We start from the raw sequence: 115,343 nt of genomic DNA, 5'->3' as shown, positions 1-115,343 counted from the left end.
ACCGGCTGACGGGCCAAGTGTTGCATTTTGTGAAAGTTCAACACCGGGTACGAGTTTTAATAAGTCGCGGTAGTCTTGGCCAACAGGCACGCCTTCAATGGCTTTTTTACCAAGTGAGTTACTCAGTGATGAGTTACCTTGGCGAAAAAGCTTACTACCTGTCACTGTAATTACTTCAACATTCTCTTTTTTGCCGCTGAGTGTAACGTTGACATTTGATGTCTGCTCTAGCAGTACATCCACTGTCATGGTTTGTGTAACGCCATTATGATCAGTGAAGGTAAGCTCGTAAGTACCTGGTTTTAGTTGCGGTAAATCATAGCTGCCGTCTTCGCGAGTAACCACTGTACGCGGTTTTGGCATGACATTACTGCTTGCAGTAATAGTAATACCAGCCAGTGATTGATTTGCTTGTTCGGTGGCGACTTTACCTTTAATGCTACCGTTTAAATTGGCAAATGCGGGAGCACTTGCCAGTGAGGCCGCGATAAGTGCGGTCGCTATTGCAGTTTTTGGAACTTTTAATGCGCGGTGTGTTGCATGCGCTAAAGAGCTAATATTGAAGGTTGGTGCATGTTTTTTCATTGTTTCCCCGTCCTTTATTATAATTTGTCTATCGCTCTGGACCTAATACTCACGCTAGAGTCATAAACTTGTTGCCAATATATTAAACAGCTGTTGCAGAGAATGGTCAAGAATATTTTTTTCTATAAATAAAATTTAATTAAAATAAAATATATAAATCTTGGCAAGGTGACGGCTTAAAATTTAGTGGTATTTTGCGTGATATGAAGTGATTATCGAATTTGATTTTTATAAGTGATTGTTTTTGTTTTGATTTTAAGTTTGTTGGTTTGGTTTTTTTTGTATTTAAAGTAGGAAAAAAGTATTTTTTTAGTATGATTTTAAATCTAAATAGGTGTTTTTATAGGAACTAAAAAATTACATAAAATATTTTTTGTTAAAATAATTTATATTTTTTGATAAAGGAACAGTGTTTAATGAGATACGCAGGATACGTGTGTAATAAAGCAAACAGGTATGACTCATACCTGTTTGATCAACACGCTTTAGTGGTTTCTGAACTCACCAACCACGTCGTTCGAATGTTCTAACAATTTACGACCTTGGCGGCTTGATTGTGTTAGGGCAATGAATAGAATATCAATAACAAAATCTTGTGCAGTACGAGCAAGAATAGAGGATAACCGTACAGACTCTTCTTCAGCTACAGAGTACAGCCTCACGTTGGCTTGATCAGCAACTGGGTTACTACCAAACTTAGTGACTGAGATCACGGAACTGTCGTTCATTTTTGCTTGTTTAACGACTTCTGCTATTTCTCTGGTGACACCAGACTCACTGATCGCGATAACTAAATCGCCTTTAGCAAAAGTTGATACATACGCAAGTTGCGCATGACCATCAGGTTCTGCAATGGCTGGCATGCCTAATTTTTGTAGTTTATAAGAGAAATCTTTTGCTACCAAAGCGGAGCCGCCTAGACCACAAATTAAAATTCGTTTTGCTGACTTCAATAAACCAACTGCCTGCTCAATTGCGGTTGCTTCATTGAGGTTTTTAGTTTCAGTCAACACGGCCAGTTTACTGCTGAGTAGCTTTTCAGCAATTTGCTCTAAAGAATCGTTTAACGTGATTTTTCCGTGTAGTTTTGGTTCTGACGTTTCATCATTGAGTGCGTCAATAACAGCCAGCTTAAAAGCAGGAAAACCTTTATAACCCAGTTTTTGCGAAAATTTCACAACACTCGACTGACTTACACCCACCACTTTAGCCAGCTCTACTGATGAGAGATTACGAATTGCGTTAGCTGAGTTCAACGTGAAATCGGCTAGTTTAGCTTCGCTGCTCGACAGAGATTGACGTAAGGCTTTAATTTTTACAAATGTAGACATACTACTCGCTTATTTTTATATTTGGCGTATTTATAGCATTAATCGAAATAAGTTTGTACTCAATTTGGGTTCAAATGTAACTATCTTTGCTTTACTCTTGTGCCTATGCGTACAAAACAAATAAATTATTCGTGTTCAACGATATTATGTTTTGGAATACTCTTCAAGAATAATTGGAATAATATAATTTTAATTAGCCAAATTTACAACAACCAATAAGACTAAGTAATAGATTTGTTTACTGTGAATGAAATTACTACGTTCCAATTTGGGATAAAATATCTTTTATTTTATGTTGTAACTAAATAAATTATTTACAAACTATTTCACTATGCTAATGTTTAGAACGTAGAACTACATCCTGTTGTGCATACTAAAATGGCAACACTAAGACTATATTTATTTGCTTATGTAATGCATTTATCACTATCAGTGATACGCTTGTTGGTGCTTACCTTGGCAATCAGTAATGAGAAGGTTATGACGTTTTTATCTTGGTTTAAAAAACTTAGTTTAGCTGCTGCAACTGCACTTTTAGTTAGCTGTGCTTCAACTCCCTACGAATTTACTCAATCTGCTAATTATAGCCATCGCGTTAAGTTTTTGGTGATGCATTACACTGCCATTGATTATGAAAAATCAATGCGAGTACTCGTTGAAGAAGGTGGTTTGAGTGCCCATTACTTATTACCTGAGTCGAATGATCCCAGTTACCCAGAAGATGAATTAAAAGTTATTCAACTTGTTGATGAACATGACCGAGCATGGCATGCAGGGCGAAGCTACTGGCAGGGCCGTGAAGATTTAAACGATCAATCAATTGGCATTGAAATTGTTAATGTACCGACTTGCCATTACCCAGAGGTGAAGCCTGAAGTTCATTTAGAAAATGACGCATCTAAGCTGTGTATTTTCCCTGACTATGACGCTAAGCAAATGGCGTTATTAATTGAGCTAAGTAAAGGTATTTTAGAAAGAAATCCTGATATTGGCCCAACTCAAGTAGTAGGGCACTCAGACATAGCACCAACACGTAAAAATGATCCTGGTCCGCGTTTTCCGTGGTATCAATTATACCAAGCTGGCATTGGTGCATGGTATGACAGTGATACTGTTGATAAGTATTGGCAGCAATTTAGCGTAGTAAAACCGTCAATTGGTTTAATGCAAAAAGCATTACGCGCTTATGGCTACGACATACACGCAACTAACCAGCTTGATCCACAAACGCTTGATACGCTGAGCGCCTTTCAAATGCACTTTTTACCGTGGCATGTTAGCGGTAATGCAGATGCACGTAGCGCGGCAGTACTATTTGCTTTGATGGAAAAGTATTTCCCGAAAAAAGCGGCTAAATTAATGCTGCAATATCAGCAACAACAAACAACACCCGAGCCGATAGTAAAACCACTCGCAAATGCGCAAGTGGTTATGCAAATTCCAAACCCTAATCCAAGTTCGCGTACGTTTGTAAATGACCGAGGTACGTTTAAAGCGTACAAAGGCCGAGGCCACATCATCATCGAAAATAACACCGCAACGAGTGCTGATATTTTCATAAATGGTGAAAAAATAAATATAGCTCAGCCACTTACTGCTAATAAACTATATGAATACAGCTTATCAAAACGCACTCATAATGGTGTAAATACCTTTAAAGTTGCAAATGTGCAACCTGAAGGGGCAAGTTTAACTCTGCGTTTTCCTTATCCTACTTTAGCGACTACACCGGCTAAAAAGAATGCCTTTAAACAAGTCGATAGTTTAATTAACCAAGAAATCGCACAGGGGTTTCCGGGGGCGGTGCTTGCAGTGATCAAAGACGGTCAACTGGTTAAATTAAGCCATTATGGGGATGCAAAAAAATACCAAGCTGATGGCTCATTATTATCCCAGCCGCAGCCAATGAAAAGTGATACGTTATTTGATATCGCTTCTAATTCAAAGATGTTTGCCACCAATTTAGCATTAATGAAATTAGCCAGTGAAGGCAAAGTGGATGTAGAAAAACCCCTGTTTTACTACCTACCAGAATTTAGAGGAGCAGGGCGTGAGCAGCGCTTAGTGAAAGATTTACTGACTCACAGCGCAGGCTACCCAGCGGTGGTTGATTTTCATCGTAAAGATAATAAATTTGGTGAGCGTTTCTTTTCACAAAATAGCTTACGTACCAAAAACTTATTACTGACTGGCGTGCCGTTTGTGGCAGGCCGTAATGTTAAACATTTATATTCAGACATAGATTACATGCTACTTGGTGTGTTAGTTGAGCGACTCTCAGGCCAATCCCTTGATAACTATGTAGAAGGACAAATTTATCAGCCGCTTGGCTTAAGCCATACACTCTATAACCCATTGCAAAAAGGCTTTACTAAAAACCAAATAGCCGCCACTGAACTGCAAGGTAACACCCGTGGTGGGCGCATTGATTTTGATAACGTTCGCACTGATGTTTTACAAGGGCAAGTACACGACGAAAAAGCATTCTATGCACTCGGTGGTGTTGCAGGGCATGCTGGGTTATTCAGCACAGGACAAGATTTAAGTGTACTTGCGCAGCTGCTATTAAACCGTGGTGGCTACGGCGATAAACAAATGTTTACCCCGCAAGTGCTAGAGCAATTTATTGGCCCGCAAGCCAGTGATGAAAGCTATGGTTTGGGTTGGCGTCGTGCTGGTCATGGTGCATTAAAATGGCATTTTGGCCCCTATGCAAGTGAGCAGGCTTATGGTCATACTGGTTGGACGGGCACGGTAACAGTGATTGATCCCGTTTATGACTTAGCCATTGTTTTACTCACCAATACACGCCATTCGCCGATAGAGGGCAGTGAAAAACACTATGAATTTGTGGGCAAAAAATTCGAGACCGGTAAATACGGCTCAATTATTTCTCTGATTTATGAAGCAATACTAAATAAGCAGTGAGTTAAAAGGCGCTGCTTATCTTGTCGCTGACCGATTTAAGTTGTGTTTATTGCTGAACTGATTAAGCTAATGGGTTTGTTCTAACCTTCAACGCAGAATTGAAGATAAAATAATTATAACGGCGGCGTGGTCGCTACATAAAAGGTTACTGTATGTCTTGGTATTCAATTTTACCGCCGCTAATTGCGATTTTAATCGTGTTTTGGCGTAAAGAAGTAATAATGGCGCTACTTGTCGCGGTTGCTTCTTCTGAATTTTTGTTAGCACTGCAAGGTGATGGCAACACGCTTTTTAATACATTTATAAATACCATTGAACGCGTAGTCAGTGTTGCAAGCTCACCGGGTAATAGCCGTATCCTGATCTTTAGTATTTTGATCGGGGCATTACTTGCTTACATTCGTGAATCAGGTGGTGTAGCAGCAACAGTTAATATGTTGATGAACAAAGGCGTGGCAAAAAGTAAACGCCAAGTTGGTTTTTTAACTATGTTCTCGGGTATTGCGGTATTTATTGAATCTAACTTAAGTGTACTTACCGCGGGTATTTTATCCCGTGGGTTATTTGATAAGTTTAAAATGAGCCGAGCGCGCCTTGCGTACATTATTGATAGTACCAGTGCGCCAGTGTGTATATTAATTTTACTTAATGGCTGGGGGGCGTACGTGCTCGGCTTACTAGGTAACTATGAAATGTCAGAATCGGCAGTGTCGGTGTTATGGGGCAGTATCGGCTATAACTTTTACGCCATTATTACCTTACTGATTGTGTTTTATACTATTTCATTTGATAAAGTGCATGGCCCACTTAAAAAAGCAGAAGAACAATTAGAACACCAAAAAACAGAGCTACAAGAAGAAGTAAAAGGCACTAAAGCACGTTTTATGTTGGTTCCTTTACTTACGTTGATCGGCAGCATGGTTGGCTTTATGTATTGGTCTGGTGATGGCGATATTGCCAGTGGTAGTGGTTCTAAATCAGTATTGTATGCAACCATTTTAGCCTGTGTTGTGGCCTACTTTCTAATGGTGACTTCTCGCCAGTTTACTCATCATAAGCTGGTGGATATTGGCTTTAAAGGCATGGGTGAATTACTGCCATTAGTTGCCATTGTATTGCTTTCACTGACTTTAGGCGCAAGCTTAAAAGACTTAGGTACTGGTGTATTTGTAGCAGGGCTAGTGGGTGATTACTTACCTATCTACCTAGTGGTACCAGTGTTATTTGTAACAGGCGCGGTGATCTCTTTCACCACAGGGACATCATGGGGCACCTTTGCAATACTTATCCCAATTGGTGTGCCGCTAATTCAAGCGCTAGGTTTACCGCCTTCATTAGTGATTGCGGCAATCTTAGGTGGTGGCGTATTTGGTGATCACTGTTCACCTATATCCGACACCAGTGCTGTGTCTGCAATTGCCTCAGGGTGTGATTTACTTACGCACGTTAAAACGCAAATGCCGTATGCATTATTCGCTGGTGGTTTAACATTTGTGGCCTACCTCATTACAAGCATTATTGTTTTATAAATACTAGTTTTAAGCTGTAAGTAAAAAACCACAGAGAAGTCTGTGGTTTTTTATTGCTTGTTACGTAGGTCGTCATTTATGGCGACACATGTCGAATCACTTACAAAGTTACGGACTAAAGTCCGATCTAAAAGAGTATGGATTGAAACCTTCAAGCGAAATAAATTTCACGCCTACGGTATCTAATTCACCTCAGCAGCGAGTATGCACCAACGACTTAAAGCTTATGACTTAGAGCTTAAAGCCCCTTTACTCTTTCCCCCTTGTGACTCGCTAAATTGTTTTGCTTTGCTCTACCAACCTACTATTTAGGTACAACCTTATAAATACCCATACCGTCAATGCCCAGATATATATCACCATTCGGGTGGGTGGCAATACTGCGCACGCGGCCAGCGCCTTCAAACAGTTTACTGTGGCCCGTTACTTTGTTGCCATCGAGCTCAACTAACACTAAATGAGCAAATTTCATTGCACCAACAAGTACGTGACCTTGCCACTGCGGGTATTTGCTACTTGTTACAAACTCCATCCCAGAAGGTGCGATAGACGGCACCCACACCCAATCAGGTTGCTCCATGCCTTCACGGCTGGTTTCGTCGGTGATTTTTGTGCCGATGTAGTTAATACCGTGGGTTACTTCTGGCCAGCCGTAGTTTGCACCCGCTTTAATAATATTGATTTCATCGCCACCACGCGGGCCATGCTCATGGCTCCAAATTGCCCCAGTTTGTGGGTGCATCGCCATACCTTGCGGGTTGCGGTGACCATACGAATAAATGCTCTTACGTGCGTTTGGCTGATTTACAAATGGGTTTGATTCAGGGATTGAACCATCGCTATTAATGCGATGAATTTTACCTGCGTCATACTCTAAGCTTTGTGGGTGAACATCACGAGCGCCACGATCACCAATCGAAAAATACAAGTAGCCATCTTTATCAAATTCAATGCGCGAGCCATAGTGTTTAGTAGTGGTGGTGTTTGGTGTACCGTCGAATAATAATTGCGTATCGACGAGTGCCATATCTTTTAACCGTGCACGCATGATTGAGGTATTATAGCCTTCTTCATCACCTTCATAACCAGAGTATGAAAAGTAAATCCAGCCATTGTCTTTAAAGTGAGGATCCAGCTCAATATCTAATAAGCCACCTTGACCCTCAGCATGCACTTTTGGCAGACCAGAGATTTTTTGCTCTAGCAATTTACCATCACGAATGAGCCTAAGTTCACCTGCACGGTCTGTTACCAATAAATCTTGCTCGTTAAGCCATACCATTCCCCAAGGGATTTGCACGCCTTTGGCAACTAACTCAAGCTGATACTTATCAGCGCTTTTAGCGACGGGTATTTCTTGTTCAAGTTGCTGCGCACACGCTTGCAAACTGGTTACACTGAGAAGAGTGACGACTAAACTGCTACAAAAAGACTTTTTCATGGTAACTCCAATTTATTAAACACGATGACATTAGCCTAGCGTGTTATAAGTGAAATTGTTATGAACATTTACTAAAGTGCGACTATCTACGGAAAATGCAAGATAAATGACGGTAAAACATCGCGCTGGAGTGTAGGCGCTAAGCTTGCTGGCGCGTGTGGCTATGGCTTCGTACGGCGGGCGACGAGCTACGGCACACTCCTAGTACCTAGTCACTTCCTAGAGCCTAGCCACTTTCAATTGTAGGTCGTCCTTTAGGGCGAGAAAGTGAATTTCACCACAGAGGGCACAGAGGCGCTTCGCTACACTGAGGTTAGTTATTGTTGTAGGAGCTGGCTTCAGCCGCGAAGGGTTTAACACCAGTGTTAAGTTAATCACCGTAGGCGCTAAGCTTGCTGGCGCGTGTGTTTGTAGGTTGGGTTGAGAGTAACGAAACCCAACGGGCTTAAATTGTAGGTCGCCCTTTAGGGCGAAAAGTGGATTTTACCACTGTGGTGCTTCGCTGCACAGAGCTTAAATATTGGTTGTAGGAGTCGGCTTCAGCCACGAAGGGTTTAACTCCAATGTAAGGGTTAACCACCGTAGGCGCTGAGCTTGCTGGTGCATGCATTTTGTAGGTTGGGCTTTAGCCCAAAAGTTGTATCACTGTAGCTGATGTTTTTTGCTGCTAACTTTTCACACATATTGTCGGGATAAATCCGCGACCTACATTAAAAACCTTATTCAAGGTTTAGGTTGCTGGCAGCAACCAAGGGGCGGCTGCTACCGGCCTTTGCGTTTCTCTTTTGTGTAGCGCGCAGCGCCTCTGTGGCCTCTGGCCTCAGTGGTAAAAATCACCCTCTACAAACCTTAACCCCATCTCCTGCATGTTTGAGTGCGATAATCTGGCCTTGGCTGTTGTGGGCCATGGCGAGCATGTCGCCTTTTACAATATCACTTGCTACGGCGTGTTTGGTTTTTAAGCTATTCAGCAACGAGTCTTTTATTTGAATGAGCACTTCGCTGTGGCAGCTGGCGATGTACCAGTCGTTGTCTACTTTAACTAATTGGCCGTATTCAATATAGCGCTGTTGGTGTAGGCGCAGGTCGGCGGCGAGTTTGTCGTCGAGCTGTTGTTTTTGGCTGGTTATTTCACTTGAATAACTGCCGGCATTATCTACTTGGTGAACCTCAATAAAGTGGTAATTGTTTTGCTGAGCGGCAAAGGTATTGTTAAGTGTGTGTTGTTCTGTGGTGTTATCTGTGTTGTTATCTGTTGTGGTAAACATGGTAAAGCCTAGTACCACTAATGCGCAGGCGAGGCCGGTCATTTGTAGGGGCAATAAAAATTTTGCTGGTTGCTTATTGGCGTTTTCATTGGGTATTTTAGTAAACATTGCCTGTTGCTCGGGCGTAAGCGTGTGGCGTTTTTTACGTTCACTAAAATGCTGTTCAAGTTGTTGCTCCAACTGCGCGTTATGCTTTTTCATCAAAGCCTCCCAATAATGTTTTTAAGTTCTGTTTTGCATAACGTAGCCGCGTTTTTACGGTTTCATGATTGCTTTGCGTGATCTGTTGTATGTCTTCAAGCGAAAAGCCTTCTTGTTGCAGGCTGAGTGCTTCGCGTTGTACAAAGCTCAGTTGCATTAACGCTTTATCAAAAGCGGCATAATCAAATTTTTGCTCAGTTCTCAGTGGGGCTATCGCGGTGTCGTCTTCTAGTTCAACAAAGCGCTGTTGTTTACGATATTCATCAATCAACGCATTGCGGGCAAGGCGAAACAGCCAGGCTTTTGGGTTGTTTTGACCTTGATAGTGGTGGCGTTTTTCCATCACTTTTAACCAGGTTTGCTGGCTAATATCAAAGGCGAGTTGCTCGTTACTTTGGGTGACTAAGTAATGGTACAAATCGTTGCCAAACAAGGTGACAAGTTGAGTTAAGTGGCGGTTGTCGCCACTTTTTGCGTAGTCAGCCAAGTAATCGTTACTTGGCTGGCTGATAAACCATGATTTTAAGCTTGTAAGCATAGGCACTCTTATTGTGTTTGGTCTAATTTAAAATCAAGTTGTACGCTTTGCCCCGTTTGTATTTGTGCTACGCCATCAATCACTTTTGGGCGGTATTTCCAGCGCTTTATTGCCCGTAGTGCTTCACGGTCGAATATGCGTTTTGGTTCTGCGTTTGTGACTTGTGCATCAATTACTTCACCTGTCTGAGACACATTAAAGCTTAATTGTACCCAGCCTTCAATGCCTTCTCGCGCGGCAATCGGTGGATATTTAGGATTTATACGCACTATTGGGGTGGCATCCCCTGTAGGGCGTTGTAAGTTTGCTTGTATACCTGTGCCTATTTCACCAATGCTGATATCCGGTGTTATTGCGGTGGTTATTATATTGGTATCTGTGCTTGGCGGTGTACGCGGGGGCACTTTTGGTGGTGTTTGCATTTTCGGCGGCGGTGGCAGGGTTTGCTTTTGTTGTACCTTAGAGTCCTCTGGTGCTTGGAATATTTCTACAATAATGTTGTCACCGCCAACGTTTGCTGCGCGTTGCTCGCCACTAATCAAATATTGCATAAATGCAAATGCAGCAAATGTCATTGCGGCACCACCAACGATGGCTGTGGATGTTTTTAATGTATGGTGAGTGTGTGGTAAATCGACTGTTTGCATGAGCAAATCCTTAAGTCCTTATGATGTATTTATCTTTAAAACGTGCGGTAAATACAAAAGGGGTGAAATATTTTAAAAAATTTAATTGCGCTGCAAAGTGGCGTTATCAACAAGGAGGAACTTATAGTGACTAGCGAGTTGTAATTGTATTTTTTCATTGTTTTCATTGACCTCAAAAAACAAATACGCGTTTTATTTATAAATAAATTAAAATAATGGACGCTTTTTGAGTTATTGTATGCACTGGACTTTCAAATCATTTTTAGTTGGCTATTTTAATTTTCCATTTATGTAAGGTTGTAAATTCATCGTATGTTTGTAATTGACAATATCATTCTTGTTAGTGCCATTTTGATTCTTTTTGGTGTGATATCGAGCAAGTTATCTGCACGTGTCGGCTTACCTGTGCTGGTGCTGTTTTTATTAGTCGGCATGCTTGCTGGTGAAGACGGTATTGCCGGTATTTCATTTGATAATGCAGAGGCTGCGCATGCTTTAGGTACGTTAGCGCTTGCTATTATTTTGTTCGATGGGGGATTGCAAACTCCGATCAGCTCGATTAAACAAGTCTGGAAACCCGCATCAGCTTTAGCGACTGTGGGCGTGTTACTGACCGCAGTGATAACCGGTGCTGTGGCAACCTATATTTTAGACCTTCCTGTGCTGCAAGGTATTTTGTTAGGGGCAATTGTTGGCTCTACTGATGCGGCTGCCGTTTTTGCCTTGTTGCGAAGTGCGGGCATTCATTTAAATAAAAAGCTTAAGTCTACCCTCGAAATAGAAAGTGCCTCCAATGACCCTATGGCTATCTTTTTAACTGTTGGCTTGTTAGAGGTGTTAGTTAACAAAATGACGTTTGGAGGCGACTTGCTGTTGTTATTTGTGCAGCAAATGGGGGTAGGTGCGCTGTGTGGTGTGTTAATTGGTAAACTGGCGACTTGGTTTATCAATCGCATTAAGCTAAATACATCAGGTTTGTATTTAGTGATGGTAACAGCTTTTGGTTTGTTATCATTTGGTTTATCTGCCTCATTAGGCGGTAGCGGCTTTTTAGCTGTGTTTATTACGGGTGTTATTTTAGGTAATAGTGAGTTTGTATATAAACGCAGTATTTTTCTATTTCATGATGGTTTAGCGTGGTTAGGTCAAATTACCATGTTTGTGGTGTTAGGATTATTGATTAATCCATCTTCATTATTGGATGTATGGTTAGAAGGGTTATTCATAGCGTTTGCGTTAATTTTTATTGCAAGACCTCTGGCTGTAGCGCCAATTTTAAAGTTATTTGGCTTTAATAATCGAGAAACCATGTTTGTGTCCTGGGTAGGATTACGCGGATCTGTGCCTATTATATTGGCAATATTTCCCCTGCTTTTTGGCCTGCCGGGCGCGGAGCTTATTTTTAATGTAGTATTTTTTGTGGTGTTAATTTCAGCCACCCTACAAGGGGCTAGCATGCCTTGGATTGCGAAAAAGTTAGGGTTGGTTGAGCCGCCACCTGTTGTAGCCGCCGCTAAACTTGAGATTACCGCTTTAAATGAAATAGATATAGAAATTGTGGAGTATACGCTAAGTGATGCTTCGCGCGTAGTTGGCAGGCGTTTATCTCGCGCGGCATTACCGGAGAGTGTGGTAGTGGCAATGATCACACGAGGGTCGTCAACTATTCCACCTAGAGGCTCTACAGTACTTAAATCACAAGATCACTTATTTGTTGTACTCAAACCTTACAATCGACCTTTTGTGGATTTGGTATTTGCTGCAACAGATGCAACACATCAACAAGAAAACCATTTAGCTAAAAATGAGTTAAGAGTGAAAGGCGTTACGTTAGTCGGCGATATTTTCTATTCGTATAATATGAAAATAGAGGCGCCTGAAAAACTCAGTTTAGAAGAGCTAATTAATCAAAAATTAACACCGCCACTATGTAAAGGTGCGATTGTGGTGATCAATAATGTGCAGCTAAGGGTTATTACTATGGTGAATACCCGCATTGTTACGATTGGTTTAAAGTATATCAATCCTAAAGAGCAAGAGCTGATAGTTAACCCCTAAGATACAGGTGTTTAATCAGAAGTTTTAAAAAAGTTTCGTCATTGTTTGCCTGCATTGGCTACAATGGCGGCTCTGGATTTTGGTTTTTATTTTATTAGGCAGTTATGCAACTTATTCAAATTGATAAAGCACGTTATCGTAAGCATTTAAACCGCGTTATTATTGGCTGTGGTTTGGCACTAGCCGCGGGCAGTTTAGCTATTTCGCAATCTTTGATAGCCTTGTTTCCAGATGAAAGTGGCAGTCATTTCCATTGGAATTTATTGGGTGTAATCATCACCAGTATTAGCATTGGCTGGGCGCTGAATAAATACCGCACACATGATTACATGACTGAGGTTGTGTATGTGTGGGAGTTAAAACAAGCACTTAATAAAATCACTCGGAAAATGGCTAAGCTAAAAGCTGCAGGTCGTGAGGGGGATCCACAAGCACTCTTGGCGATTCATTACAGTTATGCCGGCTCACGGTTATTGTGGCAGTTAGACGATAACACTATCACCATGGATGAGCTGGCAATCAAACAAGCGGAGCTTGATAGTGTGGCTGCTAAGTTTAATGTGACGCTTAATGCAGATGACTACGACGAAGCAATTTTAAAGCAGTATTAAAATAATCTATCGAACATAAACTTAACCAGCACTATAAACGTATAACAAATACAATTAATTATTGAAAAAGCTTATAGCGCAGCTCATGAATAAAATAACACCTAAGAAATTGCTCAACAGTAAATGGACTGCTGTTTCACCAGTGAATAAAGAAAAGCATTTTATCATCATTGAAATGGACTTTGATGAAGAAGGCATTGTTTTAAGCTGTGTGATTGAAGCGGTAATGTCTAAGCGCCAAGTTGCAATTGATTGGCGGGATTTAAAAGATCAGCAACGTTGGTTACAGGGCTGGCAATAATAAGTATTTTGAGTAAAGCTAGAGACATGGAGCTTACTAAGGTTTAACAATGAAAAAAATATTGGTGGTGTGTTTAGGTAATATTTGTCGTTCACCAACAGCTGAAGCTGTGCTTCGTGCTAAAGCGATGCAGCAAGGGGTGACTCTTGAAATAGATTCTGCTGGGACGGCGGCTTATCACTGTGGCAATCCTCCAGATAAACGATCACAAGCTGCGGCTTTAAAACGTAATTACAGTTTTAAAGGGATCCGTGCTCGTCAAGTACAGCAACATGACTTTGAATATTTTGACTTGATTTTAGCGGCTGATAAACAAAACCTTGCAGACTTAGTGGCGCAATGTCCGGCACACTTACAGTATAAACTTGCGCTGTTTTTAAGTTATGGCTCATCTGCAATTGATGAAATTCCCGATCCTTACTACGGCGGCGAACAAGGTTTTGAACAGGTCCTCGATTTAATTGAAAATGCCTGCGATGCAATAATAAACAAGCTGGGCTGACGTTATATTCAAATAAACATTGCTCGCCTTGCTAATTTGCATTTACAACAGACGGCTTGGCGAAGTTGTTGGTTTTGCGGTAATTTTGGCTTTGTATAATTAAGTAGGATTTTTGTTATCACGAATCATGTAGCACACCAACAATCGCAACTTACCGCCGATCCCACGACAGCGATTGAGCCAGTAGAGGTCGAAAATAGCCAATTAAAAATTGCCACATTTAACTTATTTAATTACCTTGAGCCGCCTAATGCGTTTTATGAATTTGAGCGTATTTATAGTGCGCAGCAGTGGGCTAAAAAGCAGCGCTGGATAGTTGATTACTTAACTGAGTTTCAGCCTGATGTAATTGGCTTTCAAGAAGTATTTAGCATTGAGTCACTAAAAGCACTATTACATAAAGCAGGTTATCACTACTTTGCGGTGGTTGATGAGCCACAAGTGATTGATGAGTTTATTTATAAACGCCCGGTGGTGGCGATTGCTTCTCGTTTTGCCATCAGTGACGTAGTTGCTGTGCAACATGACGCAGAGCTTGCGCACATAATGGGGCTTAGCGCTGACTTTACGTTTAGCCGTAAAGTGCTCAGGGCCACACTTATTATGCCGCATATTGGCGATGTTGATTGTTATGTGGTGCATTTTAAATCTAAACGGCCGTTGCTCGAAGTTGAGCAAAACAACCAATTAGCACCAGAGCAGAATATTATTGCCCACTTAAAAGCAGATATTGCTGGTGGCTGGGGCTCTACGATTCAGCGCGGCAGCGAAGCAACCTTATTGATGCTTGAAATGATTAAGCGGCGCGAAGACACACAAACCCCTATGCTGCTAATGGGGGATTTTAATAATAATTTAATCGATGGCGTATTGAGCCACTTACTCACCGATTCACTGCGTTTTGCCCCAGCGTTTGACAGTAAAACCTACCTTGCAAAATATTGCTTAAACGATGCGTGGGATTTATTTATAAAGTCGCAGCTAAGTGACTCAGAGCAAAATCAACAAACAGTCGAACTTAAACGTACGCCAACCCATTATTTTGGCGCCAGCAGCTCAGTACTAGATTATATTTTGTTATCTTGTGAGTTTGATACAAGTTACGACGATAGCTTTTTTGCGGTGAGTGATTACCATACTTATGACCGTCACTTGATCAACCCTGAGTTTGAGCGTGACGACCAAAGTACTGACCATGGCGTGGTAATGATCACCTTAACGCTGCGCTGTTAAGCCACCACATTTTTATATTGTTAGGGTGCGTTGCTTTATCTTGCGCATCACTTACTTTACAATTTATATGCTTCGTTTTTCTTATCTTTTTTCGCTAAATAATAGCCGATAATAATCCCTGCTAGTGCGCCAAAAAAGTGGCTTTCAAATGACACATGGGGGCGCTGTGGTAGTACACCCCAAATTAAGCCACTGTATAAAAATACCACCACAACACTAATCGCGATGGCTTTAAATGAGCGATGCATAATGCCGTAACAAATCAAAAAGCCCCATAAACCATAAAGTACGCCACTTAGCCCAACATGAATATTCGCGCGGCCAAACAACCAAACCAGTAAGCCACCAGCTAGGGCAGTGAAAATAAACACCAGCCAAAAGCGTTTTACACTGTACTGGCAAACCAGCCAGCCAAGTACTGCGAATGGGATTAAATTACTGATCAAATGTGCCCAGCCACCATGTAAAAACGGCGCGAAGAAAATCCCGCTTAAGCCATTTAAATTACGTGGGAAGATCCCTAAGCCGTTAAGGTTAATACCGGGTAAGCTATTAATTACTTGTAATAAGGCACACAGTAAAATAATGCCAATGATTGTAAAGCGTTTACTGGCGAGCGGTGGGATGCTTAAAGAACTTTTTTGATTTGCCATACATAAGCTTAAATTGAAAGTGAGTGTGGGTGAGTATACCTATCTTAATACTTAAATGAAAAGCCTTACCCAGTGGGCAAGGCTTTGGCAAATATAGGTTTAGCCTAATTTAGTAAGTAGCTTTTTAGCGGCAAGTTCGGAGCTGGCAGGGTTTTGACCTGTGATCAGTAAACCATCTTCTAATGCGAGTACGCCCCAATCATCGGTTTTTTGATAGTCGCCACCTTTTTTAATCAGTTCGTCTTCAACGAGTAAAGGCACTATATCAGTCAGTTGCACGGCGGCTTCTTCACTATTACTAAAGCCGGTGACTTTTTTGCCTGCCACAAGTGCTGTGCCATCTGAGTTCTTCGCATTCAAAAATACTGCACTTGCATGGCACACACCTGCAACAGGTTTTTGCGTATTGATAAAGTCTTCAATCAGTGCAATTGAGTCAGCATTGTCAACCAAATCCCATAATGGACCGTGACCGCCTGGGTAAAATACAGCGTCAAAATCACTGGCATTTACATCGCTAAGTGCTTTGGTATTGGCCATCAGTGTTTGTGCTGCACTGTCGTTATCAAAGCGTTTCGTGGCCTCGGTTGCAGCATCTGGTGCGGCGCTATTAGGGTCAACCGGTGGTTGTCCGCCTTTTACTGATGCAAGGGTAACTTCGGCACCGGCATCAATAAATGCGTAATACGGGGCGGCAAATTCTTCGACCCAAAAGCCCGTTTTATGGCCTGTATCGCCAAGTTCAGCATGAGAGGTGAGAACCATAAGTATTTTTTTAGCCATAACCATATTCCTTCTGATGAATTAAATTGTTAAGTGTATCTGTAATTACTATATGCATTAAGATAACTTTAAACAACGATGATAAATTTGACTTTATTGATTTAAAAATTGATACAATTGTGCGGTTGAATTTAGGAGGTGATATGAAGGTTTCGTTTGAACAGCTAAAAAGCATGGTGGTATTTGCACAAATTGTTGAGCAGGGCAGTTTAACGGCGGCGGCAAAACAGCTGGGGTTAACGCGCGCGGTAGCAAGTTATCACTTAAAAAAGCTTGAAACCCAACTTGAAGTCAGCTTATTAAATCGCTCAACCCGCACTATGGCGTTAACTGAAGCGGGAATTGCCTACTATGAGCGGTGCCGAGTTATTACTGAGCAAGCAAATGCCGCTAATCAACAAATTGAGAATATTAAAAATGAGCCTCAGGGGTTGTTAAAAATAAGCTGCCCGGTGAATGTCGGCATGCAGCTTATAGTCCCTGCTATCAACGATTTTAAGCGCCAGTACCCTAAAATTGATATTAATTTACAACTCAACGATGAAGTTATTGATATTATTAAAAATGGTTTTGATTTTGCGATACGTGGCGTGGCACTTGATGATTCAAACTTACACGCCACAAAGCTAACTGTAATGAGTACCTGTATTTGTGGGTCACCAGATTATTTTGCGCACTTTGGTAAGCCAAAAACGCCAGAGCAACTGCAAGCGCATAAATGGGTGGTATATCAACTCGGCAGTAAAACATTAACCTTGCAAAAAAATGGTAAAAAATACAGCCTGACTATGAAAGGTGATTTAAGTACCAATAATGCCGCAGCACGTACTGCTTTTGTTGAGGCAGGACATGGCATCGGGCGCATTCCTCTTTATGATGCTTGGCCTAAAGTGCAGGCGGGTTCACTCGAAATAGTCTTAGATGATTATAAAAGTAAAGACATTGAACTTTATGGCGTATTTCCACCAGGTGGCGCGGGATCTAAAAAGCTGCGTTTATTTATTGATTACTTAAAAAATTACTTTATAAAAAAGCATACCGCATTGGGTATGCTTAAAAAGAATTAACTTTACAAAGTCCGGCTAAATAACGCCACAGCTTGTTGGTACATAGCAATAGCAAGGGCTGGATCGTAACGATCTCCTTCATCGCGCATAAATGCATGTTGCGCGTTCACTTCTTGCCATTGGTAGTTTATGCCTGTGGCTACAACGTGTTGATAAATTTTGGCGCGGCCTTCTTGTGGTACATGCGGGTCTTGCTTACCCCAAATAAAGTGAATTTCACCTTGAATATCGGCCATGCGTTCAAACGAGTTATTACCAGCTTGTGCTGGGAGTGTATCGCTATGAATATCGGTGGCATATAAGCAAAATGCCGCTTTTATTGCTGGGTTTAACGCCGCGCGATAAGCTAAGTGACCACCAATACACACACCTATAGCACCCACTGAGCCGGTGCAATAACTTTGCGTTTGGGCAAAATCGATTAATGCTTGGGTGTCGCTGTCGTGCGATTCAAGAGGCTTTGCCCATTTATCGGCATTGCCTTTGTCTTTACCTGCGTCATCGTAGGCCAACACAGTGCCAATTGGGTTTAGTTCATGAAACACCTCAGGCACCAGCACCACAAAACCATGGCCTGCTAAAATAGCGGCACTGCGAGCTATTGGCGCCGTTTGTTGGAAAATCTCTGAGTAAAAAATAATCGCAGGGAACTGCCCATCCGCTTGAGGGCGGTAAACGCTGGTACGCATAGTACCCGTTGCAGTTGCGATATCATGGCTTTGGTGCGAAATGATCATAATGAGCCTTTATTCTAAAAAAAGCTCATCATAACCTAGCGTTCAGTGCTAAACGAGTGATCTGAATTGAAAAAATCTAACTTTAGATACTCGCAGGCATGTTGTTACAGCTGGCGTAGTAACTGACAGTCGCTGGCCAGTCTGAGAAAATCGCCATCACGGCGACATCTTTGGCTAGCACATCAACCACCTTCATCATGTCGCCATCGTTATTGATCACTTCACTGACTGATTGGTAGTAATACCCGCCGCCATTGACAAGCGGCCCAGAGCGCTCAAGGCTCCAAGCAATTAACTTTAGTCCTGCGGCTTTGGCGGCTAACGCATATTGCGATGGCACAATATTGTTATACTCATCAACGGCTAACAACATCCAAATAGGGGGAGCAAGAATGCGTACACCATCGTTATAAAGCGCGGTCATGCTAGGTTGCCACGTATCAGGATCATTTGGGTCAAGTTGTGATGTTTCGTCGCGGCCATCTAAGTAAACACTGTTATTAGCAAACTCCGGGTTTTGCTCTATCCAGTACTTTACGTCAGCAAGATTAAATGATTGTGGATAAACGCGCTCATTCGGTACATTTTGCTCTGTGTATTCATCGAGCATTTTTTGTGCATATTGCGCTTGAGTAAAACCATTAAACGGCATGCTTACTTGCGGTGCTTTGAGCTCAGGAGTCATTTTTACGCCTAATTGCTTAAACAAGGCAATACTTTGTTTGTGGCTCATTAATGTGCCATTGCTAGCGTATAAGTCGGTGCGCCAATTAGGCGTGCCATTTAAATATTCATCAACTGTTATTGCTTGGTTGTTTGCGCCATCCATCTTGCCTTTTAGGGTTAAAAATTCGGCAAGGGTGATATCGCTGGTACAGCATTTTGCTTGCGCAGCTTGACCGTTTTTGGCTGGTGTAAATGGGATACTGCATTTAGCAGCAAGCGCTGGCACCGCTAAAATATTAGTGGTGGTGTGTAAATCACATTGAGAGTGGCGGCAAACCAGTTCTTGGTCTTTAGTAAAGGCCACATCGCATTCTAAAACACCTGCGCCCATACGCGCTGCTGCAAGATATGACTCTTTAGTGTGCTCAGGGTACTGCATTGGCGCACCACGGTGACCAATGGCAAAGTCTGTACGATAAAAAGGCCCTTCGCTGCATGCTTGCAATTGCGTTTTCAGCGCGCTGGGCTGCATAGTGTTAATAAGATAATAAGGCCGAGTGCCAACTTGAACAGTACTACTTTGTGGCGTTTGGCTACAGGCGCTTAGTAATATAATCAGTAATGTACAAACTAGTAATTTCATAACACCCTCACATTTGTTTGCATTAGTTTAGGCTTTATTTATGGCATTTCTATTAAGGTACTGATTTAACAGCAGTGCTAAAACAATAATAGCGCCACCAATACTGAGCTTTACAAGATCGGCATCGCGATTCCAAATAACCACATTAACTAAAATACCCGCAGGGATCAGCAAATTATTCATCACCGCAAGGCCGCCTACATTGACCTGTGTAGCGCCTTTATTCCAAGCAAAATAGCCTAAACCCGATGCAATGCTACCAAGGTAAATAAGGATACCCCATTGGGTTGTTGTAGTTGGAAGTTTAGTTGTATCACCAAATAATAAAAAACAGATGCTAGCAACAATTAAAGCGCCGACAAAAAACCAGCCAAACACGCTTTGCTGCGGGATATTTCGGTTTGCCATTAAACGTTTGTAGGTCACTTGTCCTGTGGCAAAACACAGGTTGGCGGCTTGCACCAGTAGTAGCCCTGTCAAAAAATTTTCATCAATACCTTGGTAACGAATAGCTACAGCGCCAACTATTGCCAATAGGGCCACAAATAAAAACTGTGGATTAAAACGTTGTTCAATCACATCGTTTAATAGCGCAATATACAGTGGCGTCATTACCGTAAATAACAGTACCTCAGGCACGCTAAGGTATAAAAATGAATGGTAATAAAAACCATACATAGCACCCAGTTGCACCGCACCAATCAACATCAATTTAGCAATGAGTTTTGGCGCTATACCACGGTATTTTATAAAGGGTAAAAACACTAGGGTTGCTAAAGCAACACGCATTAAAACGCTAAACCAAGCATCAACTTGGCCTGCTAAATACACGCCAATTAAACTAAATGAAAAAGCCCATAGCAGGGTGGTTGCAAACAGGTAGGTCATGGTTGAGTTGTCTTTGCAAAAAACACGATTCTATACCAGTGAGCGATAAAATAATAATCACATAATAAAAAAGCTCCGCGTAGCTGGCTGAGAAAGCTTGCGGAGCTCGTTTTTTTTGGTTTTTATTGTTGTGTTACAAACTGTTTTGCATCGGCTTTAAGTTGTTCAAGTGCGGCTTTGTTGTAATAACGACTATGCGAAATAACCCCGGTGAGTTTTTGCGTGTTGCGTACATCAACTAATGGGTTAGCGGTTAAAAAAATGATGTCGGCAGTTTTGCCCTCAGTTAGCTCACCAAATTGTTCACGCTTACCTAAAAATTTAGGCCCAGCAAGAGTTGCTGATTGCAGTGTTTGTAAAGGTGTTAAACCGTAGTCACTAAAAATAGCCAGCTCTTGATGCAGTGATAAACCTGGGTAAATATATGAGTTTAAAAAGCCTGCGTCAGTTCCGGCAATAATTGGTACGCCGGCTTGTTGCGCCAGTGGCAGTAATTGCGCGGTTTTTATAAAACGTTCTTTTCGTTGCGCTATTTGTGCTGGCGTGTCTTTATTTGCTCTGTCTACGCGCCATTGGTAAGTGGCCTTGAGGCCCTTGCCAAGGTAGTTTAAAAACTCATCATCTTGATGGTTATCTTCATCAATATACGCAGTGATTTGCCCGCCAATTAAAGTTGGTACAACTGCGGTATTATTCTCAGCCAGTACGGCGTATTTATTTAAAGCGGTTTGGGTATCAATATTGGCGGTGATAATAGGTAAAGCACTGCGATAACTCAGTTCTCCTGAGGCCACTTTTGCTGATATTTCAGGCTCGTTGCTTGCAGCGGCTTTTAATAAGTAAGTCATGTGCTCGATGGCATCTAACCCTGCATTAGATACGTCCGTTACAGATAGTGAAAATGGAATATGCCCTGATATCTGGTAGCCGCGTTTTTTTACTTCCTTAACGGCTTTTAAATACAGCGCTGGTGTTAATGCGCTGTCGGTAATTTTGATAAAATCCACATTCATTGCATCAAGACTATCTATCGCGGCGTTCATCTCTGCGACTGTTTCAACTTCTAAATCGCCAGGCCAGATTGAGTCTTTACCTTCAAGTTTTGGTCCTGATGTATAGATAGTAGGGCCAACTAATTGATTGCTATTAATTTGTGCTCGCCAACTTAAAACTGACTCACTTAAATCAGCAGCGGCATCACGCACAGTGGTAATACCGTATGCTAAATAGAGCGGCAACAGTTGCTTGTTTTCTTCTATGAGCTCTTTACCGCCGCCAAAATGCACATGCATATCCCAAAGACCAGGCATCAGAAATTGATCATTGGCATCAATGTAGTTCTCAACAATATAATTATTCTTAAGTGATTGGTTACTGCGTTTTATGATCACACCATCACGAATGGCGAGTGATTGATTTGCACTCAGTTGCCCTGTTTTTACATCGATCACTGTGGCATTAGCGATTACGATATCGGCGCGCTCTGTTGGTTGAGTTGTGCATGCAGCCAGTACCAAGCAGGTTGAAAATAAAAGTGTGTGTTTCATATTGTAGCCTTGAATTTTTTATTCAGACTAGCATAGAGAAACGGATAAGGTGTCGATTTGAGTTAGAAGGGGGCAATACAGGTTGATTGCGATAAAAAATGGGAGCCATAGTAGGCTCCCATTAAAATTATTCCACTAAACCGCGGCGCTTAAGTAGTGCATCGGTCGTTGGTTTTTGACCTCTGAACTCAATGTAGCTTTGCATTAAGTCGCGGCTGTTGCCTTTTGATAAAATCTCTTTACGGAAGTTATCACCGTTTTCACGGGTAAGGCCACCTTGCTCGGTCATGTGAGCAAAGGCATCGGCTGCAAATACTTCAGTCCAAAGATAAGCGTAGTAACCAGCTGAGTAGCCGCCAGCAAAAGTATGGCTAAAGTAGCAAGACTTATAACGCGGTGGTACTGGATAGTAAGCTATACCGTGTTTTTCCAGCGCTTCGTGCTCAAATTTTTGTACGTCTGTGATTTCAGCGTCAGAGCCAAATGAGTGCCATTCCATATCAAGTAATGCGGCAGCTAAGTATTCAGTGGTGCCAAAACCTTGATTGAAGTTTTGTGACTCAAGTACTTTTGCTAATAACTCTTTAGGAATAGGCTCGCCCGTTTTGTAGTGCTTAGCGTAATTGGCAAGTACTGTTGGTTCGATATTCCAATCTTCGTGTGCTTGTGAAGGGAATTCAACAAAGTCACGGGCAGTTGCAGTACCCGCAAGGCTTGGGTATTTAACATCAGAAAATAAACCATGCGCTGCATGACCAAATTCATGGAACATGGTGGTTACTTCAGAGAAGGTCATTAATGTTGGTTGACCTTCAGCTGGCTTAGGAATGTTCTGTGCGTTATAGATAACTGGTTTTGTGCCTTTAAGACCACTTTGACCAACGTACGAGCTCATCCATGCTCCGCCACGTTTACCTTCACGGGCATAAGGGTCCATGTAGAATAAGCCGATTGCGCTACCATCTTCGTTAAAGACTTCAAAGACCATCACATCTTCATGGTATACAGGAAGATCTTTGCGCTCTTTGAAAGTGATGCCGTAGAGTTTTTCCATCGCGAAGAACATGCCGTCGTGGATCACTGATTGCATTTCAAAATAAGGTTTAACTAATGCAGGATCTAGGTCGTACTTAGCTTGGCGCACTTTTTCAGCGTAAAATGCCCAATCCCAAGGTTGTAATGCAAATGTATTGCCTTCTGCGTCAATTACTTTTTGAATCTCAGCAGCTTCTGCTTTGGCTTTGTTTACCGCTTTTGGCGCAAGGTCATCCAAAATGCCGTACACGTTGTCGGTGGTTTTAGCCATACGCGTGGTCATTACATATGACGCCCAGTCTTTATAACCAAGTAACTCTGCTTTTTGGGCACGTAAATTGGTTTCTTTGATTATAATAGGGCCGTTAGTGTTTTGTGCACGGGTTGCTGATGCTTTAAAAATACGTTCGCGTAGTTTGCGGTTTTCAAGGCTGCTTAAAATAGGTTGTTGCGTGGTGTTCACTAGCGTGATCATGTAACCTTCTTTACCGGCTTTTTTAGCAGCAGCCGCTAGGCTTTCAATTTCGCCATCAGACAAACCTGCCAACTCGCTTTTATCTGTAACAAGTATTACATCTTCTTTGAATGACTTAAGAATATTTTGTGAAAACTCAGTTGATAACTTAGCAAGCTCAGCGTTGATCTCTCGCATTTTTGCTTTTTGCGTTTCGTTAAGTTTCGCACCAGCGTTGACAAACTTAGTGTAGTAAAACTCAACCAAACGTTGATCTTCAGCGTTTAAGTTTGCTTTGTTGTTATAAATGCTTTCAACACGTGAGAACAGTGCTTTATTTAAGTAGATATCATCTGAATGAGCCGATAATACTGGCGCCATTTTAGCGGCAATACGTTGGTATTCGCTATCTGAAATTAACCCCGATAAGTTATAAAATGCTGTTGATACACGATCAAGTAATTCGCCAGATAGCTCTAGTTCAACTAACGTATTTTTAAATGTTGCAGCAGCAGGATTGTTAGCAATGGCAGCAATTTGTGCTTTTTGCTCGGCAATACCAGCATCAAAAACGGGTTCGTAATCTTTAGTGCCAAACTTATCAAATTCTGGTGCCATGTACTGTAATGGGCTTGGCTGCATTAAAACATTATCAACACTAACAGTTTGTACTTGAGATGCGTTTTCTGGTGAGTCTGTTACTTGTTGTGAACTACAAGCTGATAATAATAAAGCGCTGGCGATAGTGCTAGCGATGAGAGATTTGCGCATAAGAGCTCCAATAAAAAATAAGCCTATCAACACAGATTAGGCGTTAAGCTTGTTAACTTAGCAAATTTTAGATTATATACAATAAAGTTTATCGGTTTAATGAGGGGGTTTAGCGCAAAATAAGTAATTTCCAGATAAAATATCCGAAAATATAAAAATAGTAGCTAAAATATAATTGCTTATATAAAAGCTACTGGTAGGTTGTTGTCATATTACTTAATGGGTAATTTTTTAAATAATGAATCATTTTGTATGAAATTAGTTGTAACCGAGTACAAACTTTTTTTCACTACCAAAGCTGGCTGGCTGCTGATGGCCAAACTCTTTATTAATACAATTTAGTGTATGCTCTTGCTCTGCAAGTACAGACAAAATTTTATTGCGATACGCAGCAAGGCTTGATTCAAATAGTTGCAAATCAACTAATGGCTGCAACGTTGCTAGTTTTTGATTTAAAGTCAGTTGTGACATCATGGTGTTCCTCGTGCTTTATTTAAGCTTACAGTACTTATATAGCATTGCTTGTAAGAAAATGTTAATAATTTGTTCATAAAAAACATATTGAACTTTAACTTTTCCGTAATTGCTATTATGGCGTGCTAAACTTACTTAACCCTGAATAGGTCCAGTTTTATTTATTTTGGAAGATGTATGACATTAGAGTTAATCTCTCAGTATTTATCGTACGTAATTTTTAGCTATAACGACATTGAAATTACCGTGGCCAAAGTTATTCAAGTCCCATTGATACTGTTTGCAATGTGGTTTGTGGTTACTCGAATTGGTCGTTTAATTCGCAAAACATTGCTGGCGCGCAAAATGAACCCTGATGCGGTGCTGTTATTTACCCGTATCTATTTAGTATTAAGTATTGCGATATTAGTTTTTACTTCTTTAGAAGTGCTAAATATTCCCCTTACAGCATTTGCTTTTGTTTCTGGCGCTATTGCAATTGGGGTCGGGTTTGGCGCGCAAAATATCATTAATAACTTTATCAGCGGCTGGATCTTAATGTGGGAGCGGCCCATTCGTATTGGTGACTTTTTAGAAGTAGGAACGGCTAAAGGTGTGGTCGAAACGATTAATACTCGCTCAACTCGTATCCGCCGTAACGATGGTGTGCATATGTTGATCCCAAACAGCCAACTGCTCGAGAATACAGTAACTAACTGGACATTGATCGACCGTAATGCGCGTTCTTCGGTGAGTGTTGGAGTTGCTTATGGCTCAGATGTGCTACTAGTTGAACAACTAATTAAACAGGTATTAAGTGAACACCCAGCAATATTGCCCACTCCAGCATATTCAGTATTATTTGATGACTTTGCTGAGAGCTCTTTGGTCTTTAATGCCATCTTTTGGGTATGTGCAGAGTCAGAGAGCATGTTACGGCAAGTACGTAGTGATATTCGCTTTAGTATATATAAAGTGTTTGCAGAGCATAACGTTACGATTTCCTTCCCGCAGCGTGATATTCATATTGATGGTGAGATTGCCTTAACGCGACGACCATTAAAATAACGTAAATAGTGGTTAAGCAAAGCTTATTCACAAGATGATAAAAGTCGTTTATTACAACATGCAGTAAACGACTTTTTTGTATACGTTACTGCAGCTGCCCTATTTTCTTAAGCTTTAACGAGAACAGCACAATTAAGGCGCCAAACAGTACAGCATAAGTGGCGACTAACCAAAGTAGGGTATGGATCCCTGCACTTGGGTTAAAAATTAAATACAAGCCAAATAAAACCGATAGTGCACCAGTGATAATTAAAAGCCACTCACCAGAGATTTCAGCTCTTAGTTTAAGTGCGACAAAAATTTCAACCGCACCTATGGTAATGGCCCACGCAGCGACATAATAAAGCAATAATAGCGCGGTAACGTTGGGGGCAAACAGGGTAACAAGGCCTGCTATCACCGATAGCACACCACCGATGAGTAGCCAACGCCAGTAGGGGTTATTTTGTTTCGAGGTCCAAGCAACCCACACTCTAAGAATGCCATCAAATAAAAAATAGCCGGCAAAAAAAAGCAATATAATACTTAGCGAAGCGTTTGGTGCAAACCAAGTGATGACGCCAAAAATAATAGCAATTAAGCCGCGTATAAAGAGTACTGACCAGTTTTTTGAAAGTGTTGCGGTGAGATCCATCTTATTCCTTAGTGGTTGCGCTGAATTTAGTATTGTGGGCTAGCTCAATATATACGTTAGCTTGTGTCTACACTTAGGTCAAACTGATCGCTGATAAGATAGAAATTTTGGTTAAAAATTGTGTTATTCACTTTTAAATACGCGTTATCGCTTTTATAGTTAATAATAGATAGGCACTCAAAGCAAAATATACCAAGGAATTAATAATGGGTAAGCACTTTATTGCAATTTTAAAACTAATTGGCTTGTCCATTTTATTTAGTTTTAGCCTCAGTTCATTCGCCGAGCCTGAGGTAACCGTAAAATCTCTGATTGATAAAGAAAGCAAAGAAGCTGAAAGTAAAACCCCTGCAGAGCAAGGGGCTGAGGTGAAACAGGCACTAAAAGCGACAGCGGTAACATCTGCAGTGAAAGAAAAAGGAGAGGAGTTAAATATTGATTCCTTACCTTATGATGAATTTCATCGCATTACACCAAGCTCTGCTATGCAAGCTTATTTACGAGCCGCACGACAACGGGATTATGCGCTTGCCACAAACTACCTAGACTATCGAAACTTACCACCTGAAGTAAAGGCAATCGCACCTGAACTACTTGCTGAGCAACTGTCACTGGTATTTGACCGTACATTATGGATTGATATTGATACATTGAGTAAAAAGCCTGAGGGTAAAAAGAATGAAGCGGTACCAAGTTATCGAGATTTAGTGGCAGAAATCACCACATCACGGGGCCCGGTACAAGTTTTATTACAGCGTGTTCCTGATGAGAAAGGCGAAAACCGAGTTTGGAAAATTTCTAATGCAACAGTCAGTAAAATTCCATTTTTAGTTGATGAGTTTGGTTATAACGCGGTGGGAGAGTGGTTATATAACCACCTGCCTAAAACGGAGTTACTTGGGGTGATGCTCTGGCAATGGGTTTACTTTGCTGGCTCATTTACCGCCTTCTTTTTGATATCGGTACTGATAACGCGTATTTTTGCGGCCACTTTACATCGCTTTAGATCGAAAACCCCTAATGATGTTCTAGCCTTTATAAAAGGACCGATCTGTTTATTGTTAGCTGTATTGTTAGCGCGTTCGCTGCATGACGTTTCGAATGTGACGATTGCCGTTGTAGCACTGGCCCAGGGGAGCACCGTATTGCTGATTGCCTGGACTTGGGTATTTTTACGTAGTGTTGATATTGCTAAACATCGCTTATCAGAGCGCTTTATTGCACAAGATAAGCCACAAGCGGTATTTTTATTACGTCCAGCGAGTAATGTAATTAAAATGCTTATTGTGATCATTGCCATATTATTGTGGTTTGAAAACCTAGGTTTTAGTGCCACGACTTTACTCGCTGGTTTAGGGATCGGTGGCTTAGCGATTGCATTGGCTGCGCAAAAAACTGTAGAGAATATTATTGGTGCAATTACCTTATATGTTTCTGCGCCAGTGCGAATAGGCAGTTTATGTAAGTTTGGTGCAAACGTGGGGACTATAGAGGAAATCGGTTTGCGTGCAACGCGAATTCGCACGTTAGATCGTTCCGTTATCTATGTTGCTAATGCCAAATTTGTGGATATGCATTTAGAAAATATTTCTGAACGAGAGCGCATTGCTTTTCGACCCAATTTAATGCTCAGTGCCCAAACTAAACAAGTCGATTTACAGTCATTTATCAATGCGTGTAAACAGTTATTAGATGAGCATGAACACATTTGTGCCGATCCTTGTCGCGTGAAGTTTAAAGGGTTTACGCCATGGGCATTACAGATAGATGTATTAAGTTATGTAAATACCACCGATTTTGCATTGTATATGGAGGTCGTCGAGGAATTAAATATGGCAATTCTTGGATTACTTAATGAGCATAACTGTGAATTGGCAAAACCTGATCTAGCTCAGTTAAGTAATTAAGCTACAGATAAAGTGGAGGTTGATATGCAAATACGTATCAACCTCACTTATGTTGATCGGCTACATTTACACCCAAAAAATTAACAGGACAAATGTCCGCATAAAGTAAATAAAACTGCATAAAATCTCCAAACTTCGCTTATCATGGCGTTATTTGTTGTAAAAATCTTGTATTATTGTACATATTTATGCAGCAAAACTGTCATGAAGTGTTATAATCTTCATTGTTCGTTCAGCCTCACTATTTCGTTTTGCACTCTCGACAGTGAGGTCCGCGCAGCTTATTACAAGGCGCGAAAAATTGGCCGAGCCCGCTAAGTGAACTAGCGCAACACATCAACCGTTGAATAAGAGTGCACACAAAAGGCTAAACCCCAACATGAAAGCAATGAAAAGATCTACGTTAGCAACCCTAATTAATGCAACGTTGTTCTCTGCTGTAGCAGGTACTTCATTTTCTACTCTAGCAGCTGATGAGCAAGCTCCAGGTGCAAAAAGCAACCAATTAGAAGTTATCCAAGTTACCGCGCGTAAGCGTGTAGAAAACGCACAGGAAGTACCTGTTGCTGTTTCTGCGTTACAAGGCGATAAATTGGATGCATACAGCTCTGCTGGTATGGATGTTCGTTTTATGAATGCGAAAATTCCAAGCTTATCAATTGAATCTTCATATGGACGTACTTTCCCACGTTTTTATGTTCGTGGCTTAGGTAATACTGATTTTGATTTAAACGCTTCGCAGCCCGTGTCACTTGTTGTTGATGATGTGGTACAAGAAAATGCAATCCTAAAAGGCTTTCCTGTATTTGACGTAGAGCGTGTTGAAGTACTACGCGGCCCACAAGGCACATTATTTGGCCGTAACACACCTGCAGGTCTTGTTAAATTCGATTCTGTAAAACCTAGCCAAGAATTTGATGGGTTTAGCTCAGTATCATACGGTACAAATAACTCAATTGATTTTAGAGGTGCTGTTGGCGGCGGGTTAACAGAAAACCTATCGGCACGTGTATCGGTATTGTGGCAAGGTAAAGATGATTACATTGATAATCGCGCACCAGGCTTTGAACAAGACGACATTTTAGGTGGTTACACCGATCGCGCTGCACGTATCCAGTTCTTATATGAAAAAGATGATTTTTCAGCTTTATTAAACTACCACGTTCGTAATATGGAAGGTACACCAATCCCATTTTACGCGAACGCAATCAAAGCAGGTTCAAATGAGTTAGTTGATGGTTTTGATGCTGATGTGGTTTATCATAATGCTGCTGCACGTGAATTTCAGGTTGTTGACTCACAAGGGGCAAGCTTAAAACTTGAGTATGATTTCGCAAACCATACTTTAACTTCAATCACTGGTTGGGAAAGTGCTGAAGTAAACTCACGTGGCGATATTGATGGTGGTTATGTTGGCGGTCCTGGCGTTATTCCTTATCAATCTGAAAGTGAAAGTGGTTTACCAGATCACAACCAATATACACAAGAATTACGCTTAGCAAGTAACTTTGTTGGTGATTTTAATTACCAAGCTGGTCTATTTTACTTCGATGAGTCAGTGACTATCGAAAACTTTGGTTATGATACCTTAGCTGGTGGAACATTGAATGGTTATGTAAATCAGCAACAAGATACCAAAGCATGGGCTGTATTTGGCTCTGTTGATTACACCTTTAGTGATGATTTAAAAGTAACCGCTGGTCTTCGTTATTCAGACGATGATAAAGATTTCGTTGCTGTGCGTAAATTCGTTCCAGCTGATTTAAGTGAATGTAACTTTGACTTAATGCAATGCGAAACTGATATTATCCGTACTGAAGATGCCAGTGATGATCATATCAGCTGGGATTTATCAGCGACGTATAAATTAACCGATGATATGAATTTATATGGCCGTATTGCAAATACATTCCGCGCACCAAGTATCCAAGGCCGTATTACTTTCTCTGATGAGCTGACTAAAGCTGATTCAGAAACGGTAACCTCATACGAGACTGGGATTAAGTCAGACGTATTAGATGGTCGTGGTCGTGTAAATGCGACAATTTTTTATTACACAATGAATGATCAGCAATTAACTGCGGTTGGCGGTACCACTAATACAACCAGTCTATTAAATGCTGATAAAACGACAGGCTATGGTTTTGAGTTAGATACTGAGTGGGTATTAACAGATGAGTTAAATGCGACATTTAACTTAAGCTATAACAATACTGAGCTTAAAGATGACAGCATCGCGATTGCGGTGCCAGACCGTCCTACTTTAACAATCACAGATCCTATGGTTGATGGTAATGCTATCATCGATGGTAATAGTTTGCCGCACGCACCTGAGTGGATCTCTAACTTAACCCTACGCTATAGCAAAGAATTAGGTGATGGTGAGTTCTTTACTTACGCAGATGTTTCATACCGCAGTGAGATTAACTATTTCTTGTACGAGTCTGTAGAGTTTGAAGGTAAAGCACTTACTGAAGTAGGTCTTCGCAGTGGTTATGCATGGTCTGAAGGTGACTATGAGTATCAAGTAGCTGTTTTTGCACGTAACTTATTTGATAAGCAACAATCAATTGGTGCAATCGACTTTAATAACAATACTGCAATGGTTAACGAAGGGCGTTTTGTTGGCGCTGAATTTAAAGTTAACTTTTTCTAAGCAGATTGTTTAGTTATTTAAACCCGCTTTTTAAGCGGGTTTTTTCGTTTATATTACTAGTCGATACTGCTAAAGTAGCGCTAATTACATTTTAAAGAGAATTGTCATGGCTGGATTTTGGAATTACCGTGTAATCTTTTGTGAAGCAACTAAAGATGAAGCAGCACAATATCAAATTCATGAGGTTGAATATAACCTAAATGGTAAAGTAACAAATTGGTCAGAAACGGGTGCAGCGCCATTTGGTAACACCGTTGAAGAATTACAGGCCGACGCAGATCGTTTAAAAACCGCGTTTGAAAAGCCAGTTTTAAAAGTGGTTAGAAAAGAGCGTGGTTACGAGTTAGTCGATGTGCAAACCGGTGAAGAGGCATTTGCTGAGCCGCCAGCAGGCTTAACAGAATAACGATTAACTAAGGTGCCGAGTGCACCTTTTTTATTTTTTAATTAAAGGAATGAGGATGACTTTAAAAGCAGTATTATTCGATATGGATGGCACCTTAGTTGACTCTGAAAGTGTGCATTTTAATTGTTGGAATGATATTTTAGCGCCGTTTGGTGTGCGCTATGACGAAGATGATTTTTGTCAGCGATTTTCAGGTAGGCCAACGTTAGAAGCGGCAATTGAAGTCGTTAAACAGTATAACTTATCGGTATCACCACAGTGGCTTGCACAAGCTAAATATGATGCATTTGAGAAGTTTGTAGCAACAGATTTGCCATCATTAATGCCTTTTGCACAAGACGTATTACAAGCGGTCAAAGACAGCGGACTTAAAATGGCACTGGTGACAGGCAGTGCGCGCCATGAAGCGATACCCATTTTAAAGGGCTATGGCTTTTATGAATGGTTTGACTGTGTTGTCACCAAAGATGATGTACGCAATCCCAAGCCTGCCGGCGACCCATATTTATTGGCACTTTCAACCTTAGGTATTTCAGCCGAGCAAGCCATTGCGGTGGAAGATACACATACCGGCGTCACCGCTGCTACGAATGCAAAAGTAGCTGTGGTAGCCATACCCAATAAGCACACTTTAGAACATGACTTAAGTTTGGCATTTGCGCGGATGGATAATTTACAGCAACTATGGCAATGGGTACAAACTAAGCTATAGTTTAGTCTACTTGGCAATAAACAAGGGACTAACATGCTAAAGGGATTAATCATAGTGTGGCTGTTGCTCATCAGCTTTAACTGCTTCGCAACAAAGCCACCCATAATAGCAAATGCACAACTAGCCAAGGTGTATCAACAAGACAACGCCCCCGCCATTGAAAACTACTTAGTGAGTGAAAAATTTGATGGGGTGCGGGCTATTTGGACTGGCACTGAACTGATCACTCGTAACGATAACCTCATACATGCTCCTGCTTGGTTTGTAGCCGATTTACCGAATGTACGATTAGATGGCGAACTGTGGACCAAACACGGTGATTTTGCTGCACTCAGTGGTATTGTTCGTACTCAAAAACCACGAGATAGTGATTGGCAGAAGGTGACTTATCAAATTTTTGATATGCCAGATCAAACAAGCCCTTTTCAAACACGCTATGAAAATTACCTTAACTTAGTTAATCGTATAAACCGTCCACATATTCAGGCTGTGCAGCAGCACCACTTCAAAACAGAGCAAGCGCTATCGACCTTTTTTGAGCAGATAGTCCAACTAGGTGGTGAAGGGGTGATGCTGCACTTAGCGTCAGCTACACATAAAAGTGGTCGCAGTGATGCACTTTTAAAGTTAAAGCCTTATTTAGATAATGAAGCCGTGGTGATTGAGCATTTGCCCGGTAAGGGTAAGTACCAAGGCATGTTAGGAGCACTACGGGTAGAGACCGCTGAAGGCTTACAATTTAATATTGGCACAGGATTTACCGACCAACAACGGCAAGTACCGCCAAAAATTGGAGCAACAATCACCTATCGTTATCATGGTTTTACCAAAAATGGTGTGCCGCGCTTTGCCAGTTTTGTGCGCGAGCGTAAAGCTGAATAACGTTTAAAAAAATCGATAAGTATGCTAAATTGCGCGGCCTTTTGATAAGTAGTGGTGGCGAAATGTTTGTTGGTTTTGATTATGGTAGTTCAAATTGTGCAATGGGTGTAATGAATGCACAAAATGCTGTCGAGTTAGTACCGCTAGAACAAGGCAAGCATTATTTACCTTCTACTTTATACACTCATCATAGTGCCTTAGTGGTTGATTTTGTTGCTCAGCATTTAATGGGTACTGCATTTGAGCAAGACTTTAAAAGTCAGCGTCAGGCATTGTTAAATTCAATGGTGCGGATCAAGTCGGATTTAGATCTCGCAGCGGGTGAAGAAAGCCTTTTTATTGGTCGCGAAGCCATTAGCGAGTATGTGCAGTTTCCTGAAGAAGGCTATTTTGTTAAATCCCCTAAATCATTCTTTGGTGCCACAGGTTTAAAGCAAGGGCAAATCAACTTTTTTGAAGATATTGCCACCGCGATGATTTTAAAAATTAAACAACGTGCAGAGGCATCTTTACAAGACGCATTAACGCAGACCGTAATTGGCCGTCCTGTTAATTTTCAGGCAGTGGGTGGCGAAGAATCAAATCAACAAGCACTTGGCATTTTAGAGCGTGCTGCTAAACGCGCAGGCTTTAAAGACGTGGCGTTTTTGTATGAGCCGCTCGCAGCGGGCATTGATTATGAAAGCGACTTACAGCAGGATCAGAAAGTCTTAGTTATCGATATCGGCGGTGGTACCAGTGACTGCTCGTTTGTACAAATGGGCCCTAGTTTTCGTAACAGTAATGAACGTGACCAAGACTTTTTAGCCCACACTGGTAAACGTATTGGCGGTAATGATCTTGATATTGCGTTGAGCTATCATGCGTTGATGCCACTACTCGGGCTAGGCAGTAAGTTTAAATCGGGTTTACCCTTGCCTAATCAGCCGTTTTGGCAAGCATGCAAAATCAATGATGTAAATCTACAAAGTCAGTTTTATAGCCAGCAACACGCTCGCGAGTTACTCACTCAGCTGCGTGAAGTAGAAGCACCAGAGTTATTTCAACGATTGCTCGATTTACAGCAAAATAAGCAAGGTCATCAGTTAGTTCAACAAGGGGAAGCGGCAAAAATTGCCTTGTCATCAGCCACTGAGTTTAACTGTGAGCTTGGCTTTTTAGCACCGCAATTAAATAAAGTGTTATCCCGTGATGATTTAGCATTGGCGGTTGATGATGCAATCATGCAAATTGTTAGCTTAGCAAAGCAAGCAATTAAAGAGGCGGGCGCCGTGCCTGATGTTATTTACCTTACCGGTGGTAGCGCCCAATCACCGCTGATCAAAGCGGCGCTAGTTGAGCATTTAGGGAATATAAAAATGGTTAACGGTGATCACTTTGGCAGTGTCACCGCTGGACTCACTAAATGGGCAAGTATGCTTTATCGCTAAAATAGAGGCACTTTTATAGTGTCACTTGCCGGGTTGCCAGGTACTTTTCGTAATCTGGCAAGCTACGTTCAAGCTCTACATGCATTAATGATGAGCTTAATAACATATCAGCACTGACTTCATTACAGGCCACTGGAATATTCCATACCGCTGCTAGTCTCAATAATGCTTTAACATCAGGGTCATGAGGCTGAGAGGCGAGGGGATCCCAAAAGAAAATCAACATATGGATTTCGTGTTCGGCTATTTTTGCGCCTAATTGTTGATCGCCCCCCATAGGACCACTGAGTAATTTGATTACGTCAAGCCCGGTATTTTTCTCGATTAAGTGACCCGTAGTACCTGTGCCATATAATGTATGCTGACTCAAGTTGTCACGATGTTTATTACACCACGCTTGCAATGCGGTTTTCTTTCCATCATGAGCGACTAGGGCAATATTTTTTTTTGCGGGTAATATTTGTTGTTTTTGTTCCATGCTGACTCTTATTATTTTTTACACTAAAAGGTTAATAGCAAGTGCTATAAACACAATACCTGTAATTCGGTCTATCCACAATTGAGTATTTGGGTTGTTCCTGAAATAACCGGCTATTTTATCGCCAAAGTAAATATAAGTGCAATCAATTGGGAACGCAAAAATAGGGTAAAGCAAGCCAAAAAAAGCGAGTTGGGATGTGGTTGAGCTCGATAAACTGGGATCAACAAACTGAGGTATAAAAGCAATAAAAAACAGCGCAACTTTTGGGTTGAGCACTTCTGTCATCATCGCTTGGAACATGACATTTTTCTTTTTGCTGGTGCTTACATGGGGTTTATCCCCGCAGTCGTCAGCTATAGTGATAAAGGTGCTTTTTAGCATCATTACGCCTAAGTAACATAAATAGCCGGCACCCGCATATTGCACTGTAGTGTAAGCAAGCTCTGATGCTTTTAAAATTGCAGTTAAACCAACCACAGCAAACAAGGTATGTACCACCCCTCCTAGCGCAAAGCCAAATGCACTTTGTAAACCTGCAGAGCGGCCATTGGCAAAAGTTTGCGCCATTAAAAAAGCGTTTGAGGGCCCCGGCGCCACGGCAATTAAAAAGCTGGCTGTTAAAAAGGAGAGTAAAAATTCATAATTTATCATTGTGTTAAGTATTCTTTGGATGGTAGGCGTGGGCTTTATTGCTCAGCAGTATAGCCCATAGGGGGAGTAATAATAATAAGTGAAACGCAATAAATTCTGGCGCATTAAAAGGCAATACTTGGGTGAGCATGACCAGCACTCCTGCACCGCTCATTTGCATTAAGCCAATTAATGCGGATGCGGTGCCAGCCTGTTTAGCAAAGTGTGATAATGCCATACCAGCTGCCGAGCCTAAACTGAGTGAAAAACCTAAGGCAGCAATAAGCACGGGTAACATAAAGGTAAAGGCACTTTTAAATTGGCCAAGTATTAAAATTAACACACCTGAAAAAATTAATAAGCTCATACCTAAGCGTAACGCTTTTTGGCTGTGCCGCTTAATATATAATGGGGCAATAAAACTGGCGACAATACTGACAACTGCATTGAGTGTGAACCAAAATGTAAAGTCTGCCACTGAGCCGCCAAGCTCAGTCATGATCCAACCAGGAGCTAAGGTCACAAAGGCCAAGATTGCTGACATTGCCACCATACAAATTAAGCTATTAAAAAGGAAAATAGGCGTGGTGATGATGGGAATAAAACGGCGTAAATCCAAAATATGCCCTTCATAGTAACTATCAGCCGGACGTGTTTCTTTAAAGTACATTGCAGTGATTATTAATCCACAACAGGCAAACCCAGCCAAAAATAAGAAGTTCATTCGCCAGCCAAATTGGACGGTGAGCCAAGCGCCTAAAATGGGTGCCAATGCTGGAATAAAACAAACAATACCATTTAGGTAGGTGATCATTTGGCCGCTTTTCGCACTGCCATAAGTATCACGAACAATCGCAAATGCCACCACAAATGTGGCACATGCGCCAAAGCCTTGCAGAGCGCGGGCTAGCATTAAAAGAGCAAAATTTGGCGCAAAGTAGGCTAACAATGCAGAGCAGCCATAAAGTGTAATACCAAATAAGGCGATTGGACGCCGCCCAAACTTATCAGCTAAAGGGCCAGCTATAAGTTGTCCTAAGCCAACAGTAAGCATAAATATAGCAACAGTAAGTTGCACTTGCTGTTCATCAATATATAACGCGTGAGCTATATTAGGAAAGGCTGGTAAATATATATCAATCGCTAACGGACAAAATATGACCAAAAGGGCGAGGGTGAAAATAATACTAAGCTGGTTATGGCGATTGGTTGTGGGCATGAGTACTCCTTATGCCGCGTATTTTAGGCACCCAACAGCAAAAAAGAAAGGGCATTTGACCCCTCTTGCTGAATATTGCTGACGAGCAAAGGGAAATACTCTTTTTTAAACTGGTCTGATGTGTTAATTTGCAAACAGCTATCTACAATGAGAAAAATGATGAGTAATAAATCAGCAGTTTTAACAGCATGGCGTACTTTTAAACGCTTACCGTTTGGGAATTGGCTATTTACTAAAGTAGTGTGCTTTAAAGCCCCTTACTTTGGCTCAATGAAACCTTATGTATTGGATTTACGTGATGGGCATTGCAGTGCCGTGGTAAAAAATCGTCGCTGTGTACATAATCACATTGGTACTATTCACGCTATCGCACAGTGTAATCTTGCAGAGCTATGTGCTGGGGTAATGGTTGATGCAACGGTGCCTTATAAAACGCATCGTTGGATCCCTAAGTGCATGACGGCAAATTATTTGGCCAAAGTAGACACAGATGTAACTGCGGTAGCAGAGATCCCAATGCCAAGGCAGTGGCTAGATAAAGAAGATTTAGTAGTGCCCGTTAAGCTTTATAATACCCGCAATGAACTAGTGTTCACCGCAGATATTACGATGTACATTACTAAGAAAACAGAAAAGAAAAAATAAACCGCTTACTCTTTTTCTGCGGCTTGCTTATTAAAAAATGACAGGTCGTTATCAGCAGTGCTTAGTACTGATGCGAGTTCAGGTTTTGACTCTGTACTATGGGTAACTAACTCAACGGTTTCAGCTTCGTGGCGTTGTTTTAAGTTACCTTCGATAATCGCTCCAGCATCAATACTGAGAGTATCTTGGTAAACGTCACCATGTACTTGTGCTGAGCGTTCAATGACGACTTTACTAGCATTGAGTGAGCCAATTATCTTGCCTTTGACAATTACGCTTTCAGCAATTACAGAGCCTTCTACACAGCCTGTATTACCGATCACTAAATGATTAACACGCACATCACCATCAATGCGTCCATCAAGTTGCACTTCACCTTGGCTGATCAAGCTACCCGTTAAACGAACATCTTCAGAAATGATCGATGGCGTGTGGTTGGTTCTTTTTAATTGTGAATCAGAAGAACTACTTACAGTTGATTTTTTTTTACCGAACACGAGAAAGCGCCTTTGTTATTTTTACAGGGTTGACATGTTTGTCGTTAAGTAACACTTCATAGTGTAGATGAGTACCAGTACTTCTGCCAGTGCTGCCCATTAAGCCAATAACATCATTTTTAGCAACGGTTTGGCCTTTTTTTACTTTGATTTTATTTAAGTGACCAAAGCGAGTTACAAAACCATTTTTATGTTGTAATTCAATAAAGTTTCCATAACCACCATTACGTCCTGCGCGTAGCACTGTGCCATCTGCAGGGGCAAAAATTTCGGTTTTATGCCAGCCCGCTAAATCAACACCTTTGTGAAAAGCGTGACGGTTATTAACGGGATCTTTACGCAGCCCAAAACTGCTCGAAATATAGTAGTTTGCAGCAGGCAGAGTTTGCGGTAACTCGCTGAGAAGGTTTTCGAGATTGTTTAAGGCAAGTAACTTATCGGCAATGGCTAAAAATTCAGTCGGAATTTTGGACTCATCAAATAAATCCAGCGGACCACCTTGGGCTGTTTCTGACACTTCACCACTAAGGCGACGGGATAAGGCAGTATCAAGTCCTGCACCTTTTAGCATTGTTAAAATATCGCGATGGCGCAACTCTATTTGCTGCTCGATTTGTAGAAAGCTTTGTAAGTAATGTGCCTCGAGTTGCGTAATGCGCTGTTCAACAGACTGTACACTAACTTGGGCACTGTCAGGGCTTTTTTCATCAACGAGAGGCTCATGAAAATCGCCTTGTAATTCTTTAGTGTCGATATTCTCAATTGTTGCGGCATCGTCGATTGGATTGCTCATCGACTCGGGTAGAGAATCGATCATGCTTTGTAATAAAGCTTGTTTTTGTTCAAGTACCGCAAGCTGTGCGAGTTGTTTTTCGTATTGCTGCTGTTGCTGCTCTTTTTGAAGCTGCCACTGTTGTTGCTTTGATAGTTGGCTTTGTTCAATATCGGAGATTTTGTTGGTTTGCGAATAAATTTGTAAAGTAGATATGGTCAACCAGGCTAAAGCAATTAAAACAACTACTACAGCTGAAACTTGTAACCAAGGGGCTAATATCACATGTTTAACCTCACCATTTTGGCGGATCAACAACTGTCTAGCTGGGAATAGTTTGTGATAAAAAGACTTAATAAATGCTGACATGGCTTATAAATACTGGCTATTAACCGAATTAAGATAGCAATCTGAGCTGAAAAAGCCAGTAAAAAATTGTAATTTATCTTAAAAAAGGAGGCATTGGTCGCCTCCTTCAAAAAATATATTTAATAAACGTTTACAATTTAGTTACTTAGCAGGCAGAACCGTACCTTCAACGCTACCGAAACCAATACGTGCAAAACCGTCTTTTTCACACCAACCACGCATAATTACGTTATCGCCATCTTCTAAGAAGCTACGTTGCTCACCGTTATTAAGCGTGATTTTCTCTTTGCCACCACGAGAAAGTTCAAGTAAAGAACCTGCTTCTTCATGCGTTGGCCCAGATTGTGTACCAGAGCCTAACATATCACCAGGCATAAAATTACAGCCATTTACAGTGTGGTGAGTAACCATTTGTGCCACTGTCCAGTATGAATGTTTAAAGCTTGACTTAGATACCTGTGAAGGCGCTGCACCTTGTTCACGCATTTTTGCGGTCTCAATTTGTACATCCATTTTAATATCAAAGGCACCAAGCTCACGGTTTTTGCTTGATTCTAGATAGTCTAATGGTTGCGGATCGTTTTCATCCCGTGTCCATGATGTTCTAAAAGGTGCTAATGCTTCTGTTGTAACAATCCAAGGTGATACAGTTGATGCAAAGTTTTTCGCTAGGAATGGCCCAAGTGGTTGGTATTCCCATGCTTGTAAATCACGCGCTGACCAGTCATTGAACACACAAAAGCCAAATACATGGTTTTCAGCATTTTCAATTGCAATCGCATCGCCTAATTCGTTACCTTTACCTAAGTAAATGCCTAGCTCTAATTCATAATCTAAACGTTTACATGGGCCAAGTGATGGCACGTCTGCGTCTGGCGCTTTAGTTTGACCATTTGGGCGATGAAAGGTTTGTCCAGATACATCAATTGATGAAGAGCGGCCGTGATAACCAATAGGCACCCACTTATAGTTAGGAAGTAGTGGGTTATCAGGACGGAATAGACTACCGACAGCTGTTGCATGGTAAATTGATGTATAAAAGTCAGTGTAATCGCCAATACGACATGGTAATGCAAACTCAATATCAGCTTGGGCAATTAATGCCTCGCTTAACTTAGCTTGCTCTGCTGCACCTTCGCGTAGTGCTTTTGATAACGCTAAACGCAGCGCTGACCAGTATTGCTGACCAAGACCCATAAATTCATTTAACGTTGCTTGGCTGGCAGCAGCTACGGCGGTTTGTGCATCGCCTGAGAAAATAGCCAGTTCGTTTACTTTGGCAAGGTCGATCACTTGGTCGCCAATGGCAACAGCACCACGAAATGCTTCGTCAGAGTTCTTACGACGTACTTCTGCAAATGGTAAGTTTTGAATAGGGAAGTCACAGTTTGCAACATTCGCTGAGGCTACCCAGCTAGTTAAATTTATATCATGGGTTTCGTTAATTAAACTCATTACATTTCCTTTGGTTTAGTCAGTCGCGCTTTACAGTGGATATGGTGATGATTAGCGCGATTTAAACAGTGAAAATTAGATTGTCATTTATAAAATAGATTAAACGACAAAAAGCAGCGAGATACGCTGCTTTTTAAATTTATAATGCGGTGTTTATAAAACGCCGCGACGCTCTTGGTCACGTTCGATTGATTCGAACAGCGCTTGGAAGTTACCTTCACCAAAACCACCGTCATCAACACGTTGGATCATTTCAATAAAGATTGGGCCAAATAAGTTTTTAGAGAAAATTTGCAATAAGTAGCAATCTTCACTTTGGCTATCTACTAGAATTTGATGTTCACGGATTTTCTCTTTGTCTTCTTTTACCCAAGGTACGCGGTCAAAAATAGTGTCGTAGTACTCAGGGATGATATCAAGAGTCGCAATCGTTGATTTATCAAGCTTATCTAATGAGCTAACTAAGTCATCAGTTAAGAATGCTAAATGCTGAACGCCAGGACCATTGTATTCACCAAGGTATTCATCAATTTGGTTGTTATCGTTGCCTTTACCTTCATTAATTGGAATAGAGAAGGTGCCGCACGGTGATTTTAGTGCGTAAGAAAGTAACGCGGTTTTTTGACCTTTGATGTCAAAGTAACGAACTTCAGTAAAACCAAATACGTCTTTATAAAAGTTAGCCCATGTTTCCATAGTGCCTTTATAAACGTTATTAGTTAGGTGATCGATACGGATAAACCCTTTATCAGCAACGATATTTTGCTCATTTAAATCTTCAAAATCTTGCTCATAAATAGAACCTTTATCGCCAAACTGCTCGATAAAATAAATTAAGCTGTCACCAATACCGTAAATTGCTGGGTATGGTAAGTCTTTATGAGTAGACTCCGTAGCAGGTTTTGCACCTCGTGCCACAGCGGTATCGAATGCGTGTTGGGCATTCTCTACACGCCAGCCCATAGAGCAAATTGCAGGGCCATGGCTTTTCGCAAACTCTGCTGAGAAACCATCACGTTCATTATTTAGTAAAAAGTGAATATCGTTTTGGTTGTAATAAACAATGTCTTTACCTTTGAATGTTTTTAGTTTTGAAAAACCAAAATCGGTAAACACTTTATCCATATAATCTGCATCAGGTGTAGCGTATTCAGTAAACTCAATACCTACCAAACCTAAAGGGTTAGTTACTTCACTCATTATAATTCTCCCGCAATAAGCACTGCGTCTTGTTGTGTCTGATGCGCAGATAATTAACCATAACGAGTAAAAGGGGAAGAGCCCGCATCTATTTAGCTAACAGGCTATTTGTAAATTAAATGGGACGATCATTTAAAAATGTAGATGGAATAGGGGAAGCTGTAATGGTTGCTGTTTGATAGTTAAATGTTTGCGCTCTTTAGGATTGCTTAGTTGATTGATATTAATGATTAATTTGTTTTAATTGAGGATGTAAACTAAGGATGTTAAGGGAGTTTCCTCCCTTAATTTAATCGCTGGATTGTAATTAATTGTTTACGCTCGGGCCGCGTTTGTTAAAAAACTTGCTGCGCTGCTCTAGCCACAAATTAGGTTTTATAGCGGGGGCACTTTGATAATGACGCTCAACCGTCTGGTTTAATGATCGTGTACTTGGCTCAAAGCGTAAAGTTTGCTGCGCGCCAGCCATGCTTTTTATTTCATCGCGAGTCATTGCGCGACCTGCATAAAGCAAAGCGTTTAAGTAACCGGGCTCTGTTTCATAGTTATTATCAGTCAGTAGTAACACGGCTTTGTTTAATGCCCAGCGACGATTAATTTCACCCTCTCTTTTTACGCCAGCCAGCTCACCATCAACGTACACTTCAAACACGCCATTATCTGGTGCTGTGTAAAAGACAAAGGCGATGCGATGCCAGGTATCTGATTGAGTGTTGCCAAAGTAACCACTTTCGCTGGTTGATTTACCTAAGCCACCTTCAGGATTAATGTATATATCAGCATCGTCTGTTAAGTAATTTACCGTATCGGTTTGCACCAGAGCGCGGTAAATGTCTTTGACTGCCAGTGGCCAGTAAATGTCCATTACTAGCGTGTAATCTGATACGAGGCCTTCATTGATAAAGTCACCATTAGCAGCTGTATTGAGGGTGATTTGTAGCCCTTCAGTAGGAGAATGATCGGTAAAGGCTAGTACGCCTGAAACACCGTCATTTAAATCGGCAATATTTAATTCAGAAGTGGTTTTAAATACCGTGTCTTCAGGGCCCCAGCCACTTTGTTCTGGATCGAAATAGCTAAGGGTTGATGGTCCGTAATCTGCTTTGAGTGGCTTACTGGGATCATCAAAATTCCAAATGGTAATATTTGCTTGATCTTGGCATGAGTTGAGTTGAGTGTTTGTATCTATATGCAGACACTGGCTGGTGCGGTAGCGAGCGTACTGATCAAGTAATTGCCATGTTTCAGCCAGTAATTGCGGCTCAGTAAAGGTAATACTATTGAAAAACAGCTCACCATTAAAAGCGGGGCCTTTTTGCAGCGCTAAATTATAAGTTTGACTGTCAGTAATACTATCTGGGGCTAATAATACCCAATCTGGTTGACTCGCTATCATGGTTTTTAATTCGCTACCATTTACCGTAATTTGATAAATTGCACTAAAGCCGGGTGTGTTAGAAGGTTGCCTTTCAACTTTAAAAGCATTGTGAAAATCTTCTTGTGTTAGCGTACCGGGTGTCCAGCGAGTTTGCACTTGGCTAGGATCAAAAAGGGCTGCATCTATTTGATACTGCTGTTTTACAGCACGAGTCGTGATCTCCATTATTTGTAACGCGCTCGGGTAGTTTTCTGAAATAGCTATTTCAGTATTGGCATCTGGAGCGTATTTACCCATCAAAAAATCTATTTGCGTTTGCAATGCTTCATCAACAGTCCTGATGTTTGCCGTGGCTACCGTATTGTAGTTGATATCACTAACCGTTTTAGTTGCTAAATCAAAGGTTAACTCTAAGTCAGTTAAACCTTGAGCAAAAAAGTTTGGCTGGATCACTAAACTGCCATTATCGAGTTGCTGAAAGCTTTCTCCGCCATGAGTATGACCACCGAGGACTAAGTCAATACCTGGCACGTTTTGAGCTATTTGTGTATCGCCTCCTTCTCCTAAGTGGCTGAGCATTACCATGTAATCCACATCCTGACGATGTTGCTCCACAATTGTTTGCGCTATCTCTTGCCACTGCCAATTCATTTTAAAATTGGTGATAAAGTCAGGAATTGGAGCGGTTTCTACCGGTCTATCTAGTTCATTCCAAGGCACAGAGGTCATGCCAAAAAAGCCCACTTTTAGACAGCCAACTTGAACAATTGAAAAATCAACTGCGTCGAAACTTTGCGTACTATCACCTGTGTATTGAGTGTTGCTGGCTAATACAATGGCGTGATCATCATTGGCGTAATCAAGTAACTGCTCAGGGCCCCATGCATAATCGTGATTACCCACTACACGGACATCAAACGCCATTGCTTTTATTGCCTCAACGGTGATTAAGCCTTTGGAAGTTTGCTCTGCCACGGTGCCTTTTTCATAGTCATCGCCACCATTGGTAAATAAGGTATAAGGTTGCTCACTTTGCGCGTGTTGGTAATACCCTTTAATACGACTAAAAAAGCGTTCTTTAAAACCAAATCGAGCATGGAGATCTGCTACATGAATAAAGCGCATTTTTTGCGTTGTTTCGTTACTCGGGCAGTTTGGTCCAATATTTTTAGTAATTGGAACAATGGGTCGAGATTTAATAGCGAATGTACCTAATGTGGTAATTTGTGCGCTAACTCGGTTGTTTTCTGATGTGGTACTTGCGAGCGTGCGCCATTGTCCATCGATTAACTGAGCAATGGCAAATAGTTGGTTATCAGCAGCACTTTCGGTACTGATTGATAAAGTGCTTGGAGTGTTAAACGATAGATCTTTTGGACTAAAGCTATACAGTGCAGAAATGATCCCCTGTGCTTTATTGCTTTCATCAAGGGGTGTTTGACTAAATATAAAACGTGTATCGGTATTCACCGCATTTTTGGGGATGCTGATAGTGACTAAGTCATTGTCAAAACTTTGTGTTAACCCATCATTAGCAGAGATTATTAGATCCGTTTCATCTACAACAAACGCGGTATCTTTAACTGTATTGTCTCCGCCACATGCATTTAAAAGGCAGAGCAATAAGATGACTAAAAAGAGTTTTTTGTATATTGAAAAGGGCATCGTAGTCCGTACAAAGTTCAAATTGACGGTGAGTATAATAGCAGTATTTAGGGACGTGATATAGAGGGGATTGTTTAGAAAATCTCCACAAGCAGGGCTGCTTGTGGAGAAGCTTTGAACGCTTAATTACGGTTTTTCAGCAACTACTTCCAGCTCTTCAGCTAAAATGTGCTCTTGTGTGTGCGGCTCGTGTTGACCCTCAGCACCGTGCATCCATTTAACAAGTTTGTCACTTAGTAAGTACATGATCACTGCAGAAAGTACAGCTGTTGCACCTAAACCAATGAAAATGCCTAGCGCATTATCAAGGGCTTCTTCACCTTCGCCTAAGAATGAACCTACAAAACCGGCAATCTTATTCGCAACTGCTGTACACAGGAACCAAATACCCATTAACATTGAAGCTAAGCGTAGTGGGGCTAATTTACTGACCATAGATAAGCCAATTGGTGATAAGCATAACTCACCTAGTGTATGGAATAAGTAGAATAACACTAACCACATCATGCTGATTTGTAATGTATCACCTTGACCTTGAGTCATAAGAGCTAAAATCATAGTGATAAAGCCAAGTGCCAAAAAGACTAATGCAATTGCAAACTTAACTGGTGAGTTTGGCTCTCGTTTATCTAGTTTTAACCAAATAATAGCGACCAGTGGGGCAAAAACAATGATGAAAATAGAGTTTAATGATTGGAACCATGACGCTGGAATTTCAAAGTTGAATAGCATACGGTCAGTATAATCATTAGCGAATAAGTTCATTAGGCCACCGGCTTGCTCAAACCCCATCCAGAAAATGATACTAAATACACTCATAGTAAAAATAACTTTAATGCGGTCAGTTTCAACTTTTGTTAAAGGAACTTTAACGTCAGAGTTAGATTGCGATTGCGCTAGCTTGGCTGAAGGAACGACACCTATATCGCCTAAGTACTTGTTACTTAATGCAACTTGCATTGCAACAGAGATAAGCATACCAATCCCCGCAACGATGAAGCCGTATTGCCAACCCATAGCAGCCGCTGCATAACCGGCAACTAATGGACCTAATGCGCCACCTAAGTTAATGCCCATGTAGAAAATAGTGAAGGCACCATCACGACGTTGATCACCCTCTGTATATAAGTCACCAACCATGGTTGAGATATTTGGCTTAAATAAACCGTTACCCATACATAGTAATGCTAAACCAATGTAGAATACATTTTCTTCTTGGCCAGCTAGCATGCTATGCGGAATACCCATAGTGAAGTGACCAGCCGCCATTAATAGGCCACCGATGATGATTGCTTTACGTTGACCAAGTACGTTATCGGCTAACCAACCACCAAATAATGGCGTGATATAAACAGCCATAGTGAATGTACCGTACAGGCTTAGTGCGTCGGCATTACTCCAACCAAAACCACCTTCTTGAACAATCGCAACGAGATATAATACTAAAATGGCACGCATGCCGTAATAACCAAATCGTTCCCACATTTCTGTGCCGAACAACAGGAATAACCCTTTAGGATGCCCTAAAAAGTCACCTGCTTTAGGTAATGAACTCATATTTACTTCCTAACTCAACGTTAATTATTGCGGCCTTATATTTTTTGCTTTAATCGTTCATGTGATAAAAACACTGATTGAACGGGCGGCCATGATTTTGTTTTTTATGCAGCTAAGGTAATGGTTTGCTCACTAAGGTATTCCTTAGTGGGTAAGAGTCACACCCTTATCCTAGCTACAAGTGCGGCTAAGTATACATACACCTTATGTGCAGGGGAAGTGCTTGCGATAGTTAGCTGTACTGTGGTTTTAAAACAGTGACTAATAGTCTGCGTAAGGCACTACAGGGGTTCCAGGGAAAATCATTTCACTATAAACAGGTTTAAAGTAATAGCGGAAATAAAGCTGAGCATAGTTAGGCTCATAAAAATCAGCACGATCTAAGCTAAAAAAGCCACCAAAAAACCAATGCGGTGTATAGCGGTATTCAAAACTACCGCCTAGGTTATACGAGATACCCGAACTTGTGTCGCCTTCAAAAATGGGGCTGATACCTGTCGTCGTTTCGCCCCTGACAATTGCTTGCTGCTGTAATAGCGGATCGTTAGGGAAAAACTCACTGTCATCTGTGGTAGTCGTTGACCAAGAAATCCCCGCTCGAAGGCGGTAAATAAAGTCGTTATTAACGCGACGGTCATAAATCACTGGCAGTGATACGCCTATATAGTTTTGTGGACTGTAATAACCGCCATGACCAAAAGTTTCTTCGCTTAGATTATATTGATAAGACCAATGTAATAAGTTTGCACCTAGCGTTAACTCGGTATTCTTTTCACGAATATAGCGGTTATAAGCGCCGCCCATAAGGCTGTAACGTTGGTTTTCTTTAACGTTTTTACCTTGTAATAACTGAAAATCAGTCGATGCCCAAAATCCCCAGTCGAGCCCTAAATCATGAGATAGATTAAAACGTAAACTGGTCGCTCTTACACCCCCCCAAACTTCGTTGGTGAATACATCTTCAAGGCCTGCATACGATAAAACTGAACTGGTTAATGGGCGTTTATTGAGTGTTAGGCTATATCCAAAGTTACCAAAATCACCATTGTAATCAATACCCCAGACAATATCTTCGACCAAAAAACCGATTGGTGTAGTACCAATATCAAAGCGCCACGTATCATTAAACCATGCCAAGCCTATATCAATGCCTTCTTGTTGTGGTTCAATACTATTTAACGGACAATCTAAGATACACAATGCACCTTGACCATAGCGACTGCCTGAGAAGCTTTCATCAAAGCGGGTTTCTTGACTGGAGATTGTCATTGGGTCAAGTTTAACAATCCCAGTGCCTTGCCAAAGTGGGAAGCCGATCTCAATAGGCATAGATCCAGCGCCTAAACTGGCATCACTTTGAGTACTGGTTTGACTGCTAAAGTTAACACCACTGGTGATATATACCTGATCTTGTTGCTGCATGCGTGCCAGTTCACGTTTTGCATTATTTACGTACCAAGGTGCGTCATCGTCAAGGGTGTAAAGCTGATAATTTAGGTCAGGGTTATTTGCAACTTTAGCACTACTATATGGCTCTATTGCTTCTAAATACCATTGTTGGGCATATGCATTTTGTTGGTGTTTCTCAGCAACTAGCGCGCCTTGATAATATAACTCTTGGCTATGGTTTGACTTTGTTAATAGCGCTTTTGTTAAAGGAATAACAGTGTGTTGATCTGAGTAATCAATTAATGCGGTCATCAATAACTGTTGTTGATAAGTTTGCGTAGGGCTTACATCATTTACTAAGGTTGCAATGATACGATCTGATAATTCGTGATTACCCAACTCACGGCTTGCACGGGCAACAGCTAAAGCGGTTTGTGGCTCAAGCGTATTACCCAATTGTAATTGCGTTTGGTAAAGTTTTATGGCCATTTGGCGATGATCAAGTTCAATATATGCTGTGATCAAAGCGTCAGCAAGCACGGCATTATTAGGGTGTTGTTGCAACAGGGCGTTTAATTGCGATATGCGTTGTTCGCCTTGATTAAATTTATTAATGTAAGCAGCTTGCAACGCGAGCCATCGATCACGCTGTTCGTTACCGGCGGCAGGTGGTAATTGGTAGTTGACAAACCAGTGCTTAGTTAGGGTTATGTCTTCACTCTCTAATAGCCATTGACCGTAGGTCATATGCCAATAAGGGCTTAGCGTATTATCACGACTAAGGGCTGCATTTAATTGCCTTTCAGCGTACTGATTTTCATTTATTTGGCGCCACTGCAAGGCAAGCTCTGCTTGCATTAATGGCGTGAGCGGCTGTGCTCCAAGCTCAGTTAAGTTATAAATAACTGTTGCCTTACTTGCGTTGTTATTACTTGCCAGTCGGTTCATTTTTGCATTAATAGCTAGCTGCTGTGCCAGCTGTTCAATCTCTTCACTACGGGCATTATTTGGTACGAAATTTAAGGTCTCCAGAGCACCTTGATAATCATTTAACGAGCGTAAGAATAATGCATGGCTGTAGCGAAGCTCTGCATCTAGCGGAAACTGCCATAAAGTTTTTTTATACAACGCTTTAGCGTGTTCGAGTAAACCTTGTTGTTGATATAGATTAGCTAAATCGTAATATAACCAGCTTTCTAGAGGGGTTTTCTTAATCGCTAATAACAACAAGCTGACCGCAGCATCTAATTGACCCTGGGTAGTGAGTTCATCTGCTCTTTGGCGTAATTGCTTACTTTGAATAACCTTATAATCTTGTGCAATCACAGCTTGCTGCGCACGGGTTAAATTTTCGTAAAACTGATCACTGCGTTGGTAGTTATTATCGCTACTGGTTAACGATAACATTGCATTAAGTACTTGGGCATTAAGTGGATCGTGCTTTAACACCGTTTGATAAGTGCGCATTGCTAGTTGATAGTCACCACGAGCCTGAAATAGTTGCCCCTGATAAAAGCTAACGGTATTGGGATCTTCATCTAATGTGGCAGCAAGGTCGAGTTTTAATTGCGCTGCTTTAAAATGCTTTGCTGTTAATGCATGTTTTGCTTCATCTATGTACTGCCAAAACTTTGCCGTTGTTGCTAAGCCTTTATAGACTGAAATAAGATCAATGTTTTGTGTATTACGCTGAGCTTTTTTGAAGTAACTATAAGCTTGGCTATTGTTACCTTGGCGTAAATTCAGCAGCCCCAGACTGTTTAAAACGTCATGATCATTTGGTCGACCTTGTAAGGCTTGGAGCAATAAATTGTTTGCTTTAGCATAGTGTTTTTTCTCAAGCGCAGCGGCGCCTTGTAACCATTTTTTATATGCTGGATCAGCTTGCTTAATTAATTCAGCTTTCAGGCTTTTTTGAAAATCTGCATACTGTAACGCGCCCTTACTACTGTGAGGAAATGCTTTCAGATACGCTTGATAGGCTTGTTCAGTTTTCTTATCAATTGGCATATCTGCAAGAGCGTTAAGCCAACCAAATTCGGCTTCGACACTGTATTGGTTGCTATGCGCATAATAATTAAAAATTTCCAGCGCCTGTTTATCACGAGGCTTACGCTTTAAAATATGCCGTGCATAGGCAAGCTCAAAACGACCCACATTGGCAAAACGAGTTCTTAAAGACTGATAGCCGCGCAGTGCTTGCTGCCAACGATCCGACTCGGTGGCAATCCAGTTAATGTGCTCAAACTCATATTCAATACTTGGATATAAAGGTGAGAATAATTGATCATATATTTTCGTTGCAGCTTGGTATTGACCAGCACGAGCTAATAAACGAGCTTGTTGAATTTGTTCTTTATATTCAGTATTACTTTGCGCCAATAATGTTAATTGCGCTACACAAGGCTGCTTTTTATCAATATCAGTTAATTGATTGATCACAGCGCGTGCTTTTGTGGGTTGATTTAAAGCAAAATAAACCCGTGCTTGAGCGCATCGCACCAGTATATTTTTTGGTGCAATACTCAGTAGTTTATCCAAGCTATCAGTCATTAGTAATTGGTTTTGCTGAATTTCACCTAGCTTTACTTGGCTCACTAACCATTCAATTGAGTGTGTATCGAGATCGCTGGCACTGTTAGCACTGAGAGCTGAGCTAAAGGGTACCAAGCTAAAAAATAGCAAATAAAGTCGCCACCTTAACGGCATTCAGAACTCCAGTTTGGTACAAGCTTGCCCATTTCATCAATTCTAAATTGCTTATTGAGAGTACTCGTGCCGAATAAATACAGCACACTGTCATAATAACGGGTAGTGGTGAATGAAGTATCGATCATCATCTGTTGTTGCAACGCTGTAAGTGTTTCATTTTTATTATTAATTGCTAATAATGGCAACAAAGCTGCATTAAAACCTTGTGGGCCATTTTTATCTGCTTTACCCGTTTGTGCATAGGTCGTTAATGGCGCGTTTGTACGATTGACGACATGGGCAAGCATTGGCTGAAATTGCTCAATTAGCTCATTTCGAAAAGGGGCATTTTCAGCCATCATACTGGCCCATAAGTAGACCCTAATTGCATTGTAGCTACCAATATCAGGCGTGTTCTTATCGTAATAAAAGCCTTTACTAGGTTGATACAATACCCAGTCCGGACTGACTCCTGATTGACTTGTTGCCAGCAACATTTTTGCTGAAGCATCATGCAGTTGCTGCCAAGGTGAGTGAGGGTAACGTTGGCTGAATTGCTGTAGGATGAAAAGAGGCACGTAGCTTGGGTTTAATTTAGTGATATTCCCTTCATACTCAAAGCCTGCAGGGGCAGGTAAAAGAGAAAGCCCTAAGTTTGCAAGATGAGCGGTTTCTTCACGCATGATACGCTGGGCCATGACGGCTGCTAGCACATTATAACGCCTGTCTTGCCATAAGTCGGCCGCTTGAGAAAGGGTATAGGCTATCCATAAGTCAGAATCTGATGCAGGGTTTGAATCTAAAATTGCTTCCTGACCTTGTTGATTAATACCCCATTGCCACGCAGGTAAACGTGTACTTAGATCGCCCTCGGCTAAATGGGTTTCGGTCCACTCTAAAACGTTATCAAAGGTGTCACGGTCGTTGGCTATTAAAGCAAAAAATAGTGCGTATGATTGCCCCTCTGAGGTGGTGATCGATTGTTTGCTGCCCAGATCAATTACACGTCCCTGCGCAGTAATAAAGTGCTGTTTAAAGGTTTGCCATTGTGACCACGGTGCGCAACTGTTTTGAGCAACACTGGATGTTGAAACCAACAGTAAGGTTAATAATGAATATAGAGATAAATAGCCTTTCATTATTGTTTGTCTCCCTCAGCTAAACGTTTTTGAGTTAACACACCCAGTAAGCGCCATAAAATAAAAGATATAAGCAACAGAGTGAGGATTGATAACAGCGCTAAAATAAATGGATGATCAGAAAAATGAAACCAAATTAATGTATGGATAGGTATATGACCAATAAAGTATTGATCGTCAGTTTTTATGGTTTTAATACCTTGGCTATTAATAATTGCCGAACTACCGCTGATTAATGCCGTTTTATCATCTTGTATTAAACTGTTACTTAGCAATGAGTAGGCGTTATCGTTAGTTGCGATTAATGACACCACTGAACGCTCTGAATTAAAAGGAGATTGGAATCCAGAAATGATCCCTAGTTTTCCTTGGCTTTGGATGCTGACTTTGATTTTCTCAGGCTGATTGTTATCAAAAGCGCCGTTATAAATAGCCTGCTCAACAATGCGTTGATTGTTTTGCAGTAAAATACTTAATGAACTGTCATCCGTTAATTGATGAGTAAAAGCGTCTGCTTTGGCAATAATTACAATGTCTTTGTCATCCAGATCAAGCTCACTGTTAGGGTGTTTTATCGTCAGTTTATGGGTTGGGTATCCGGTAATTTCACCTAAGTGGCCAGTGAAATTTAACAATAAACTGATCGCGCTCGCAGAGCTATGTTGTTCCATAATTAGCATTGTTTGATGTAAATCTGCGTATTTAGTAAAGGGAAAACCACTGTTAGCAAACACGTTTAGATCTGGTAGCGCTATATAATGGTGAAAGTCACTCACATCAATGGTCGAACTACCGTCAATTACGCCAAATTCCCCACCTGCGGGAATCGCGGTACATTCACCAGCTTTGATAAGACCAAAATGAAAATTATAGCTAAGCTGATTTTTTTTACTAAGATCGAGCCCCGTTAACTCAAAATCTTGACGGGTTTGGCTTGGCTCAGAATTCGATAGTAACGGCATAATCGTTTCAGTGGTGAGAATGTGTGACTCGTTAGGAGTCAAAATGAAACCATCAATAAACTTATTATTAATCAACATGTTTAATCTGGATAAAATGGCTTCATCAGTCGGTGCATTTCTATAACGTAAGGTAATTGGGACCCCTTGTTGGCGCCATGTAAATAAATCAGGCGCAAAGCGTAAATCAAGGTTGATAGGTTGCCCGTATAAGCCCTGTGATTGTAATTGATTTGGGTATTCTATGAATTCATCAAACGAGACTGCACGATCGGATCTAACCCAGCGAGGTGCATCATAAGCTTTACGTAACGGTAAGTTATTAATTGCATCTATACTTGCAGTTCGGCCTGTCATCACCTTATGACCAAATAGCAAACCAACCACAGCTTCTTTTAATTGTGCGGTATTTTTCCCTAAAATTAATAGCACTTTAGCGTAGCGCTGCGTGGGACTAGAGATGATCTCCACTGTCGGTTTAGTTACGTCAGGGTAATCCAGCAAAAAATCAGGTTTATTATTGTTGGTAGCAAATACAACACTGTGTTGTGTTGGGGTATGATTAAATAACACAGGGAAATTTGCTTTTCGCCAATCAGCTTGTGCGCCAAACCAGCTTGATAGAGTAGCTGCAGCTTCTAGGGTGCTCTCATCTGGTTGCGATGCAAAAATAAATGGTAAGTTAAGTTGGGTGTAATCACGCTCATCATAAAACGGAGCAGGAAAATATTCTAACAGGCTTTCAAGCGCTAATGCTTGCTGCTGTAATGTGATCGAACTTGTTTTACTTAACTCGGCCCAAATAGTCTTGCTAAAATCATCTTGGCAAATCAAATCATAATAGCCGACTAATTCAAAGCGCACTTGATTAAAATCTTTGATCAGTTTCGGATTGAGCTCAATGCTATGGTTAGCCACTTGGTTGACAGGTGTTACTTGATCCTTGATAGGCAAGACAGAAATTAGGTTTTCGTTAAAATAAACTTTTAGATGAGATACTTGGCTCAGTAGCGCTGGAGAATGGCTAAAAGAAAAGTTTAACTGCAGTTGCTTGCTTAATTTATCTAAGCGATTCGTAAAGTCAACGCGCGTGTTATTATTTACCCCATCAAGCTTATATTGGCTTACGCCTAAACGCTTAAAGCTCAAGGTGAGTGTTTCTACTTGCGCATGCTCAGGATAGCCATTATTAAAAATAGTTTTATCTGCCAGTGGTTGGGCTGATAAAACACTGCTTGCAAAGCAAATTGAAAACAGTATGAAACAGAGTTTAAAGGTCGATTTAATCATGATGGTTAAAATACTTTTTTCGGATTTATTGGTAATAACGATGCGAGTTGCGTCATTGCACGTGTTATAAAATTAATTAATGGTTTTAGCTGATTCGGAGCATGGAAAATCAAATTATTAAAGCCACGAATGCTAGTTGTAAATACTTTCTTAAAACTGTATGAAGGCTTGTCATGTTTAAAATTATCTTGCCAGTCAAGCCATGCATCCGCACGCGAAAAGGTGCATTGGATAAATGCTTTTTGTTTTTCTAAATTTAGATCCCGTAGCGTTAAGCCAATTTGTTTATCGCGGGTGTTACATATATAAGTAGGAAAAGAAAATTGTTTTTTCCCCCGGCTCATTAATAGTTCAATTTTGTCATTGGTTTTGCACATATGCTCATGCGCTGTCTCAATACCCACCCCATTATCAGAATAGTCGGTAATTTTAACCTTCATCGTTCGGCCGTTGCTAAGTCGAATAGCAGCGGGGAAGTTGGCTTTTATCCGGTGTGAGCTGCGCACTTGCTTTGCTTCTGCGGCAACCGCAACGGCTGCACCTAGAATCATGGTGTTATAACTGGCCCATAACATACTGATCAATAACACGCCTATTTGTGAAGTATCGCCGAAAAACAACCGAAAAACGCCATAACACATGCCAATTACATTAAACGCGAGCAAAATAATATAAGGTTTAGAAATTAGCCAATCGTAGCGGGCTTTGTCATTAAAACCGCCTTTTTCGGTAACATTAAACTTGCCTTTATTGGGATTGAATAGCGCGACAGTGGTTGGTTTTAAGATATACCAAGCCAGTACGGACTCATAGACTTCTCCCCAATAAGAGTAGCGGTATTTACCTTGGATGCGCGAATTGGTTATTTTTACTTGCAACAATGTCGGCACTATATATAAAAAGATCGCGATAAAAGGGGCGTAGATAATATAAGCGTTGAAATAAATCAGCGCCAGTGGTGCGGTTAAAAATACTATACGCGGAATACCGGATAAGAAGTGCAACATCGCATTGATATAACACAACCTTTGGCCAATATTTAAGCCCTTGCCCAATAAAGGGTTGTCGAGCCGGAAAATTTGCGCCATACCGCGAGCCCAACGAATACGTTGACCAATATGGGCTGATAAACTGTCTGTTGCAAGGCCGGCAGCTTGAGGAATATTGATATAGGTTGTTTTATAACCTGCTCGTTGCATACGCAGCGCTGTATGTGCATCCTCGGTAACGGTTTCTACTGCAAACCCTCCTATTTCTTCTAATGCTTGGCGCTTTAAAACAGCACATGAACCACAGAAAAATGTTGCATCCCACATGTCATTACCATCTTGGATCAATCCATAAAACAACATGTTTTCGTTTGGTATTTGGCGATGATTATTCAGATTTCGCTCAAAGGGGTCTGCTGAAAAAAAGTGATGCGGTGTTTGTACTAAACATACTTTACTATCGTTGATGAATTGTCCCATTGTCATCTGCAAAAATGAGCGGGCAGGAATGTGATCACAATCAAAAATAGCAATGTACTCTCCACTAGTATGCTTCATTGCATGATTCATATTACCTGCTTTGGCATGTTTGTGATCTGGACGGTCAAGATAACCAACTCCAATCTCATCAGCAAACTCTTTAAATTCAGGACGTTTCCCATCATCGAGGATATAAATATTAAGCTTGTCTGCAGGCCAGTCGATACTTTGTGCTGCGATTGCAGTGGGTCTTACAACATTTAGTGGCTCATTGTAGGTTGGAATGTAGACATCAACCGTTGGCCATAAAGCGGTATCTTTATGCAATGGAATTGGTTTTCTGTGTAATGGATTAATGGTTTGAAAAAAGCCGAGAATAAGCACCAACCAGGCATAACTTTCAGCGAGCAATAAACCAATCCCTAAAGTAAGAGCTAGCGGATCGTGCCAGTTTAAAGTATCGGTATAACGCCACCATAAATAACGTGTTGAGCTTGTTACCGCTAAGGTGATCATGGCAATGGTTGCCATTTGCCCTTTCACACGCCTGAGTGAATAGGAAACAAGTAAAATTAAACTGATGAAAATGGCTTGTGCTTCAAGGCTAAATGGCACAGTAACAAAAATAACAACAGCTAGCGCCAGCAAACCATAAAACATGAAGTGTAAGAACCGGTTACGCCAAAGCTTGGCGCTTGCAATTTTTTGGTATGATTGAGTTGTTGATTTACTACTACCTAGTAGCCACAGCCGTTTGCAACTTCGAACAAGCTTAGTATCTAAGTAGCGAATAAATCGAGCTGATTTTTGAAAGAATTTAGCGCTATAGTGGGAGCGTATGCGATTTTTAGGCGCATTTTTTTTGACAGAGACGTTGAATAAAAGCAAATACAGACTTTGTAAAAAAATACGAATGCTGTTGGCTGGGGTGACAATTGGTTTGCTTACGTGAGGGTACAGGTAAGCAAGCTTTGCTTTTAAGCGACGTTTATTATTGTTATCTAGCTTGATAAAAATACTCAGCAGTAACAACAAAAATGGCAGTAAAAACGCTGCTAATGCACTTACTTTATGTTGGTTAAAGTAACTATGGAATTTGAAAAAAAGAAATCTCACTATTTTTTTAGTGAAAAAAATACTTAAAAAGAGTGACATACTCTTTTGTGTTACACTTGCGCGGCTGGGTTTAGTCATTGTGAGTCGCTCGGCTGACCAGCCAGCCTGCTAACGTTTCAAAATCATCATTGGCTACACTGTAAGGGGCGCAATTGACTGCGACATTTCTAAATGCAGTAGACTCACTAATGACTTCATCTTTATTGATATACAGAGGAGCTAATAATGGCACTTCTGATTGCCATAGCTGTAATAGATCAAATTCTAGCTCTGACGCTGAGTTATAACGATTCACTAAAAAGTAATGTTGCCAGTGATTTGTTTGTTGATTGAGCTTCAGTAAGCGCTTATAAATAAAACTGTGGCAAGTAGCATCACAATTAACGACCTCTAAAAAGATATCATCTGCGCATAAATTGAAGTGGTCTAAATCCAGGTGGGCTGGGCAATCAAGTAATAGCCAGCTGTTGTCATCAACTTTCAATTGTTCACAATCACGGATCACAGTTTGCAATTCATTAAGACGACTTGGCTCACTACCAAAGGGTAAAAAAATGACGCCGTCACTGTCGCAGTGAAATTCAGCTAATGCAGCGTTCAATGAATTGTAGTTACTCCAGCCAGTGTTGTGCTCCCAGCTTAAGCCTAAATGCAAGCCAAGGTCATTTTTGGGATCAAGATCGAGCACAATCACGTTAGTATTGGATTTTTTCAGTGCGCAGGCGAGATTCGCAACAATTGCAGTTGCACCCGTTCCACCTTTTATTCCTTTAAGGTAAATCTTTCTCATTTTTGGCTAGTTACTTTTAGTTCGACTCTGCGATAATGCGTGTGTATGTACCGATGATGAAACATCTTTGATTAAAGGGTATTTATTAATTGTCTGTAAGTTTTTCTGCACATCAACAATTTCAACATACTGTTGGTTTTTACCACCAAAACGTCGCAATAAGTTAGTAATATCATATTGCGTAAGGATAGTTGAATTTTTCACAACATGAGTCATTTTAATACCCCTAATAACATAATTTGACTAACTTATTTTCTAACAAGGTAATTTGGGGTACATTATATACATACCCAAGCACAAAACTAGTCGTAAAGTATTTTTTATAGGATAATATTCGTGCCTAACTTCAAAATTGAAGGGCTAAATTCAGCTTTAGCGTATTTAAAGGATAGCGCTAATTATACCCTGTTAGCGCCTTTAGAGAATCAAGTAGTTGAGTTAGCATTACAGTTATTACCTGATATGACTGGAGATGTTTTTATCCTTTCGGAGCAGATTGATTTATTTTTTGAATCTGCGCAATCAGCACATTTAAATGCACTTTATGAACAGGGTAAAGTACACCCGTTTTCTTTTAACTCTGATCCAATTGTTAATCAAGTCAGTACATTTAACCGCTCTATCATCAATGAGTTAAAGGCATATAAAGAATTAAAAAATAGCCTTGTATTGATACACTTTAATGCAACATTAATTACTCATGATTCAACAACTCAACTGCATGATAAACTTGCACTCTACAGTAAATTAGCTACTACTTACCAGTTAACCGTGGTTTTTATAATTACTGGTTCTGATATTGTTCATATGCGTAAAGAAATTCAAAAGCACAGTAGATTATTGGATGGTATTTTATATGTTAGTAATGACGCCTCCTTACTGACATTAGAATATGACTATTGGCGCCATAATGAAGGTGTCATAGCGCAAGAAACAGTGTATTTAGACATTGTCGATGGTTACCGCGTTACTCGCGGTCACTTTGATGAAATGCAAAGCGATGGATTAAATCAAGATTTTGATGAAAATGATGTTTGGCTGGTGAAAAGTGTTGTGCCAGAGGGCACTAAATTACCTCATTACTACCATGTGACCAGTGATAACGATGCCCTTTACCAGCAAGCTAGCCAAATGAAAGCAGCTACGTTGGTGTTTTCTGTTACTCGTTATACAGACCTTGCTGCATTGGCAAGGCAATGCTTTACACTTAGAAAACACTGTGGCAAAAAGCTGAAATTGGTTATCCAAAATGTTGATGGCATTATTCGCCATCAAGATGAGTGCTTATTTTTAACCCTAGGGGTGAACCTTATTCTGTATAGTTTCTCAGAGCCATCGCGATTGCTGTCACAAATTCAATCTATTCAAGGATTTTATTTCTCGCGACCTTTACCGCACTCTATTGAGCATGTACTGCAGTATAGCGAAAGTGCGCAGGCGAAAGGGTTTCTACCCTTTATGCAATTTGCTGATCAAGTGGTCAGTTATAGCAATTCAGCCGTTAACCTTGGGGTTAGTGGGGTGCTGGTAGTATTACAGCTGTTACCGCGTATAGAGGCAATACACCCGTTGCAATTGTTTCATGTTAAGCGTGAAGGCGACATTTTTAGTACTGTGGGTAATCAGGTATTCTTGTATTTACATGCGTGTCGTGAACATGACGTTGAAAATGCAATTAAACACTTATTCAAGCTACAAATCTCGGATTTTTTTGAGTCAAAAAGTGTACTTGCTGATCACTTTTTTATTCAGCAAGAATGTCGCCGTTTAAAACGTCATTATACGGACGCAGAAATACCTGATTACACAATGCAATTAAAAGAAAATGTGAGCTATATTTTTGATCCTAAGTCGGCTGATATTGCCACTTTAAATACCGCCACACCTGAATTCAAAAAAGTGATTCGGCCATTTGCAACTAAATACCCAATGACCTTAAAGGATAAGAGCTCATGAATTTAGACCAGTTTTTTATCACATTCATTTTAGCGTTATTATTGGGGATCGTGTTAAGTCAGGTTGGCAAGGGAATGTTTGTTTATCTTGTAAGGTACTATCGAAAACTGACATTTCGTCATGTTGTGTTAATACCTTATTCACCGAAAAAAGTAAAAAAGGACAGTAAGTGAAGCTCACCGGTTTAGGGGTTTGGAATTTATATTTTCTATTAAAATTTGTGTTGTTTATTCGTGGTGATATTTCATTTCATTTTTTGGAAAATCTCGCTTTATTTAGCTTTTTAGCCTTGTCATTTAGCATGCCATTAGTACAACGTAGCAAACATGTAATTGCGGTGGTGGCTGCAGTTGTACTGCTTTACTATGACTCCTGGTTACCACCTATTTCACGGTTAACGAAACAGGCCGCTAATGTACAAGATTTTAGTATTGGTTACTTTTTAGAGATCAGTTCAAGAGTGGTCAATGTTGATTTACTACTTGGTATTTTTGTTGCGGCTATTTTTTATTGGTATACAGCAAAATGGCTGCGTTATACCAGTTTTTCATTGTTAGGTTTTGGCTACGTTTATTGGCTGAGTACTTCAGTGCAACTGCCTTTAGAGTCTGCACCCGTTGTGAGAAATAGTCGTGAAAGTGCAGTAACAAACACACAAGTTGATGTAGTGAATACTCAGCAAACACCGGATCAACAATTACAGCGTTTTTATCAACAGCAAAGTTTGCTAACGAGCAATTTCCCAGCAGCTATAACTGGTGAATCATTTGATGTTTTAATTCTGAATGTGTGCTCTATTGCGAATGCTGATTTAGAGGCGATTGGTGTTGATGTAAATGAATTATTTGCTGATTTTGATATTTTGTTTAGCGATTTTAATTCAGCCACATCATACAGTGGTCCTGCAGCAATAAGGTTGCTAAGAGCCAGTTGCGGACAAACTAGTCAGCAGCAGTTATTTAAACCTGCCGCGCAGCAGTGCCACTTATTTAGTAACTTGGAAAAGTTAGGCTATAACACACAGGTTGCAATGAATCATGATGGTCACTTTGATGATTTTAAAGGATTGATCAGTACCTATGGTGGTATTAAAGTGCCAACATTGGACTTTACTAATTATTCACCGGCACAGTATGGCTTTGATGATAAACCCATCTATTCAGATCAAGATGTACTTACTAATTGGCTAAAATCGCAACCACAAAGTAATACTCCGCGAGCGCTGTATTACAATACCATTAGTTTACATGACGGCAATCAAGTGGCTGGGCAAAGGCGAATGAGCAGTATTGAAAGCTACCCTCGTAGGCAGCAGCAGTTATTCTCTGATATTGGCCAGTTTATTGCGCAGCTAGAAAAGCAGGGCCGTAATACATTGCTGATGGTTGTACCTGAGCATGGCGCCGCGCTTACTGGCGATAAGGTGCAGTTTTCAGGTTTGCGTGAAATACCGAGTCCAAGAATTGTATCAGTACCAACGGCGGTGAAGTTTATTGGTGCAAATGTAAAACATTCAGGATTAATTGAAGTGTCTGACCCTACAAGTTACTTCGCGTTGTCAGAGTTAGTAAGCCGAGCACTGCGTAATGATGTTTTTTCAGGGGCGGGCTCTATTCGCGCACTATTAGAGAACTTACCTGTTGCACCTAAAGTTGCTGAAAACCAAGACACCATTATGATGTATATAAATAAGCGCCCATATATTCAACTTGATGGCGGAGAATGGACAGCTTATCCGCAAAACTAATCCAGTTCAGCTAGTCTATTTTAACTACGAAAAAGCCGAGTAATAATTTACTCGGCTTTTGGTAACCTTTAAGACGTTTTTTGCTTAGTGGCAGTAGTTACTATCAACAAACGTTAAATCATTAACATGTGAAGGGCCATCCATTACGAATGTTGCCGCAGCTGTATTCTGATCGAGCATATAGATTTTTGCGTTCTCGCCTTTTACACGTCCTGATACATAAATAGTACCATCAGCAGCAATTGCAATCCCTGATGCTTGAGCCACATTATGCTCGCCAACTAATGATAACTCCATAGAGCCTTGGTCAAGTGTATAAAGTGCTTTACCAGTAAGCACATAAAGTATGTTGTTATCAGCTGAGTATGCAATGTCACCATCGGCAAATGAGTCACCAGGGAAGCTCAGTTTACCAAGTACAGTTTTATCACCTGTAGTAAGGTCAAAATCATACATGTACGTTTTACTCGTTGCACGTAATGTGGTGCCATCAGCGCTCATTACAGAACGGTAAATTGGGTAAGACGTTGCTGATGTAACTAGCGCTTGCTCATTTGTTGCAAGATCAAGAGAAAGAATTTGTGACTCTTTCGTAGTACTATCTAGCTGCTCCATAAAATATAAAACACCATCATGAGATGCAATATTCGATGCCGTATTAGTTAAACCCGCAACCGTTGAATAAGTATTTGTTTGTGTATCAAAGTGATAAACAAAGCCATCTTCATTTGAGCCAAAGTTATTAATGCCATATAAGCCAGATGCACATTTGGCAGTCACTTGAACATTATCAATTAGGGCACCTAAACTATCTGACTTACCAGCACCAGCAAACTTAAGCTCAGTTGCCGACGAGCTGGCTTTTACCGTGTAGGTAAATTTTTGCCAACCGCGTGTTGTAGAATTTAAGGTATCTAATAACTCGCCATCCCAATAAACTTCAGCTTTGTTGGTGGTTGTATTACCACTTACGCGTGCAGAGTAATAAAAGCTTATTTCATAGTTATGATCGGCTTCAGTATCTAATGTTTGCATCACATTATAATTGGCTGTTGAGTCCAACTCTAAATACTGAACTCCTTCTTGGGCAGTGATCAGACCAAGCCGATTGGTTTGGATTTCAAATTTAGCATTGTTTGAACGCTGCCAACCTGGGAGGTTATTTAATAAACTCCATTGTCCAGAAATTGTTGCAGTATTTTCAAAAGAACCATTAGTAACTAAATTTGTTGATGCTGCTGCAAAGCCTGAAGCAATTATTAAAGGTAATGTTGCAAGCTTAAAGAATGATTTTTTCATTTGTTTCTCCTACCAAAAGGTTTGAATTTCTTTTGTTAACATTTAATTTAACAATTTATGGTACTATTGTACTGTATTTTTTGCTTTTCGGTCAAATGTTGAACATGGTGGTTTTTGCAATAATCATGGTGTTTGTTCTTATTTTAAAAACAATTTATTGATAAACAGCAACTTAGTTATTTAATTATTTTTTAAATAATTTCATTTTATTTTGTTGAAGTGATTACCGTCGTTTTTGGTGTAGTACGTTCGTTTGAGAGAGGCTGCAAAGCCTAGTAATTAAGACTTTGCAGGTTTAGGCGTGAATAGGGTTAATGATCACTTTTTTGTGAAAATGTTAGCCACCCTGGCTTTTGGTTACGATTTAACTTGGCTAAAACGGTAATGGCCTTTTCAAGAGTAATACGTTGCGTTGCGATATCTTTATAAACTTGGTTAGCAATTTTTTTACGCTTAACTGCGGCACCTGCGTCTAAGAAAGACTCCGCGACTTGGATGGCAAACCGGGTTAATGGGCCTTGCTGTTTGTCATCGGCTGGGTTACTTTCATACCGCTGATGTTTATTTAAACGTTCACTAATATGTACCAATTCCGCCTGACTATACTCATTTTGAGCATGATGTACTTTTTTAATCGCTAATAATGCATTGCTTAAATAAGTATATTCGAGATGACTAAAGCTGTTGATCAATGATAGGCGTGTTAAGGTTTTCTTAAATTGCGTTGCTGAACAGGCGTTATCTAATAAAGTGCTAACACTATCGTGGATCTTTTGCCATTGTTGCCAACTATACACATACCCTAAACCGGCTCCTTTTATATTTTGCATACCAATAACGATTTGATGGCTGTGTGGTCTCGCAAGTGATGCCAACTTGAGGGTTAACTGATTTGGGGTAACTTTAGGGTTACTGATCAATACGCATTTGCTTTTTACTAATTCTAATAATAATTTTTCAAGCTGATGTTGATGTTTCTGTAGATCGTCCAATAAAGGCTTTATTTGTTGGTAACTAATATAGTGGTTGAATACATCTAGTAAACTTGCTTGTTGCTGCTTATTTAGTGTTTTAGCATGTTTACTTAACCAGTCAGTAAACTGCTTTGTACTCACTAAACCTGTGAATTCATTCGCAGTGTAGTGGTTGCCCAATGCGGCGCTGATAATTTTGCTTAGTGCGTCCTCAGTTTTAATACAGTGTAACTGCGTGCACAATAATTCGAGTTCTTGTAAGTCATTATTAGTAATAATGCGCAGGTAACGTTCACGAAAAGCTTGTAAGTAGTAGCTGTAGAAACCATCCACATTAGTACCAATCACTACCATCTTATCAAATGGTAAATCCTCAGCGAGAATGTGAGCAAATACTTTTGAGCGAGCAACTCGGTCATTGCGGTTGTTGATCAAAGCAATTGTTTGTTTATTTGGATCATTGCTGAGGCTGAATAAATCTAATCGTCGCCAGTTCTCAATGGTAGCTAAGCGTTCATTGGCTGACATACTATTGACAAAAGACATCTTGAACTCTGCGAATGGGGCAGGGCTAAAATGTTGTAAAACACCAATGTCAGGCACAATGCGCTGTGCTGTTTCTTTAAATACAAAGTCTTTACTTAAGCCGATTTGGGCTGCCATTTTACAGACTAGCGCAATATTATCTGGGTGCTCCTCATATGGGTAAAGTGCTTTAATATCAGGGGTTATTTGATATCCTTCGCCCCAGTGTGATTGAATTAATGTGCTGTTTTTTTGTAACGCATCTTTGTCCAAAATAGGAAACATAGTTTGTTCGCTGGTAAAAACCAGACTGTTTGGCGCAATAAAATTAGCCATTTCTTTTGCGACATTAAAGCCTGTAGGCCCTAAAATATCTTCATGATCAGGGTAAGCGTTGGTAATCGTTGAGAAATTATCTTGCATCCATTGCCTGAGTATTTTTACGTAGCGTGGTGTCAGCCCCATACACTCCCAAAGAAATACATCCGCTTTTACGTTTTTAGCAAAGTGCAGGACATCACTTTGCTCCCAAATACTGGCTTTATCAAATGGCCTAAATAGTGGTACTTCAAATTGTTCGCCATTAGAGCGTGCGTAAATTAGAGTGGCTTCGCAGCCAGTTGTTTTTGTGATGACCTTAAGTGCAAGACTGCTGAACAAAGCGGCTTTTAATCGTTCAGTACCTGACTTTCCTCGTGTGCCCCAACCACCAATACTAACTGGAATTGCTCGACGATCAGCCTTAATACGGCGACTGACGCGAATGTGGCGCCCCCAAAAGTAAAGCATAAAGCCGACCACAAAGAAGATCAGCTGACCGATACTATTTTGATAGATGGAGTAAAGGTACTCTTTAAAATTCAACCAAATACTGACCAATAAAGGAGAAACACTCAGCTTGTTAAACAATTTATTGATACCAGGCTCGATGGCGAAAGAACACCCAAGTTGCTCGCCATAGGCTTTAAACTGAAAATTAAAGCCGTGTTTTTTTAGTGTGTTGAGGTAATTGTTTTGCTCAATCTCGTTGCCTTTTCGCATAGCATCTAAACTATCAAGATTAATCGTTAACCAACAATACGTTTTAATGCGTTGGAGTAATGATTTTGGTGGCGTGACTAGTAAAATACCATCGGGTGTATAGGTTTTTGCTGGCTGCTTTAAATTGTCTTGGCTTAGTGCGCTAAGTAAAAAATCAGGTAAAGGCAAATGCGGACGTGCTGAATATTCATCTGTATCAAATAATGGCTCGCCTGGCACGTTTGTGGCACTGATCTCTGCGACGGTACAACTAGGAACGTGCATAAAAGCGGAGGGTTTACGTGCTGTACTATGATTAAAGCTTTGGCGTTTGTCAGTGCTAGGGTTGCGCCATTCATGAATAAAGCGCCAAGCACGAAAGGCAAAGTGATAACCGCTGCGGATCCGCCAAGTTTGTTTATCTTTACTTACATTATAGCCTTCACTTTGCTGGGCTTTTCGGCTTAATAAACGACCTAATAATTCTTCATCTATGTCATCATCAAACTGCGATAAAGTGACTGTATTTGGCAGTGTTTGTTCTAACTGTGCCATTTTATTTTGATGTTGAAATGCAACAAGCTGCTCTCTGGTACGGCTGATAAATCGACGAATAGCAAGCGCTGGCTCGCAGCTTAATCGTTCATTGAGGCAGTTAATGTAGGTTGTAAATACAGTATCGGGTTCAGTAGTCTCTAATTGCTGATTGAGCATCATACGCGCGGTGAGCTCTAATGCTAAGCGTTTGATCGCGATACTCTCATTACCTTTGAGTAGTTGCCACCATAAATCAAATGCAAAGTGATCACTGTTTAAGCGAGGGCTACTGAGTTGTTTTACTAATGTAAAACGCACAGCATCGACCGTTTCAACTTGTAACCTAGTAGTAAGAAGTTGCTGTAAAAAGTTTAATGAAAAGTGGTTGGCTTGTTCTATGACACTTTGACGTACCCGTGGAAATCGGTGTTCGGCCAGCTCCATTAATAAGCGTTCACACAGTTGTGTGAGCTTGGTTTGACTAATTAATATTTTCGGCAGGGCTGCTAATATAAATAATCGCTGTTGCTCGTCGAGTTGGCAGTTATCATCTTGAGAAATTAACTGTTGCATAAAGGCACGAATATAAGTTGGCCGCTGGTGGATCAAAATTTCTAATATATCTAAACGAGCTAAATGGGGCGTACTGGTATCTTCTAACGCCAATACTAAGGTTTCAATCAAATTGGCACTTAGCTCAGGATCGCTATTGTGGTTATGGATCAATTGAACTTGGTTAGCGAGGGCGCGATATAAAGCATTGCGTACATGCTCGTTATCTGTTTTTGTTAATAACTGTAAAAAGAAGCTTTCTAAATTTAGCGTTTGCCATGCTTTTGCGATATCTTGCGTTGATTTTGTTAAATAACGATTACTTAAATCCCCCAGTTTACCAATTAAAAATTTAAGTGTTTGTTCAATATCAGCAACCACATCTTGGTAGCGGTTGATCACCGCTCCTTCGTCAAACCAGCGATTGAAGGCCAGTTTGTCTTGGTGTAATTGCTCTGGTGTGGCACCGAGTTGCTGAGCGTAATCTAAAATGTGAAATTCACGCTCTGCGCTTATTTCAGCATGGCTGAGCCTTTCAATAAATAGCTGATAACCAGCATCTAGCTGCTGTAAACTGTGCTGTTTATTTTCTACTTGATGGCGTAAAAATGCGATTGCTTGGCCTAATAACCAGGTATCTTGGTCTTCATCTTCAGGAATATTTTGCAGTAGTTCCCATTGTGCTAAATCATCCACTAACTGACGATATTTTTGACGATAGAGATCGAGCCAAAAGTTGGCAATGTCAGCAAACAATAAATGCTCTAAGCGGCTTTTCAGCTTGCTTTGGGTAATTGCTTTTTTTACGGTTGCCATATTAATTCTGCTCTAAAAAGTGATCGAGTTGAAGTGACTCAAAAATTATTTCGTCGTGGGAGAAAACACCAAAACCAGTATCGGCTAAGTTACCAGTAGAAAACTCTAAGCTAACATTATGGTCATTTCTAAACCAGTCTTGATCCCAACGTAATTTGATCCACCCTTGCGAGAAGTCACCAAGGTGCACTTGCTTTCGCCAACCAACACTCGTTATATATTGCCACGTACTAATTGGCCGGTCCTCGTCAGCAAATTTATAATAACTGGTTATGCCAGCTTGGAAGATGTGGCCTTGGTAATATTGATTCCAAGATGCACCAAAACGTAACATATCAAGGCTTGTCCAATCGGCATTTGAGGTGCTACCGGCAAGAAAGTTGAAATAGCTATCAACCCAAGGTTGATAGCGATATTGGTATTCACCACGCCAGCCTGAGGGATGATCTTCACGGTAAAAATTATAGATATCTGAATTGAGTTTAGGGTCAAACAAAAAGTCTTCTATATCAGCACTGCTGTAGCTATAAAATGGGCTTACTTGCCATTGATGACGGTGGCTTTCATCAATCCGCCAGATTTGACCAACTTGAACATAGGTACTTAAAGCATAGTGACTATCGCCGTTAGCTTGGCTTGGCTGCCAACTTGTTTGTAATGCACTGTCTACATACCAAGGGGTATCGTGGTCTTGCCATGAATGATAAGCGTCAATAGAGAAAAGCTCATTGTCTTGCTCGCTGAGTGAATAAGTGAGATCAAGGCGATACCAGTTTTCGTCGTCAGTTAAACGCAACCGTGCGCCAATATCAACACTGTGCCGTGTGGCAATGGACTCACTGGATTCAAAAATACCACGACGGTCATAATTAATAAATGCCTGCCAGCTAAGATCTTCTGGATGAAATTGAGCAACTTCAGGCTGCAAAGTGCTGGTCTGTTGCGCTAATGTGTATGTTACTACGGCAGCATTTATTGGTTGCTCAGGTTTAAAATTAGAAACCTTATGATTGCTGTCGCTGAGTTGCCAAGTATATAACCTGACGTATTTTATTTTATCTGTGCTGACCTCAACTTTACCCGCAGGGTGAAAAAAACTGCGCTCAACACGTTGCTCAAAACCATTACCCTCTGAGCTTGCAAGCATTTGCTCAAGTTTAACTAGTCGATCTGCTGGCAATTGCGCGACTAGGTGCTGCTCAGGTAGGACTGTGTAAAATAATAAGTTATTAGTCAGCGGTAAGTCATGCCAGCGATTATTGCGATACTCTTGCGCAGTGAGTGTGACAACTTGTGATAAGTAGGGATTAAGCCACTGCAATGAGATCAGGTTGTCGGTCAGCTCTGTTTTATCAAAACCAAACGTGTTTGTTTCTCCTGGCTGAACTGACCAGACTTTTTCTGTTGTCGCTAACTTAATTGCCACATTTGCAACGTTCCCTTGTGACAACTCTGCTGTAGAAAAATTAAAAACTAAACGAATTTGTTTTGACTGAGTTTGGCTTAGATCTATGTGTAAATCATGGTGAGGGCGTAGTACTAGTCCTTGTTTGTATGTTTCTTGGGTACTTGCACTGACTAATTGATCGCTGTAGCTGGTTTGTGCTTGTGCATCAATGGCAATAAGTTGCGTGCCCGCAAAATCAAGATAGTCATCTAATGGTACCCATTCGCCATAACTTTGTACTCGAGAAAATAGTGACTCAAGTTGCCCTGATAAACTTAGCTCTTTTACTTTTGCTAATACTTGTGTGTACTCATTAAGCGTGAGTGTTTTATTCGCTAGTTTAAATAGGGTGTTATTTAATAAATCTTGCATACTGACATTAGCGTCATATAGAAGTGCCATAAAGGGAGTTTGCCAATAAAAGTGACTAGCCATATTTTGATAATGGTAAGTCGATACCAGTGGCTGCGAGAGTACTCGGTAACTGATAACAGTTTGGTGATCACTGGATAAACGAACTGACTCGCCCGCTTTTAAACTGATCACAGCGTCACTGGCAATAGACAGTGGCTGCGCATTAGTGAGCAAACTGTTGGCTGAGCTGACATCAGAAAAAATAGGCAGTAGAGTTTGCTGTTGTGCTTGCTTAGCAAATAGCCAGGCTACTTTATATTGACCATTTTGTACGCTATTACTACGTGCTCTAAGAGCAATTGTTAAAGGTTGAGTGTGTGCTTTAAACGTTAAAGGTTGAGTCGTATTTACAGTTATCGCTGATAACTTACCTGTTGGACTGACGAGTGTTTGTATACCTGCATGCTCAACTTCATACTCAGGCTGTTGCTGTGTTGTTTCGCTGTAGTGACGCCAGTTTAATTTGGCGAAGCTATTTTGTAATGTGGTGGTCGCAGGTAAATCATGGCTTAGCCACAACGCGAGTAGGTTCTTTTGTTGTTTAATGGCAAGCGAGATCAGAATATCACGACATGGTGTCAGTAGTTGTAATGCATTCGCGCATAAACCTTGTAACTTATAATCTTGCTCTAATGCTTGATATTGTAATAACAGAGCATTACCCGCATAGCGTTTGAGCGTGAGGTTTTGAGTGCTTTTATAAAGTCCTTCGTGATAGCTTTTTGCTAATGCCGTACGTCCTTGCGTGTTGAGTATTTTAATTCGTAATTGCCATGCTTTAATCGCTATGTCGGTGTCTGTCACATTTACTAATGTCTTTATTATTTGCAGCGCTTGTAACGGCTTTGTAGCCATTAAGTATTCAGCCTCACCTAGTTGATGTTGCCAGTGCAATGTATCTGTTGTATTTGCTTGTTCGGTGTCATATTGCGGATTATAGGGCACTAATGAATCAATAAACTCATTACCTATTTGATTAACTTGCTGATTTAAAAGAGACTCAATAACTGAACTGGTTTCTTTTAAAGTACCTGCTTGGGCATAAAGTAATTCATTATTTGGTAATGCTAACAATTGATCACTTTGCAATGCATATTCGATAGGCTGGCGTTGTTGCTGTAGGTTTTGAATGGTTAACTCAGTGTTTGTTAAAGGCACCTGCAATTCAAAAGCGGCATAGTGTTCGCTTTTACCTAGAGTTAAATGCCACTCTAAGTTACCACTGGTGACTAACAATTGTGTATCAATATTGCTGCGCGCGTGCAGGGTGAGGGTGGATCTAACCCGTTGCTTAGTTGTGAGTGAAAAATGATGTTGCTGCTCTAAAGTGTGTACGGGAGCATACTCCTCTGATAACACAGGGTAGCTTATATCATCGACTAGACGCAGGCTCGCTAAGCTATCAAAGTGCTTAAAATGACTTTTAATAGTGACCTTGCCTTGGGTATCCGGTGTTAGGAAGTCACGGGATGAAATACTCGAAAGTAGATCTTGATAGCGACGCTGTGCAAGTAAATCACCTTGTTGATAGGCTGAACTGGTAAGTTGTGACAAGTCGCGTTGCAGGTAAATCGTTTTTAGGGTGTCGTCTAGATTATTGACCCAATACGGCTGAAAAAGTGATTCTTGTAGCTTGTCCATTGCCTGATCATCGTAAATTCCTCTGTGGCTTTGCTCGAGTTTGATATAAGCATCGGTTTCACTGTTTATCGTCAAGTATTCACCTTTGCCGATTGCTAAATAATCAGTATTGGCAAGACCTACTTGCAAACTTTTATACTCGCTAGCGCGACTTGCAATAACGCTAATAATACTAACGGGTTGATCATTAACATACGCATAAACTTTGCCATTACGATCTTTATTGAGTAAGTCTTTGCGAACGGATAATTTTAATTTTTTACCATTTGGGAAGTACAGTTTTACTGCCTCCCCAGCTTTAAAGTGATAATAGTGCTCAACATTTTGACCGTATTGGAAGCGAGTTGCTGCTCTTGGTAATTTTACTGCACGGCGAAAGCTATCACGATGGCGATTTGTCTCACCAACCATTGCCGCTAGAGTGGCGCCTTCATCAAGGTGATTGGTGATCTTTAAAATCCGGTTATAGGATACGCTGGGTAATTGGCACTTTGCTTGTTCACAGATAAAGTCACGGTTAAGATTCAGTCTTTGTTGAGCCAGATGGCTGGTTCCAGAACTAAAAATAAACGAATTAAACGTATTGCTATCAAGTTCTAACCATTGCCCTTTAGCTAACCAAAGGTATTGTGTTTGTTGTGCTTCAAAATACCGAGCTTGTTGAGTTTCAGCCAACTGAACTTGCGGCGTTAGATTAAGCCAAATAGGTGAGCTTAAAAAGCTGTCATTAGAGGCCGAACTCGTTGGGCTGAGCATAACTAATAAACTGAAAATAAAAGCAATTATAGCGTAATGCATGTTTTAAACTGACTCATTAAATTAGGCTGTTGCATAAGTTGTGTACGCACAGTGCTACTCAACTCAATATGAAAAAACTCACTATTTTTTGGTGCTATTTGGTTTAAAATATTTTTTGTACCGCCAAGCTCGGTGACTTCTAAGGGATATACGCGGCTGGTTAACTGTAATTTTTCTTTTAAACATTGGCTTATGTATTGCAATTTAGCGGTTGCAGGCCGACTCCCTTGGCTAATAATAACATCACTGCTGCGGCCTTGTTTCGTGCGACGCTTTTTTGCATCAAAGCCATGTATTTGATAAATCATGACCTTATCAACAGTACTTGCATAGCTTTCAATAAAGGCATTTGTCACACTGTAGCGGTGTTTGCCAAGATCGCTTTTTTGTCCATCTTGGGCGTTTGTATTTCTGTGTACGGTATTTGCCAAAAAAACCTGACAATCCCCTAATAGGGTGATGGCAATATCATACGTGTGTTTGTCATAAAAACGGTGTGGTGCATAGGCAATACAAGGTTGACCGCTAGGCTGATAATGTATTTCACCGGCTACAAGTAAATTAGTTTTATCTTTAAGTGTTAAAGATGAAACTAAGTCATTATTTTGCCCTAAACTTTTTTGTACATGCAGCCACTGAGTAAGTTGATTTTTTGTGCTTGTATACGCCTCACTAGTGGAAATCTGTTGGGCGTGAGTTTGACCAGTTAACGATACTAAAATAGCAGCGAGTAGTGATTTATAACACATCATCGTTCCACCACCTTATTTTTACTTCTTCATTGCTGTACTCTTCCAATATAGCAATCCACACCGTTTTATTACTGGTAAAAGTGACATTATTTAATGCGCGAATATCGGCATTAATTTGTTGAGTCACCGCAGGGTAAGCAAATAATTGACTATCTTTAGGGTGAATTAAAAACGCTTCACTTAAGTTGCTTGGAAGCAGTTGCAAACGTTTATTAGTAATACTGTATTCGTGGGTTAAACCACCGTGATATTTAGCATTTTGTGTAACATCGATAATAATTTTTTGCTTAGCATTATGGCTATACGTTTTTAAGACAATACTGTGCGGACGAAGTGTTGGATACGTTAATTTTAGCGGCTTGTTGGCAGTAAGCTTATATAATCGTTGCTTTATCCACGGACGTTGCCCTTGCCAGTTTTGATATATCTTTTGCGCACTATTTTCAATATTTGCCAATTGTTCAAAATCAGTCTCTTTTAATGCAACTTCTTTGGCTGCGTGCGCATTTAACTGATAAACCACATTGGCAGTAGTGGTACTTGGGGCACTGGCCGCCATTTGAACTAACTGTGCTTTAGTTTGTTTTTTACTTAACAACGCAAAATGAAAGGGTGTTGGCTCAGTGCTTGGTGCAAAGTATTTTGTAGGGCTATTAACCAGAGCGACATTGGAAATCGGTAATTGTTTAAAAAGCTCTCGAGATTGATAGAAGGTATCTTCAATTAAGATCGCTGGCGGCTCTTGAAACACCCGAATATTGATATAGCTGTCTTGCTCAATAAAGGCATAATGGTTATCTGCTTGTTGCTCATACCAGGCTGCAATATCATGGAACTCTAAATTGTCTAAACACACGGAATGACATAGCGTACGCTGATAGTTAAATTGCCTACTTCGAGATTTAACCCGTACGAGTAATGGTTGCTTTGTCGTGATTTCTAATGCGCTTGCGCGTTCATTAACACGTAAATAAAACTGATTAGCTTTAGGGACTTTTTCCCGTTGCGTGGAATCTAAAATAACCCGATCATAGCTCGATATTTCATCATTATAGGCAACAGTAAAGGTATCGATTGGCTGATTATCTTGGTCAAATACGATCACGCTTGCGTGCCCTCTGCTTGCGGATCTAAGGTCAATATTAATATCGCTATTTGCTTCAATCGTATAGCGTGCGGTTAATGATTCAGTTATTTGATAATAACCGTCTTGTGCTGTGGTCATCGGCAGGTGTGAATTAAAAGACCAATTACTTAATAGTGGGTCACGACTACATATAGTTACTAAACCGCTATCTAAAGGCGCTGTTATAAAGGTTAATGGCTGTGCAGTCTCTTTATAATTGACTTTTTTAGGCGCAGTAAATTGGCTCGAATCGTACCAAGTAAGGTTTATGTCCCCCGCGGTATTGAGGCTAAAAACAAGTGAATCAGGCTGCTCTAGCGTTATGCTGGCACATAATGTCGCATCGGTATAATAGTCATTTAAATTGAGCTGTTGTTGCGAGAAATCATAGGTCACCACATTATATGGGAGTGTTTCATATAAAATGTCGGCCTTGAAATCAATCCCCGGAATGCCTTGTGGCGCCAGCTTTAGCCAAGAGTAAGTAACTGCGTTATTTATTTCGGTAGTGGAGAGGGCATTAACCCCAACGCTATGATAGGCGCTACTACGCTCCCTGCGTTCTAGTGGTAATTTCAACCAGGCACTGTATTTATCATCACTATTGTTTAAGGTTTTAGCATGCACCCTGACCACCACACCCATTACTTGTGTGTCTTCGGTGATGAGTTTTAATGATATGCTAGCCACCTTGTCTAATTGGTCTTGACTCAGATAAAAGGATTGACCAGAAGAGACTAGTAAAGCTTGGCGATCTTCAATTATTTGCTTTATTTGCAGGTCATTATTATCTGGCGGTGTTAACTTGGACGCATGATGATAGATATGGCTGCTGATAACTTGCTTCTGTTCGTTTAAAAATGTGTATTCAATAGCGTAGTTAATCGGCTTATCTAAACTCGTTGGCTCAGAAAATATCGCGTTTGATAACACGCGAATTGAATGCGTTCTAGAACGAGAGAATGAAAATACCAACGGTTTTTCAGTGCTTAACCATTGAACATTGGAGCGGGTTTCTGTATCTGAACGGCTGGTAATTGGTTCAGCTGATTTTACCCACAGGTAAAAGCTAAAGATGGCAAAGCCTACCCCAAAAACGAGCGCAAGTAAGATGAGTAATTTTAAGAGTCGCTTAATAAATTGCATACGAGCCCTCAATCATCATAGTGTTAAAACGGGTCTGGTCAGTGAGTCGATTGGTGATCGGATTAAAAATCGCCAATAGCTTATCGTGTTGTCGAATTGCTAGAGCATACTCTTGGCGTCCTTCAAACATGATTGTTTGTAATTTACAGCCAGTGAAAGGTTTACACAGTTGCGCTAAAGCAGTTAAGCGCCGTGAACTGGCGTATTGGTCAATCGCTTTTGTAAAATGGCTCCGTTGTTGTGGACTTAGATCTTGCCAATCGGCTGGAGATAATGTGGTGATATTTATCATCTTAATAGTCGGTAAGGCAGAAATAGCCAGCAACCGCTGTAATAGGCTTTGCTGATTCACTGAAAATTGCTGTTTAAAGTCAGATGCAAGCCACAAGGTTGCTAATTCACTATGGGGAGCAAATAGTTGATAGCCAGATTGTGCAGAAGTGCCAAGTTCCAGTCCTCGTGTTGCGGTTTGACCGCTTACAACTTGGTAATCAACCGCTAAATTTTGCAAGCTATTATTCAGTGTTTGCAACAACGACTGGTGTTCGCTATTTGATTGCGTAAACTCAAAGGCAAGCGCACTGGGTCTGATCCAAGATGGGGCACTGTGGCTGCGGATTTGTAAGTTCATAATTTTTTGCTTTTGGCTAAAGCGCAAATAGCTTTGATGCACCACATTAAATAATGAATCAACATTATTAGGCGATAGCACATTCGCTTTTGGGTGTGCGTAAGGGTGAGCGCCGGCTATCAATAAGTGCTCTGCATTACTGTTGATAAATAATTCAGTGGCAAACTTCAAGGTATTGCTTTCAAAAATTGGCCGAGGAACTTCAATATTAAGTTGGACACTTTTATTGAGGCTGATGATATAAAAACCCTGTCCATACTCTAAAGCAGGCCCATTTAAAGTGGGGGCGATGAGTAAAAAACGGCCTTGGGCGTTAGTCAATAATGTGAGTTCATAGCCCATCAGTTTAGCTGTTGCATTGACTTGATTTAATTGGTTTATGATGTCCTGATCAACGGTTTGTTCCGTTATCATGGCTTTCAAGCGGTATAACGGGTGTAATATTTCAAATTCCCATAGTGCGGCTTGATTTATAGTCAATGGTTGATAGCTACCACTGCCTTTGGCGGTGATATGTTGTGAGAATAATGTGACAACTTCACTGAGACTTTGCGCTGATTCGTTAACTGCATTTTTTTCATCATTACTTTGCATCCGAGATACATTTGCTAACAGGGTTGTGTAATTATCACTGTTTAAAAATGCTTCAAAGAGTTGTCCATCAAATGTTGGCGTGGGTAACGAGCTTGAAGTTGCTTGACCAAAAAAAGTGTCTTGGTGACCCAATAATTGTTGGAGCAAACGCTGACTTAAGGAGCTTGGTAATTGGTTATAAATCCAATATTGGCTGGTGGCACCTAAGCTGGTTTTTGCTAATAAACGGCTAGTACGGTTATTGACTTCACGTATTTGAAATAACTGTTCGTCTCCCATCGCTTCAATAAAGGCTAAGTAATAAGGGCTTTGCTCATTATTATGAGTTAGCTCTGCGGTGGGGGTTGCGCTGGTGCCAAATACCAAAGCTCGGCTGTTAAAATGTGCAAAAATAAGCCCAGCAGAATCACTGGCTAAACTTTCAGACGTTGGAAATGGTACAGTTACTATAAATTCAGCAGCGGGCTTTCGAGCAATTATAAATAGCCCTCGTTGTGATGTTTTCCGGGCATCACGAATATAAATATAGTGATCATCATACTGCAATTGAAAGTCGAGCTTTGCTAAACGTTGTGTGTTCAGTTGCACGTTTTCTAGTTCGTTAGGGGCTTTGTTTAGTTCGTAAATTGCTTGCTTAAAATTATTTTTATCTTGGCTTGCTTGATAGCTACTGATGTCAATCTGCGCTTTATCTTTAGTATACAGGTAACTTTTATATTCACTGATCTGTTGGCCAAGCGCACTGACTTTTACTGTGCTTTGTAGTTCTTTAATGTCTGTTGTGACGAACAGTGATGGAATAAACATAATAATAAAGCCGATCACTATAGCCAGCGCGCCGCCAACAATAGAGGTTTGAAAGGTGGCACGTATCACTAATCCAAGGGCACTTTTTTGGTATATTTTTAGCGCGAGCAGAGTCGATAACATATAACCGAATGCAAATGTATCGGTTACTTTTATTTCAGGGTAATAGTTCACTACAAAGTAATTTAAAAATAGCTTATATATAAAGCCGATGTTGAAAAAGAATAGCAGTAATCGCGCCCCCTCAATATTGGCATTACGTAGTCGGGTGAAATTTAATAATGCAGCGCCAATGATCAAAATAATCGCCGTTTCTGCAAATGAGGTGAGTAACTTTGTTGGCTGCATTAGCTGTAACGCTAATAACGCAGGAAGCATAATGCCATTAAACTCCCAGCCATACTTTATATTGGCGCGAGACGCAATAAAAGCAGTGATAACTAAAATAATGTAGGCCTTGGGTGCCGCGATAATTGATGCCGCAACCGCCTCATACATAATCGCAAGATTGGCGATGCTAAAGTTGGTCATTGGCATCAATACAAAGCGAACAAGTAAAAAGGTAATAAGAAGCTGTACTAGTGTTACTTTCATGCCATATTTGAAGCCACCGTTCCACATTACATTAGCAGTCAGGGCAATGATCACTAAGCCTAGAGAATAAAGTTGCGATGAGTAATCAAAGGTTATATCCCAGCCGCTGAGTACATTAGCAATTAAAGGCCAAAATAAGGTGTCCATTATGACGCGTACTAAAATACTGATCAGAATAATGGCAAAAAAACGATCGCGACCAAACATTTCTGCATAGCCGAGTTTTTGCATTAAGTACTTAGCGGTGAATAACATTATCCCGTAGACCACCACAGCCTCAATTAAAATAACTGCGGCCGAAGTTGGACTGACGATAAGTAAAGGGACCAAATAACCCGGTACCACGAGGCCGGTAAGTGGGAAGCCAAAGCGTAAATTCAGCAAACATACAACGGCAATCCCTATCCATACAGTAGTGATAACTGATTGGCCTAAACCACCGCCTGATGGGAATAACTGTAAGATAAAGTCGCCCACTAGTTAGATGGCTCCATCAAGTTACTAGCATAGTATTGCTGTTGTTTACATAAAGAATCACACAGTTGTTTACTATTGGGCATTTGCTCAATGAAAAATCCAATATCGATAAATTCAAATAGAATACCTGATACTTGGAAGGGCTCACCTGAAGCACTTTGTACTTGGCTTGAGTCCACGGTTCTTACATTGAGGATGTAAGTTTTTTCATCTAGCTGAGCTTGTACATAAATGTCACCTTTTTGTAAGGTGATAAACCGCAGTTTACCTTTTGCTGTTTCGGTATCTAAATCGGTAACCAAACACAGTAAATCTAGTGCAGTCATATCAAAAATAGAAAACTGATGCATGGCAGCTAATTTTTCTAAAGATTGATTTATTTGCACTACTTGACCAAATAAATTAAATAATACGGTGGCAGAGCGAATGTTATTAAACACGTGCTCTAAAGTTGTCAGTTTCTGTTCCATTTCAGCGATAGATGTTTTGACCTGTTGGCTTAATGGCTCTTGTAATTTTAATGTCAGTAGCTGTGATATAGCGCTATCACTGGTATTACTTTGTGCCTCATAAATTCGGTAGTGGAACAGCAGCTCACCCACCTGACCGGCAAAAGCATTTACATTACGCTCAAACGCCTGTTGATTAAATTGGTTATCAGGAATGACCGTCATTGCCCAGAAACCTCGCACGTCACCTGCATACATTAAAGGTACAATATATTGTAATTCGCCTTCGCTAAGCTCAGTAAAAAACGGTCTGTTAATGGGGACTACACCAAACTTTTTTAATGCATCAGAATAAGGGGCACGTTTATAATCACGGCGCAATTCTTTAATATCACTGAGTTGGCAATTTACAGCTCGTATTTCTATAAGTCGGTGATCGCCTTCCTTTCGTGCTAAAAAAATCGATTTATTTAAGGCTAGTTGTTGTGTGACCAAACGAATAATGGCATCCCAAGGTGAGCTTTGAGCGATAAATGATTTTGGTAAATAACGGCCAGCCATTTTTTGCTGAATATTACCTATCATGCTAGTGAGCTCGCTGTCCTCGTTTAGCTTTCTCACTAGGATAACCCATAACAAGGTGATGAAAGTAAAAATGGTCATTTGACCGACAGGTAAGAATAACTGTTGGAATACAAGCATAACGTAACCTAATGCAAACCAACATATACCAGCCAAAACTGTAAGCACAAAACTGTAGCTAATCGATAACTTTTGAAATGCAAATAGCATCAGTAAAGCAATGCTCAACAATAACAATGTACTTTGCCATAAGGTGAGGGTAAATACGCTGTTTTGTTTATCAAGCGTGTCTGCAATATAGGCTGTTAACAGCAAATAATTTGTGCTGTGCTGTAGCTTCGGAGCATTTAGTTTTACCCCTAAACCAGCATTGTGTTGGCCGAGAATAATGATCTTGTTTTGCAATTGACTCGCCATCAGATCCATTGTCATTAGCCGAGTTGCAGAAAACTTCGGTAGCGCTGCAGGGGATAGGGCAAAATTAAGCAGTACATTGTTATTACTATCAATGTGAGGGAATACAGCAGGCCAAATAGCTTGGCATGGGCTGTCTGTCATCGGAGCTAATTCTACGTTATAGCCTGACCAGTCATTAATTGGCGGCAAACAATAGTGATTCTTGGGGTGAGGATAAAAGACCTTAATGGGATTAGTGCTATTGGCGGTATTAGCATTTAATTGTTCATTAGCAAAAACCAACACAGCTTTGGGCTGGTAGCTTAATAATTGTTGCACTAATTGATGGTGCTCGGTGCTGAGGTGATCGCTTTCAATGATCACAATATTACTTTGCTGGCTTTGGCTCAAATTTGCTAAGCGGCTGTAAAAAAAGGCATCTGCAGAATTAAATAATGAAAATGCATTTGTAAGGATTACAATGATAAATAGACAAATAATTAACCAAAAAGTACGTTGTCGCTTGAGTAGAAAAAACTGCTGTTTAAAAGCCACGGCTAACTCCAAAAAGAATATGGTTAATTATAAGTACTGTACGTTAACTTAAGTGTAGCAGTAGACACTGAATTTAAACGTAAAAAATCAAAACCATGGAGTTTTTCTGTACGCCACATAGCCTCAGTTAAGGCTATTTTTTGCTGCCATGAGATCATGGCTAAATCATCTAAAGCTAAACTGGCTTCACCACTACTAGGTGGAAAATGACGAAACGTAACTTTAATGCCTCGCGCTGGTAATTGTTTAGGGCCTAAAGTGAGCTCATCGGATGGTAGCGAAAAGTCATAATTGAATGCGTGCCAGTCGTGGCTTCCAGCAGGCTGAATGTCAATAAGTTGTGTTGAAAACTCGAGACCATCTTCGGCAGTAGTAAAAACGAGTTTAACATCCAGTTTTCCTGCATTGTCAGCATGGCTATAACCAAATAAGCTGAAATCTTTAAATACATCAAGGGAACCGGCATCATTGGGTAATTCCATAGCACGAATGGTTTGTCTAAATGGTAGCAATGATGGGGTATTGTCGAATTGGCTGCGCGAGGAGCATAGCCCTTGTTGTCCTGAACGAGCTTTGCTAATACAGGGAGTAACACTGTCACCACTATGATCCCAACGCACTACTTCTAACTGCTCATCATCATTATCCCAATCTTCAAAGTCACCGAAAATCATTAAATCACGCCCTAGGGTGATATCACTGGCCGTGCCATCAATGATTTCGATTTTAGATAAAAATGCTTTTGTTGATGGCGCAAAGTCACGTAAATCAATAATACTTTGCCCAGCAGAGAGGGTGAGGGTTGTACTGTGTTCTGTGACTGTAGCCTGATCTTTACTAAATAGCACATCAGCATAGCCGTTACGTGGGATCAGAGTAATATTGTTATCAGAAAATTCAGCTAAGCGGCGTGATAAATAATCACTTAAAAAACCATTGATAAACTTAGGTTGATACCCTTCCACATAAATAGGGTACGCAAATGCCCGCGAGGTCATAGGGGTGGCATCTTTGTTTATATCCACTAACACCGCAACCCCAAGTAAGGTTTCTAAACGATCTTGATCGAATACAAAATTACCTAGTCCTAAAATAGCCGGTACGTCATTAAACACTGCAAACCCTTGAGCAATATGCGGGTGATGCGCGACTAATAAGTTAGTCTCTTGTTTGGATAGCGCATTAAAGCGACCTTCTATGTACCCACTTGGCTCATAAGTGTATTCATCACCGCCATGCATTTGGGCGATGACATAATCACTGTTATTCGCAGCTTCGCTGAGGTAATTAGCGACTAATGCTGTTTCTGTTAAATCGGCAGCCCCCCCTTTAGTTGCATCACTAACATAACTAATCTGATGCTCTTTACCAGTAATCGAGGTTGCTGAAAATAGCCCTAGCTTTAGAGTACCTACATCCATATATTCAGGTTGATAAGCACTCGCTATCGTTTTACCTGCGCCACTGTGTGCGATCCCAGCACTGGTTACTTCAATTAACGTATCGTCTAAGCCATCTTCTAAAAAGTCGTAAACGTGGTTATTACCTAGCGCAACATAATCTATTCCGATCGCCTTTATCCCTTCAAGCGTCTCAGGTAATGAGAAAAAGCTAAACTCTTTAGTTGGGTGTACTGACTCTGGCGTGCTGGTTATGGGGGTTTCTAAGTTTACCGAGGCGAAATCAGCGGCTTTAAAGAAAGGCGCAACAAATTGCGTTAAGGCTTGCGCATTTTCAGCGGCAGTTGCTGGGCGGATCAGCGCGCCTTCGACATCAGGTATATCGGCTGTCATAGTTGCTAATGAAGGATCTAAAAAGCGACGAGCAAACATGGTATCACCAGCAAAAAGTAAGCTGACAGCATTGCTTGATTTAGGCACCAAGGTGAGCTGTTGAGCCGTGTTATTATTAATAACACTAATAGTCGCTGCGATAGGGAAATAATTGTCATCAGCAATTATTAATCGATGATTACCCATAATTATGGCGGAGTAGTTTATGTCGCCATTCACATCGGTTTGGTATGTTTTACCAGCAAAATTAACGGTTAATGCAGCAACGCCATTGCCTTGTTCATCAACTATTGTAATTTTACCATTGAAGGTTTGCTTTAAATAATCATCACGTTGTAGTGCTTCATTATTTTGTGCTTGTGTATCACCGGAATCATAAGGCTCTTCAACCTTGCAGCCGACGATAATTAAGACCAATAGAGCAGAAAAAAGGACGCGTATTTTAACTTTCAAATTGGCCTCATTATCAATATGGTTACATTACATACTACATTTTCATTATACTTGTGTTGTGCCAAAATCATATTAGCCAAGTATCTGAGTATTTCTTTTATAATTCATACTAAACTATAGCTACTTTGCAGCAATTTGAGGCTTTTATTGCATAGTTTTTTCATTTGTCCAAAAATCTTTACAATAGACTATCCTCAGTAGTGGAGTTCGCGTATTATTCGCGACATATAGGTTTTCTCTTTTGAGGGTGTAATGCGTTTAGATATCCATTGTGCAGATCGTATTGGTATTGCACAAGAAATACTCAATATTTTAGTGAACTATCAAGTCGATCTTAAAGGTATTGAAGTCGATTCTGTAAACTGTCGTATGTATGTGAGTTTTCCGCCAATAGAATTTGAGCAATTTCAAAAAATCATGCCTTCGATTCGGTTAATTGATGGCGTGCATGATGTACGTACCACAGCATTTTTACCTTCTGAGCGCGAGCATAATGAGCTTAATACGTTATTGCGGGCATTACCTGACGGGGTTATTTCAATTGACGCCAAAGGGTGGGTGAGACTTTGCAATGATGCGGCGTGTAAAGACTTACAGTTGAGTGAGAAAGAAGTTATTGGCTCAAATATTAATAACTTGCTCAAAGGTTTTAACTTTACGCGTTGGTTAGAGAGTAAAGAAGTATTAGGGCAAACAACCCGCGTTGAAGTGGCAGGGGAAGACTTTATTGCTGATATTTTACCGATCGCAGTGCCTCAAGGAAACGACGGAGATGTATTAGCCGGAGCGGTGATCAATATCAAATCGCAAAGTCGTTTAGGTCAGCAAGTGAGTGCGTTTCGCCGCTACGGACAAGAAAGCTTTGCGACAATCCATAACTTTAGTACTGCAATGCGCCGAGTCGTGCGTGAAGCGAGAAAAATGGCACAGCTTGAAGCGCCTATTCTTATCACTGGTGAAACAGGTACAGGTAAAGAGTTATTGGCACGTGCTTGCCATTATGCATCTAACCGTTCAGTAAAGCCTTTTATTGCCTTATCGTGTGCCTCTTTGCCTGATGATGTAGCTGAGTCTGAGTTGTTTGGTTACGCAGGTTATGAAGAAAATGCTGCCCCAAAACGCGGTGTACTTGAACAAGCCGATGGCGGCACCGTATTTTTAGACGAAGTAGGTGAAATGTCTACTCAACTGCAAACGAAGTTACTGCGCTTTTTACAAGACGGTACCTTTCGTAAAGTGGGCGATGAAAACGAAGTAAAAGTAAATGTGCGAATTATTGCTGCTACACAAAAGGATTTGCCAGCAATGGTACAAGAAGGCGTATTTAGAGAAGATCTATATTATCGTATCAATGTACTCACTCTAGAGATCGCTCCTTTACGAGATAGAAAAGCTGATGTTGGCCCATTAGCTGAACATTTCATTCAAAAATATGCTCAGCAAAATGGTCATGCCATTCCTGAGCTATCAGCAGAGTGTTTGTCTTTTCTGCAAGAGTATCCGTGGCCTGGTAATGTGCGCCAGTTAGAGAATGCGATTTATCGGGCAGTTTCTTTATTAGATGATAATGAGCTGCGGGTTGAACATTTACAATTACCTACATTCACTCATGACTTAGGCTATTTGGAATCGGATTTTGAAGGGTCGTTAGATCAAGCCGTAAAGCGCTTTGAGGCAACATTATTACGTAAGCTTTACCCTGCCTATCCAAGTTCTCGGCAGTTAGCTAAACGGTTAGGCTTAAGCCATACTGCCGTGGCGAATAAGCTTCGCGACTATGGCATTAATCGCAAAACGGTAAAAGTTTAACTGCGCGGTTAAATTTAAGACATGGGTTACTGCTTGGTGCCCATGTCTTTGGTAACACCATCAATGGCAATATTATCAATACCGTCACCTTCAGGATTAAATTTAATAACGATACTGATGTTATTGCGGGCGAAAAAGTAGTCTTTATTATCTAGGCTAATCACATAATCTCCTTTTACAGGTTCTTTGAACTGGCGTTTTTCTAACTTGATAGTGTGCTCACCAATGTGCCAAGTAAAACCTTCAAAAAAACCATTATTAAACTCTTGCACCCAGACTTGTTGATCATCTTTAGCGAGGGTTATTGCAATAGAATAAGATTCCGGTAATGCCATTGCATAGGTTTTGCTGCCGATGGTAAATTGTTCGTCAGCTTGTTGCCAATTAAAACCAAATTCAAATGGTTTTTCAGCCCCCGTTGGGTAACTGATTGTGCCTGTGCCGGGGTAGTTAAAGTCAGCCCACGCGCTGTTGCAGCACAGTATTAGCAAAAAACCAAAAGAGAAAATAACTTTGTTCATTATTATTGCTACTTTTTTTATGATTATGAACTGTGAGATTAGAGCAGAATATTCTCCAATGCAATACGCTATGCTACACTCAGTTTATTGTTAACTGGTAAGACCTTTATTGTGAACTTATATTTTCGCCTTTTACTATTGTTTTTTAAAATCAAACGCAACCGTGATTATCAATCACTGTTAGACACAGTTGATATTGAATATAAAGCGCTACCGAGTGATTGTGATATTAATTTGCACCTGACCAATTCCCGTTACTTGGCGATGATGGATTTAGCGCGCACTTGGATGACTGAGCGTGTTGGTTTACTCAGCACAATTATGAAAAAGCGCTGGTTTCCTATTGTTAACGCCACGGCGATTACCTATATTCGCGATATTAAGCCCATGCAGCGTTACACGATTAGTACTCGTTTGGTTGGCTGGGACCATAAATACTTTTATATCGAGCAAAAATTTCACTCAGCGCGCGGCCTACATGCGATTGCGTATGTGAGAGGGGTATTTAAACGTAAGCGTGGTGTGGTGAGCATAGAAGAAATGTTAGAGGCCGCTAACTTTGATGGCGTTGCGCCAATTTTGCCACCAGAGGTAATGCACTGGAAAGAAATGTTAGAGCAGAAAAAAATAACAAATCTTCCCAGCTAAGGTGGGTTTGACATAAAAGGCCTCTGAGCCTTTTATGTTAACGACTTAAAAAGCGTATTTTATCCCTAACATGGCAACCACGGGGTCAATTTTCACGGTTGATGTTAATGCTTTTACTCCATCAGCGTATACCGCAGCATCGCTTTCAATATCGATCACTGAAACCATTGCATGGACTCCCCAGTTTTCATTCATCATATAGTTAAAGCCAGCCTGCGCTGCAAAACCGAATGAATCATCCAATTTAACTTCTACGTCATTAGTGCTTAATGTTGCTTTGAGTGCATCTGTTGGTTGCTCATCAAAAAATACAGTATAGTTTATACCTACACCAACAAATGGACGAAATGCATCGCTGCTATCGAAAAAGTGATATTGGGCAAATAGTGTAGGGGGTAACTGTTTGATATCTGCTATCTTGTTACCTGCTAAACCACCGGTACCATTAACATTATGGTCAAATGGTGTTGCTGCAACCAGTTCAAGCACCCAGTTGTCATCAAAAGCATAATCAATGGTTATACCAAGCTGTGTATCAGCACCGCCTTTTAAGCCAAGCGTAGGTGCTTCATTTATTGCTGAACTACTGTTGTCAGGGTCAACACTTATAGCACCTACATTTACGCTAAAGTTTGCACTGGCAAAAGGAGAAGCGATTAAAAGTGAAGTAAATAACGCTGCGCTAAGTTGTTTTTTCATGCTGTTCTCCGGGAACTCTATTTTTTGAATTGACGCTATTATCAATGAATCTCAAAACAAAAAGATGTTCTAGATCAAGCTTTATAAAGCTGTAAAACAGTGTTATTTAATAGTTTGATTTAGATTAAAGTTTTACTCGGTTGTACTTAAAAAGTATTGACGCGTATTTGTTCATCAATAACTGATGATTTTAAGCTATAATAGGCAGCCATAGACAAAGGGGTACTATGAATCAAACTAACGCACTTTTTCTTAATGGCTCTATTAGTAAAGCGCTGTTAAAACTTGCTGTTCCTATTATTCTTATTAATATATTGCAATCAGCTTATCAACTAACGGATGCATTTTGGGTCGGCCGCTTAGGTGCTGCACAAGTTGCAGCTGTGTCGGTTAGTATGCCCGTAACATTTTTAGTTATTGCTATTGGCTCCGGACTTGCGATGGCTGGGGCTATTTTATCTGCGCAATATATGGGAGCCGGCCAACAAGATAAGGTGAACCATGTCGCCGCGCAAACGGTGTTAATGGTCACGGTAACAGCGATAGTATTAGGCATACTAGGTTACTTATTATCACCTTACTTTTTACATTTATTAGGTGTTGAAGATGCGGTTTATAATGATGCTTTAAAATTTATGCATGTGTCGTTTGTAGGCGTGGTGTTTGTATTTATTTATGCCATGTTTCAGGCCTTAATGCGTGGTATTGGGCAAACTAAAGTTCCTTTGATCATTGTTACAGTAACTGTGTTGTTGAATTTTTTACTCGATCCGTTATTCATCTTCGGCTATGGCAGTTTTGAAGGCTTAGGGGTGATGGGGGCTGCACTGGCAACCTTAGTGACGCAAAGTTTAGCTGCAATTGCAGGGATTGTAATCTTTTTACGTGGCCGTCACGGAATTAAGCTTAAGTTATCAAGTTTCGCACCAGATTATAGCTATATAAAACAAGCGTTTTTTTTAGGTGCTCCGGGCTCTGTTGAGCTTTCTGCGCGGGCGTTTGGTCTTATAATTATGTCTTTCTTGGTCGCTAGTTTTGGTACTCAAACCATTGCCTCTTATGGCGTTGGCTCCAATATATTACAAATGGTAATGATCCCTGCAATGGGGCTTTCTATGGCCGTATCTACACTCGTTGGGCAAAACATGGGCGCTGGTAATCCACAACGGGCAGAGCAAATTACCAAGTTGGCGGTGCTCTGGGGGTTATGTGGGCTCTCTTTGATTGGAGTACTAGCCTATCTATTTGCACCTTACTTGGTGGCATTTTTTATCCCAGATGATCAAGCTGTGATCACTAAAGGGGCACAATTTATTCGTATAATGTGCTTAACGTGGGGCGGTATTGGTGTGCAGTTATGTGTGGTGGCTGCATTTAGAGCATCGGGCAATATGCTCAATGCAATGCTATTAGCCTTGTTTTCACAATGTGTGGTGCAATTTCCTGCGGCCTATATATTGTCAAAACACACGGCACTTGGCGATCAAGGAATTTGGTACTCGTTTGCAGTAACCAATGTACTCGTCGCTGCAGTGTCGTATTTGTGGTTTGTGCGTGGCAGTTGGCAGCAAACAAAGCTTACTAAAGATGATAAAGACATCGCTAAAGTTAGCCAAGAAGCCTTTATTGAAGAAGGTAGTCATTAAGCGGTCATAATCGCAGGTTGTAATGAATATATTCTATATTAATTAGGGGTATTTATTATGACCTTCGCAGCCCATGCCCGCATCTGTTCTCAAGCAACCCAAAGTAATACCGTGGTTGAAGACTTGCAAACGCTGATCAAATTTAAGTCAGTCACACCTTTACAAGCTGGCGCTATAGATTGGCTAAGTACGCAGTTAAGTTCACTTGGTTTTAACTGTGAGCAATTTACCTTTAATAATGTAACTAACTTGATAGCTAAAGTTAGCTTTGGCGATGGACCTAGCTACGCTTTTTCAGGGCATATTGATGTTGTGCCAGCTACGCATGGAAAGTGGCGTGCAGAGCCTTTTTCCGGGGCGATTATTGATGATGCCATCTATGGCCGTGGTGCTGCCGATATGAAAGGGGGCGTTGCTGCAATGCTATCAGCTAGTCGCTCTTTGATCAGCCATGTTGCAAATAAACACGGTACTTTTTATTGGCTGATCACCTCAGATGAAGAAGGTGAAGCTGAATATGGCTCACTGTTAATCGCACAGCGCTTAGCGCAACAAAGAGTGCAATTAGATGGATGTATCATCGGTGAACCAACCAGCCATTTACAGGTGGGTGATACCATTAAAAATGGCCGCAGAGGGGCACTTTCGGCACGGTTAATTATCAACGGCAAAGCAGGGCATGTTGCTTATCCAGAAAATACCCTAAATGCTGCGCACCTCAGTGCAGAAATAGTCAAACGCTTAACTAACATAACTTGGCAGCGTGACGAGCCAAGTTCACATACGAGTTTGCAAATCACCGGAATTAATATTGCCAACGTAGTCGATAATATGGTGCCGGCATTGTGTGAAATGACATTTAATATTCGTTATAGTCATGGCTACAAAAGTGCAGACATTAAAAATGAAATTCAATTAGTGTTAGCTGATTTACAACACTGTGTAGCTATTGAATGGCAGCGCCCCTGTGAACCATTTTATACCAGTCATCAAACCAATCATTGCTTATTAGCAAAAGTAGAGCAGGCGGTTTTTGCTGTAACGGGAAGTTACCCTGTATTAAGTACCAGTGGCGGTACATCTGATGGTCGATTTTTTGCTAATGATTACACCCAAGTGATTGAATGCGGTGTGAGAAATAACACCATTCATCAGGTCAACGAACATCTTCCAATAGATGATTTGCTGAAAATTGAGCAGATCTATACGCGTTTACTTGAGCAACTATTTATTGTTAATTTAAGAGAGATCGAATAGTCGAAAAGAATTTATCTCATGCATGCTATGTATAATTATTTGTTCAGTAAAGTATCTTATCAGTGGTGTTATTACACATTAAAGTATATTTTAGGTACTACTTTTTGCAGTGGCTTTTAATGTAAACGCCTAACCTAATTTAAGGAATACTAAATTAATGATAAGAGAGGCTAAAAAAGATGATTTAACGGCAGTATTAAAGTTATATAAAGAGCTACGTCCATCAGATCCTGAATTAGAAGGCAACTTAGCTCATCAAATATGGGCTTCAATGCTCGACGATCCACAAACTTTTTTGATAGTTGCAGATATCGCTGGTGAGCTTGTTTCAACATGTGCCCTAACTATTAATAAAAGCATCGCAAATGGCGCAAGGCCCTTTGCAATGATAGAACATGTTATCACCACGGCCCAGTTTCGTAGACAAGGATTAAGTCGTCAAGTATTAGAATACGCAATAAATACAGCGTGGGAACATAATTGCTGTAAGGTAATGTTGTTATCAGGTGAAAAACTTACTGCTGCGCATGCTTTATACGAGTCTGTTGGGTTGCAAGCAGGTATTGAGAAAGGCTTTGTAATCAAACCATCTGTATAGTTGTAAAGGTCGATTAAGATGGCAATAAAATTAATTGATAATGACTCTTGGCCTGCAGTATTAAAAATTCAAGCGCAGGCATATTTAAGTGTTGAACCCGAAAGTTTAACTGTACTGAAAAGTAAGTGGACTAGATCGCCAGAAAGTTGCTTTGTCTACCAGCAAGGTGAAAACATACTTGGTTATTTATTAGCACATGCTTGGCATAGTGAAGCACCGCCAAAATTATTCCAGCCATTACCAAATGAAATACCGGGGAGTATCTTGTTCCTTCATGACATAGCTGTCGCTGAGAGTGCTTTAGGTAAAGGTGTTGCTACTGCTATGTATCAACATTTACAGCAGCATGCGTTATTGTCTGCATATCAGCAGATCAGGCTAGTGGCTTTACAAAATTCAGCGGGGTTTTGGCGGCGGCTAGGGTTTGTAATTGTTGATCAGAAGATTAGTAATAGCTATGGAAAAGAGGCATTTTTAATGCAAAAAATGCTGTGCTGCTTGTAAGCTTAATAAGCTTTTTCATAGCTATAAGCATTGTAAAAGTGCACAAATAACAAATGTGTTTTAATAGCTTTAATTTGACTCTTTTCCTAAATATCTCTTAGCTTTACCTTCTTTTACTTTTTCTAGATCAACCAGTACTAAGCCATCAATACAATTATTAAACTCAGGATCGACACTAAAACTTAAAAATTGTACGCCCCCAGGCTCACACAGCTCTGTATATTGTTTAAATAAAGTAGGTACTTGCGCACCTATATTGGCAAGAATATGTTTAAGTTCGACAAAGTCTTCTTTCACATCATCCCCGCTAAATAGGGTTTGGCATTGTTTTAACTGTTGCTCAGTAAGCTTGAACTCATTGTTAGGCGTTGCAATCTGTTGTTTAGCACCATAATAATGTTGATAATAGTGTACTAGCAGTGCTTTGGCTTGTTCCGGTAGGGCGTTTGATACACTCACTGCACCGTACAAATAGCGATATTGTGGGTAGTTTTTCACAAATGCACCGATGCCATACCATAAATAATCAAGGCTTTTACGGCCCCAATATTTGGGTTGCACAAAGCTGCGGCCAAGCTCAATACCCGCTTCGAAATAGGGGGTCATTTCATCGCTGTATGAAAATAAACTGTCAGTGTATAAACCTTTACGGCCATGTTTGTTGATAATTTCTTGCGCACAGGCTAATCGATAAGCGCCCACCAGTTCCAGTTGACTACTGTCCCATAATACTAAGTGTTGATAATCCATATCGTATTTGTCGATATCGCGGCGTTTGCCACTGCCCTCTCCAACGGTACGAAAAGAGATCTCTCGCAAGCGGCCTAACTCTCTAAAAATCGGGGAGCTCCCTTGATATTGGTAAAGGTAAATTTGCATTCCGTCGTGTGTAGTGCCTAATTGTTTGCATTGCTCAATGGCTTTTTTAAGCTCTTTGCGACACTCAGAGGTAGCGATAGGGGTTTGAGTTTTCAGTGGTAGAGTCTTTTTTGAAGTAAGTAAATAAAGTTGTTTACGAATGAGGTTTACTATCTCTTTGTCTTTCAGGTTTTCAATTAAATAAGACTCTGGCGGAATAGATGCGCCAATTTCAAACTCTAATGATTTTTGTCGCTGTTTAAACATTTCTTTAACCAGTAATAAACTCGCTAAAGGTTTGTAGATCATCGATGTACCATAAAATAATGGGCTATTTTTGGCTTTAATAAAAATAGGCAAAATAGCACAGTTGGCCTTTTTTGCGATCCGTAGAAAGCCGCTGTTCCATTTACAATCTTTAATACCAGTGGGACTTAACCGTGATACTTCCCCCGCAGGGAAAATTAGGATTGCTCCTTCTTCTCTGAGGTGTTGATGAATATTGCTTAATTCTTGCTTTTTACTTGTACCAGATAAATTATCCACTGGTAATAGTAACGAATGCATGGGGGTGACGGACATTAACATACGATTTGCAACCACTTTTAAATCTTTTCGCACACCCGATAATACTTTTATTAGCGCTAACGCATCTAATGAACCAATAGGGTGGTTTGCAACAATGACAAGTTTACCTTCACTGGGAATATGCTCGATTTGTTTTGGTTTGTAACGCGTGTCAAAATCGAGTTCATCAAGTACTTGTTCAACAAACTCAATTCCTTGCAGATGTGGATAAGCATCACCAAAGGCAACAAACTCTTGCTCATGAAGTAAATAACCTAGGCCTTTTTTTACTAACCCTTTTACTTTAGGTGAGTTTTCTAACTGTGGCAGGTTTGCTGCGATTACTTTATCAACACTGATCATAATTACCTCATCGTCATCTTGCGATCAATCTGTGTTCAGCATAGAAGTTTGCTATGACAGTTCTGTTGCAGTTGTGTGACTGTTTAAAGAGTCCTTAGATAAACAACCTTAGTTAAGGTTATACTAGGGAAAAGTAATCACTATTGAAGTATCTATATGCATGTTCTTGTGGCAATAACTGGGCGAGATTGCAGTAAAATTATTGCAGCTCTTGCAGCTAGGTTACCAGGTATAACCATTTCACAATGGCCTAATTGTGAAAATTTAACTGAGGTTGAGTTTGTTATAGCTTGGCTTGCACCTGCACAAATGTGGTCGCAGCTACCAAACTTAAAAGTCGTCTCTTCTTTTGGCGCAGGCGTTGACAGTATCGATATGAGTTTAATCCCAGATAATGTTGTTGTAACACGCATTGTGGATGAAAACTTAGCCCAAGATATGGCTGAATATGTGCTTACCCATATTTTAGCGCATAAACTCAGGCTGAAAGAATACTCTATTAAACAGCAAAATATGTTGTGGCAGCCAAAGCGTGCTTTTAACCATCGGCATGTGGTTATTCTTGGTTTTGGTGAACTGGGGAAAAGCTGTGCAAAGCGTTTACTGGCTAATGACTTTAGCGTTAGTGCATTTTCTCAAAGCCCTAAAAATTTTCCTCTTGTAAATTGTATTCAGCATCGTAATGATTTGACGAATGTGTTGCCACAAGCTGATTATTTGGTGTGTTTGTTACCGCTTACAGCACAAACGAAAGGCTTTATTAATCGTGATTTATTAGCACAATTACCGCCTCATGCGGTACTTATTAATGTTGCGCGTGGACAACATGTGGTTGCAGAAGATTTACTTTGGGCATTAGATAATCAGGTTATTCGTGCTGCAACCTTAGATGTATTCGAGCATGAGCCTTTAGCTGTTGAACACCCACTTTGGTCACACCCGGCCATTACAGTAACTCCTCATTGTGCTGCTTTATCTGATGTTAATAGTGTCACCGGGCAAATTGCTGATAATGTACAACGTCTACAAGCGGGCGATAAACTAAATAATAAGGTCGATAGAACAAAAGGTTATTAATATTGGGGAAATAACTGCTAATTACACATTGTTAACATATGTTATTTTAGTTAACCTAGGAACGTATCTTAATAATAAAAATAACGATAAGGTTTACCATGAAACAGCAGCAGGGTGGCGTAAAACTCAGTATTATAGTGATCTCTATTATTTTAATGGGGGTGTCTGCGTGGTTTAATCAAGCCAGCGCGCATGAGCAAGCCCATGCGTTGCAGCAACAAGTTGAGTAATACCATTTAACCCACCGTTTATAATTTACGCCGGGTTAGTGTTTGCAGTGACGCTCCCGGTTTTCATTCTTTTTCTCATCACTTTTCTTTATTAACGCATAGGTTGCGCCACTCCCACCATGGTGTCTTAGGGCGCTGTGAAATGCTAACACGCAGTCAATCTCCTGTAGCCATTTATTGGTATAACTTTTTAATATTCCAGGAGCCTTCTTATTTTTGAAGCCAATACCATGGCGGATCAATACCACACGGATGTTACGTGCCTGGCAATCGTTTATAAACTCAAATAAAGCGTGGCGCGCAGTTTTGAGAGCTCTGCCATGTAAATCAAGGGTTGCATCAACTTGATATTTAGCCAAGCGAAGATTTTTGAAGACGGCTTCTTGTACTCCTGCATTTTTATAACTTAACAGTGCGTCTGGAGGGAGTAACTCAACTAATTCACTGCGTAGGTAGTTGTCGTCGATAGTTAAATCTAACTCTGCGTATTTACGTTTTTCTTGTTGGGCTAAAGAAGGCTGAGCAGAGCGCTGTGTTGGTTTGATGGTATCGTGATCTAAACGGACAACATCTTCCATGGACGTTAAAAATAAATCAAGATCAGATAAAGGCATATGCTACCTCAAAGTGAGTTAATACGTTAGAAATTTTAACTTAGTTCATTAGCTAAATCACTTAAACTCAGCATAAAAAAATACCCCACAAAGTCAAACTTCGTGAGGTATTATAAATTTATCTTGGGAGAGATATTAATTTTGCGTCACGTTCAATTGCCCAAAAGTATACACTTTGAACAGATAAAACGTGTTGATCAACACTAAACTCATGTTTGAAATAACACTCGATGACATTAAATCCAAGCTAAATGATAAAAACAGTAAAACGCAGGCACTGATCGCCGCTACACGTAATATTGTTAATTGATTGATAAAAAACGCCCCTAATCCTAGGGCTAGCAGTATAAAATTTAAAAGCCAATCTAGCTCGTTTAGCATGGTTGTATCATTGTTCATGTGTTGAAAAAAGGAGCGCCATTATGGTGATAATTTGCGCACCTTTCAACCAAGTAATTTTATATTTTCAGATTAGTTTTTTTAATCCAAAATTAATTTTTTGAATGCTGCAAAAAAGCCTGCTTGTTCGATAATTCGATACTTCTGACAGGTATCAGGTTGTTTATTATTTTGGCATAAATAAAGGCTATTACGGGCTAAATCAGCTGTTGGCTGTAAGTGTGAATCAAATAACATCGTTCCATGGCCAAATAATCCCGGCCAATACACACTTTGTGTGACCAGCCCTAGTTTTTCGTAGGTTAATAGCTGGGGCTTAGGAGTGATTAAAATAATGCAGGCAGCAATAGCAGCACAGATAAGGCCTGTACGACTTTTTTTGACTTCGATTGCTTCAGGTGACTTAACAGAAGCTTCTGTTGCAGGGCGTGTTGGAGCGGAGGTTTTGCGCTTGTTATTTGATGCAGTTGGTTTTTTCCGTTGTGGGGCTTTCCCTAATAAGGATTGTTTTTTTATATTGTTCGACATAAAGCAAATCTGGCCTTTTAAGCAGAGCTCTCTATAATGAGATAATTAAATAAGTATAATAACTTAAACCTAGCTCATAACCTACGGGGATCAACCATGAATACGCAGCTTTCAATTTTAATAGTGGATGATGTGGGAACAGTGCGCAGCTTTCTAAATCAAACACTCATGCACTTAGGTATTGAAAATGTTAAAGAAGCATCAACAGCTGCACAATGTATTAGTGCATGTCAGGCGGCCGATTATAATATTATTTTTTTAGATATAGAGTTGCCTGATGGTGATGGGAAAGAGATTATTGCCCAAATCAATGAAATAAACCCTGAAACTAACGTTGTGATGGTGTCGGCTCACTCAACTGTTGAGAATGTTAAAGATGCCATTGAAAAAGGTGCTAAAGGGTTTGTAGTTAAGCCATTTACACCTAAAAAAATAGCCGCCATGTTGAAAAAGTTTTACCCAGATTTAGAAGTGGTGTAGTACGCTATAGAACAGATATAAAAAAACCGGCCTAGGCCGGTTTTTTATATTCTAGCAAAAACAAATTATAGCGCTTTAATCTTAGCTGCTAAACGGCTCTTATGACGAGCTGCTTTGTTTTTGTGGATTAGACCTTTAGTTGCATAACGGTCTAAAATAGGTGTAGCAACTGCGAAAGCTTGCTGTGCAGCTTCCTTGTCGCCCGCTTCAATAGCAACAACTACTTTCTTGAAGTATGTACGCATCATTGAACGACGGCTTGCGTTATGCTGACGGTTTTTTTCGCTAGTGATAGCGCGTTTTTTTGCAGACTTGATGTTAGCCAAGGTTTGCTCCTAACAATCTTAAAATAAGCTTAATTTAAAGGCCGTGGAATATGCCTGTTTTTATCATGAATGTCAATAAAAAATTGACATAACAAGAAAAACTGCTCCTATATAACGAACATCAATTTGCCGCTTTAGCAGTTAATAACGCTATTGTAACAAAGGCGGTGAGTTCAGCCTAGTGCTTTAGAGCGATTTATAAAAAAGACTGTGGCATAATCCCCTTTATCATTGGTTTTAAAGCAGGTTTAAAGTGGCTAAAGGATTATTTCGTTCTGGTATGATTGTCAGTTGTATGACAATGATATCGCGTATTTTAGGGTTAGTACGAGATGCTGTGGTCGCCAATTTACTCGGTGCAAGTGCAGCGGCAGATGTTTTTTTATTTGCTAATCGAATTCCAAATTTTTTACGCCGCCTATTTGCTGAAGGTGCATTTGCACAAGCATTTGTGCCAGTATTGTCAGAAATCAAAGAACAGCAAGGAGACGATAAAGTTAGATTGTTTGTTGCTCAAGCAGCTGGGACATTAGGAACTATCTTACTGGTTGTTACCCTCATTGGGGTGATTGCATCGCCCGTTATTGCAGCATTATTTGGTACAGGTTGGTTTATTGAATGGTGGCAAGGTGGACCAGACAGCGAAAAGTTTGAGTTAGCCAGCAGCTTACTTAAATTAACGTTCCCGTATTTATTTTTTGTAAGCCTTGTGGCGCTCAGTGGGGCGGTGATGAATGTTTATAATCGCTTTGCGGTGGCTGCATTCACGCCCGTTTTACTTAATATTTCGATTATAACCTGTGCCATATTCTTACACGATAAATTTTCAGTGGGTGCTTATTCACTTGCCATAGGTGTTTTTGTCGGTGGTGTTGTGCAGTTGTTATTTCAATTGCCGTTTCTGTACCGCGCAAAAATGCTCAGTAAACCTCGCTGGGCATGGCAAGATGACAATGTTAAAAAAGTGCGCAAGCTCATGTTGCCCGCATTATTTGGGGTGTCGATTAGTCAAATTAATCTGTTGCTTGATACTATGATTGCCTCATTGCTGATGACGGGATCAATTGCCTGGTTGTATTACTCTGATCGATTAATCGAATTTCCGCTGGGTTTATTTGGTATTGGCATTGCGACGGTGATTTTGCCGGCATTATCAAAATTACACAGCAGTAAAAAAAGTAGCGATTTTCAGCACACTTTAGACTGGGGGGTGCGCTTTGTGATCTTTTTAGGGTTGCCTGCAATGGTCGGCTTAATGATCATAAGCCCGTTAATTATCTCGGTGTTATTTGATCATGGCGCATTCAAAGATGGCGATATTGACCATGTTCAGGCGGTCAGTTTTGGCGTTATGGCATATTCGGTGGGGTTAGTCAGTTTTATGCTGATCAAGGTATTAGCGCCTGGTTTTTATGCACGCCAAGACACTAAAACACCAGTACGCATAGGTATTATTACTTTGATACTCAATATGGTGTTTAACATTATGTTAGCGCCCTTTATTGGTTATTTGGGTTTAGCACTGGCAACATCAATGTCGGCCAGTTGTAATGCATATTTGTTATATCGCCAGTTAAACAAAGAGCAAGTCTATACATTTTCGCGTTTTAGTTTGCTGTTTACTGGCAAGTGTGTGGCAGCGGCTTTACTCATGGGCACTACTGTTTGGTATGTCGCAACGCAATTTTTATGGCAGCAATGGCATTTTAGTGAGCAAGTAGTTTTACTTATGGGATTACTTGCCCTTGCTGGTGTAGTGTACTTTTTGGCATTATTTTTACTTGGTGTACGACTAAATACCATAAAAAACGTAATGACTGCTCAATCAGACTAAAAAAACTAACTGAAACTCGCATCTTGAGGTGGTTTGGGTATAATCGGTGGTTCTGTAACCCAAGTGAAATTTTACTCGGTACATAACGCTCATTAAGGCATTAGGTGGCATGGAGTTAATTAGAGGTATTCACAATATACGTACGCAGCATTATGGTTGCGTGTTGACCATTGGTAATTTTGATGGCGTGCATTTAGGTCATGCTGAAGTACTGAATGGGTTACTCAATGACGCTAAAAAATATAACCTACCTAGCACGGTAATGTTATTTGAGCCGCAACCGCAAGAGTTTTTTGCAAAAGACAATGCTCCAGCTCGACTAACACGACTTCGTGACAAGCTACGTTTATTAGCTAAGTTAGGTGTAGAGCGTGTTATTTGCATTAGCTTTAATCAACAATTTGCCAATATGCAGGCTGAGCAATTTGTGACAGAGATATTGATCAATAAACTTGGCGTTAAAGCATTAACGGTTGGGGACGATTTTCGTTTTGGCAAAAGGCGGCAAGGGGACTTTAGTTTGCTTGCTAAGATGGGCCAAGCGGTACAAATGGATGTAAAAAGCACTGCGAGTTTTCGACAATTAAATGCTAGAGTAAGCAGCACTTTGATCCGCCAAGCACTCGCTGACGGTCAGTTAGTGCAAGCCAAAGCAATGCTTGGCCATGACTATGCAATATCAGGGCGAGTGATCCATGGCTGGAAGCGTGGCCGAGAACTGGGTTTTCGTACTGCAAATATCGCGTTAAAGCGTCAGGTATGCCCTGTAAATGGGGTCTTTGCGGTACAAGTAACATTAAACGATAAAACAGTGTATGGGGTTGCAAATATTGGCAACAAACCCACATTTAATGGAACACGCGCATTATTAGAAGTTCATTTATTTGACTTTGCGCAAGATATTTACGGACAGTTTATGCACGTGGAGTTGATTGAAAAACTTCGCGATGAGAAAAAATTCGAGACATTAACACAATTGACGGCACAAATAGCAACTGATGTTGCTGCCGCTAAACAGTGTTTTGGTTTAAATTAGGTAGCCGATACGGAAACTAGGATTAATGAGCGACTACAAGCATACTTTGAATTTACCGGAAACAGAATTTCCAATGCGCGGCAATTTGGCACAACGTGAGCCAAAAATGCTTAAAACATGGTATGAAGACGATCTATATGGTCAAATTCGCAACGCTAAAAAAGGTAAAAAAACCTTTATTTTGCATGACGGCCCTCCGTATGCAAATGGCGATATCCATTTAGGCCATTCAGTAAATAAAATTCTAAAAGATATTATTGTTAAATCAAAAACTTTATCTGATTTTGATGCGCCGTATGTACCAGGTTGGGATTGTCATGGTCTACCAATTGAATTAATGGTAGAGAAAAAAGTAGGCAAACCTGGTGTTAAAGTAACCGCAGCTGAATTTCGTGAAAAGTGTCGTGCTTACGCTAAAAAACAAGTCGAAGGCCAAAAAGTTGATTTTAAACGCTTAGGTGTGTTTGCTGATTGGGATAAGCCTTACTTAACCATGAACTTTGACTTTGAAGCGAATGCAATTCGTGTACTTGGTCGCATCATTGAAAAAGGCCATCTGCACAAAGGTGCAAAACCTGTGCATTGGTGTACTGATTGTGGTTCAGCATTAGCTGAAGCAGAAGTTGAATACCAAGATAAACAGTCACCAGCGATTGACGTACGTTTTGAATTTGTTGATCAGGCGGCTGTTGTTAGTGCGTTTGATTTAAAAGCGGATCATGAGGGTACTGGCACCGTAAGTACTGTGATCTGGACCACCACACCATGGACACTGCCTGCTAACCGCGCGGTGGCTGTACATGCTGATTTAGAATATGCCTTAGTACAAGTTGATGACGAAGGTGCACAGCAGCGTTTGATTTTAGGTTCAGAGCTGGTTAAAGACGCCATGGATCGTTATGGTTTTAACCACTACCATGTATTAGGTTATGTAACCGGCGCAGCACTTGAAAATTTACAAGTCGCACACCCGTTTTATGACTTCAATGTGCCAGTGATTGTTGCTGAACACGTTACGACAGACTCAGGTACTGGTATCGTGCATACAGCACCTGGGCATGGTCAAGAAGACTTTGTAGCTGGCTTACAATATGGCTTAGAAGTAGCTAACCCAGTTGGCGCAAATGGTGTGTATTTACCGGATACAGAATTGTTCGCAGGACAACACGTATTTAAAGCCAATGCCAGTGTTGTTGAGGTGCTTATTGAGCGGAATGCGCTTATGCATCATCATGCGCTAACGCATAGTTACCCACATTGTTGGCGCCATAAAACGCCAATTATCTTCCGCGCTACACCGCAATGGTTTGTCAGCATGGATCAGGCTAATTTGCGTCAAGACTCATTAAAAGAGATCAAAAACACCCAGTGGTTGCCTGAGTGGGGCGAAAGTCGCATTGCCAACATGGTTGAAGGACGCCCTGATTGGTGTATCTCACGCCAACGTACATGGGGTGTACCGATTGCTTTATTCGTTGATAAAGACACCGGTGCTTTACATCCTAATACGCAAGAACTCATTGAAAAAGCAGCTCAACTGGTTGAAAAATCAGGTATTCAAGCATGGTATGATTTAGAGCCTGCAACGCTACTTGGTGAAGCTGATGCGCAGCAATACATGAAAGTGCAAGACACTTTAGATGTATGGTTTGATTCGGGGGTGACCCATGCGTGTGTGGTTGATGCTCGTGAAGACTTAGTTGGTCCTGCTGATCTATACCTTGAAGGGTCTGATCAACACCGTGGTTGGTTTATGTCATCAATGATGACATCAGTGGCAATTAATGGCCATGCGCCTTATCGTCAAGTGTTAACCCATGGTTTCACTGTGGATGAAAACGGCCGCAAGATGTCAAAATCGTTAGGTAACGTTATTTCACCGCAAAATGTGATGAACAAACTCGGTGCTGATATCTTACGTTTATGGGTTGCGTCAACTGATTACACGGCAGAGATGACTGTATCGGATGAAATCTTCAACCGTTCAGCGGATCGCTACCGTCGTATTCGTAATACCAGTCGTTATTTATTAGCTAATCTAAGTGGTTTTGATCCTAAGACAGATCAAGTCGCTATTGACGATATGGTTGAATTGGATCGTTGGATTGTAGGCCGAGCAGCGCAACTGCAAGATGAAATCTTAGCGGCTTATGAAAGCTATCAAATGCTGCAAGTAACGCAAAAGCTAATGAATTTCTGCACAGGTGAGCTGGGCTCATTCTACTTAGACGTTATTAAAGACCGTCAGTACACAGCTAAAAGTGACAGTCATGCTCGTCGTTCTTGTCAAACTGCCTTGTATCATATTGCTGAGGCGATGACGCGTTGGATGGCGCCAATTATGAGCTTTACGGCGCAGGAAATTTGGCAGGCCTTACCGGGTGAACGTGATCAGTACGTATTCACATCAGTTTGGTATGATGGCTTAAAAGCCGTAAGCGAAGGTCAGTTTAGTAATGATGACTGGTTAACTATTCTAAACGTGCGTGATGAAGTAAATCGCGTGCTTGAAGGGGCACGTAAAGAAGATGTAATTGGTGCAACGCTGCAAGCCAATGTAGCGCTTTATGCTAATGCTGATCTTGCTGCGAAATTAGCCGCTCTGGGCGATGAATTACGTTTTGTATTTTTAACCTCTAAAGTGACTGTAACGGCAGTTGATGCACAGCCAGAGGGCACCCAATCTACAGAGATTGAAGGCTTGTATATTGCAGTATCAGCAACTGATGCTCAAAAGTGTGAGCGTTGTTGGCATTACTGTGATGATGTGGGCTCAAACCCTGCTCATGAAGAGATTTGTGGTCGTTGCGTGAGTAACGTTGATGGCGAAGGCGAGACGCGTCAGTTCGCATAGGAGTATTTAGTGAGCAAACTAGCCCAAAAAAGTGGTTTAGTGTGGCTATGGTTAAGTCTATTACTGTTAGTAGTAGACTTTGCTACAAAAACACTGGTTGTAAATACCATGAACTTACGTGATTCAATTGATATTTTGCCGTTTTTTAATCTTACTTACGTGCACAACTATGGAGCTGCATTTAGCTTTTTAAGTGAAGCGGGTGGTTGGCAGCGCTGGTTTTTAAGCATTATTGCAGTATCAATCAGCGTATTGTTGATTTGGTGGCTAAAACGTTTACCGGCAACGAATAAAGTGCTTTGTGGCGCTTACTCACTGGTACTGGCGGGTGCAATTGGTAATCTATATGACCGTATTAGCTATGGTTATGTTATTGATTTTCTACATGTGCACTATAACAATTGGCATTTTCCAGCATTCAATATTGCCGACAGTGCTATTTGTATTGGTGCTGCATTATTATTATTTGATGCCTTTACAGGCGAAAGCCCAAAGGAGCAAAAAGTATGAGCCAAGTGGTTATCGGTGAAAAATCAGAAGTTATTTTTCATTTTTCAATTAAGTTATCGGATGGCTCAGCAGCTGACTCTACCAAAGTACACAATAAGCCTGCTAAATTAACTATGGGTGATGGCAGTTTAACTGCTAACTTTGAAAAGTGTTTATTTGGCTTAGCACCCGGTGACAGTAAGTCATTTGAGCTTGAGCCAGAAGATGCATTTGGCCAACCAAATCCAGATAACATTTACTATGTAGAGCGCAGTAAGTTTGGCCCAGAAACACCTGCAACAATTGGTTCAATCATTGCATTTACGCAACCTGACGGCACTGAATTACCGGGCGTTGTCCGCGAAGTACAAGGTGAGTCTGTGACGATTGACTTTAATCATCCGCTTGCAGGTCAGCGCTTAACCTTTGAAGTTGATATTTTAGAGGTAAATGGCTAATGGATATTTTATTGGCAAACCCGCGTGGTTTTTGTGCGGGGGTAGACCGTGCGATCAGCATCGTTGAGCGTGCGTTAGATATCTTTGAAAAACCAATTTATGTACGCCATGAAGTGGTACATAACCGTTATGTAGTGGATGGTTTAAAAAGACGTGGTGCGGTATTCGTTGAAGAGCTAGACCAAGTACCAGACGATAGCATTGTCATCTTTAGTGCGCATGGTGTATCGCAAGCCGTGCGCAGTGAAGCAAAGCGCCGAGAGCTTAAAGTGTTTGATGCTACTTGCCCATTAGTAACTAAAGTCCATATGGAAGTCACTCGAGCTAGTCGTAAAGGCATTGAGTGCATTTTAATTGGCCATCATGGTCATCCTGAAGTGGAAGGGACTATGGGGCAATATAATAATCCTAAAGGCGGTATCTATTTAGTCGAAACCCCTGAGGATGTTGCCAAGTTAAATGTTAAAAATCCTAATAACTTATTTTATTGTAGCCAAACTACGCTATCAGTTGATGATACTGCTGACGTTATTGATGGCTTAAGAACTAAGTTTCCAGCAATTGATGGCCCACGTAAAGATGATATTTGTTATGCCACGCAAAACCGGCAAGATGCGGTACGCGATTTAGCAGATAAAGTTGATGTGCTACTTGTTGTTGGTGCTAAAAATAGCTCAAACTCAAATCGTTTACGCGAACTTGCAGATAAAATGGGCACTGTTGCTTATTTAATTGATGATGCAAGCAATGTTGAAGATCACTGGTTTGCTAACGCCCAAGCTGTTGGTGTTACTGCGGGTGCATCGGCGCCAGAAGTGCTCGTTCAACAAGTGATTAATCGCCTGAAAGAATTAGGTGGTAAACAGGTTATTGAAAACCCTGGCGAAGAAGAAAACATCGTATTTGCCGTACCTGTTGAGCTACGCTAACCTTAGCGTACAGACAGGATTTTTTTAAGGAGCGAGCAATGAGCAAGTCGGTGCAAACCCATACTTTGCTTTTTGCAGCTCTTTTTAAAGAGCGTGGTGTACTTGCCACTTTAGTCGTTGCACAAGTTATTGCAACCATACTTGCATTTGCTCCAACAGCGGCTGATGATATTTGGATCCGCCTTGGGGTGATCAGCCTGTTTTTACACCTAACCTTTTTATCTAGCCTAACTTGGCTTTATATACTGCGAACACACCTGCTGCGTTTAAAACACGCTCTGCAAATGAGTGCGTTAATGCTTTCATTATTAATGACCACAGCTATTTTTAGTGGCTTATTAGTTGAGTTTGCAAGTGACTTTATTGTGCAACAAAACAACTATGAGTTTATCTTAAGAAACTTATTAGTTGTGTTTTTAGTCACCGCATTATTTATCCAGTTTTTAACGATTCATTTTGAGAAAGATCAACAAACTAATGCCTTAGCACGTGCTGAGTTGGATGCTTTGCAGGCGCGTATTCGACCACACTTTTTATATAACAGCCTTAATACTGCCGCAGAGTTGACACATTGCGATCCGCAAGCTGCTGAGCAAGCAATTTTAGCGCTTGCTGCCTTGTCACAAGCCGCTATGCGGGTTGGCAAAGAAACTGCACTAAGCGACGAAATTACCTTGACTCAACAATACCTTGCGCTTGAAAGATGGCGCTTTGCTGAGCGCTTACAAGTGAGCTGGCAATTACCAGAGCAGTTACCGGATGTAACCATTCCATGCTTAACACTCCAGCCACTATTAGAGAATGCCGTTTGTCATGGTGTCGAGCCGTCATTGTCTGGCGCGACGATTTACGTTGAGTTGCATGTTAGTAAACGTTCATTAGTTATTCTAGTAGAAAACCCAATCTCAGCGCAGCAGCAAAAACGCCCTGGTAATGGTATGGCCCTAGATAATATTCGCCAACGTTTAGACCTTTACTATCGAGGTCATGCTAAGCTGACAATGACAACCCGCGATGAAATTTTTCGGGTTAAGTTGGTGCTGCCGTTGACAACTAATTATACAAAAGAGCCTGTATGAAAGTACTTATAGTGGATGACGAACCGTTAGCGCGTGCGCGCCTTCAGCGTTTACTGGCTCATTACCCAGACTATCAGCATGTAGTACAGGCCAGTAATGGCGATAGTGCTCTGCAACAAATAAAACAATATGCCCCAGACATTGTATTTATCGATGTTGATATGCCTGCAATGAGCGGCTTAGAAGTCGCAGTACAATTGAATAAATTGCCAATTCCACCAGCAATAATATTTGTTACGGCTCATCCAGAACATGCTCTAGAGGCATTACAGCTCAGTGCTGCGGGTTATTTACTAAAGCCTGTTACAGAGCAAAACTTGGCTAAAACCATAGAGCAGCTTGGCCGGTTAACACGTGCTCATGTGCAAAAGCAGCGCCCAGTCACTATTAGTTTTCAGCTTGGGGGAGTTACACGCAGTGTGGCACTCGAAGATGTTTGTTATGTTATGGCTGAAGACAAATACACGCGTTTGATATCCACAAGCGGTGAAGCACTGATTGATCAGAGTTTAAAGCAGCTTGAACAAGCTTATCCAACACAGTTATTACGAATTCACCGTAAAATATTAGTCAATCAATCACGGTTAGTGGCATTAAAAAGAGCCGAAGATGGCAGCCACGTAGTGGTTATAAAAGACTGTAGCTGTTTATTGCCGGTAAGCAGACGAGCTTATAAAACAGTTAAAGAGCAGCTTTAAAGTTATTCATCTGTATTGTTTGAACCATTCATCAATAAATATAACCGTTCATCCTTTAGTTCCTTGTATATACACACTGCTCGCATATGCTTAGAGTCAGGTAGTTTTATATTAGGTGTGCTATGAAGTCCATCAATTATTCACCGCAACAGGGTTTTACCTTAGTCGAGGTTTTAATCGCATTTGTGATTTTAAGCTTTGGTTTACTTGGTGCGGTCGCATTACAAGCAAAAGCTAAACAGGCCAGTTTTGACTCTATGCAGCGTGCAGCGGCTGTAGCACTGGGTAATGATATGATCCAGCGAATGCGTGCTAATGACAGAGTGGGAGTGATCACTCAGTACAATGGCACATTTACCAGCAATACAGCACTTGAGCAGTCCCGAACCTGTTATACCGACACGTGTAGTTCTGCAGAAATTGCAGCCCTTGATCGCCAGCAGTGGATCCGTGCAATTCAGGCCCGCGAAAATACAGGCGCTTTGGATGATGCAACGGTTTGCATAGAAAATACGGCTGTAGCAGGCGGTGATGGTAAAGCATTTAATATTCAAGTCGTGGTTAGTTGGCAAGGCCGTCAGGAGATCACCGCCAGTGCTGATACAAAAGCAATATCGTGTGGTGAAGAAAGTAACACTCGCCGTGTAATGGTATTAAAAAGCTATATTTATTTGAGGAGCTAATATGAAGCAGCAAGGTTTCACTTTAGTGGAAATGATGGTGGCGTTATTTATTGGTGGTTTAGTACTTGGTGGCGTGATGTTTACTTACATCAGTATGAAAGTGACCACCAGAGATACCATGACGATTGGGGAGCTACAAGAAACAGGTCGTTTGGCGTTAAATATTATGCAACGTGATATCGAACAAGTTGGTTTTTGGGGCACTTTTTATGAAGACTCATTTTCCCAAGAAAACACTGATACATTACCAAACCCAGCACCAGATTGTACTGCAGGTTTAAATAATGGCAGTTTTCCCGTTTTTAACGCAAACAGTAACTTTCGTTCAATATATGCAATTGAGTCCACAGGTGGTGCTCAGCTTAATTGTATCCCCAATGCACAAGATGATACCGATATCTTACAGGTTAAGTTTTTAGAAGGTTTACAAATTAACCCTGCCGATAGCGATACAGATAATTACTATTTTATCGCCGAACAAGAGCAAGCTGAATTTCGCAAAGGACCAATCGCAGCGGCTTCAATTAATGGTAACGCGACGGTTTGGCGTTATCGCCATCATGTTTATTATATTGACAAGAGAAGTTACAAGCTTAATGAGAAAAACGTGAGTGTTCCGGTATTGATGCGTCGCCGACTAGCACCAAGTGGTGAAATGATCGCTGAAACAATTATGGAAGGTGTTGAAAACATGCGTTTTCTATTTGGTTTAGATACCAATAATGATAGCCGAGTGGATACTTATCGAAGCGTTAATAATATGACAGCAACAGATTGGGAAAATCGTCGTGGGATATTAACCGTACAAGTTTTCATTTTAGTGCGGGCATTGCAAGAAGATGCTGATCTAAATCAGTTAAATCAAACCTACACACTGGGTGAAGATGCAAACCAGCGTGTTTTAGAGTTTAACGATAAGTTTCGTCGTGCATTATTTACCACCACGATCCGCTTAAATAATGTAGGAGCAAATTTATGGCGCATTTAAAATTAGCCTCAAAACAACAGGGTGTAGTACTTATCGTGGCACTGATCATGGTCGTTGCTGTAACAGGAATTGCAGTGACACTGATGAGTAGCAGTAGTGTTGATATGAAAATTACCAATGCTGCATTTGAGCGAGAAGAAGCTGAGAACGCCCTTATGGGGGATGTACAGCAAATTATTGCCACTGAAGCTAATAAAGGTGGTACAAGTCATTTTTTATATACTCGAGCACAAATACCTAATGGTGAAATAGCGTTAGCCAAAGTGGATGAAACGGTCAGTACTATGAGTAATTTGAATAGCGGCGCACTGGATTTACCGTGTCCACGGAAGTTTAATTTTACTGCGGGGATTTCATGCAACATGGTGCAAGTAAATAGCACTATAACGTACGGTTCAAAAAGTAAACATACCATTACCGTAACGTCAGGCATTGCTCAAGAAATGGCAAGCTTGAACACGGGTGGGTAAGTGAGTAAAGATGATGAAATTTAAAAAATTAGTAGTAAGTATTTTACTCGGTAGTACCGTGCTTTTGAGTATGCCCGGTTATGCTGAAGATATTGAACTTTATGTAAATCATAATGTAGAACTTGATGAAAGGCCGCGGGTATTAATAATCTTTGATACTTCCGGCAGTATGGCTTTTTCTACTAGTAGTGGACGTGATTGCGGATTTAGAAATGGTTTGTATCAACTGTGTAGTGACAGCCGTTTAGGCATTGCGCGAAATGCAATGAGCCAGTTGGTTGATGAAAATGAAGATATCGATTTTGGCTTAATGCGTTTTAATGGTACCAGTGGTGGTTATGTGCTGTCAGGCATTGGTTCGTCAACTTCGACAATAAAAACAACCATTGCAAACTTACCTGCAGATGGCGGAACACCTTTGACAGAAACATTGTGGGAAGCTTACCTGTATATCACTGGTAGAGATGTATATTTTGGGAAAAATGTTAGTACGCTACAAAGAGATACTAGTATAGAAAGTGTTAAGGTCACTGGTAACTGGTGGAATCCTAGATATAACTATACGTATATCTCCCCTTTTGATGATAGTACCGAGGAAGCAAAACGGTGTGATAACTCGGTCAATATTATTTTTATGACAGATGGAGATCCCTCTGGTAATGGTGCTGATAGTGATGCTGATAATGCCATTAGCGCACTTCATCAACAGTATTTCGGTAGTCCTCTGGTGATGAGAAATGACGGTATTAATGGTAACTATCTTCATCAACTAGCTAAAGTAATTCATGGTGTAGATGCCGATAAAAAGGCAGGTATTGAGGAAGTTATCGTTGACTTATACCCGCAAACTCCAGATATTCACGAAACGGGCCGCGTTTATACTATCGGCTTTGGTTCGGGAATGAGTAGTTCAGGTAAAAGACTATTAGAAGAGACTGCGAAACTCGGTGGAGGTCAGTACGAACATGCAGATACAGCAGAGCAATTGTCCGCGGCATTTAAGAAGTTCGTCACAAATATTCGAGAAGTAAATGATACTTTTACTTCCCCTTCTATAGCGAGTAATAATGTAGATCAAACACGTAGTCGTGAATCAATTTATTATGCCATGTTCTATCCCGAAACGGGCGCTCGTTGGCGAGGAAATTTAAAAAAATTAAAAGTCTCTGGTACAGAGATTGTTGATGCTAAAAGTAATCCTGCACTTAATGATGATGGGTTGATCAAATCAACGGCACATACCTTTTGGCTACCCCCTAACACCGCAGCAGATGGTAACTCGGTGGAAAGCGGCGGTGTTAATTTACACCTCACTCTTTTAGCTGAACGAACGGTTTACACTGACTCACCTCAAGGAAGCTTGATTGAATTTAAAAGCTCAATTTTACAGACCGCATTAGGGGGGCTTACTAAGCTTGCCACAAGTTTTGGTACGAATATAACCAATGTAGGTACTACAATTGATTGGGCACGTGGTGTTGATGTAGATGACGAAGATAAAGATGGTTCAACCCGTGATCAGCGTCAGGACATTTTTGGGGATCCATTACATTCAAAACCAGTAACGATTGATTATGGTAATGATGACGTACGCATCTTGATTGGGACTAATGCAGGATTTTTGCATATGTTCCAAGATAAAGGTGATGCTGTTAGTGAAACATGGTCATTTATTCCAAGTAGCTTATATAAAATTTTAACTCCTTTACGTGAAAATCAAGCTGATACCAAAGTGTATGGTGTTGATGGGCCAATAACAGTGTTTTTTGATGATGCAGACCGTGATGGTGTTGTTGAATCAGGTGATCGTGTATGGGCATTCTTTGGTATGCGCCGTGGTGGTGATCAGTATTATGCTCTAGATATCACGAACCCTGATGCGCCGAGGTTAATGTGGACAATACAAGGCGGTAGTGGAGTCTATAAAGAGTTAGCGCAAACATGGTCAGCACCTACGGTGTCTTACATTAAAGGAAAAGATGATCCTGTATTGATTTTTGGTGCAGGTTTCGACACTAATAAAGATAATGTGTCGCTCAGTAATGATAGAAAAGGACGAGGTATATATATTGTAAATGCCTCAGATGGTAAGTTAGTGTGGGAGCTAACACCTGACACTGGTTTTAAAGGTAAGCACAGTATTGCGGCAACTGTTTCAATACTTGACTCTGATTACGATGGTTACATAGATCGCTTATATGCGACAGATACCGCAGGTAGTGTGTGGCGAGTTGATATGCCTAGCGCAAGTCCTACAGATAGTGAAAGTCCCTGGACTCATTTTGAATTAGCAAAACTGGGTGGCACTGCGGCTAGTCAAGATAGACGCTTTTTTTATAAGCCTGTAGTCGCACGTACTATGTTTAGTAAAGTAACCAGTACTACGGACAATAATAAAACATCTATAACGCGCCAAGATACTCCTTTTGACGCGATATTAATAGGCAGTGGTAATAGGCCAAAGCCAACATCGACTGTTGTCCAAGATCAACTTTATATGATCCGTGATATCAACACTGTAACTAAGTCATTTGTGGGGGATGACATACCAGTGGCTATTACACCAAGCGATCTTATGAATGTGGATAATGACCCATTTGCGAACGCACTTGATGATATAGATGAGTTCACTAAAGCCGAAGTAACATTAAGCAAGGCCAGTGGCTGGTACTATGACCTAGCGGGCAGTGGTGAGAAATCACTTGCAGCAGCAACCGTCGTGGGCGGGGTCGCTTACTATACTAGTTTTACACCGGCCTCTGAAGATGCCACGATTAATCAATGTTCTTTAAGTGGTGGAAGTGGTGGGTTATATGCGTTCCATTTGCATTATGGTAGTAAAGTGTATGATCAACTACGCTATGTGACGAGCAATGATGTACCAGATACGCCACAACTTTATTTTGGTAGCACAGAAACGTGTGATGACGATGACTGTAATGAGCAAAGCCAGTTTTTATTACTTGGACCAGGCATTAAGAAAACACAAGCGACGGAAACTGAACTGAGTGCGAAAAACCCATTTGTGCCAAAAGAGATCCTCGGTCCAGGTATTTCGTTTGATGAGGATGGTAAAATCAAGCTTGTTAGTGATGCAGTACCTATTGGCTTTGGTTTTAAAACGCAACAAACATTTATTTATAAGCGAGAGGTCAACGATAACCAAAAATAATAGTGAAACGTGTCTGTTGGCAAATGATAAAACAGAACGCCATGGCTTCACTCGGGTTTTAATTGAACTACTAGGCAAAATATGAGTTTGTAATCACATCAAACTTAGGCAGCTAAGTTTAATTTTGCCGCAATTGTACACTGTTATCAGGCTCAGTTTTTATAAAACTGGGTCTGATATATTTCTTTAACCCAGTTTGTGGCATGAAACCTACCTATATCTTACAGTTTTTATCGAATACTCCTTTATAATTTTTTACGCACTGCGTGGCTTATAACGGCTCCTATCAATTACCACTTCCTCCTTAAAACTCAATATAAAAACACGAATTAAAACACGCTCTAATATTCTAATCTAATCAATTGGATGTAGTTAAAAAGGGTTGGTTTGGTTGTTTTTCATACGTTTTTATCACTATTTTATCTTGTTAAAGCCAGAATTTATGCTGTACTAAAGTAGTACTCATTAAGGATGTTGACCGTCTTCTGTATGGGTATTCATCTGGCAGACTCTCAAATGGATAGGGGTGATCACTATGATTCAATTCACTCATGGGTTTAGAGCATTACTTTTAGGTACTGTGCTTTTTGCTACAAGTCAATTTTGCGTGGCAGAGGATATTGAACTTTATCATTTAGAAAATAATGATAAACCACGAGTGTTATTAGTATTTGATAACTCACTCAGTATGGCGTTATCTATTAATAGTAATAAACAATGTAAGGGCCTGTTAGGGGTCATTAAGTTATGTCCAGAGACACGGTTATCTGCAGCAAAAAAAGCGATGAAAAAGCTAATAAATGATAATCCAGATGTGGATTTTGCACTTATAAAATCGAACGGGCCGCTAAATTTAGATTTAAGTAACATACTTAACTTAGGAGGGGTATTAGGCTCTGCAGGAGGTTATGTCGCTCATGGGTTTGGCTCTGATCATAATGATATTATTGAGACTATTGATGATTGGGGGTTACTCTCTCTGGTTAACTTAAGTCCAGCTACAGAAATGTTACATGAAGCTATGCTTTACTTACATGGTCAACGAGTAGGGTATGACCACCTTAACCTGTTAAACCTAATTGATCTTAGAATTCAAAAGCAAGGGCAGTATATTTCTCCTTTCGAGTTGTTAAGTGATACCGCAGTACGCTGCGAAAGTCGTGTGAATGTTGTACTAATAACAGATGGAGTGTCACTAACAGAAAGTCTGCCATTATTAGAAAACAGCCGTGAAAATGATATAAAACAGCTACATCAGTCTATGTATGGCTATTCAGCTGAGAAATTTAATAATACCTATTTGCCAATAGTGGCTAAGCTTTTACATGGGCAAGGTATTGATAATTATGATGTCTATCCAGAAACTAACGAGAGAGATTTCGTTAATGTACATATTGTTGGGTTTGGGCGAGGAATGCCTCGTTATGCAGAGCAAGTATTAATGGAAACCGCAAAACAAGGTGGAGGGCAGTATTTTTTAGCTGAGTCTATTGATGAGCTAAATCATGCGTTTACCGCGACTATGAAAACAGTTCGCAAAGTGGATGCTAGTTTTACTTCCCCCGCGATTGTCGCAAATGGCGCTGATAGAACGCGTCATTTAGATAGTATTTATTTAACAATGTTTAAACCTGATTTAGGCCCTCGCTGGCAAGGTAATCTTAAAAAGTTACAAGTGTCTGGGGCAGAAATTGTCGATGCTACAGGAAAAGCGGCATTGGATGATGAAGGGAAAATCAGCCAAAATAGTCGTACTTTTTGGTTACCGACATCACACTCTAATGATGGAGCAGACTTACAAGCTGGAGGCGTCAATTATTGGTTATCGCAATTTACACAAAGAGCGATTTATACAGACTCTGCAGCTGGTTTATTGCCTTTTACATTTTCAGCGTTACAAGGGCAATTAGATGAACTTGATGAGTTATTTAATGAATCTCCCGAGCAAGTTGAAGCAACAATTAACTGGGCGAGGGGCATTGATGTAGACGATGAAAATAACAACAATGATCGAGCTGAAACTCGCGCTAATATTTTTGGTGATCCCCTTCATTCAAAACCAGTTGCTATTGATTATGGAAATGGTGATGTAAGAATTCTTATTGGTACAAATGCTGGTTTTTTGCATATGTTTCAAGATAAGGGGGGAGTATTATCAGAAAGTTGGGCGTTTATTCCTCGTAGCTTGTATCGCATTCTTAAGCCGCTTAGAGAAAATCAAGCAAATAACAAAGTCTATGGTGTTGATGGCCCTATCAGCCTATTTATAGATGACAAGAATAGCAATGGAATCATAAATGAGGGTGATAGAGTATGGGCATTCTTTGGATTGCGCCGAGGTGGTCGGGATTATTATGGACTCGATATCTCAGTGCCCAATTCACCTAAGTTGCTTTGGAGTCACCCTATCCAAGGAGGGAGTGGTGCTTTTAAAGAATTAGGCCAAACATGGTCAAAGCCAGTTGTAACCTATATCAAACTAGCAGGCTTTGAGGATAAGCCCGTACTGATTTTTGCTGCGGGTTACGATACAAATAAAGACCAAGAGTATGCAGCTTCCGATAGCCAAGGACGAGGGGTTTATATTGTTGATGCGAGTACGGGTGAAAAAGTGTGGTCATTAACACCTGAGAATGGCTTTAAAGGTGTAGATAGTATTGCTGCTGATGTAGCTACTTTTGATGCAAACTATGATGGTTATATAGACCGCCTCTATGTAGCAGATACTGGAGGGAATATATGGCGTGTAGATATGCCTGACACGAACTATTGGACACACTATAAATTAGCGGAGCTTAGTGGTAACCGAGCGACTCAAAAGCGACGGTTTTTAACTCAGACTATGGTTGCTCGAACTTCATTTAGTCGACTTAGTCGTGTGTTTTATAGCGGTAAAATGATCAATGTACGTGAAAATACCCCCTTTGATGCCGTATTAATTGGCAGTGGTGATCGTGCTGCCGCAACATCGACAAATACACAAGACCAACTTTATATGATCCGCGATATAAATACTGTAACAGGGAAATTTCCCAATGGCTTACCTGAACCAATCAAAATAAATGATTTAATGGATATTAGTTCTGATCCTTTTTCAGCTAAGCTTGATGATCTAGAAGGCTTTAACCTACTTGAAATGGAGCTGAGCAGTTTTAAAGGTTGGTACTATAATTTACCTAGTTTAGGGGAGAAGTCTTTGGCTGCGGCAACTGTTGTCGGTGGTGTAGCGTATTTTACCAGTTATACACCAGCGGCTACGGACACACAGCTGCAATGTGTAAATAACACAGGTCACGGGGCTATGTATGCGTTTCACTTACACTACGGTACTAAAGTTTATGATCAACTGGCTTATTTAACACACCAAGAAATACCTGATACACCACAGCTCTTTTTTGGTTCAATGGATCAATGTGTCGATGAAAATAATGATCAACTCTGTGACGACACAATGGAGCCGATAATAAAGAAAAGCCAGTTTTTGCTTTTGGGGCCATGGTTAAATACCACTCAAGGTGGTACTGAGTTACAGGCGAGTAAGGCGTTTATACCGCAAGAGCTTTTAGGGCCTGAGCTTAGTTTTGATGAGGATGGACATATAAAATTAGTAAATGACACCCAAGGACAAGCTTTTGGTTTTAAATTGCAGCAAACTTATGTGTATAGACAAGATATAATTTCTCATTAATTAAAAATCCGGGCTGAAACTATGGCTATATTCCTCCCCATAGCTAGGTTAATTTAATACTATGAACTGCATACATTAAGCGAGCGAGTAATTGCATTCACTCGCATACGGACCTATGATAGTGAATAAATATGGTTGCGGCGTATTGCTATGCTATGACCAACCAGAAATAAAGTGAGAAACAGATGGCGCGTATCATAAACACACACAAAAACGGTTTTACTTTGATAGAGTTAATGATCACGGTAGCAATACTTGGCATCATCGCTTCTATTGCTCTGCCAAGCTATTTTGAACATGTGAAAAGGACTGCACGTACTGAAGCGATTACAGCTTTACTTGATGCGGCTAATAAACAAGAGCAGTTTTTTGTTGATAATCGTACTTATACAAGTAACTTGGCCAACCTAAATGTAGTTTCACCAACCGAACATGGTTTTTATACGCTTTCGGCTATCGTTGATAACGATGCTGGAACATTTAAAATTACTGCCACACCAGTGGCTGGTCCTGTTTTACAAGATGATGAATGTACGTCATTGACTATTGATGATACAGGGCTCAAAACGGCTAAAGGGAAAGCCGATGCGAGTAAGTGTTGGGGCAAATAATTGCTCAGAGCACATGTTAGTTAGTTTGGCATTGCTCAGTGTCTTTTAATGTTGTTTTTCCTGTTGTACTGACTGAAATGGCAATACCAGCTAATTCAGCTGATTTATATTCGGCGCAATACACAAACGTGCCATTATCAAATCCCCTAGGTGTACCGTCAGGTCTATAGGTCACTGCGTCACGTGGGTAAGTAAGCATATCAGATTCATTGATTGCCTCTGTGACTAAAATGACAGTGTCATTATCACCAAATACACCTACTTCATCCTTATCAACAAAGACAGTAAGCCCTTGATGCCAGCGACTGCTATCACAAACCGATGACGCTAAGCTACATACTGTGATCTGGCTATTTAAAGAAATTGCATTAGTGCGGGCTAAACTCAATGTTCTTTTTATAAGGTGGCCATAGTTTTCAAGACGAATTTGTGCAAAAAAAGGGTGTAGATGAAAAAGAGCAAGGTTAGCTAAGATAGCGAGAATACTCACTATCACCATTATTTCGATAAGTGTCGTACCAGAGTGTGGGCTAGATAGGGTTGTTTTTCTCATCCGTGAGAGCTCGTAGGTGGTATTTCTTTTAATGGTAGTTGAGCTAGGTGTAGTTGCAAGTTGTTAACTGGGATTTAGTCACAGGTATTTGTGGTATCTCCGAAGTATAATGCGGTGCCAGATACGCTCACTTCCATTTCTTTGTTGTTTTCATTATCTTTATTTGGGCAGTAAACGAATGTACCGGGGTTTGTGGTGATACGACCACTGGCATCAAAAATTAATGACGAATCACCAGTGAATTTTAATTTACTGGTTTCTGGAATTTCTGCCATTACTCTGAGTATTATGTCTCCTCTGCGTGGGTTATGAACGCCATTACTATTACTATCATGAAAGACGACTATCGAACCCTCACTCCAGTCATCTAAGCAAGTTACTTTTTGATCATTTTCGATTCTGGAGGTTTCACCACTACACACTACAATGAGTGAATCGGTACTGGTTGCTTTTGCACGTGCAAAGCTGATGTTACGCTTTAACTCTAATAAATAGTTCTCGGCGCGATTATTCTCCAACATATCACTGCTATTCCAAATAGCTATTAAGGCTACAATCCCAACGATGGCAATAGTGACCATCAACTCAAGTAATGTAAAGCCATGCTGTTGTTTTTTCATGTTTACCTCTGATACAGGGTTGGCGCGGATTTAATAGCGCTTTATATCACTTAATCGTAAGTGTAGTTGTTTCTATTGGAACAATCATACCATTGTTGATGGTTAAATCACCGTAATTCAATTGCTTTGTTTGCTATGGGCTGCAGGATTGTCTAGAATCGACCCAATCGGGTATATAAGAGCAGCAACTAACAATGAAAAAAATCGAAGCAATAATTAAACCATTTAAACTTGATGATGTACGTGAAGCGCTTTCAGAAGTCGGTATTACGGGGATGACTGTCAGTGAAGTAAAAGGTTTTGGTCGCCAAAAGGGGCATACTGAACTTTATCGCGGCGCCGAGTATATGGTTGATTTTTTACCGAAAGTCAAACTTGATATTGTGCTTGGTGATGACGATGTTGACCGTGCAATTGAGGTTATCGTCAAAACAGCACAAACCGGTAAAATTGGTGATGGTAAGATTTTTGTTACCGACGTTGAGCGCGTGGTACGTATTCGTACGGCAGAAGAAGACGAAGACGCGATTTAATACCAATCGACTTAAATATTTAACCATTCTAGCGGGCTAAATAAAGCGCTAACTGCGTTATAAATTTTTCATGTAGAACAACTACATGTCAAAATTTATGCCTTGTTATCACTCCATTTATCTGTCGCTATAAATGGTCAGTAACTCAACACGATTGGTATAAAATC

89 protein-coding genes (1 of these 89 running past the window's edge) are annotated in these 115,343 nt (G+C 40.6%); 42 read left to right on the top strand and 47 right to left on the bottom strand.

Features of this window, described 5'->3' with window-relative positions; all coding sequences use genetic code 11:
* Both CWB85_RS11500 and CWB85_RS11495 read right to left on the bottom strand, forming a co-directional pair.
* On the bottom strand, positions 1–585 hold the 5' portion of the coding sequence (locus CWB85_RS11500) for a carboxypeptidase regulatory-like domain-containing protein (RefSeq protein WP_016708825.1). Its footprint begins 2,439 nt before the window's first position; only the first 585 of its 3,024 coding nucleotides appear in the window; its start codon is at positions 583–585; its stop codon lies off the left edge, out of view.
* A gap of 485 nt (positions 586–1,070) precedes the next feature.
* Entirely contained in the window at positions 1,071–1,916 is an 846-nt protein-coding gene (locus CWB85_RS11495; RefSeq protein ID WP_016708826.1) for a MurR/RpiR family transcriptional regulator, read from the bottom strand.
* A 480-nt stretch (positions 1,917–2,396) separates the two neighbouring features.
* On the opposite strand from CWB85_RS11495, the gene pbp4b reads away from it, so the two are divergent.
* Both pbp4b and CWB85_RS11485 read left to right on the top strand, forming a co-directional pair.
* On the top strand, positions 2,397–4,844 hold the full coding sequence (gene pbp4b, locus CWB85_RS11490) for a penicillin binding protein PBP4B (protein ID WP_138554964.1): 2,448 nt from the start codon (positions 2,397–2,399) through the stop codon (positions 4,842–4,844).
* A 152-nt stretch (positions 4,845–4,996) separates the two neighbouring features.
* Positions 4,997–6,373 carry a Na+/H+ antiporter NhaC family protein gene (locus CWB85_RS11485; protein ID WP_016708828.1) on the top strand — a complete coding sequence of 459 codons (1,377 nt, stop codon included), beginning with the start codon at positions 4,997–4,999 and terminating at the stop codon, positions 6,371–6,373.
* A 304-nt stretch (positions 6,374–6,677) separates the two neighbouring features.
* Here the strand turns inward: CWB85_RS11485 and CWB85_RS11480 are convergent, their stop codons facing one another.
* The 4 genes from CWB85_RS11480 to CWB85_RS11465 all read right to left on the bottom strand — a co-directional run bounded on the left by CWB85_RS11480 (position 6,678) and on the right by CWB85_RS11465 (position 10,468).
* Positions 6,678–7,814, bottom strand: coding sequence for a PQQ-dependent sugar dehydrogenase (locus CWB85_RS11480; protein WP_138554951.1), 1,137 nt, complete (start codon positions 7,812–7,814; stop codon positions 6,678–6,680).
* A gap of 833 nt (positions 7,815–8,647) precedes the next feature.
* Positions 8,648–9,283, bottom strand: a complete 636-nt coding sequence (locus CWB85_RS11475) for a hypothetical protein (protein ID WP_138554950.1) — start codon at positions 9,281–9,283, stop codon at positions 8,648–8,650.
* Positions 9,270–9,821 carry an RNA polymerase sigma factor gene (locus CWB85_RS11470; RefSeq protein WP_138554949.1) on the bottom strand — a complete coding sequence of 184 codons (552 nt, stop codon included), beginning with the start codon at positions 9,819–9,821 and terminating at the stop codon, positions 9,270–9,272. Before CWB85_RS11470 ends, CWB85_RS11475 begins: the two co-directional genes overlap by 14 nt.
* 8 nt (positions 9,822–9,829) lie before the next feature.
* The gene (locus CWB85_RS11465; protein ID WP_138554948.1) at positions 9,830–10,468 is read right to left on the bottom strand and encodes an energy transducer TonB; all 639 of its coding nucleotides are present in this window, start codon (positions 10,466–10,468) and stop codon (positions 9,830–9,832) included.
* A gap of 312 nt (positions 10,469–10,780) precedes the next feature.
* Here CWB85_RS11465 and CWB85_RS11460 point away from each other — a divergent pair, with 312 nt between their 5' ends.
* From CWB85_RS11460 to CWB85_RS11440, 5 genes are all read left to right on the top strand, one after another.
* Positions 10,781–12,526 (top strand): potassium/proton antiporter, encoded by a 1,746-nt coding sequence (locus CWB85_RS11460; protein ID WP_016708834.1) that lies wholly within the window; start codon positions 10,781–10,783, stop codon positions 12,524–12,526.
* Positions 12,527–12,630: 104 nt separating this feature from the next.
* Positions 12,631–13,137, top strand: a complete 507-nt coding sequence (locus tag CWB85_RS11455; protein WP_016708835.1) for a DUF3087 domain-containing protein — start codon at positions 12,631–12,633, stop codon at positions 13,135–13,137.
* 85 nt (positions 13,138–13,222) lie between these two features.
* The gene (locus CWB85_RS11450; RefSeq protein WP_016708836.1) at positions 13,223–13,438 is read left to right on the top strand and encodes a TIGR02450 family Trp-rich protein; all 216 of its coding nucleotides are present in this window, start codon (positions 13,223–13,225) and stop codon (positions 13,436–13,438) included.
* A gap of 49 nt (positions 13,439–13,487) precedes the next feature.
* The gene (locus tag CWB85_RS11445; protein WP_138554947.1) at positions 13,488–13,940 is read left to right on the top strand and encodes a low molecular weight protein-tyrosine-phosphatase; all 453 of its coding nucleotides are present in this window, start codon (positions 13,488–13,490) and stop codon (positions 13,938–13,940) included.
* 174 nt (positions 13,941–14,114) lie between these two features.
* Positions 14,115–15,173 carry an endonuclease/exonuclease/phosphatase family protein gene (locus CWB85_RS11440; protein ID WP_171039008.1) on the top strand — a complete coding sequence of 353 codons (1,059 nt, stop codon included), beginning with the start codon at positions 14,115–14,117 and terminating at the stop codon, positions 15,171–15,173.
* 56 nt (positions 15,174–15,229) lie between these two features.
* On the opposite strand, the gene CWB85_RS11435 is transcribed toward CWB85_RS11440, so the two are convergent.
* Together CWB85_RS11435 and CWB85_RS11430 are read right to left on the bottom strand one after the other, a co-directional pair.
* On the bottom strand, positions 15,230–15,826 hold the full coding sequence (locus tag CWB85_RS11435; protein WP_138554945.1) for a rhomboid family intramembrane serine protease: 597 nt from the start codon (positions 15,824–15,826) through the stop codon (positions 15,230–15,232).
* A gap of 99 nt (positions 15,827–15,925) precedes the next feature.
* Positions 15,926–16,609 carry a type 1 glutamine amidotransferase domain-containing protein gene (locus CWB85_RS11430; protein ID WP_138554944.1) on the bottom strand — a complete coding sequence of 228 codons (684 nt, stop codon included), beginning with the start codon at positions 16,607–16,609 and terminating at the stop codon, positions 15,926–15,928.
* A gap of 143 nt (positions 16,610–16,752) precedes the next feature.
* On the opposite strand from CWB85_RS11430, the gene CWB85_RS11425 reads away from it, so the two are divergent.
* Positions 16,753–17,676, top strand: a complete 924-nt coding sequence (locus tag CWB85_RS11425) for a LysR family transcriptional regulator (protein WP_138554943.1) — start codon at positions 16,753–16,755, stop codon at positions 17,674–17,676.
* Between the two features lie 2 nt (positions 17,677–17,678).
* On the opposite strand, the gene CWB85_RS11420 is transcribed toward CWB85_RS11425, so the two are convergent.
* The 6 genes from CWB85_RS11420 to CWB85_RS11395 all read right to left on the bottom strand — a co-directional run bounded on the left by CWB85_RS11420 (position 17,679) and on the right by CWB85_RS11395 (position 24,888).
* On the bottom strand, positions 17,679–18,413 hold the full coding sequence (locus tag CWB85_RS11420) for a dienelactone hydrolase family protein (protein WP_138554942.1): 735 nt from the start codon (positions 18,411–18,413) through the stop codon (positions 17,679–17,681).
* Between the two features lie 82 nt (positions 18,414–18,495).
* Positions 18,496–19,722, bottom strand: a complete 1,227-nt coding sequence (locus CWB85_RS11415) for a glycerophosphodiester phosphodiesterase family protein (protein ID WP_138554941.1) — start codon at positions 19,720–19,722, stop codon at positions 18,496–18,498.
* A gap of 27 nt (positions 19,723–19,749) precedes the next feature.
* A complete protein-coding gene (locus CWB85_RS11410; RefSeq protein ID WP_016708844.1) occupies positions 19,750–20,610 on the bottom strand; it encodes a carboxylate/amino acid/amine transporter in 861 nt (286 codons plus the stop codon).
* Positions 20,611–20,732: 122 nt separating this feature from the next.
* Positions 20,733–22,157 (bottom strand): amidohydrolase family protein, encoded by a 1,425-nt coding sequence (locus CWB85_RS11405; protein ID WP_138554940.1) that lies wholly within the window; start codon positions 22,155–22,157, stop codon positions 20,733–20,735.
* A gap of 127 nt (positions 22,158–22,284) precedes the next feature.
* Positions 22,285–24,417, bottom strand: coding sequence for a M3 family metallopeptidase (locus CWB85_RS11400; protein WP_138554939.1), 2,133 nt, complete (start codon positions 24,415–24,417; stop codon positions 22,285–22,287).
* 258 nt (positions 24,418–24,675) lie between these two features.
* Positions 24,676–24,888, bottom strand: a complete 213-nt coding sequence (locus CWB85_RS11395) for a hypothetical protein (RefSeq protein ID WP_138554963.1) — start codon at positions 24,886–24,888, stop codon at positions 24,676–24,678.
* A gap of 180 nt (positions 24,889–25,068) precedes the next feature.
* Here CWB85_RS11395 and CWB85_RS11390 point away from each other — a divergent pair, with 180 nt between their 5' ends.
* On the top strand, positions 25,069–25,938 hold the full coding sequence (locus CWB85_RS11390) for a mechanosensitive ion channel family protein (protein WP_016708847.1): 870 nt from the start codon (positions 25,069–25,071) through the stop codon (positions 25,936–25,938).
* Between the two features lie 85 nt (positions 25,939–26,023).
* On the opposite strand, the gene CWB85_RS11385 is transcribed toward CWB85_RS11390, so the two are convergent.
* Positions 26,024–26,572, bottom strand: a complete 549-nt coding sequence (locus CWB85_RS11385) for an HdeD family acid-resistance protein (protein WP_016708848.1) — start codon at positions 26,570–26,572, stop codon at positions 26,024–26,026.
* A 206-nt stretch (positions 26,573–26,778) separates the two neighbouring features.
* Between CWB85_RS11385 and CWB85_RS11380 the strand changes: the two genes are divergently transcribed.
* From CWB85_RS11380 to yegD, 6 genes are all read left to right on the top strand, one after another.
* The gene (locus tag CWB85_RS11380; protein WP_138554938.1) at positions 26,779–28,479 is read left to right on the top strand and encodes a mechanosensitive ion channel family protein; all 1,701 of its coding nucleotides are present in this window, start codon (positions 26,779–26,781) and stop codon (positions 28,477–28,479) included.
* A gap of 379 nt (positions 28,480–28,858) precedes the next feature.
* On the top strand, positions 28,859–31,135 hold the full coding sequence (locus CWB85_RS11375) for a TonB-dependent receptor (protein WP_016708850.1): 2,277 nt from the start codon (positions 28,859–28,861) through the stop codon (positions 31,133–31,135).
* Positions 31,136–31,241: 106 nt separating this feature from the next.
* Positions 31,242–31,541, top strand: coding sequence for a hypothetical protein (locus CWB85_RS11370; RefSeq protein WP_016708851.1), 300 nt, complete (start codon positions 31,242–31,244; stop codon positions 31,539–31,541).
* A 55-nt stretch (positions 31,542–31,596) separates the two neighbouring features.
* Positions 31,597–32,253: an HAD family hydrolase gene (locus CWB85_RS11365; protein ID WP_016708852.1), complete on the top strand. Its 657-nt coding sequence runs from the start codon at positions 31,597–31,599 to the stop codon at positions 32,251–32,253.
* 33 nt (positions 32,254–32,286) lie between these two features.
* Positions 32,287–33,135 carry a DNA ligase gene (locus CWB85_RS11360; protein ID WP_138554937.1) on the top strand — a complete coding sequence of 283 codons (849 nt, stop codon included), beginning with the start codon at positions 32,287–32,289 and terminating at the stop codon, positions 33,133–33,135.
* A 62-nt stretch (positions 33,136–33,197) separates the two neighbouring features.
* Positions 33,198–34,565, top strand: coding sequence for a molecular chaperone (yegD, locus tag CWB85_RS11355; protein ID WP_138554936.1), 1,368 nt, complete (start codon positions 33,198–33,200; stop codon positions 34,563–34,565).
* Positions 34,566–34,578: 13 nt separating this feature from the next.
* On the opposite strand, the gene CWB85_RS11350 is transcribed toward yegD, so the two are convergent.
* Genes CWB85_RS11350 through CWB85_RS11340 form a run of 3 tightly spaced genes read right to left on the bottom strand, consistent with a single transcriptional unit; the run spans position 34,579 to position 36,895 of the window.
* Positions 34,579–35,043: a methylglyoxal synthase gene (locus tag CWB85_RS11350; RefSeq protein WP_016708855.1), complete on the bottom strand. Its 465-nt coding sequence runs from the start codon at positions 35,041–35,043 to the stop codon at positions 34,579–34,581.
* Between the two features lie 18 nt (positions 35,044–35,061).
* Positions 35,062–35,697 carry a LysE family translocator gene (locus tag CWB85_RS11345; protein WP_138554935.1) on the bottom strand — a complete coding sequence of 212 codons (636 nt, stop codon included), beginning with the start codon at positions 35,695–35,697 and terminating at the stop codon, positions 35,062–35,064.
* A gap of 4 nt (positions 35,698–35,701) precedes the next feature.
* The gene (locus tag CWB85_RS11340; RefSeq protein WP_138554934.1) at positions 35,702–36,895 is read right to left on the bottom strand and encodes a multidrug effflux MFS transporter; all 1,194 of its coding nucleotides are present in this window, start codon (positions 36,893–36,895) and stop codon (positions 35,702–35,704) included.
* 159 nt (positions 36,896–37,054) lie between these two features.
* Here CWB85_RS11340 and CWB85_RS11335 point away from each other — a divergent pair, with 159 nt between their 5' ends.
* Positions 37,055–37,540, top strand: coding sequence for a hotdog fold domain-containing protein (locus tag CWB85_RS11335; protein WP_029216143.1), 486 nt, complete (start codon positions 37,055–37,057; stop codon positions 37,538–37,540).
* 5 nt (positions 37,541–37,545) lie between these two features.
* Here the strand turns inward: CWB85_RS11335 and CWB85_RS11330 are convergent, their stop codons facing one another.
* The 12 genes from CWB85_RS11330 to bcsR all read right to left on the bottom strand — a co-directional run bounded on the left by CWB85_RS11330 (position 37,546) and on the right by bcsR (position 57,492).
* Positions 37,546–38,037, bottom strand: coding sequence for a bactofilin family protein (locus tag CWB85_RS11330; protein WP_016708859.1), 492 nt, complete (start codon positions 38,035–38,037; stop codon positions 37,546–37,548).
* Positions 38,027–39,178: a M23 family metallopeptidase gene (locus CWB85_RS11325; protein ID WP_016708860.1), complete on the bottom strand. Its 1,152-nt coding sequence runs from the start codon at positions 39,176–39,178 to the stop codon at positions 38,027–38,029. Before CWB85_RS11325 ends, CWB85_RS11330 begins: the two co-directional genes overlap by 11 nt.
* A gap of 141 nt (positions 39,179–39,319) precedes the next feature.
* Positions 39,320–40,633 (bottom strand): fumarylacetoacetase, encoded by a 1,314-nt coding sequence (fahA, locus tag CWB85_RS11320; protein ID WP_016708861.1) that lies wholly within the window; start codon positions 40,631–40,633, stop codon positions 39,320–39,322.
* A 153-nt stretch (positions 40,634–40,786) separates the two neighbouring features.
* Positions 40,787–41,833 (bottom strand): 4-hydroxyphenylpyruvate dioxygenase, encoded by a 1,047-nt coding sequence (hppD, locus tag CWB85_RS11315; protein ID WP_016708862.1) that lies wholly within the window; start codon positions 41,831–41,833, stop codon positions 40,787–40,789.
* Between the two features lie 307 nt (positions 41,834–42,140).
* Positions 42,141–44,876, bottom strand: a complete 2,736-nt coding sequence (locus CWB85_RS11310; protein WP_138554933.1) for a metallophosphoesterase — start codon at positions 44,874–44,876, stop codon at positions 42,141–42,143.
* A 126-nt stretch (positions 44,877–45,002) separates the two neighbouring features.
* On the bottom strand, positions 45,003–46,433 hold the full coding sequence (locus CWB85_RS11305; RefSeq protein ID WP_138554932.1) for a peptide MFS transporter: 1,431 nt from the start codon (positions 46,431–46,433) through the stop codon (positions 45,003–45,005).
* 261 nt (positions 46,434–46,694) lie between these two features.
* Positions 46,695–50,531, bottom strand: a complete 3,837-nt coding sequence (locus CWB85_RS11300; RefSeq protein ID WP_138554931.1) for a cellulose synthase subunit BcsC-related outer membrane protein — start codon at positions 50,529–50,531, stop codon at positions 46,695–46,697.
* On the bottom strand, positions 50,522–51,652 hold the full coding sequence (gene bcsZ, locus CWB85_RS11295) for a cellulose synthase complex periplasmic endoglucanase BcsZ (RefSeq protein WP_016708866.1): 1,131 nt from the start codon (positions 51,650–51,652) through the stop codon (positions 50,522–50,524). Before bcsZ ends, CWB85_RS11300 begins: the two co-directional genes overlap by 10 nt.
* The gene (bcsB, locus tag CWB85_RS11290; protein WP_138554930.1) at positions 51,652–53,901 is read right to left on the bottom strand and encodes a cellulose biosynthesis cyclic di-GMP-binding regulatory protein BcsB; all 2,250 of its coding nucleotides are present in this window, start codon (positions 53,899–53,901) and stop codon (positions 51,652–51,654) included. Before bcsB ends, bcsZ begins: the two co-directional genes overlap by 1 nt.
* A gap of 5 nt (positions 53,902–53,906) precedes the next feature.
* Positions 53,907–56,564, bottom strand: a complete 2,658-nt coding sequence (gene bcsA, locus CWB85_RS11285; RefSeq protein WP_016708868.1) for a UDP-forming cellulose synthase catalytic subunit — start codon at positions 56,562–56,564, stop codon at positions 53,907–53,909.
* Complete coding sequence (gene bcsQ, locus CWB85_RS11280) at positions 56,557–57,276, bottom strand: cellulose biosynthesis protein BcsQ (protein ID WP_016708869.1); 720 nt, start codon at positions 57,274–57,276, stop codon at positions 56,557–56,559. The genes bcsA and bcsQ overlap by 8 nt, the downstream gene beginning before the upstream one ends.
* A 6-nt stretch (positions 57,277–57,282) precedes the next feature.
* Positions 57,283–57,492 carry a BcsR/BcsP family cellulose biosynthesis protein gene (gene bcsR, locus CWB85_RS11275; protein ID WP_138554929.1) on the bottom strand — a complete coding sequence of 70 codons (210 nt, stop codon included), beginning with the start codon at positions 57,490–57,492 and terminating at the stop codon, positions 57,283–57,285.
* Between the two features lie 120 nt (positions 57,493–57,612).
* Here bcsR and bcsE point away from each other — a divergent pair, with 120 nt between their 5' ends.
* Both bcsE and bcsG read left to right on the top strand, forming a co-directional pair.
* On the top strand, positions 57,613–59,232 hold the full coding sequence (bcsE, locus tag CWB85_RS11270) for a cellulose biosynthesis protein BcsE (RefSeq protein ID WP_138554928.1): 1,620 nt from the start codon (positions 57,613–57,615) through the stop codon (positions 59,230–59,232).
* A 169-nt stretch (positions 59,233–59,401) separates the two neighbouring features.
* Positions 59,402–60,979: a cellulose biosynthesis protein BcsG gene (bcsG, locus tag CWB85_RS11265; protein ID WP_138554927.1), complete on the top strand. Its 1,578-nt coding sequence runs from the start codon at positions 59,402–59,404 to the stop codon at positions 60,977–60,979.
* Positions 60,980–61,063: 84 nt separating this feature from the next.
* Here bcsG and CWB85_RS11260 read toward each other — a convergent pair whose 3' ends face one another.
* From CWB85_RS11260 to CWB85_RS11225, 8 genes are all read right to left on the bottom strand, one after another.
* The gene (locus CWB85_RS11260; RefSeq protein WP_138554926.1) at positions 61,064–62,278 is read right to left on the bottom strand and encodes a DUF642 domain-containing protein; all 1,215 of its coding nucleotides are present in this window, start codon (positions 62,276–62,278) and stop codon (positions 61,064–61,066) included.
* A gap of 311 nt (positions 62,279–62,589) precedes the next feature.
* Positions 62,590–66,702, bottom strand: a complete 4,113-nt coding sequence (locus tag CWB85_RS11255) for a poly-gamma-glutamate synthase PgsB (RefSeq protein ID WP_138554925.1) — start codon at positions 66,700–66,702, stop codon at positions 62,590–62,592.
* 1 nt (position 66,703) lies between these two features.
* Positions 66,704–71,002 (bottom strand): autotransporter outer membrane beta-barrel domain-containing protein, encoded by a 4,299-nt coding sequence (locus CWB85_RS11250; RefSeq protein WP_138554924.1) that lies wholly within the window; start codon positions 71,000–71,002, stop codon positions 66,704–66,706.
* Entirely contained in the window at positions 70,987–71,754 is a 768-nt protein-coding gene (locus tag CWB85_RS11245) for a hypothetical protein (RefSeq protein WP_016708877.1), read from the bottom strand. The genes CWB85_RS11250 and CWB85_RS11245 overlap by 16 nt, the downstream gene beginning before the upstream one ends.
* Positions 71,741–74,026 carry a hypothetical protein gene (locus tag CWB85_RS11240; RefSeq protein WP_138554923.1) on the bottom strand — a complete coding sequence of 762 codons (2,286 nt, stop codon included), beginning with the start codon at positions 74,024–74,026 and terminating at the stop codon, positions 71,741–71,743. Before CWB85_RS11240 ends, CWB85_RS11245 begins: the two co-directional genes overlap by 14 nt.
* Positions 74,013–77,129 (bottom strand): poly-gamma-glutamate biosynthesis protein PgsC/CapC, encoded by a 3,117-nt coding sequence (locus tag CWB85_RS11235; protein WP_138554922.1) that lies wholly within the window; start codon positions 77,127–77,129, stop codon positions 74,013–74,015. Before CWB85_RS11235 ends, CWB85_RS11240 begins: the two co-directional genes overlap by 14 nt.
* Entirely contained in the window at positions 77,129–79,111 is a 1,983-nt protein-coding gene (locus tag CWB85_RS11230) for a hypothetical protein (protein WP_138554921.1), read from the bottom strand. Before CWB85_RS11230 ends, CWB85_RS11235 begins: the two co-directional genes overlap by 1 nt.
* Before the next feature lie 23 nt (positions 79,112–79,134).
* On the bottom strand, positions 79,135–81,357 hold the full coding sequence (locus tag CWB85_RS11225) for a CapA family protein (protein WP_249314842.1): 2,223 nt from the start codon (positions 81,355–81,357) through the stop codon (positions 79,135–79,137).
* Between the two features lie 252 nt (positions 81,358–81,609).
* Here CWB85_RS11225 and tyrR point away from each other — a divergent pair, with 252 nt between their 5' ends.
* On the top strand, positions 81,610–83,166 hold the full coding sequence (tyrR, locus tag CWB85_RS11220; protein ID WP_016708882.1) for a transcriptional regulator TyrR: 1,557 nt from the start codon (positions 81,610–81,612) through the stop codon (positions 83,164–83,166).
* A 26-nt stretch (positions 83,167–83,192) separates the two neighbouring features.
* On the opposite strand, the gene CWB85_RS11215 is transcribed toward tyrR, so the two are convergent.
* The gene (locus tag CWB85_RS11215; RefSeq protein ID WP_138554920.1) at positions 83,193–83,687 is read right to left on the bottom strand and encodes a hypothetical protein; all 495 of its coding nucleotides are present in this window, start codon (positions 83,685–83,687) and stop codon (positions 83,193–83,195) included.
* A gap of 111 nt (positions 83,688–83,798) precedes the next feature.
* Here CWB85_RS11215 and CWB85_RS11210 point away from each other — a divergent pair, with 111 nt between their 5' ends.
* Positions 83,799–84,335, top strand: coding sequence for a thioesterase family protein (locus tag CWB85_RS11210; RefSeq protein WP_016708884.1), 537 nt, complete (start codon positions 83,799–83,801; stop codon positions 84,333–84,335).
* A gap of 45 nt (positions 84,336–84,380) precedes the next feature.
* Here the strand turns inward: CWB85_RS11210 and CWB85_RS11205 are convergent, their stop codons facing one another.
* Positions 84,381–85,034: an OmpW/AlkL family protein gene (locus CWB85_RS11205; protein WP_138554919.1), complete on the bottom strand. Its 654-nt coding sequence runs from the start codon at positions 85,032–85,034 to the stop codon at positions 84,381–84,383.
* 227 nt (positions 85,035–85,261) lie between these two features.
* Between CWB85_RS11205 and CWB85_RS11200 the strand changes: the two genes are divergently transcribed.
* From CWB85_RS11200 to CWB85_RS11185, 4 genes are all read left to right on the top strand, one after another.
* Positions 85,262–86,680, top strand: coding sequence for an MATE family efflux transporter (locus CWB85_RS11200; RefSeq protein ID WP_138554918.1), 1,419 nt, complete (start codon positions 85,262–85,264; stop codon positions 86,678–86,680).
* A gap of 57 nt (positions 86,681–86,737) precedes the next feature.
* Positions 86,738–87,937 (top strand): succinyl-diaminopimelate desuccinylase, encoded by a 1,200-nt coding sequence (gene dapE, locus CWB85_RS11195; RefSeq protein WP_138554917.1) that lies wholly within the window; start codon positions 86,738–86,740, stop codon positions 87,935–87,937.
* 157 nt (positions 87,938–88,094) lie between these two features.
* Positions 88,095–88,535, top strand: coding sequence for a GNAT family N-acetyltransferase (locus CWB85_RS11190; protein ID WP_138554916.1), 441 nt, complete (start codon positions 88,095–88,097; stop codon positions 88,533–88,535).
* Positions 88,536–88,553: 18 nt separating this feature from the next.
* Entirely contained in the window at positions 88,554–89,039 is a 486-nt protein-coding gene (locus tag CWB85_RS11185; protein WP_016708889.1) for a GNAT family N-acetyltransferase, read from the top strand.
* A 69-nt stretch (positions 89,040–89,108) separates the two neighbouring features.
* Here the strand turns inward: CWB85_RS11185 and olsF are convergent, their stop codons facing one another.
* Complete coding sequence (olsF, locus tag CWB85_RS11180; protein WP_138554915.1) at positions 89,109–90,827, bottom strand: bifunctional ornithine lipid synthase OlsF; 1,719 nt, start codon at positions 90,825–90,827, stop codon at positions 89,109–89,111.
* 156 nt (positions 90,828–90,983) lie between these two features.
* Between olsF and CWB85_RS11175 the strand changes: the two genes are divergently transcribed.
* Together CWB85_RS11175 and CWB85_RS22965 are read left to right on the top strand one after the other, a co-directional pair.
* Positions 90,984–91,904 (top strand): 2-hydroxyacid dehydrogenase, encoded by a 921-nt coding sequence (locus tag CWB85_RS11175; RefSeq protein ID WP_138554914.1) that lies wholly within the window; start codon positions 90,984–90,986, stop codon positions 91,902–91,904.
* Between the two features lie 98 nt (positions 91,905–92,002).
* Positions 92,003–92,134 (top strand): hypothetical protein, encoded by a 132-nt coding sequence (locus tag CWB85_RS22965; protein WP_016708892.1) that lies wholly within the window; start codon positions 92,003–92,005, stop codon positions 92,132–92,134.
* A gap of 35 nt (positions 92,135–92,169) precedes the next feature.
* On the opposite strand, the gene smrA is transcribed toward CWB85_RS22965, so the two are convergent.
* From smrA to CWB85_RS11160, 3 genes are all read right to left on the bottom strand, one after another.
* The gene (gene smrA / locus CWB85_RS11170; protein WP_016708893.1) at positions 92,170–92,748 is read right to left on the bottom strand and encodes a DNA endonuclease SmrA; all 579 of its coding nucleotides are present in this window, start codon (positions 92,746–92,748) and stop codon (positions 92,170–92,172) included.
* Between the two features lie 135 nt (positions 92,749–92,883).
* A complete protein-coding gene (locus CWB85_RS22780; RefSeq protein ID WP_029216148.1) occupies positions 92,884–93,129 on the bottom strand; it encodes a hypothetical protein in 246 nt (81 codons plus the stop codon).
* A gap of 99 nt (positions 93,130–93,228) precedes the next feature.
* The gene (locus CWB85_RS11160) at positions 93,229–93,675 is read right to left on the bottom strand and encodes a hypothetical protein (RefSeq protein WP_138554913.1); all 447 of its coding nucleotides are present in this window, start codon (positions 93,673–93,675) and stop codon (positions 93,229–93,231) included.
* 96 nt (positions 93,676–93,771) lie between these two features.
* Here CWB85_RS11160 and CWB85_RS11155 point away from each other — a divergent pair, with 96 nt between their 5' ends.
* The gene (locus tag CWB85_RS11155; protein WP_016708896.1) at positions 93,772–94,155 is read left to right on the top strand and encodes a response regulator; all 384 of its coding nucleotides are present in this window, start codon (positions 93,772–93,774) and stop codon (positions 94,153–94,155) included.
* Between the two features lie 65 nt (positions 94,156–94,220).
* On the opposite strand, the gene rpsT is transcribed toward CWB85_RS11155, so the two are convergent.
* Positions 94,221–94,481: a 30S ribosomal protein S20 gene (rpsT, locus tag CWB85_RS11150; RefSeq protein WP_016708897.1), complete on the bottom strand. Its 261-nt coding sequence runs from the start codon at positions 94,479–94,481 to the stop codon at positions 94,221–94,223.
* Between the two features lie 295 nt (positions 94,482–94,776).
* Between rpsT and murJ the strand changes: the two genes are divergently transcribed.
* From murJ to CWB85_RS11080, 14 genes are all read left to right on the top strand, one after another.
* Entirely contained in the window at positions 94,777–96,315 is a 1,539-nt protein-coding gene (gene murJ / locus CWB85_RS11145) for a murein biosynthesis integral membrane protein MurJ (protein ID WP_374991025.1), read from the top strand.
* 109 nt (positions 96,316–96,424) lie between these two features.
* Positions 96,425–97,351 carry a bifunctional riboflavin kinase/FAD synthetase gene (gene ribF / locus CWB85_RS11140; RefSeq protein WP_016708899.1) on the top strand — a complete coding sequence of 309 codons (927 nt, stop codon included), beginning with the start codon at positions 96,425–96,427 and terminating at the stop codon, positions 97,349–97,351.
* Positions 97,352–97,376: 25 nt separating this feature from the next.
* Positions 97,377–100,205, top strand: coding sequence for an isoleucine--tRNA ligase (ileS, locus tag CWB85_RS11135; RefSeq protein ID WP_016708900.1), 2,829 nt, complete (start codon positions 97,377–97,379; stop codon positions 100,203–100,205).
* Between the two features lie 9 nt (positions 100,206–100,214).
* Positions 100,215–100,715 (top strand): signal peptidase II, encoded by a 501-nt coding sequence (gene lspA / locus CWB85_RS11130; protein WP_016708901.1) that lies wholly within the window; start codon positions 100,215–100,217, stop codon positions 100,713–100,715.
* Positions 100,712–101,152 (top strand): FKBP-type peptidyl-prolyl cis-trans isomerase, encoded by a 441-nt coding sequence (gene fkpB / locus CWB85_RS11125; protein WP_016708902.1) that lies wholly within the window; start codon positions 100,712–100,714, stop codon positions 101,150–101,152. The genes lspA and fkpB overlap by 4 nt, the downstream gene beginning before the upstream one ends.
* Complete coding sequence (gene ispH / locus CWB85_RS11120) at positions 101,152–102,081, top strand: 4-hydroxy-3-methylbut-2-enyl diphosphate reductase (protein WP_016708903.1); 930 nt, start codon at positions 101,152–101,154, stop codon at positions 102,079–102,081. Before fkpB ends, ispH begins: the two co-directional genes overlap by 1 nt.
* Before the next feature lie 38 nt (positions 102,082–102,119).
* Entirely contained in the window at positions 102,120–103,160 is a 1,041-nt protein-coding gene (locus tag CWB85_RS11115; protein ID WP_138554912.1) for a sensor histidine kinase, read from the top strand.
* Positions 103,157–103,858, top strand: coding sequence for a LytR/AlgR family response regulator transcription factor (locus CWB85_RS11110; RefSeq protein WP_138554911.1), 702 nt, complete (start codon positions 103,157–103,159; stop codon positions 103,856–103,858). The genes CWB85_RS11115 and CWB85_RS11110 overlap by 4 nt, the downstream gene beginning before the upstream one ends.
* A gap of 122 nt (positions 103,859–103,980) precedes the next feature.
* Positions 103,981–104,541: a type IV pilus modification protein PilV gene (gene pilV / locus CWB85_RS11105; RefSeq protein WP_138554910.1), complete on the top strand. Its 561-nt coding sequence runs from the start codon at positions 103,981–103,983 to the stop codon at positions 104,539–104,541.
* Between the two features lies 1 nt (position 104,542).
* Positions 104,543–105,529, top strand: a complete 987-nt coding sequence (locus CWB85_RS11100) for a PilW family protein (RefSeq protein WP_016708907.1) — start codon at positions 104,543–104,545, stop codon at positions 105,527–105,529.
* Positions 105,517–105,999, top strand: coding sequence for a pilus assembly PilX family protein (locus CWB85_RS11095; RefSeq protein WP_016708908.1), 483 nt, complete (start codon positions 105,517–105,519; stop codon positions 105,997–105,999). Before CWB85_RS11100 ends, CWB85_RS11095 begins: the two co-directional genes overlap by 13 nt.
* Positions 106,000–106,012: 13 nt before the next feature.
* On the top strand, positions 106,013–109,171 hold the full coding sequence (locus tag CWB85_RS11090) for a pilus assembly protein (RefSeq protein ID WP_029216150.1): 3,159 nt from the start codon (positions 106,013–106,015) through the stop codon (positions 109,169–109,171).
* Positions 109,172–109,706: 535 nt separating this feature from the next.
* Positions 109,707–112,859, top strand: a complete 3,153-nt coding sequence (locus CWB85_RS11085; RefSeq protein WP_138554909.1) for a pilus assembly protein — start codon at positions 109,707–109,709, stop codon at positions 112,857–112,859.
* A 185-nt stretch (positions 112,860–113,044) separates the two neighbouring features.
* Positions 113,045–113,470, top strand: coding sequence for a type IV pilin protein (locus CWB85_RS11080; protein ID WP_016708911.1), 426 nt, complete (start codon positions 113,045–113,047; stop codon positions 113,468–113,470).
* A 16-nt stretch (positions 113,471–113,486) separates the two neighbouring features.
* Here the strand turns inward: CWB85_RS11080 and CWB85_RS11075 are convergent, their stop codons facing one another.
* Together CWB85_RS11075 and CWB85_RS11070 are read right to left on the bottom strand one after the other, a co-directional pair.
* Positions 113,487–114,023, bottom strand: a complete 537-nt coding sequence (locus CWB85_RS11075) for a GspH/FimT family pseudopilin (protein ID WP_016708912.1) — start codon at positions 114,021–114,023, stop codon at positions 113,487–113,489.
* 74 nt (positions 114,024–114,097) lie between these two features.
* Positions 114,098–114,643, bottom strand: coding sequence for a GspH/FimT family pseudopilin (locus tag CWB85_RS11070; protein WP_016708913.1), 546 nt, complete (start codon positions 114,641–114,643; stop codon positions 114,098–114,100).
* Positions 114,644–114,837: 194 nt separating this feature from the next.
* Between CWB85_RS11070 and glnB the strand changes: the two genes are divergently transcribed.
* The gene (gene glnB, locus CWB85_RS11065) at positions 114,838–115,176 is read left to right on the top strand and encodes a nitrogen regulatory protein P-II (RefSeq protein ID WP_016708914.1); all 339 of its coding nucleotides are present in this window, start codon (positions 114,838–114,840) and stop codon (positions 115,174–115,176) included.
* Positions 115,177–115,343: the final 167 nt, after the last annotated feature.

This window comes from Pseudoalteromonas sp. S1727, from assembly GCF_005886375.1.
GTDB lineage: Bacteria > Pseudomonadota > Gammaproteobacteria > Enterobacterales > Alteromonadaceae > Pseudoalteromonas > Pseudoalteromonas haloplanktis.
The sequence above is the reverse complement of the archived record's forward strand: the minus strand, read 5'-3'. Positions and strand labels throughout refer to the sequence as shown.

Bases quoted from the DNA above. Each gene is read 5' to 3' on its own strand.
- CWB85_RS11390 (WP_016708847.1), top strand. From the start codon at position 25,069: ATGACATTAGAGTTAATCTCTCAGTATTTATCGTACGTAATTTTTAGC.
- CWB85_RS11350 (WP_016708855.1), bottom strand. From the start codon at position 35,043: ATGGAACAAAAACAACAAATATTACCCGCAAAAAAAAATATTGCCCTA.
- CWB85_RS11190 (WP_138554916.1), top strand. From the start codon at position 88,095: ATGATAAGAGAGGCTAAAAAAGATGATTTAACGGCAGTATTAAAGTTA.
- CWB85_RS11410 (WP_016708844.1), bottom strand. From the start codon at position 20,610: ATGACCTACCTGTTTGCAACCACCCTGCTATGGGCTTTTTCATTTAGT.
- CWB85_RS11420 (WP_138554942.1), bottom strand. From the start codon at position 18,413: ATGATCATTTCGCACCAAAGCCATGATATCGCAACTGCAACGGGTACT.
- CWB85_RS22965 (WP_016708892.1), top strand. From the start codon at position 92,003: ATGAAACAGCAGCAGGGTGGCGTAAAACTCAGTATTATAGTGATCTCT.
- CWB85_RS11370 (WP_016708851.1), top strand. From the start codon at position 31,242: ATGGCTGGATTTTGGAATTACCGTGTAATCTTTTGTGAAGCAACTAAA.
- CWB85_RS11465 (WP_138554948.1), bottom strand. From the start codon at position 10,468: ATGCAAACAGTCGATTTACCACACACTCACCATACATTAAAAACATCC.
- CWB85_RS11080 (WP_016708911.1), top strand. From the start codon at position 113,045: ATGGCGCGTATCATAAACACACACAAAAACGGTTTTACTTTGATAGAG.
- CWB85_RS11215 (WP_138554920.1), bottom strand. From the start codon at position 83,687: ATGAACAAAGTTATTTTCTCTTTTGGTTTTTTGCTAATACTGTGCTGC.
- CWB85_RS11205 (WP_138554919.1), bottom strand. From the start codon at position 85,034: ATGAAAAAACAACTTAGCGCAGCGTTATTTACTTCACTTTTAATCGCT.
- CWB85_RS11100 (WP_016708907.1), top strand. From the start codon at position 104,543: ATGAAGCAGCAAGGTTTCACTTTAGTGGAAATGATGGTGGCGTTATTT.
- yegD (WP_138554936.1), top strand. From the start codon at position 33,198: ATGTTTGTTGGTTTTGATTATGGTAGTTCAAATTGTGCAATGGGTGTA.
- CWB85_RS11245 (WP_016708877.1), bottom strand. From the start codon at position 71,754: ATGATGTGTTATAAATCACTACTCGCTGCTATTTTAGTATCGTTAACT.
- CWB85_RS11260 (WP_138554926.1), bottom strand. From the start codon at position 62,278: ATGAAAAAATCATTCTTTAAGCTTGCAACATTACCTTTAATAATTGCT.
- CWB85_RS11475 (WP_138554950.1), bottom strand. From the start codon at position 9,283: ATGAAAAAGCATAACGCGCAGTTGGAGCAACAACTTGAACAGCATTTT.
- CWB85_RS11395 (WP_138554963.1), bottom strand. From the start codon at position 24,888: ATGTCACAACTGACTTTAAATCAAAAACTAGCAACGTTGCAGCCATTA.
- CWB85_RS22780 (WP_029216148.1), bottom strand. From the start codon at position 93,129: ATGCTAAACGAGCTAGATTGGCTTTTAAATTTTATACTGCTAGCCCTA.
- CWB85_RS11485 (WP_016708828.1), top strand. From the start codon at position 4,997: ATGTCTTGGTATTCAATTTTACCGCCGCTAATTGCGATTTTAATCGTG.
- CWB85_RS11340 (WP_138554934.1), bottom strand. From the start codon at position 36,895: ATGCCCACAACCAATCGCCATAACCAGCTTAGTATTATTTTCACCCTC.
- CWB85_RS11480 (WP_138554951.1), bottom strand. From the start codon at position 7,814: ATGAAAAAGTCTTTTTGTAGCAGTTTAGTCGTCACTCTTCTCAGTGTA.
- CWB85_RS11305 (WP_138554932.1), bottom strand. From the start codon at position 46,433: ATGAGTTCATTACCTAAAGCAGGTGACTTTTTAGGGCATCCTAAAGGG.
- CWB85_RS11405 (WP_138554940.1), bottom strand. From the start codon at position 22,157: ATGAAACACACACTTTTATTTTCAACCTGCTTGGTACTGGCTGCATGC.
- CWB85_RS11385 (WP_016708848.1), bottom strand. From the start codon at position 26,572: ATGGATCTCACCGCAACACTTTCAAAAAACTGGTCAGTACTCTTTATA.
- CWB85_RS11430 (WP_138554944.1), bottom strand. From the start codon at position 16,609: ATGGCTAAAAAAATACTTATGGTTCTCACCTCTCATGCTGAACTTGGC.
- smrA (WP_016708893.1), bottom strand. From the start codon at position 92,748: ATGCCTTTATCTGATCTTGATTTATTTTTAACGTCCATGGAAGATGTT.
- bcsZ (WP_016708866.1), bottom strand. From the start codon at position 51,652: ATGAAAGGCTATTTATCTCTATATTCATTATTAACCTTACTGTTGGTT.
- murJ (WP_374991025.1), top strand. From the start codon at position 94,777: ATGACAATGATATCGCGTATTTTAGGGTTAGTACGAGATGCTGTGGTC.
- CWB85_RS11110 (WP_138554911.1), top strand. From the start codon at position 103,157: ATGAAAGTACTTATAGTGGATGACGAACCGTTAGCGCGTGCGCGCCTT.
- CWB85_RS11310 (WP_138554933.1), bottom strand. From the start codon at position 44,876: ATGCCCTTTTCAATATACAAAAAACTCTTTTTAGTCATCTTATTGCTC.
- bcsQ (WP_016708869.1), bottom strand. From the start codon at position 57,276: ATGAGAAAGATTTACCTTAAAGGAATAAAAGGTGGAACGGGTGCAACT.
- CWB85_RS11470 (WP_138554949.1), bottom strand. From the start codon at position 9,821: ATGCTTACAAGCTTAAAATCATGGTTTATCAGCCAGCCAAGTAACGAT.
- CWB85_RS11085 (WP_138554909.1), top strand. From the start codon at position 109,707: ATGATTCAATTCACTCATGGGTTTAGAGCATTACTTTTAGGTACTGTG.
- CWB85_RS11495 (WP_016708826.1), bottom strand. From the start codon at position 1,916: ATGTCTACATTTGTAAAAATTAAAGCCTTACGTCAATCTCTGTCGAGC.
- CWB85_RS11455 (WP_016708835.1), top strand. From the start codon at position 12,631: ATGCAACTTATTCAAATTGATAAAGCACGTTATCGTAAGCATTTAAAC.
- CWB85_RS11175 (WP_138554914.1), top strand. From the start codon at position 90,984: ATGCATGTTCTTGTGGCAATAACTGGGCGAGATTGCAGTAAAATTATT.
- bcsB (WP_138554930.1), bottom strand. From the start codon at position 53,901: ATGATTAAATCGACCTTTAAACTCTGTTTCATACTGTTTTCAATTTGC.
- CWB85_RS11070 (WP_016708913.1), bottom strand. From the start codon at position 114,643: ATGAAAAAACAACAGCATGGCTTTACATTACTTGAGTTGATGGTCACT.
- CWB85_RS11360 (WP_138554937.1), top strand. From the start codon at position 32,287: ATGCTAAAGGGATTAATCATAGTGTGGCTGTTGCTCATCAGCTTTAAC.
- bcsA (WP_016708868.1), bottom strand. From the start codon at position 56,564: ATGACTAAACCCAGCCGCGCAAGTGTAACACAAAAGAGTATGTCACTC.
- ispH (WP_016708903.1), top strand. From the start codon at position 101,152: ATGGATATTTTATTGGCAAACCCGCGTGGTTTTTGTGCGGGGGTAGAC.
- CWB85_RS11325 (WP_016708860.1), bottom strand. From the start codon at position 39,178: ATGTCAGCATTTATTAAGTCTTTTTATCACAAACTATTCCCAGCTAGA.
- olsF (WP_138554915.1), bottom strand. From the start codon at position 90,827: ATGATCAGTGTTGATAAAGTAATCGCAGCAAACCTGCCACAGTTAGAA.
- fahA (WP_016708861.1), bottom strand. From the start codon at position 40,633: ATGAGTTTAATTAACGAAACCCATGATATAAATTTAACTAGCTGGGTA.
- CWB85_RS11380 (WP_138554938.1), top strand. From the start codon at position 26,779: ATGGGTAAGCACTTTATTGCAATTTTAAAACTAATTGGCTTGTCCATT.
- CWB85_RS11345 (WP_138554935.1), bottom strand. From the start codon at position 35,697: ATGATAAATTATGAATTTTTACTCTCCTTTTTAACAGCCAGCTTTTTA.
- ileS (WP_016708900.1), top strand. From the start codon at position 97,377: ATGAGCGACTACAAGCATACTTTGAATTTACCGGAAACAGAATTTCCA.
- CWB85_RS11200 (WP_138554918.1), top strand. From the start codon at position 85,262: ATGAATCAAACTAACGCACTTTTTCTTAATGGCTCTATTAGTAAAGCG.
- CWB85_RS11090 (WP_029216150.1), top strand. From the start codon at position 106,013: ATGAAATTTAAAAAATTAGTAGTAAGTATTTTACTCGGTAGTACCGTG.
- CWB85_RS11400 (WP_138554939.1), bottom strand. From the start codon at position 24,417: ATGCGCAAATCTCTCATCGCTAGCACTATCGCCAGCGCTTTATTATTA.
- CWB85_RS11185 (WP_016708889.1), top strand. From the start codon at position 88,554: ATGGCAATAAAATTAATTGATAATGACTCTTGGCCTGCAGTATTAAAA.
- pilV (WP_138554910.1), top strand. From the start codon at position 103,981: ATGAAGTCCATCAATTATTCACCGCAACAGGGTTTTACCTTAGTCGAG.
- fkpB (WP_016708902.1), top strand. From the start codon at position 100,712: ATGAGCCAAGTGGTTATCGGTGAAAAATCAGAAGTTATTTTTCATTTT.
- CWB85_RS11255 (WP_138554925.1), bottom strand. From the start codon at position 66,702: ATGGCAACCGTAAAAAAAGCAATTACCCAAAGCAAGCTGAAAAGCCGC.
- CWB85_RS11240 (WP_138554923.1), bottom strand. From the start codon at position 74,026: ATGCAATTTATTAAGCGACTCTTAAAATTACTCATCTTACTTGCGCTC.
- CWB85_RS11095 (WP_016708908.1), top strand. From the start codon at position 105,517: ATGGCGCATTTAAAATTAGCCTCAAAACAACAGGGTGTAGTACTTATC.
- CWB85_RS11450 (WP_016708836.1), top strand. From the start codon at position 13,223: ATGAATAAAATAACACCTAAGAAATTGCTCAACAGTAAATGGACTGCT.
- CWB85_RS11335 (WP_029216143.1), top strand. From the start codon at position 37,055: ATGAGTAATAAATCAGCAGTTTTAACAGCATGGCGTACTTTTAAACGC.
- dapE (WP_138554917.1), top strand. From the start codon at position 86,738: ATGACCTTCGCAGCCCATGCCCGCATCTGTTCTCAAGCAACCCAAAGT.
- tyrR (WP_016708882.1), top strand. From the start codon at position 81,610: ATGCGTTTAGATATCCATTGTGCAGATCGTATTGGTATTGCACAAGAA.
- hppD (WP_016708862.1), bottom strand. From the start codon at position 41,833: ATGAGTGAAGTAACTAACCCTTTAGGTTTGGTAGGTATTGAGTTTACT.
- CWB85_RS11250 (WP_138554924.1), bottom strand. From the start codon at position 71,002: ATGCATTACGCTATAATTGCTTTTATTTTCAGTTTATTAGTTATGCTC.
- CWB85_RS11435 (WP_138554945.1), bottom strand. From the start codon at position 15,826: ATGGCAAATCAAAAAAGTTCTTTAAGCATCCCACCGCTCGCCAGTAAA.
- CWB85_RS11075 (WP_016708912.1), bottom strand. From the start codon at position 114,023: ATGAGAAAAACAACCCTATCTAGCCCACACTCTGGTACGACACTTATC.
- CWB85_RS11155 (WP_016708896.1), top strand. From the start codon at position 93,772: ATGAATACGCAGCTTTCAATTTTAATAGTGGATGATGTGGGAACAGTG.
- pbp4b (WP_138554964.1), top strand. From the start codon at position 2,397: ATGACGTTTTTATCTTGGTTTAAAAAACTTAGTTTAGCTGCTGCAACT.
- CWB85_RS11425 (WP_138554943.1), top strand. From the start codon at position 16,753: ATGAAGGTTTCGTTTGAACAGCTAAAAAGCATGGTGGTATTTGCACAA.
- CWB85_RS11300 (WP_138554931.1), bottom strand. From the start codon at position 50,531: ATGCCGTTAAGGTGGCGACTTTATTTGCTATTTTTTAGCTTGGTACCC.
- bcsR (WP_138554929.1), bottom strand. From the start codon at position 57,492: ATGACTCATGTTGTGAAAAATTCAACTATCCTTACGCAATATGATATT.
- CWB85_RS11460 (WP_016708834.1), top strand. From the start codon at position 10,781: ATGTTTGTAATTGACAATATCATTCTTGTTAGTGCCATTTTGATTCTT.
- CWB85_RS11365 (WP_016708852.1), top strand. From the start codon at position 31,597: ATGACTTTAAAAGCAGTATTATTCGATATGGATGGCACCTTAGTTGAC.
- CWB85_RS11375 (WP_016708850.1), top strand. From the start codon at position 28,859: ATGAAAGCAATGAAAAGATCTACGTTAGCAACCCTAATTAATGCAACG.
- CWB85_RS11415 (WP_138554941.1), bottom strand. From the start codon at position 19,722: ATGAAATTACTAGTTTGTACATTACTGATTATATTACTAAGCGCCTGT.
- ribF (WP_016708899.1), top strand. From the start codon at position 96,425: ATGGAGTTAATTAGAGGTATTCACAATATACGTACGCAGCATTATGGT.
- CWB85_RS11445 (WP_138554947.1), top strand. From the start codon at position 13,488: ATGAAAAAAATATTGGTGGTGTGTTTAGGTAATATTTGTCGTTCACCA.
- CWB85_RS11160 (WP_138554913.1), bottom strand. From the start codon at position 93,675: ATGTCGAACAATATAAAAAAACAATCCTTATTAGGGAAAGCCCCACAA.
- CWB85_RS11115 (WP_138554912.1), top strand. From the start codon at position 102,120: ATGAGCAAGTCGGTGCAAACCCATACTTTGCTTTTTGCAGCTCTTTTT.
- glnB (WP_016708914.1), top strand. From the start codon at position 114,838: ATGAAAAAAATCGAAGCAATAATTAAACCATTTAAACTTGATGATGTA.